General features: G+C 44.7%; 114 protein-coding genes and 2 tRNA genes (1 of these 116 running past the window's edge). 66 read left to right on the top strand and 50 right to left on the bottom strand.

Annotated features, from left to right (window positions below; genetic code table 11):
- The 3 genes from AOB49_RS08190 to AOB49_RS08200 form a co-directional block, all read left to right on the top strand.
- The coding region (locus AOB49_RS08190) for a DUF11 domain-containing protein (RefSeq protein ID WP_216634709.1) at positions 1-917 on the top strand (917 nt) is incomplete at its 5' end.
- A 2-nt stretch (positions 918-919) separates the two neighbouring features.
- On the top strand, positions 920-2,632 hold the full coding sequence (locus AOB49_RS08195) for a type I secretion system permease/ATPase (RefSeq protein WP_062309810.1): 1,713 nt from the start codon (positions 920-922) through the stop codon (positions 2,630-2,632).
- 1 nt (position 2,633) lies between these two features.
- Positions 2,634-3,557, top strand: coding sequence for an HlyD family efflux transporter periplasmic adaptor subunit (locus AOB49_RS08200; RefSeq protein WP_062309812.1), 924 nt, complete (start codon positions 2,634-2,636; stop codon positions 3,555-3,557).
- 36 nt (positions 3,558-3,593) lie between these two features.
- Here AOB49_RS08200 and AOB49_RS08205 read toward each other — a convergent pair whose 3' ends face one another.
- Both AOB49_RS08205 and AOB49_RS08210 read right to left on the bottom strand, forming a co-directional pair.
- Entirely contained in the window at positions 3,594-3,995 is a 402-nt protein-coding gene (locus AOB49_RS08205) for a hypothetical protein (protein WP_062309814.1), read from the bottom strand.
- A gap of 164 nt (positions 3,996-4,159) precedes the next feature.
- Positions 4,160-4,486: a hypothetical protein gene (locus tag AOB49_RS08210; RefSeq protein WP_062309816.1), complete on the bottom strand. Its 327-nt coding sequence runs from the start codon at positions 4,484-4,486 to the stop codon at positions 4,160-4,162.
- A 190-nt stretch (positions 4,487-4,676) separates the two neighbouring features.
- Here AOB49_RS08210 and AOB49_RS08215 point away from each other — a divergent pair, with 190 nt between their 5' ends.
- The gene (locus AOB49_RS08215; protein ID WP_216634711.1) at positions 4,677-5,222 is read left to right on the top strand and encodes a hypothetical protein; all 546 of its coding nucleotides are present in this window, start codon (positions 4,677-4,679) and stop codon (positions 5,220-5,222) included.
- A gap of 94 nt (positions 5,223-5,316) precedes the next feature.
- Here the strand turns inward: AOB49_RS08215 and AOB49_RS08220 are convergent, their stop codons facing one another.
- From AOB49_RS08220 to AOB49_RS12075, 5 genes are all read right to left on the bottom strand, one after another.
- The gene (locus AOB49_RS08220; RefSeq protein ID WP_062309820.1) at positions 5,317-5,943 is read right to left on the bottom strand and encodes a nitroreductase family protein; all 627 of its coding nucleotides are present in this window, start codon (positions 5,941-5,943) and stop codon (positions 5,317-5,319) included.
- Positions 5,944-5,954: 11 nt separating this feature from the next.
- On the bottom strand, positions 5,955-6,605 hold the full coding sequence (locus tag AOB49_RS08225) for a BON domain-containing protein (RefSeq protein WP_062309822.1): 651 nt from the start codon (positions 6,603-6,605) through the stop codon (positions 5,955-5,957).
- Between the two features lie 146 nt (positions 6,606-6,751).
- Positions 6,752-7,489 carry an SOS response-associated peptidase gene (locus tag AOB49_RS08230; RefSeq protein WP_082784117.1) on the bottom strand — a complete coding sequence of 246 codons (738 nt, stop codon included), beginning with the start codon at positions 7,487-7,489 and terminating at the stop codon, positions 6,752-6,754.
- A 10-nt stretch (positions 7,490-7,499) separates the two neighbouring features.
- Positions 7,500-8,153, bottom strand: a complete 654-nt coding sequence (locus AOB49_RS08235) for a BON domain-containing protein (protein ID WP_062309826.1) — start codon at positions 8,151-8,153, stop codon at positions 7,500-7,502.
- Positions 8,154-8,167: 14 nt separating this feature from the next.
- Complete coding sequence (locus AOB49_RS12075; protein WP_156471383.1) at positions 8,168-8,323, bottom strand: hypothetical protein; 156 nt, start codon at positions 8,321-8,323, stop codon at positions 8,168-8,170.
- A gap of 157 nt (positions 8,324-8,480) precedes the next feature.
- Here AOB49_RS12075 and AOB49_RS08240 point away from each other — a divergent pair, with 157 nt between their 5' ends.
- From AOB49_RS08240 to AOB49_RS08250, 3 genes are read left to right on the top strand one after another with little or no spacing between them, the layout of a single operon-like run.
- The gene (locus AOB49_RS08240) at positions 8,481-8,909 is read left to right on the top strand and encodes a hypothetical protein (protein WP_062309827.1); all 429 of its coding nucleotides are present in this window, start codon (positions 8,481-8,483) and stop codon (positions 8,907-8,909) included.
- On the top strand, positions 8,906-9,130 hold the full coding sequence (locus tag AOB49_RS08245; protein ID WP_082784118.1) for a YgaP family membrane protein: 225 nt from the start codon (positions 8,906-8,908) through the stop codon (positions 9,128-9,130). The genes AOB49_RS08240 and AOB49_RS08245 overlap by 4 nt, the downstream gene beginning before the upstream one ends.
- The gene (locus AOB49_RS08250; protein ID WP_062309829.1) at positions 9,120-9,698 is read left to right on the top strand and encodes a nitroreductase family protein; all 579 of its coding nucleotides are present in this window, start codon (positions 9,120-9,122) and stop codon (positions 9,696-9,698) included. The genes AOB49_RS08245 and AOB49_RS08250 overlap by 11 nt, the downstream gene beginning before the upstream one ends.
- Before the next feature lie 72 nt (positions 9,699-9,770).
- On the opposite strand, the gene AOB49_RS08255 is transcribed toward AOB49_RS08250, so the two are convergent.
- Both AOB49_RS08255 and AOB49_RS12080 read right to left on the bottom strand, forming a co-directional pair.
- On the bottom strand, positions 9,771-10,421 hold the full coding sequence (locus AOB49_RS08255; RefSeq protein ID WP_062309831.1) for a BON domain-containing protein: 651 nt from the start codon (positions 10,419-10,421) through the stop codon (positions 9,771-9,773).
- 18 nt (positions 10,422-10,439) lie between these two features.
- Positions 10,440-10,586, bottom strand: a complete 147-nt coding sequence (locus AOB49_RS12080; RefSeq protein WP_156471384.1) for a hypothetical protein — start codon at positions 10,584-10,586, stop codon at positions 10,440-10,442.
- Between the two features lie 242 nt (positions 10,587-10,828).
- On the opposite strand from AOB49_RS12080, the gene AOB49_RS08260 reads away from it, so the two are divergent.
- Genes AOB49_RS08260 through AOB49_RS08270 form a run of 3 tightly spaced genes read left to right on the top strand, consistent with a single transcriptional unit; the run spans position 10,829 to position 13,552 of the window.
- Complete coding sequence (locus AOB49_RS08260) at positions 10,829-11,515, top strand: phosphoribosyltransferase (RefSeq protein ID WP_062309833.1); 687 nt, start codon at positions 10,829-10,831, stop codon at positions 11,513-11,515.
- The gene (locus AOB49_RS08265) at positions 11,512-12,201 is read left to right on the top strand and encodes a dienelactone hydrolase family protein (RefSeq protein WP_062309835.1); all 690 of its coding nucleotides are present in this window, start codon (positions 11,512-11,514) and stop codon (positions 12,199-12,201) included. Before AOB49_RS08260 ends, AOB49_RS08265 begins: the two co-directional genes overlap by 4 nt.
- A 19-nt stretch (positions 12,202-12,220) precedes the next feature.
- On the top strand, positions 12,221-13,552 hold the full coding sequence (locus AOB49_RS08270) for an erythromycin esterase family protein (protein ID WP_062309837.1): 1,332 nt from the start codon (positions 12,221-12,223) through the stop codon (positions 13,550-13,552).
- Here the strand turns inward: AOB49_RS08270 and AOB49_RS08275 are convergent.
- Both AOB49_RS08275 and AOB49_RS08280 read right to left on the bottom strand, forming a co-directional pair.
- Positions 13,549-14,109 carry a phosphoribosyltransferase family protein gene (locus tag AOB49_RS08275; RefSeq protein WP_172793421.1) on the bottom strand — a complete coding sequence of 187 codons (561 nt, stop codon included), beginning with the start codon at positions 14,107-14,109 and terminating at the stop codon, positions 13,549-13,551. The genes AOB49_RS08270 and AOB49_RS08275 overlap by 4 nt on opposite strands.
- A gap of 35 nt (positions 14,110-14,144) precedes the next feature.
- Positions 14,145-14,585: a universal stress protein gene (locus tag AOB49_RS08280; protein WP_062309841.1), complete on the bottom strand. Its 441-nt coding sequence runs from the start codon at positions 14,583-14,585 to the stop codon at positions 14,145-14,147.
- Positions 14,586-14,730: 145 nt separating this feature from the next.
- On the opposite strand from AOB49_RS08280, the gene AOB49_RS08285 reads away from it, so the two are divergent.
- Positions 14,731-14,952, top strand: a complete 222-nt coding sequence (locus tag AOB49_RS08285; protein ID WP_156471385.1) for a hypothetical protein — start codon at positions 14,731-14,733, stop codon at positions 14,950-14,952.
- Positions 14,953-15,024: 72 nt separating this feature from the next.
- Positions 15,025-15,207 carry a hypothetical protein gene (locus AOB49_RS08290; RefSeq protein ID WP_062309845.1) on the top strand — a complete coding sequence of 61 codons (183 nt, stop codon included), beginning with the start codon at positions 15,025-15,027 and terminating at the stop codon, positions 15,205-15,207.
- A 77-nt stretch (positions 15,208-15,284) separates the two neighbouring features.
- Here the strand turns inward: AOB49_RS08290 and AOB49_RS08295 are convergent, their stop codons facing one another.
- From AOB49_RS08295 to AOB49_RS08320, 6 genes are all read right to left on the bottom strand, one after another.
- Positions 15,285-15,761, bottom strand: a complete 477-nt coding sequence (locus AOB49_RS08295) for an Hsp20/alpha crystallin family protein (protein ID WP_082784120.1) — start codon at positions 15,759-15,761, stop codon at positions 15,285-15,287.
- A gap of 99 nt (positions 15,762-15,860) precedes the next feature.
- On the bottom strand, positions 15,861-16,586 hold the full coding sequence (locus tag AOB49_RS08300) for a cyclic nucleotide-binding domain-containing protein (protein ID WP_082784121.1): 726 nt from the start codon (positions 16,584-16,586) through the stop codon (positions 15,861-15,863).
- A gap of 117 nt (positions 16,587-16,703) precedes the next feature.
- The gene (locus AOB49_RS08305; protein WP_062309848.1) at positions 16,704-17,105 is read right to left on the bottom strand and encodes a hypothetical protein; all 402 of its coding nucleotides are present in this window, start codon (positions 17,103-17,105) and stop codon (positions 16,704-16,706) included.
- A 25-nt stretch (positions 17,106-17,130) separates the two neighbouring features.
- Positions 17,131-17,607, bottom strand: coding sequence for a hypothetical protein (locus tag AOB49_RS08310; RefSeq protein ID WP_062309850.1), 477 nt, complete (start codon positions 17,605-17,607; stop codon positions 17,131-17,133).
- Positions 17,608-17,644: 37 nt separating this feature from the next.
- On the bottom strand, positions 17,645-18,814 hold the full coding sequence (locus AOB49_RS08315) for a phenylacetate--CoA ligase family protein (protein ID WP_156471386.1): 1,170 nt from the start codon (positions 18,812-18,814) through the stop codon (positions 17,645-17,647).
- Positions 18,815-19,035: 221 nt separating this feature from the next.
- The gene (locus tag AOB49_RS08320) at positions 19,036-19,314 is read right to left on the bottom strand and encodes a hypothetical protein (protein ID WP_062309854.1); all 279 of its coding nucleotides are present in this window, start codon (positions 19,312-19,314) and stop codon (positions 19,036-19,038) included.
- A 134-nt stretch (positions 19,315-19,448) separates the two neighbouring features.
- Between AOB49_RS08320 and cfa the strand changes: the two genes are divergently transcribed.
- Positions 19,449-20,597 carry a cyclopropane fatty acyl phospholipid synthase gene (gene cfa, locus AOB49_RS08325; protein ID WP_062309856.1) on the top strand — a complete coding sequence of 383 codons (1,149 nt, stop codon included), beginning with the start codon at positions 19,449-19,451 and terminating at the stop codon, positions 20,595-20,597.
- 23 nt (positions 20,598-20,620) lie between these two features.
- On the opposite strand, the gene AOB49_RS08330 is transcribed toward cfa, so the two are convergent.
- Entirely contained in the window at positions 20,621-21,028 is a 408-nt protein-coding gene (locus AOB49_RS08330) for a c-type cytochrome (protein ID WP_062309858.1), read from the bottom strand.
- Positions 21,029-21,435: 407 nt separating this feature from the next.
- Between AOB49_RS08330 and AOB49_RS08335 the strand changes: the two genes are divergently transcribed.
- The 4 genes from AOB49_RS08335 to AOB49_RS08350 all read left to right on the top strand — a co-directional run bounded on the left by AOB49_RS08335 (position 21,436) and on the right by AOB49_RS08350 (position 22,877).
- Positions 21,436-21,891: a baeRF12 domain-containing protein gene (locus AOB49_RS08335; protein ID WP_062309860.1), complete on the top strand. Its 456-nt coding sequence runs from the start codon at positions 21,436-21,438 to the stop codon at positions 21,889-21,891.
- Positions 21,892-22,062: 171 nt separating this feature from the next.
- Positions 22,063-22,278 carry a hypothetical protein gene (locus AOB49_RS08340; protein ID WP_062309863.1) on the top strand — a complete coding sequence of 72 codons (216 nt, stop codon included), beginning with the start codon at positions 22,063-22,065 and terminating at the stop codon, positions 22,276-22,278.
- Between the two features lie 152 nt (positions 22,279-22,430).
- A tRNA-OTHER gene (locus tag AOB49_RS08345) sits at positions 22,431-22,500 on the top strand.
- A gap of 32 nt (positions 22,501-22,532) precedes the next feature.
- Complete coding sequence (locus AOB49_RS08350) at positions 22,533-22,877, top strand: DUF883 family protein (RefSeq protein WP_062309866.1); 345 nt, start codon at positions 22,533-22,535, stop codon at positions 22,875-22,877.
- A 454-nt stretch (positions 22,878-23,331) separates the two neighbouring features.
- Here AOB49_RS08350 and AOB49_RS08355 read toward each other — a convergent pair whose 3' ends face one another.
- From AOB49_RS08355 to AOB49_RS08365, 3 genes are read right to left on the bottom strand one after another with little or no spacing between them, the layout of a single operon-like run.
- Complete coding sequence (locus tag AOB49_RS08355) at positions 23,332-23,967, bottom strand: NAD(P)H-dependent oxidoreductase (protein ID WP_062309869.1); 636 nt, start codon at positions 23,965-23,967, stop codon at positions 23,332-23,334.
- A gap of 54 nt (positions 23,968-24,021) precedes the next feature.
- The gene (locus AOB49_RS08360; protein ID WP_062309871.1) at positions 24,022-24,699 is read right to left on the bottom strand and encodes a DUF1345 domain-containing protein; all 678 of its coding nucleotides are present in this window, start codon (positions 24,697-24,699) and stop codon (positions 24,022-24,024) included.
- A gap of 39 nt (positions 24,700-24,738) precedes the next feature.
- Complete coding sequence (locus AOB49_RS08365; RefSeq protein ID WP_156471387.1) at positions 24,739-25,821, bottom strand: ABC transporter ATP-binding protein; 1,083 nt, start codon at positions 25,819-25,821, stop codon at positions 24,739-24,741.
- Between the two features lie 68 nt (positions 25,822-25,889).
- Here AOB49_RS08365 and AOB49_RS08370 point away from each other — a divergent pair, with 68 nt between their 5' ends.
- From AOB49_RS08370 to AOB49_RS08380, 3 genes are all read left to right on the top strand, one after another.
- Positions 25,890-27,455 (top strand): ABC transporter permease, encoded by a 1,566-nt coding sequence (locus tag AOB49_RS08370; RefSeq protein ID WP_062309874.1) that lies wholly within the window; start codon positions 25,890-25,892, stop codon positions 27,453-27,455.
- 135 nt (positions 27,456-27,590) lie between these two features.
- A complete protein-coding gene (locus AOB49_RS08375) occupies positions 27,591-28,589 on the top strand; it encodes an extracellular solute-binding protein (RefSeq protein WP_156471393.1) in 999 nt (332 codons plus the stop codon).
- Positions 28,590-28,608: 19 nt separating this feature from the next.
- A complete protein-coding gene (locus AOB49_RS08380) occupies positions 28,609-28,914 on the top strand; it encodes a hypothetical protein (protein ID WP_245640656.1) in 306 nt (101 codons plus the stop codon).
- Positions 28,915-28,925: 11 nt separating this feature from the next.
- Here the strand turns inward: AOB49_RS08380 and AOB49_RS12085 are convergent, their stop codons facing one another.
- Positions 28,926-29,801: a hypothetical protein gene (locus tag AOB49_RS12085; protein ID WP_062309878.1), complete on the bottom strand. Its 876-nt coding sequence runs from the start codon at positions 29,799-29,801 to the stop codon at positions 28,926-28,928.
- Positions 29,802-30,032: 231 nt separating this feature from the next.
- On the opposite strand from AOB49_RS12085, the gene AOB49_RS08390 reads away from it, so the two are divergent.
- Positions 30,033-30,254, top strand: coding sequence for a YdcH family protein (locus AOB49_RS08390; protein ID WP_062309881.1), 222 nt, complete (start codon positions 30,033-30,035; stop codon positions 30,252-30,254).
- A gap of 49 nt (positions 30,255-30,303) precedes the next feature.
- On the opposite strand, the gene AOB49_RS08395 is transcribed toward AOB49_RS08390, so the two are convergent.
- Complete coding sequence (locus tag AOB49_RS08395; protein ID WP_062310062.1) at positions 30,304-30,651, bottom strand: zinc ribbon domain-containing protein YjdM; 348 nt, start codon at positions 30,649-30,651, stop codon at positions 30,304-30,306.
- Positions 30,652-30,726: 75 nt separating this feature from the next.
- On the opposite strand from AOB49_RS08395, the gene AOB49_RS08400 reads away from it, so the two are divergent.
- Entirely contained in the window at positions 30,727-32,559 is a 1,833-nt protein-coding gene (locus tag AOB49_RS08400; protein WP_062309883.1) for an AsmA family protein, read from the top strand.
- 12 nt (positions 32,560-32,571) lie between these two features.
- Here AOB49_RS08400 and AOB49_RS08405 read toward each other — a convergent pair whose 3' ends face one another.
- From AOB49_RS08405 to AOB49_RS08415, 3 genes are read right to left on the bottom strand one after another with little or no spacing between them, the layout of a single operon-like run.
- A complete protein-coding gene (locus AOB49_RS08405; RefSeq protein WP_062309886.1) occupies positions 32,572-32,919 on the bottom strand; it encodes a phage holin family protein in 348 nt (115 codons plus the stop codon).
- A gap of 60 nt (positions 32,920-32,979) precedes the next feature.
- A complete protein-coding gene (locus AOB49_RS08410) occupies positions 32,980-33,183 on the bottom strand; it encodes a SlyX family protein (protein ID WP_062309889.1) in 204 nt (67 codons plus the stop codon).
- Between the two features lie 17 nt (positions 33,184-33,200).
- Positions 33,201-33,422 (bottom strand): hypothetical protein, encoded by a 222-nt coding sequence (locus AOB49_RS08415; protein WP_062309891.1) that lies wholly within the window; start codon positions 33,420-33,422, stop codon positions 33,201-33,203.
- 33 nt (positions 33,423-33,455) lie between these two features.
- Between AOB49_RS08415 and AOB49_RS08420 the strand changes: the two genes are divergently transcribed.
- Positions 33,456-34,472, top strand: coding sequence for an LLM class flavin-dependent oxidoreductase (locus AOB49_RS08420; protein ID WP_062309894.1), 1,017 nt, complete (start codon positions 33,456-33,458; stop codon positions 34,470-34,472).
- Here the strand turns inward: AOB49_RS08420 and AOB49_RS08425 are convergent.
- A complete protein-coding gene (locus AOB49_RS08425; RefSeq protein WP_062309895.1) occupies positions 34,456-34,878 on the bottom strand; it encodes a putative toxin-antitoxin system toxin component, PIN family in 423 nt (140 codons plus the stop codon). The two genes, AOB49_RS08420 and AOB49_RS08425, sit on opposite strands and share 17 nt — an antisense overlap.
- Positions 34,878-35,423, bottom strand: coding sequence for a YaeQ family protein (locus AOB49_RS08430; protein WP_062309898.1), 546 nt, complete (start codon positions 35,421-35,423; stop codon positions 34,878-34,880). The genes AOB49_RS08425 and AOB49_RS08430 overlap by 1 nt, the downstream gene beginning before the upstream one ends.
- 101 nt (positions 35,424-35,524) lie before the next feature.
- On the opposite strand from AOB49_RS08430, the gene AOB49_RS08435 reads away from it, so the two are divergent.
- The 3 genes from AOB49_RS08435 to AOB49_RS08445 all read left to right on the top strand — a co-directional run bounded on the left by AOB49_RS08435 (position 35,525) and on the right by AOB49_RS08445 (position 39,361).
- A complete protein-coding gene (locus tag AOB49_RS08435) occupies positions 35,525-37,135 on the top strand; it encodes an NAD(P)/FAD-dependent oxidoreductase (RefSeq protein ID WP_062309900.1) in 1,611 nt (536 codons plus the stop codon).
- A 10-nt stretch (positions 37,136-37,145) separates the two neighbouring features.
- On the top strand, positions 37,146-38,561 hold the full coding sequence (gene hemN, locus AOB49_RS08440; RefSeq protein WP_062309903.1) for an oxygen-independent coproporphyrinogen III oxidase: 1,416 nt from the start codon (positions 37,146-37,148) through the stop codon (positions 38,559-38,561).
- A 176-nt stretch (positions 38,562-38,737) separates the two neighbouring features.
- Positions 38,738-39,361 (top strand): OmpW/AlkL family protein, encoded by a 624-nt coding sequence (locus AOB49_RS08445; protein WP_062309906.1) that lies wholly within the window; start codon positions 38,738-38,740, stop codon positions 39,359-39,361.
- A gap of 71 nt (positions 39,362-39,432) precedes the next feature.
- On the opposite strand, the gene AOB49_RS08450 is transcribed toward AOB49_RS08445, so the two are convergent.
- Positions 39,433-40,032 carry an AAA family ATPase gene (locus AOB49_RS08450; protein ID WP_062309909.1) on the bottom strand — a complete coding sequence of 200 codons (600 nt, stop codon included), beginning with the start codon at positions 40,030-40,032 and terminating at the stop codon, positions 39,433-39,435.
- 112 nt (positions 40,033-40,144) lie between these two features.
- On the opposite strand from AOB49_RS08450, the gene AOB49_RS08455 reads away from it, so the two are divergent.
- Complete coding sequence (locus AOB49_RS08455; protein WP_062309911.1) at positions 40,145-42,067, top strand: ATP-binding cassette domain-containing protein; 1,923 nt, start codon at positions 40,145-40,147, stop codon at positions 42,065-42,067.
- On the opposite strand, the gene AOB49_RS08460 is transcribed toward AOB49_RS08455, so the two are convergent.
- The 5 genes from AOB49_RS08460 to AOB49_RS08480 form a co-directional block, all read right to left on the bottom strand.
- A complete protein-coding gene (locus AOB49_RS08460; protein ID WP_082784124.1) occupies positions 42,064-43,371 on the bottom strand; it encodes an APC family permease in 1,308 nt (435 codons plus the stop codon). The two genes, AOB49_RS08455 and AOB49_RS08460, sit on opposite strands and share 4 nt — an antisense overlap.
- A gap of 5 nt (positions 43,372-43,376) precedes the next feature.
- Positions 43,377-43,694 (bottom strand): chaperone modulator CbpM, encoded by a 318-nt coding sequence (locus tag AOB49_RS08465; protein WP_062309916.1) that lies wholly within the window; start codon positions 43,692-43,694, stop codon positions 43,377-43,379.
- A gap of 5 nt (positions 43,695-43,699) precedes the next feature.
- Positions 43,700-44,680 (bottom strand): DnaJ C-terminal domain-containing protein, encoded by a 981-nt coding sequence (locus AOB49_RS08470; RefSeq protein ID WP_062309919.1) that lies wholly within the window; start codon positions 44,678-44,680, stop codon positions 43,700-43,702.
- A 129-nt stretch (positions 44,681-44,809) separates the two neighbouring features.
- Positions 44,810-46,357 carry a UxaA family hydrolase gene (locus AOB49_RS08475; RefSeq protein ID WP_062309921.1) on the bottom strand — a complete coding sequence of 516 codons (1,548 nt, stop codon included), beginning with the start codon at positions 46,355-46,357 and terminating at the stop codon, positions 44,810-44,812.
- Positions 46,358-46,424: 67 nt separating this feature from the next.
- Positions 46,425-47,360, bottom strand: coding sequence for a 3-hydroxyacyl-CoA dehydrogenase family protein (locus AOB49_RS08480; protein ID WP_062309924.1), 936 nt, complete (start codon positions 47,358-47,360; stop codon positions 46,425-46,427).
- 140 nt (positions 47,361-47,500) lie between these two features.
- Here AOB49_RS08480 and AOB49_RS08485 point away from each other — a divergent pair, with 140 nt between their 5' ends.
- From AOB49_RS08485 to AOB49_RS08505, 5 genes are all read left to right on the top strand, one after another.
- A complete protein-coding gene (locus tag AOB49_RS08485; protein ID WP_062309926.1) occupies positions 47,501-48,433 on the top strand; it encodes an SMP-30/gluconolactonase/LRE family protein in 933 nt (310 codons plus the stop codon).
- Positions 48,434-48,446: 13 nt separating this feature from the next.
- Complete coding sequence (locus AOB49_RS08490; protein ID WP_156471388.1) at positions 48,447-49,169, top strand: GntR family transcriptional regulator; 723 nt, start codon at positions 48,447-48,449, stop codon at positions 49,167-49,169.
- 10 nt (positions 49,170-49,179) lie between these two features.
- Positions 49,180-50,232 (top strand): Ldh family oxidoreductase, encoded by a 1,053-nt coding sequence (locus AOB49_RS08495; protein ID WP_245640657.1) that lies wholly within the window; start codon positions 49,180-49,182, stop codon positions 50,230-50,232.
- A gap of 19 nt (positions 50,233-50,251) precedes the next feature.
- On the top strand, positions 50,252-51,223 hold the full coding sequence (locus tag AOB49_RS08500; protein ID WP_062309933.1) for a Bug family tripartite tricarboxylate transporter substrate binding protein: 972 nt from the start codon (positions 50,252-50,254) through the stop codon (positions 51,221-51,223).
- A 192-nt stretch (positions 51,224-51,415) separates the two neighbouring features.
- On the top strand, positions 51,416-52,822 hold the full coding sequence (locus AOB49_RS08505) for a TAXI family TRAP transporter solute-binding subunit (RefSeq protein ID WP_062309935.1): 1,407 nt from the start codon (positions 51,416-51,418) through the stop codon (positions 52,820-52,822).
- Between the two features lies 1 nt (position 52,823).
- Here the strand turns inward: AOB49_RS08505 and AOB49_RS08510 are convergent, their stop codons facing one another.
- From AOB49_RS08510 to AOB49_RS08520, 3 genes are all read right to left on the bottom strand, one after another.
- Positions 52,824-53,282, bottom strand: a complete 459-nt coding sequence (locus AOB49_RS08510) for a phosphate-starvation-inducible protein PsiE (protein ID WP_082784125.1) — start codon at positions 53,280-53,282, stop codon at positions 52,824-52,826.
- A gap of 113 nt (positions 53,283-53,395) precedes the next feature.
- Positions 53,396-54,670 (bottom strand): NAD(P)/FAD-dependent oxidoreductase, encoded by a 1,275-nt coding sequence (locus AOB49_RS08515; protein WP_062309937.1) that lies wholly within the window; start codon positions 54,668-54,670, stop codon positions 53,396-53,398.
- Between the two features lie 9 nt (positions 54,671-54,679).
- Positions 54,680-55,009, bottom strand: coding sequence for a c-type cytochrome (locus tag AOB49_RS08520; RefSeq protein ID WP_082784126.1), 330 nt, complete (start codon positions 55,007-55,009; stop codon positions 54,680-54,682).
- Positions 55,010-55,191: 182 nt separating this feature from the next.
- On the opposite strand from AOB49_RS08520, the gene AOB49_RS08525 reads away from it, so the two are divergent.
- Genes AOB49_RS08525 through AOB49_RS08535 form a run of 3 tightly spaced genes read left to right on the top strand, consistent with a single transcriptional unit; the run spans position 55,192 to position 58,765 of the window.
- On the top strand, positions 55,192-56,913 hold the full coding sequence (locus AOB49_RS08525; protein WP_062310070.1) for an ArnT family glycosyltransferase: 1,722 nt from the start codon (positions 55,192-55,194) through the stop codon (positions 56,911-56,913).
- The gene (locus AOB49_RS08530) at positions 56,910-58,145 is read left to right on the top strand and encodes a sialidase family protein (protein WP_062309940.1); all 1,236 of its coding nucleotides are present in this window, start codon (positions 56,910-56,912) and stop codon (positions 58,143-58,145) included. The genes AOB49_RS08525 and AOB49_RS08530 overlap by 4 nt, the downstream gene beginning before the upstream one ends.
- Positions 58,142-58,765, top strand: a complete 624-nt coding sequence (locus AOB49_RS08535) for a hypothetical protein (RefSeq protein WP_082784127.1) — start codon at positions 58,142-58,144, stop codon at positions 58,763-58,765. The genes AOB49_RS08530 and AOB49_RS08535 overlap by 4 nt, the downstream gene beginning before the upstream one ends.
- 78 nt (positions 58,766-58,843) lie before the next feature.
- Here AOB49_RS08535 and AOB49_RS08540 read toward each other — a convergent pair whose 3' ends face one another.
- From AOB49_RS08540 to fabI, 6 genes are all read right to left on the bottom strand, one after another.
- A complete protein-coding gene (locus AOB49_RS08540) occupies positions 58,844-59,836 on the bottom strand; it encodes a tripartite tricarboxylate transporter substrate-binding protein (protein WP_062309942.1) in 993 nt (330 codons plus the stop codon).
- A gap of 59 nt (positions 59,837-59,895) precedes the next feature.
- The gene (locus AOB49_RS08545) at positions 59,896-60,741 is read right to left on the bottom strand and encodes an HpcH/HpaI aldolase/citrate lyase family protein (RefSeq protein WP_062309945.1); all 846 of its coding nucleotides are present in this window, start codon (positions 60,739-60,741) and stop codon (positions 59,896-59,898) included.
- A gap of 31 nt (positions 60,742-60,772) precedes the next feature.
- On the bottom strand, positions 60,773-62,143 hold the full coding sequence (locus tag AOB49_RS08550; RefSeq protein WP_062309948.1) for an MmgE/PrpD family protein: 1,371 nt from the start codon (positions 62,141-62,143) through the stop codon (positions 60,773-60,775).
- A gap of 74 nt (positions 62,144-62,217) precedes the next feature.
- The gene (locus AOB49_RS08555) at positions 62,218-63,102 is read right to left on the bottom strand and encodes an FAS1-like dehydratase domain-containing protein (protein WP_062309951.1); all 885 of its coding nucleotides are present in this window, start codon (positions 63,100-63,102) and stop codon (positions 62,218-62,220) included.
- Between the two features lie 31 nt (positions 63,103-63,133).
- Positions 63,134-64,462 (bottom strand): chromate efflux transporter, encoded by a 1,329-nt coding sequence (gene chrA, locus AOB49_RS08560; RefSeq protein ID WP_062309954.1) that lies wholly within the window; start codon positions 64,460-64,462, stop codon positions 63,134-63,136.
- A complete protein-coding gene (gene fabI / locus AOB49_RS08565; RefSeq protein WP_062309957.1) occupies positions 64,459-65,244 on the bottom strand; it encodes an enoyl-ACP reductase FabI in 786 nt (261 codons plus the stop codon). Before fabI ends, chrA begins: the two co-directional genes overlap by 4 nt.
- A gap of 50 nt (positions 65,245-65,294) precedes the next feature.
- Here fabI and AOB49_RS08570 point away from each other — a divergent pair, with 50 nt between their 5' ends.
- The 5 genes from AOB49_RS08570 (at position 65,295) to AOB49_RS08590 (ending at position 71,714) form a co-directional block, all read left to right on the top strand.
- Positions 65,295-67,166: an extracellular solute-binding protein gene (locus AOB49_RS08570; protein WP_062309960.1), complete on the top strand. Its 1,872-nt coding sequence runs from the start codon at positions 65,295-65,297 to the stop codon at positions 67,164-67,166.
- Positions 67,167-67,177: 11 nt separating this feature from the next.
- Complete coding sequence (locus AOB49_RS08575; RefSeq protein ID WP_172793422.1) at positions 67,178-68,242, top strand: microcin C ABC transporter permease YejB; 1,065 nt, start codon at positions 67,178-67,180, stop codon at positions 68,240-68,242.
- Entirely contained in the window at positions 68,239-69,264 is a 1,026-nt protein-coding gene (locus AOB49_RS08580) for an ABC transporter permease (protein WP_062309965.1), read from the top strand. Before AOB49_RS08575 ends, AOB49_RS08580 begins: the two co-directional genes overlap by 4 nt.
- Positions 69,261-70,916: an ABC transporter ATP-binding protein gene (locus tag AOB49_RS08585; RefSeq protein WP_062309968.1), complete on the top strand. Its 1,656-nt coding sequence runs from the start codon at positions 69,261-69,263 to the stop codon at positions 70,914-70,916. The genes AOB49_RS08580 and AOB49_RS08585 overlap by 4 nt, the downstream gene beginning before the upstream one ends.
- 147 nt (positions 70,917-71,063) lie before the next feature.
- The gene (locus AOB49_RS08590; RefSeq protein WP_245640658.1) at positions 71,064-71,714 is read left to right on the top strand and encodes a C40 family peptidase; all 651 of its coding nucleotides are present in this window, start codon (positions 71,064-71,066) and stop codon (positions 71,712-71,714) included.
- Positions 71,715-71,716: 2 nt separating this feature from the next.
- Here the strand turns inward: AOB49_RS08590 and AOB49_RS08595 are convergent, their stop codons facing one another.
- Together AOB49_RS08595 and AOB49_RS08600 are read right to left on the bottom strand one after the other, a co-directional pair.
- Positions 71,717-72,676: a hypothetical protein gene (locus AOB49_RS08595; RefSeq protein ID WP_062309973.1), complete on the bottom strand. Its 960-nt coding sequence runs from the start codon at positions 72,674-72,676 to the stop codon at positions 71,717-71,719.
- Between the two features lie 68 nt (positions 72,677-72,744).
- Positions 72,745-73,659, bottom strand: coding sequence for a patatin-like phospholipase family protein (locus tag AOB49_RS08600; RefSeq protein WP_062309975.1), 915 nt, complete (start codon positions 73,657-73,659; stop codon positions 72,745-72,747).
- 190 nt (positions 73,660-73,849) lie between these two features.
- Between AOB49_RS08600 and scpB the strand changes: the two genes are divergently transcribed.
- The 12 genes from scpB (at position 73,850) to arsB (ending at position 88,916) form a co-directional block, all read left to right on the top strand.
- The gene (gene scpB, locus AOB49_RS08605; protein WP_062309977.1) at positions 73,850-74,623 is read left to right on the top strand and encodes an SMC-Scp complex subunit ScpB; all 774 of its coding nucleotides are present in this window, start codon (positions 73,850-73,852) and stop codon (positions 74,621-74,623) included.
- A 6-nt stretch (positions 74,624-74,629) separates the two neighbouring features.
- The gene (locus AOB49_RS08610; RefSeq protein WP_062309980.1) at positions 74,630-76,381 is read left to right on the top strand and encodes a pseudouridine synthase; all 1,752 of its coding nucleotides are present in this window, start codon (positions 74,630-74,632) and stop codon (positions 76,379-76,381) included.
- Between the two features lie 172 nt (positions 76,382-76,553).
- Complete coding sequence (gene rimP, locus AOB49_RS08615) at positions 76,554-77,045, top strand: ribosome maturation factor RimP (protein ID WP_062309982.1); 492 nt, start codon at positions 76,554-76,556, stop codon at positions 77,043-77,045.
- Positions 77,042-78,523: a transcription termination factor NusA gene (gene nusA, locus AOB49_RS08620; protein WP_062309985.1), complete on the top strand. Its 1,482-nt coding sequence runs from the start codon at positions 77,042-77,044 to the stop codon at positions 78,521-78,523. Before rimP ends, nusA begins: the two co-directional genes overlap by 4 nt.
- 13 nt (positions 78,524-78,536) lie before the next feature.
- Positions 78,537-81,320: a translation initiation factor IF-2 gene (gene infB, locus AOB49_RS08625; RefSeq protein ID WP_062309987.1), complete on the top strand. Its 2,784-nt coding sequence runs from the start codon at positions 78,537-78,539 to the stop codon at positions 81,318-81,320.
- A 14-nt stretch (positions 81,321-81,334) separates the two neighbouring features.
- Positions 81,335-81,703, top strand: coding sequence for a 30S ribosome-binding factor RbfA (gene rbfA / locus AOB49_RS08630; RefSeq protein ID WP_015420788.1), 369 nt, complete (start codon positions 81,335-81,337; stop codon positions 81,701-81,703).
- Between the two features lie 4 nt (positions 81,704-81,707).
- The gene (gene truB, locus AOB49_RS08635; RefSeq protein ID WP_062309990.1) at positions 81,708-82,619 is read left to right on the top strand and encodes a tRNA pseudouridine(55) synthase TruB; all 912 of its coding nucleotides are present in this window, start codon (positions 81,708-81,710) and stop codon (positions 82,617-82,619) included.
- Positions 82,620-82,681: 62 nt separating this feature from the next.
- Positions 82,682-84,499, top strand: coding sequence for a translational GTPase TypA (typA, locus tag AOB49_RS08640; protein WP_062309992.1), 1,818 nt, complete (start codon positions 82,682-82,684; stop codon positions 84,497-84,499).
- 127 nt (positions 84,500-84,626) lie between these two features.
- Positions 84,627-86,987 (top strand): Tex family protein, encoded by a 2,361-nt coding sequence (locus tag AOB49_RS08645; RefSeq protein WP_062309995.1) that lies wholly within the window; start codon positions 84,627-84,629, stop codon positions 86,985-86,987.
- Positions 86,988-87,067: 80 nt separating this feature from the next.
- The gene (locus AOB49_RS08650) at positions 87,068-87,397 is read left to right on the top strand and encodes an ArsR/SmtB family transcription factor (RefSeq protein ID WP_062309997.1); all 330 of its coding nucleotides are present in this window, start codon (positions 87,068-87,070) and stop codon (positions 87,395-87,397) included.
- Entirely contained in the window at positions 87,394-87,873 is a 480-nt protein-coding gene (locus AOB49_RS08655) for an arsenate reductase ArsC (protein ID WP_062310000.1), read from the top strand. Before AOB49_RS08650 ends, AOB49_RS08655 begins: the two co-directional genes overlap by 4 nt.
- The gene (gene arsB / locus AOB49_RS08660; protein WP_062310003.1) at positions 87,870-88,916 is read left to right on the top strand and encodes an ACR3 family arsenite efflux transporter; all 1,047 of its coding nucleotides are present in this window, start codon (positions 87,870-87,872) and stop codon (positions 88,914-88,916) included. Before AOB49_RS08655 ends, arsB begins: the two co-directional genes overlap by 4 nt.
- A gap of 3 nt (positions 88,917-88,919) precedes the next feature.
- Here arsB and AOB49_RS12090 read toward each other — a convergent pair whose 3' ends face one another.
- The 3 genes from AOB49_RS12090 to AOB49_RS08670 form a co-directional block, all read right to left on the bottom strand.
- Positions 88,920-89,156: a hypothetical protein gene (locus AOB49_RS12090; protein ID WP_156471390.1), complete on the bottom strand. Its 237-nt coding sequence runs from the start codon at positions 89,154-89,156 to the stop codon at positions 88,920-88,922.
- 69 nt (positions 89,157-89,225) lie between these two features.
- Positions 89,226-89,651, bottom strand: coding sequence for a universal stress protein (locus AOB49_RS08665; RefSeq protein WP_062310006.1), 426 nt, complete (start codon positions 89,649-89,651; stop codon positions 89,226-89,228).
- Between the two features lie 120 nt (positions 89,652-89,771).
- Positions 89,772-90,545, bottom strand: a complete 774-nt coding sequence (locus AOB49_RS08670; RefSeq protein ID WP_062310009.1) for a sulfite exporter TauE/SafE family protein — start codon at positions 90,543-90,545, stop codon at positions 89,772-89,774.
- Positions 90,546-90,643: 98 nt separating this feature from the next.
- On the opposite strand from AOB49_RS08670, the gene AOB49_RS08675 reads away from it, so the two are divergent.
- From AOB49_RS08675 to AOB49_RS08685, 3 genes are all read left to right on the top strand, one after another.
- Positions 90,644-91,567: a pseudouridine synthase gene (locus tag AOB49_RS08675; RefSeq protein ID WP_062310011.1), complete on the top strand. Its 924-nt coding sequence runs from the start codon at positions 90,644-90,646 to the stop codon at positions 91,565-91,567.
- 24 nt (positions 91,568-91,591) lie between these two features.
- Positions 91,592-92,350, top strand: coding sequence for a molybdate ABC transporter substrate-binding protein (modA, locus tag AOB49_RS08680; RefSeq protein ID WP_062310013.1), 759 nt, complete (start codon positions 91,592-91,594; stop codon positions 92,348-92,350).
- A 111-nt stretch (positions 92,351-92,461) separates the two neighbouring features.
- Entirely contained in the window at positions 92,462-93,817 is a 1,356-nt protein-coding gene (locus tag AOB49_RS08685) for an HD-GYP domain-containing protein (protein WP_082784128.1), read from the top strand.
- A gap of 28 nt (positions 93,818-93,845) precedes the next feature.
- Here AOB49_RS08685 and AOB49_RS08690 read toward each other — a convergent pair whose 3' ends face one another.
- Positions 93,846-95,000: a GGDEF domain-containing protein gene (locus AOB49_RS08690; protein ID WP_062310018.1), complete on the bottom strand. Its 1,155-nt coding sequence runs from the start codon at positions 94,998-95,000 to the stop codon at positions 93,846-93,848.
- Positions 95,001-95,259: 259 nt separating this feature from the next.
- On the opposite strand from AOB49_RS08690, the gene AOB49_RS08695 reads away from it, so the two are divergent.
- From AOB49_RS08695 to AOB49_RS08720, 6 genes are all read left to right on the top strand, one after another.
- Positions 95,260-96,120, top strand: coding sequence for a phosphate/phosphite/phosphonate ABC transporter substrate-binding protein (locus AOB49_RS08695; RefSeq protein WP_062310021.1), 861 nt, complete (start codon positions 95,260-95,262; stop codon positions 96,118-96,120).
- Positions 96,110-97,267 (top strand): GGDEF domain-containing protein, encoded by a 1,158-nt coding sequence (locus AOB49_RS08700; protein WP_062310024.1) that lies wholly within the window; start codon positions 96,110-96,112, stop codon positions 97,265-97,267. Before AOB49_RS08695 ends, AOB49_RS08700 begins: the two co-directional genes overlap by 11 nt.
- Before the next feature lie 94 nt (positions 97,268-97,361).
- Positions 97,362-98,450: a tRNA dihydrouridine(20/20a) synthase DusA gene (gene dusA / locus AOB49_RS08705; RefSeq protein ID WP_082784129.1), complete on the top strand. Its 1,089-nt coding sequence runs from the start codon at positions 97,362-97,364 to the stop codon at positions 98,448-98,450.
- A 66-nt stretch (positions 98,451-98,516) separates the two neighbouring features.
- Positions 98,517-98,592 (top strand) — tRNA-His (locus AOB49_RS08710).
- Between the two features lie 463 nt (positions 98,593-99,055).
- Positions 99,056-102,010, top strand: coding sequence for an EAL domain-containing protein (locus AOB49_RS08715; protein ID WP_062310026.1), 2,955 nt, complete (start codon positions 99,056-99,058; stop codon positions 102,008-102,010).
- Positions 102,011-102,159: 149 nt separating this feature from the next.
- Positions 102,160-103,731 (top strand): adenylate/guanylate cyclase domain-containing protein, encoded by a 1,572-nt coding sequence (locus tag AOB49_RS08720; RefSeq protein WP_062310029.1) that lies wholly within the window; start codon positions 102,160-102,162, stop codon positions 103,729-103,731.
- A gap of 26 nt (positions 103,732-103,757) precedes the next feature.
- Here the strand turns inward: AOB49_RS08720 and AOB49_RS08725 are convergent, their stop codons facing one another.
- Positions 103,758-105,386, bottom strand: coding sequence for an HD domain-containing phosphohydrolase (locus AOB49_RS08725; protein WP_062310032.1), 1,629 nt, complete (start codon positions 105,384-105,386; stop codon positions 103,758-103,760).
- Positions 105,387-105,564: 178 nt separating this feature from the next.
- Between AOB49_RS08725 and AOB49_RS08730 the strand changes: the two genes are divergently transcribed.
- The 5 genes in view from AOB49_RS08730 to AOB49_RS08750 are tightly spaced (at most 47 nt apart) and all read left to right on the top strand, a layout consistent with a single transcriptional unit that may run on beyond the window.
- The gene (locus tag AOB49_RS08730; RefSeq protein ID WP_062310034.1) at positions 105,565-107,187 is read left to right on the top strand and encodes an efflux transporter outer membrane subunit; all 1,623 of its coding nucleotides are present in this window, start codon (positions 105,565-105,567) and stop codon (positions 107,185-107,187) included.
- Positions 107,188-107,199: 12 nt separating this feature from the next.
- Positions 107,200-111,753, top strand: a complete 4,554-nt coding sequence (locus AOB49_RS08735; protein WP_062310037.1) for a peptidase domain-containing ABC transporter — start codon at positions 107,200-107,202, stop codon at positions 111,751-111,753.
- A 47-nt stretch (positions 111,754-111,800) separates the two neighbouring features.
- Entirely contained in the window at positions 111,801-113,006 is a 1,206-nt protein-coding gene (locus tag AOB49_RS08740) for an HlyD family efflux transporter periplasmic adaptor subunit (protein ID WP_062310040.1), read from the top strand.
- Positions 112,972-114,711: a helix-turn-helix domain-containing protein gene (locus AOB49_RS08745; protein WP_062310042.1), complete on the top strand. Its 1,740-nt coding sequence runs from the start codon at positions 112,972-112,974 to the stop codon at positions 114,709-114,711. The genes AOB49_RS08740 and AOB49_RS08745 overlap by 35 nt, the downstream gene beginning before the upstream one ends.
- Before the next feature lie 18 nt (positions 114,712-114,729).
- Positions 114,730-114,932, top strand: the start of a protein-coding gene (locus AOB49_RS08750; RefSeq protein WP_062310045.1) for a hypothetical protein. Its footprint extends 694 nt past the window's final position; 203 of the gene's 897 nt are visible here — the first part of the coding sequence; its start codon is at positions 114,730-114,732; the stop codon falls past the right edge of the window.

Genomic DNA, 114,932 nt, shown 5'->3' on the forward strand with positions numbered 1-114,932 from the left:
TCACTCAGGCGGAGATGGATGCAGGTACTGACTTGGTCAATACCGCCGTAGCCGACACTGACCAAACTGCGCCAGAGCAAGCTAGTGCCACTACCACCATTGCACAAGCCCCAGATTTATCGATCACTAAGGTGGCTAATGTTGATTTTGTTGATGAGGCCGGCGATATTATTCTCTACACAATCAGCGTGGAGAATGAGGGCAATATTACATTGAATGGTGTAACTGTGACTGATGCCATGCTTGTTAGTACGCTCACAAATGATGCTAATAAAGATGGCATTATCGATGGCGATACCAACAACAATAGTGCTTTAGATCTTAATGAAACTTGGGTATGGACTGGTAAGTATGTTGTTACTGAGGCAGATATCAATGCCGCTAGGGCTTCAAGTACTCCATACAGCATAAACAATACAGCTTATGCTGATAGTAACCAGACCGGAGAGGAGCAAGCTTCTGAAACAGTTGGGGTGCAGGTAAATTTTGAAGGCTTGTCTCATGGTTATTGGAAAACACATCCCTCTGATTGGGATGGACTTGGAACCACGACTAGTTTTGAGAACTTCTTCTTTGGCTCACAGCAAAGCACTCTGAAATGGCAAGTTAGCTCCGGAGCAAAGCCTAATAAGTTCGTTACTGTGAATGATATTACCTTTGATCAGGCCCTTGCATTAACTGGAGGTAGTGAAGCTGCCCTTGCTCGCGAGGCAGTGGCATCCATTCTCAATATTCGGGATGAAGATGTTACCTATCGTTTTACTGAATCACAGGTCAAAGAGTGGGTTAGTGAGGCCTTGAGTAATCAGGCGGTTGATATCAATAATGATGGTATTAATGAGTTTGCCGCTGGAGCTGCAGCTATTACAGGAGTTAAGAATTTACTTGAAGTAAATAATAACCTCGAGTTGGTGTAATAGTGGCAAGCGCAGAACTTTCCTCAGTTCCTGGGATTCTGCCAATCTCTTTCAGAAGGAATTTTCCTTCTGGGGAGATTGCAGATACAGTCTATAAAAATCGTAATGCGTTTATGGCGGTCATTCTCTTTTCAGGTGTGATCAATTTACTGTATCTAACGCCGGCGATTTATATGCTACAAATCTATGACCGAGTATTAAATGGTCAGAGCATCCCCACCTTAGTTGGATTAACACTTTTGGTATTTGGCTTATTTGTCATTTTGGGAATGTTAGAGCATTATCGAAGCAAGATCATGGCAGATATTGGAAATCAGATTGATGCTGATTTATCAATCCGAGTTTTCCAGGCCGCATTTGCGCAGCAGTGTAGGGCTCCCGATAGTCAGCCTGGACAGGCTTTATGGGATCTAAATCAAATACGACAGTTTTTTTCAGGCCCCGGCTTGTTTTCTCTAATTGATGCTCCATGGATGCCAATCTTTATCGTGGTAATTTTTTTATTGCACCCCTATTTGGGTTGGCTAGCTCTATTTGGGGCAATTCTTCTTGCGATACTGACAGTTACTGCAGAACGTACTGCGCGAGAGTTAACTACGAGCGGTCAGCGTTTATCTGCGGCATCCAATGGGATGGCATCAACGCAGTTAAAAAATACTGATGTCATCACCGCGATGGGGATGCTTCCTACTTTAAGTAAACGCTGGCATGCAATGCATCATCACTCCGTAGATCAGCAGTTACTCGCATTTGATAGAGTCGCCTTGATTACTGGGGCGACTAGGGTGCTAAGACTGGTATTGCAGTCGAGTGTTTTGGGATTGGGCGCTTATTTGGTTGTCAATGGCGAGTTATCAGGCGGATCAATGATCGCTGCTACGATCTTGACGACAAGAGCGCTGTCTCCGTTAGAGTCGATGTTGGCGCATTGGAAATCTTTCCTTTTAACGCAAACTAGTTTTCTGAGATTAAAAGGCCTATTAAATGAGTTCCCAGTGAGGGTAGCTGGTCAAACAATGCCCCAGATCAAGGGTGAGATAGTGGTTGAAAATGCTTATATCGCTCCACCCAATCGCAAAGGTCCGGTTCTTAAGGGGGTTAACTTTCGAATAGAGGCTGGCGAAGTGATTGGCGTCATTGGGCCATCTGCATCGGGTAAATCTACCTTGGGACGAGCTTTATTGGGTATTTGGCCTTCAAGCCTTGGGACAATTCGGCTAAATGGTTTGGATATTACACGCTGGGATAGGGCCTTAATTGGGCCCGCGTTGGGTTATTTGCCTCAGGATATTGAATTGTTTAATGGGACAGTAGCTGAGAATATCTGCCGATTTGGGGAGGTGGATTCAGCTAAGTGTATTGAAGCTGCGACATCAGTAGGAATACATTCAACCATTCTCAAATTTTCAGAAGGTTATGAGACTCAAATTGGTGAGGCTGGAGTCAACTTATCGGGCGGTCAAAGGCAACTCATTGCTTTAGCCCGGGCAATTTATGGAAACCCAGTCCTAGTGGTGCTAGATGAACCAGATTCAAGTCTAGATGAAACTGGAGAGAGTGCTCTTATCGAAGTGGTTCGTAAGCTAAAAAGTACGGGTAGCACGGTGATATTGATTACCCATCAACCAAAATTACTGAAGGTAACTGATCGAGCAATGCTTGTACAGGATGGGCAAATTCTTAATGTGACGATGAAGAAAAAGGATGGGGATTGATATGGAAAACAGATCAATTAAAAGGGGTGCTTACGTCATTTTAGTAATGATTTTTGGATTTGTAATATGGAGTCTATTTGTTCCTCTGGACTCAGGTACACCATCTTCTGGGATCGTATCGGTAGATGGCCATCGTAAGGCTATTCAGCACTCATTGGGTGGAGTGGTTGATATCGTTTTAGTGAAAGAGGGTGATAAGGTAAAGGAGGGGGATGACTTGATACAACTGGAGGATAGTGCTGCGAAGTCGGCACTATCACAAGCTAAATCTGAATTAGATGCTGTAAATGCCCAGATCGCAATGCTTGAAAAAGTCATGCCGGGATTAAGAGGATTGGTTAGTGAAGGATATTATTCTCGCAATCAATATTTAGATAAAGAGCGTAAGCTACTTGAATCAAGAGCGCAGAGGGCGGGACTGATTGACAAAATTAATGCTGCTGATAAGGAATATGAGCGCACTATTATCAAGTCCCCTGTCGATGGCAGCGTGATGGGCCTTACGGTTACAAATAAGGGGGCTGTGGTGGTTGCGGGCTCAAAGTTGATGGAGATTGCACCTATTAATGATGAATTAGTTATTGATGCGCAAATTCGGCCTAATTTAATTGATAAGATTTATCCAGGTAAGCCTGCTCAAGTAAGGTTTACCGCAATGCAGACAGGTGTAACCCCAGTCGTGGTGGGAAAGCTTCAATGGGTTTCAGCAGATCGATTTCAGAATCGTGAAGATAAGATCAATCCTGAGGGTTATTACTTGGCAAGGGTTAGCGTAGGGAAAGACCAGCTAGCAAGATTGGGTAGCTTTCAGGTAGTTGCTGGCATGCCTGCAGATGTCATTATTAAGACAGGTGAGCGGACATTTTTTCAATATTTAATGAAGCCTATTTTCGATCGCTTAGCTTATGCGTTTAAGGAGTATTGAGATAAAGTCATCCAGCCTGCTGGCCTGTAATCAATATTAATGCTTAATGAGTCTAATTAATTCTAGAACAATTTTCTTCTGATCGGTAGTTAAGTTAAATACAAGCTTAAGCAATAATTCATCAGGTTCAGATAATCCATCGCCACTCTTCTTATTGTCCTCGCATAAGTGAGGGCTCCCATTATTACTCGAGCATAGAACCTCATTAAAATCCAGTTGCAACCATTCGACCAAAATTCTTAGCCTATCTTCCTCTGGTATCGATACTCCTCGCATCCATCTTCTCGCGCTTTCCTGTGTGATGGGTTCAATACCATGTGCGCGAAGATTAAAATCTCTTGCAAGGGCAGACGCTGTTGGGACTTTTCCATAGCGCGCATGCAAACATTTTCTTAAGGATTGGGAAAAATGATCCTTTATTTCAATTGTTTTTCTCATCTAAATAAAAAATAGTCAAAAGAGGAAGTTAGTGCAATTGGTATCGCTACAGTTGCTAGAAATATATATGGATTAATCGTACAGATCTAAGTAGGTTATTTATTGACAAAAATCAGAAATAGGGCAAGACTCACTAAATATTTAAGGGAATGTATTTTTAATATTTATGAAAAATGCTCAAGGGCATCGCTAATGAAGTCGGCTGAACTAATCTCACCATCTTTGGTATGTTGTTTAAAGTATTGAGAGTAAAAACTAGCAACTAATGTCCGTCCATCAAAGTCCATGCAAGATTTCCCCAACTTTCTTCTAAACCAATCTATGTGGCCACAAATGATATCCATATCATCTTCTAAAATTGCATTATTTAAGCTTTGAATAAATAAATCATCGCCTTCATCTTTGAGACTTTCTAAGCCGAGGACTATGTCATCAGGCGTACTGCAAGTGACACCACCAATTTTTCGGATTGCGGCTAATTTAGTTTCCATATCTCATATCTCATCTGCTGTAACGAATAAGTCATCCCAGTTTTCCATGCTATTGATGCGTGAAAAGAATTAATTGACTTATATCAAAAATTTGTTTTACCTCGAAGATACGATTAACCCTCAATAACAGGAGGGAATAATGGGAATAAATCAATTAAATGAAAAGTTAGAAAAAATTCAAAGCTCTAACATGAAGAGCTCTAAGGCGTTAAGTGAAATGACGGTTGAGGGGGCTAAAAAGCTTACGCAAGTACATGCCTCTCTAGCAAACCATGTGGCCAAAAATATGCAATTAGCGGCAGCCAATCTCATGACGGCAAATAGTCCTGAAGAGGCTTGGAATGTGATAAAGGGGGATGGGGGCGCCCCTTTTATTGAGGGATGGCAAGAGTATCAGAAATCTGTTGTCAGTACGATTGAGCGTTACTTGGAGGATTATTCAGAGGCAAATGAGGAGATTTATGAACATACGAAGGGGGGTGTAAATGAATTCTTTAAGTTGGCCTGCCAAAATGCTCCAGATGGTATGGATGTACTTATCAAACCCTATCAGTCTGCGATTAATGTTGCCCTAGAAGGCGCAGATCAAATGCATGTGTTACTTAAAAACTATGTTCATAACTTAGAGAGCAGTATTGCTGGTGGCGGTATCTTTGGAAGAATGACGGATTTAATACCGCAAGGGCCACTTCATAAATACTCAAAACGATCTAAAGGCGTTAGTAAGTCGCTGTAATGGTGCATTGAGATTGATAACGTGTTAAATCTAAGATTGATTCGGGGCAATATCGGCTGATATTTAACATCACTGTATTGCCCCATCCATATTGCTAGGGGGTGCCATTCTCCAAAGGAAGAGATTTCCAAGAGAGAATTTCCACTGGTTTGCGAGGTACTTGAGGGCCAATATGAGTTGGCTTGCCTAAGATAACGGGGGCGATAATCTCAACTTCTTCTGGGATGCTTAACTCGCGCTTCCATTGTGGTGTATTGATAATCTCAACGGCAAACCCAATCACACAACTTCCCAACCCATGTGCATAGGCTGCTAGCATGAGATTTTGCGCAGCGAGCCAGCAATCCGCTTGAACAAATTGACCTTGCAACTTACTGCAAATTAAGGCTAAGGTGGTGGAATTATAAAATATATTAAATTCAGGATTCCGAACGAGTTCCAATGCGTGCCTTGAAAATAAGTTCTGCTCAGTTTTTTTTGAAAGAATGTGCTGCTTAGCATCTTGCGAAATCCGATGGAGTAATCCCGAATCTTGAATTACAGAAAAGACACAGGGTTCTTCATGCATGGCCGTAGGTGCTTGTACTGCGGCATTAAATAACGTTGTGAGCAATTCTGAATCTACGATCTCATCAGTGAAGTCGCGCACTGAAATTCTTGAATAAATTGCTTCCATGATGGTGATGGGGTTAACCCCCACCACATCATTGAATATTTTCATCTTGAAATTCCTTAGGCAAAAGAAGTGTTGTCGATCACTTTTTTAACGCCTGGGATAGCCCAAACAGCATCAATAGCGAGTGATTTTTCTTTCCAATCATGGATTTTTCCACCTAAGGTAACTTCGTCACCATGAACGTTGACTGTAATCTCCTGAGCTTCATCGTGTGCACGACGTTTTAAGGCTTTTTCGATGTCGATCTTCACAGTCGTTACTGAAATTGCTGGTTTTAGACTGATAAAGTTATATACCCCCCTAACACCAGTTAAATATCGAACAGAGTTTTCAGCAGAAATTCGCTCAAAATTCCAAGGGACTTGACCTGTCAAGGTAATGTAGCCATCCTCAACTTTGATTGAGACGGAATCGGCTAGTTTGTAAACATTCCACTTGAGGGCATCCATTGCTGCCTTAGCAATCTCAGTGTCACTTTTCTTACTTGAGCCTGGTAATACGACATCTAATTCAACGGCGATCACTTTGACTCCCGCAACGCGTTTTGCAGCCTCTTCAGCATTCCACTTTTCAGCAAAACTATCAACATGGCCTGATAGTGTCACCACGCCATTTTTTACTTCCACCCCTATGTGTGCAGCATTAACTTTTGGCTCCCACTTGAGTTCAGCCATTACATCCTGTTGAATTTGAATATCTGTTTTCATTTTCTTCCTCTATGTCTTTAAATTGCTTTCCAAGTCTTTGATTACCAATTTTGCTTCTGATGAAAAATATAAGCACTCTTTAAATTTCAATTTTGAGGAATGTCAAAATTTCTGTAGTTAAAAATTGATCAGAATCAATTAAATATTTAGCTGATGGTGGAATCAACATCTCTGATTTTTTCAACTTTTAGTTCCCGCTGAAATGGCTCCGCAATAAGATCGATAGGCGGATCTAGGGAGATAATCTCACTAGCCTTTTTGATGCTAGCTTCAAGCCATGAATGTAGATGTAGATCAGGAATAATAATGGGCATTCTTTTTGCATCCCCGGGCTTATGAAAGCGACGTAATAAGGGATGGATGCTCGCATCTCTAGTCAAGATGCAAAACGAAATAATGTCTTCACCCATTGCAACATCAGTCCATCTTTCCCAAAGACAGGCTAATGCAAAGGGGCTACCATCTTTTTTATGGACTCTCCAGCGAACTGCAGAGCCAGTTTCGTAGTTAGGTTGCATAAAGCTATCAACAATTACTAGTGCAAAATGCCTGTGGCTCCATGCAACTCGAAAACTGGGTTTTGAGCTAACAGTTTCACTTCGAGCGTTATAAGTTTCTCTATGAAAATCAAGTGTATGATTTGCCGTCATTGACTCGCTTTTCACGTTGTAAGTGTGTCTATTCGCCTTAGCCCCCTTAGCCCATGACGGTATAAGACCAAAATGGGCTAGACTGCATTTATATTGGCCAGAATCAAATGCGGCGCGGATAATAGGGCAGTAGTAGCTAGGGTATATTTCTTCGCGAAATTTCTTAGGTAGAGAGACTGAAAATTGCTTTTCTACCCATATACGATTTTGAGTGGGAATAAAATTGAGACACATACTATATTAGCTAGTAGCCCACCTGAAGATGGTCAATCACATTTTTGACTGTGGGGATTGACCAAGCTGCATTAATTGCCGAGTTTCTTTCCGACCAACTTTTGACTTTTCCAGCAATGGTCACGATATTTTGATCGATCGTAATATCTAATTTCTGCGCTTGATCAATAGCCTGACGTGCGAGGGCATTTTGAATATCTTGCTTGATGATTGGACCACTCAATTTTGGCTCAACTTCAATTAAATTACATACGCCCGTTACCCCTAGCATATTAGAGGCGTAGCTTTGAGCCAAATCTTTCTGATGAAAGGCTTCCACTTTTCCACTCAAGGTTATAAAGCCTTGTTCTACTTTGACATGAATTTGTTCATGAGGATCAATACTGCTCCAAGCGATAATGCTTTGCATTTGGCGAGCAATTTCAGTATCACTCCGCGTAGACGATCCCGGCAATAAAACTTTAATTTCTTGAGCAATTGCTCGAACACCCCGTACACGCTTTGCCGCTTTTTCAGCATTGATTTTTTCAGAGTAACTTTCGACGTATCCTGAAAGCGTAACAACACCTTCGGCTACCTCCACCCCAATATGGGAAGCCTTGATTTTGGGATCCCAACGAATTTCAGCAAGGACATCAGCCTGAATTTCAATATCATCTCTCATGTTGTATTGCACTCCTAATTGACAACATGTTTTTGGGTTCGTTTATCGCGATTTTTCTTAATGGCTCTATCCATAGCCTCTTGCCAAATAAGGCGATCCCATAATTTGGGATCCATATCTTTGCAATTATTTGATTCTTTGGAATAGCTACTAGATACCTTCTTATTCATAAGATCCCCTATCGGTGTGTTAGCTCTTGAAATCAATGTAATCAGTCTGAACATATTTTTTTTGATTTTTATCAAGATTAAGATTTAAGTTCATCTTATAAATTAAACATGAGAGAACCCGTCTCACACGATCAACTATCTATAGATGGAGAAAAAAATGAATCAATTTATTATTAAATCCTTTTTTACATCACTAGCTTTAATTTTTGGTATGCACTATTGCTATGCTCAATTACCTGAAATTGAGAGTCGCAGCAATCTCTCATGCATGATGGGCGGGGTGGGGGAGGACGAATCTAAGGCTATGCGCGAAGAGGCTAAGAAGTGGCCTCTCAATATTGAATTTTCAGAGCATGTTGGTAAATCAGATTTATGGGTTTCTGGGGCGACACTCACCATTATTAATAAATCAGGAAATACTATTTTTGAAGAGACCTGCAATGGACCTCTGTTCTTAGCAAAGCTAGCTCCTGGAAAGTATCAGTTAATTGCTACATATCAAGGCGTTACTCAGAAAAAGACTATCGAAATTCGAGAGGGAAAGTCACTTAAAGCGTCCTTTAATTGGAAAGGAAAAGCAGCATGAGTCTATCAAAGATGCATGCTCAGAGATATAACGTAGGTCATCTTGATCGACTATTAAGAATCCTCGTTGGTATTGATTTGATGGGTTTAGCAGATATGCATTGGATTGACTTTTGGGGGTGGGTGGGTGTTATCCCATTATTGACTGGGATCTTGCGCTATTGCCCCCTCTACGCTTTACTTCATATCAATACCTATAGGGATGCTGGCTATGTTAAGTGAGTTTAACTATGGCGGTCCAGTGATGCAGGCAATTGTAAATCGACGAAATAATTACCATTTCTCAAATCATCCAGTAAGCAGATCATCAATAGAAACCTTGCTTGAGTCTGGTATGAGAGTTTCTCTAAAAAATGAAGCTGATCGATGGTCATTTGTCGTGATACAGGATGAGGATTATGTGCGATATCTTAGAGAATACAGTGCTTTACTAAATATATTGGATGGTAAATATAACAGTGCTACACAAAAGATCGTTGCTCAAGATGCCTCGCTTAATAGTGGTGGTGCAGGATCACTCATTCTGGTTTGCGCTAATTTAGCGATGCCATTTTCTCTTGATCATTGTTGGCTTGCCGTGGAAAACATGCTATTGACTGGGAGCGCTTTAGGTTTTGGCATTTCATTGGACGGATCCCTATTAAAAGTATTGAACTTATCCATGATTAAGAGCGAATTAAATATGCCAGAGGAGTTGACAGTTTTGGCGGCGATGATGGTAGGCGAGCCAGAGAATCCCATTTTGCCAGTAAATAATTACTCTCCCAAAGTGTGGAAGTGGTTAAGTTGAAGCTAAGATTAGTGAGCTAGATTATCTTCAGAAGGTTTAAATTTATAATTTAAACCTTCTATTTTTCACTTGTTAGGCAAAAGACATCTGATCGACAACATTTCTGACGCCAGGAACACCCCAAGCAGCGTCGACTACTAAATTCTTCTCAGACCAGTCGTGGACTTTACCCGTTAAGGTTACGTCGCTTCCGCTGACTAAGACCTTAATATTTTGGATATCACTTTGCGCGCGCCGATTGATAGCGGCATCTATATCAGACTTAACGGCTGTGACAGATACTTTAGGCTTAACTGAAATATTGTTGTAGATGCCCTTAACTCCAGTTAAATATCGAATTGCATTCGCTGCGGCAAGCTTTTGGAATTGCCACTCAACCTCTCCAGTGAGAGTCACAAATCCATCTTCAACTTTAGCCTTCACGAGAGCATCTAGATGGTATGTGTTGACTTTCATTGCATTTGCTATGGCCAAGGCAATCTCGCTATCACTTTTAACGCTTGAATTTGGCAAAATAACCTCTAAATCAATGGCTAGCACTTTTACGCCGGCAACTCTCTTAGCGGCATCTTCGGCATTCCATTTCTCCGCATAACTATCTACGTGCCCTGAAAGAGTAACAACACCATTATTGACTTCTACGCCGATGTGCGCGGGATTCAATTTAGGATCCCATTTTAATTCTGATAGTACATCTTGCTGTAATTGAAGATCAGTTTTCATATTTTTCCTTTAGATAATTTATTTCATCAGTAGTGCATTGAATTGCAGATCCATATTGTTATAGATGCTGTTATTGCTAATAAATTCTTGACTTAATTGATAGAAATCTTCCTCGCCGATCTCTTCAATATCCAAAATTTCTACAACTTTTGGTTCATTTTCCATATGTATCCTCTTTATCAATTGAATTGATGGGATCGACCTTAAGAAGGTTCTTAAGAAAACCCGACCCCAGGAGAGAAACATTAAGACTATGCTCGAAGGTTTTTTTGATTTATCACAAATTTTTCCAAAACAAATAAAGACCTTAGTCTATGCGGGTATGCAATTAAAAATTGATATATCTCAATAGTTGAAAGCATGTTGCTCTTAGCATTTAAGGCTCGCAATCAAAGAAAGTTATTTCCATGGATGGGTATAAACGATTTAAAGATAGGGAAGAGGCTGGAGCACTATTAGCTCGTAAGTTAATTGATTTTAAAAATGATATAGATGCGATTGTTCTAGCTCTACCAAGAGGTGGAGTTCCGATTGGATTTGTGATTGCCCTTGAATTACAAAAACCACTAGATATTTATCTGGTTAAAAAGCTGGGCGTTCCAGGACAAGAAGAATTGGCAATGGGAGCAGTATCGACTAGCGGAGAGGTGAGTTTAGAGAAAGGATTAATTGGACGTCTAGAAATTAGCGACAGCGATTTAGATGAATTGATTGCTGAAAAACAGGTTCAACTTAGGGAACGAGAGATCCTGCTAAGAGGAAAGCGAAAACCTGTGGAACTTAGTGGTAAGACCATTATTTTGGTAGATGATGGATTGGCTACTGGCGCAACGATGGCAACAGCAATTAAGGGAATTAAGAAGCATCACCCTAAGAAGATTATTGTTGCTATTCCGGTTGCATCACGTGAGTCATTGGACCTTATTCAAAAGGAAGTTGACGAAGTCATTTGCCTACTGGTACCTGATTTTTTCTATTCCGTAAGTGTGTGGTACTCGGATTTTCGTCAGACAACTGACGGCGAAGTCATCACCTTACTCAAGAAATCTGAGGAATTATTACCAGCAGGTCACCAATCGGATGGTTACAGATGAAAGAAAGCTTATGGACCAAACATGATGTACGAATTGCGTGTGGGATCGTGTATATCGATGGCACATTGACCGTTCCTAACCATCCTATTGGCCTCATCATATTCGCCCATGGCAGTGGCAGTAGTCGATTTAGTCCGCGTAATAATTATGTAGCTCAACAGCTTAATCAAGCGGGTTTTGCAACCTTGCTTCTTGATCTTTTGCTTGTAGCAGAAGATCAAGATCTAGAAAATCGCTTCAATATTTCTTTATTAAGTTCTAGGCTAGCCTCAGCAGTTAGCTGGGCTGCAAAAGCTGAATCACTTTCCTCTCTCCCCGTTGGTTTGTTTGGCGCAAGCACAGGTGCGGCAGCAACTATTGAGCTGGCTGGAAAGAAAGATTTTAATTTAAAGGGGAGAATTTATGCCCTGGTCTCGCGAGGAGGTCGACCTGATTTGGCGCCACAATCCTCTATTGAGAATGTCAATGCGGCCACATTATTGCTTGTTGGGCAGAACGACGAGCCTGTCATTTCTTATAACAAACGTGTTTTTGACCAGATGCATTGCACTAAATCTATGGAGATTATCGAGGGAGCAAGTCATTTATTTGAAGAGCCTGGCACTTTGGAGTTGGTTGCAGAAAAGGCGCTTAAGTGGTTTAAGAAAAATCTGCATCCAAAACTTACTCAGGATGCTAAATCCTAATTGATCGAGAGAATGAAGCATGCATGAGCTAAACCAACTAAGGCAGTATGCCATTCCCCTTAAGGCGGATAAGGCTAATTATGAGCCATTGATGAGCAGTATTGGAGATTGCCGATTTGTTCTCTTGGGGGAGGCGAGCCATGGAACTGCAGAGTTTTATCGAGAACGCTGTCTAATTTCAAAGAAATTAATACAGGAAAAGGGCTTTAACGCTATTGTCATTGAGGGTGATTGGCCAGACTCCTATAGGGTGAATGATTTTGTAAAAGGGCAGTCATCAGACCCTGACGCTTATGCGGCTCTGGGGGGATTCCAGCGCTTTCCTGCCTGGATGTGGAGAAATGATGAGGTATTCGAATTCCTGAATTGGTTAAAGGTATTCAACGGGAGGGTGAATGTTGCAAGCAAGTTGATTGGATTTTATGGGATGGACCTATATAGTCTATTTATCTCAATGGATATTGTGCTTGAGTATCTTAAGAAAGTTGATCCAGTCTTGGCTGAGAGAGCAAAAAAACGATATGCCTGCTTTGATCATTACAACAAAGATAGTCAGCTTTATGGATATTTAGCCTCCTATGGTGAAAGATTGCATAGTTGTGAGCAAGAAGTAGTTGAGCAAATGAACGAATTTCTAAAAATGAAGGAATATATTCGGGCACTAGGGTCGACTAAAAAAGATGAGTTCTTCTCTGCAATGCAAAATACTCGATTGATTAAAAATGCTGAGGAGTATTACAGAGCTATGTTTAGCGGAAAGTTTTCTTCTTGGAACTTGCGCGACCAACATATGGTGGAGACGATTGCTGAGATTGATCGGCACTTAAGCAAAAACTTGGGCGTTCCAGCCAAAATCATTGTTTGGGCTCACAACTCACATCTTGGAGATGCTAGAGCGACTCAGCAGAGTCTTTCTGGTGAGCTTAATGTAGGCCAACTCATGCGACAAAAATATGCCTCAGAAGTCTATTCCTTAGGATTTACTACCTATCAGGGCTATGTTACCGCTGCTGCTGAATGGGGTGCAAGCGCAGAGAGAAAGTCTATTAATCCAGGTTTGGAAGGTAGTTATGAAAAGCTGTTTCATCAGCTGGGGTTTGAACGTTTCCTTTATATATTCAAAGATAACCCGCAATTGCGGGCAGTATTGCCCAGTAAGCTCCTGGAGCGTGCTATTGGCGTTGTGTACTTGCCTCAGAGCGAAAGGAATAGTCACTACTTTTACGCCAATATGACAAATCAATTTGATGCTGTCTTACACATTGATACTACTGAGGCATTAAAACCACTAGAGAAGTATGCTCCTATCCCCAAAGAAGATGCCCCCGAGACATTTCCGAGTGGTCTTTAAAGTGTGATGGGCCCTTTTCTAGGGCTCGCAAGCACAATCTTTAATGTAGGCTCATATGGAGGAATATTGCATTCAATGATGGAATCAGCATAGACCTGAAGTGTTACTCCAATGACATTGGCAACAATAGGTAATCGAGTAGCGCAACGATCGACTAGACAAGCGGTATAGATCAATGAAGGAGTTTTATGGATGAGATGATCTATCACTGTTAACAGGGAGTTGCCTGTAAATAAAACATCGTCTACCAGTATGACTGTATACCCAGATAAATCAGTCAGCGGAGTCTTATCCTCAATCCTTAAGAGCGTCTTGGGGTAGAGAATACTGAGATCGTCGGCATACCTCTTCACATCCAAGTCAAGCCGCAGAATATCTCTTGTGTCCCCACTGCGTCTTATTTCTTGCAAAAGTAGATCGGCAATTGGGGCTCCACGCCTCAGCAGGCCAATGAGCGCGATTTTGGTGTGAGTCGCAAAAATCCCCTGAATCTGAATTGCCATCCGGCGAATAATGCGTTGCACCTGATCCGCATCGAATAAGAGAGTTCGTTCCATTGCGGACAGATTGTCAATGGCCATGTTCAACATAGCTACAGGACTAACACTGGCAACTTGGAAGAGACGATTACCTTATGTACCTTATCTCCCAAGAGTACATTATTTATGCCTGTGTAGCGATGAGATGCCATGGCGATGCAGTCTACTTTATTTTTCTGCGCTGCTTTTAATATGCCATCGGGAATATCGTCACTAAATGTATGCACCAAAACAACTGAGTTTGCTTTATCAAGTAACTTCTCATACTTCTCAAAAAGTTTTTGAGCAAATTCCTGGCTTGTTTTTCGATGTGTATCTTCGCTAACGTAGTATTCACTAAGAGCGCTTTCCGAATAAATCGTAGGGGGGTAAGGATCAGAAATATATGTCAGAAAGATTGACTTACCAGTGAGATCAATCGTGGAGTGTAGCTTTTTAATCATACTTCTGACCAATTGTGAGTCATCAATAGGAACCAGGATTTTATTTAGCATATTTTCTTTCCAAAAGTCATGGGTTAGACATAGTTGAATACTGATCTCAAATTGAATATTTATTTTGATAAATCTCAAAAATATTCACGAATTAAGAAGAAAAATGAGGATGCATTCCGGAACATTTTTAATGGAGGAATTTAAGATGAGGATCAGGGTAAATCGAGGAACGCTGAGTAAGCGATGCAGCAAACATCAGGGTGGAGGTGGATTTTCTGTTCTATTTCCAGGCATCTATGAGGGTGAAATGTTGGCGGGTGATGAATTAGTGCTATTTAAATGTAATGGAGAAAAAGCCTATCTCCCCCCAAATAAAATTCAAGAAAAGATTAACTCTGGTGATATTACATTTTTGGAGGTTTACTAATTAATTGAGAAAAATCAATCGTTAAATTTCCCGCCGTTTTATACATGTAACCAATGACAGAGAGGTATATGTATGAAATTTAAAAAAAGCGATTATTTGTATGAAGACGACAGCCATGTTGACTTACAGGGGTTAGATAATGGATCGATAGATCATACGGGGATTTTGGTGGCAAGTTTATCCGCATTGATCATCATCTTAATTGCCGCATTAAGTTCTGATATAGATCTTATATCTTTGTATTTTAGTAGGTAAAAGAGGGCTACTGTAGTGCTTCAATTAGTTTCCTCGGCCCCAGATACCCTGGAAAGCCGAGGGTTAAACTACCGCGATTATTTAATCTCTATCTCATGGCTACTGCCGCCATTGGCTTTTGGTAAAGTAAGTTGTAGTACGCCATTTTCATAACTTGCTTTTGCCTTTTCTCGCATTACTTCACTCGGAAGTTGAAAGCCTCTTGACGATGAGCCATAGTAGCATTCACTACGAATAATGCGCTCATCAGCGCTGCGCTCCTCTTTTTCTGACGAGGTTTGAGCAGTAATATTTACAAAGCCGCCATCAATGGATACATGGATATCCTCTTTCTTTGCCCCCGGAATTTCTGCGCGTACTATAAATTCTTTGGGCTTCTCGCTAACATCCACTCGAATTTGGGGTTCAAACGCCTCACTTAAAAGGGGTCTTGCATAGAGGCTTGGCGTCTGAAAGTCATCAAAAAATTCAGTAAAAAGATTTGGAATGAATCGTCGAAGCGGTGTGGTGGCGCGGGTAACTTGTTGTGGTGATGATTTAGTTATATTGCTCATAGTATTTCCTTATTGAATTAAATTCGAGCTCATGCTCGAGTCTAATTTATCAATTAAGAAAAAAACACGGTGTCAATATCTTGATAATTATCAAAAAAATTAGTTATGGATAAAGACTGACTTTAATTTGTCTTTTTGCAATACAGCAATCTTTTTATTTGTAACTGCTAGAATCTTCTTATTAATCAGATAAGAAAATGATCTACTAAGCGTTTCTACAGTGATGCCTAGATAGCTACTTAATTCCCCCCGATTCATTGGCAAATTAAACTCATCGCTTGAAACATCTAGGGCGTTAATTTTATTTGAGAACTCTATTAAAAATTGGGCTAATTTTTCATTTGCATTTAAGCAGGCCAACAAAAAAATATGAGCTTGAGTATCATTCAACAATGTACTCATCAAGCGATCTAAATTTGCTTGAAGAGCCGGATATGATTTTGCCGCGTTTAATAATTGAGAGTAATTAATGCAACATACGTCACTATTTGTTAAGGCTGTGGTTGCTGTTTGATGATGCCCATCCTGGAGGCCATCTAACCCTGCTAATTCACCGGGCGAATAAAATTTAATGATTTGTTGTCTACCATCAGCATAGCTACTTTCAGATTTTAAGATACCGGCTCTAATGTTGTAAATGGAATGTAGCTTATCGCCGTTGTGATATAAATTTTTTCCCTTTTTAAGGGTAATTTTTTTTACATACAAATTACTCAATTGATCAATCTGCTCTGCAGTGAGGCTAGAATTTATACATCGATGTCGTGAAATACATTGAAAACAGGTATGGTGTGTACTTGAACTCGATGATAAGATTCGATCCATATTCTTTGATTTCCTTTGCAAGCTATCAAGTAATGCTGGAATTGATAGGCAAAGGCTATATGAATTTCTTACCTTATTTGATGCATGATGTGTGAAATATTTAATTAACAGCACACGCTATGTGCTATTAATTGTTTTAATTTTTTTGATAATCACCTCGAGTTCATTGGTAATGCCATGTAGCGAATGAATTACTTTTTCGCTGGAATGAATAAATTCCTGCATTTCTTTATGAGTTAAATCTAATTCGCCATTTTCGGATACTTTGCGAATAGATAAAAGAGTATTAAGATCAATTTCTAGCCATTCGCTTAAGGCAACTAACTTTTCCATATCAGGAAGTACATGGCCGTTAAGCCATCTTCGAGCAGTTTCAGGGGTAATAGTGCATGTATTCTTTGCGCGCAGATTAAATTCTTTGGCAATGAATCCTGAGGAGGGTACCTTCCGATATTTCGATAGCAAACCAACTCTCAAGACCTGAGAAAAAACAATAGCTATGTTCCGATTTTTTCTCATACCTAGGATATCGGCTTCTGAATATTTATTTAGATTTTGCTTGTCGTATGGATTCTGAGGCAGTTAGCGATAGTTTGACGGCGTCTGATGCCGCCTCTGTTGCCCTCTTGGTTGCTTCGGCTGCCAGCGCTGCAGCAGATATAGAAGAATTTTTTTTATGTTGAGATGCCGCTAAAGATGCGGCAGCAGACGCGGCAGCAGCGGCAGACGCGGCCTCAATAGCTGCTTCTGCCGAAGCGGCGGCTGATTCTGCTGCTAGTTCTGCGGCAATAATAAGCTCTTTGTTTGCTGCTTCTTTGGCTGATTGAGAAGCAAATTTCGCCGCCACCGCTGATTTAATTGCGCTACTTGCCGATTTTTTGGCAGCCTCAGAAGCATTTGAAGTGAGGTCTTCAAGTGTTACCAAAACATTGCTATATCTGCTATCAATCGTGGAGTAAGTCTTTTGGAGCTGGCTAACCTCTATTTCGAGTTTGGCGATCTTTTTTAGAATGTCATTCATGGCACGATGATTTTATCTTGATTTAACTGAGGCTATTTTAATATTGGGGGGGGAATATATCAATTTTTCCTGAATTATTAACAGAATTTTGAGCTATTGAGGAGCGTAATACAAGTAGATTAATGCTATTTTTAAATACTAAAAGTTGCTCAATACAATATCGAATATTCTGAAATTGCTGCTCCGTAGGGTGGGAGGTATTTGAGAAGTGGACATATAAATACTGATTGCCACCCTTTGTCATAGTTTCGTTTTGCGAAATGGTGGCATTAAATATTCCATGATCTTCAATGAGCGCAATGATCGCTAGGGCTGGTATTTTGACTTGTTCACCGTTTATATTTATGAATTTTAGGTGCTGAACAGCTCTTCCAGCAAGCTCAATATGAGGTAGCAAAGAGCCACACAGACACTTTGTCGGACTGTAGCAAATTTGATCGCCTAAATCATAACGAATAATTGGCTGAGCTTTATTTACCAAATTGGTTAGTAGGCTGGTGTGAGAGAGCTTGCCGGCTGGTAATGGCAAGTAGTTTTCATCAACCGCCTCTAATAGTGCCCAATCAGAATTCACGTGCAAGCTTCCTTGATGGCATTGCCAGGCTATTGGTAAAAACTCCGAGGCGCCATAGCTGCAATAGATTTTTGTCTGCAGTGCCCCCTCAATATAATTACGTTGTTTTGTGCTGAGATGCTCCCCACCTAGCCAGAGCTCTCGAGGGTGAAGATCGGTGGAGGCGTAGTCTGCAAGACATATGGCCATGGATGGATAAGTGATAATGACTGATGGATCATAGTTTGTTAGTTTGGAGACCAATTGTTCAATTGGCTCAAAAATTGAAAAGTCCCTAATAGACTTTTTAAGACTTGAGAAATCTTCTTTTAAAATGGCCAAAGAGACAGTGCTGGCGTAGTGTTGGTCTAAAACACCAATATAGGCAATGCGCTCTTGGCCCAATATTAGACGGGTGTATTGAGTGAACATTGCCTCAATTGGCTTTCGCATTGCCTCAATTGCTTGATATCGACTTATGCAGCTCCTATCCTGAATATATATTCCTTGCAGGCCATTGGTGCCTGAGCTTTCCCATATGTAGTACCGATTCTTAAATGGTTTACCGATATTGGTAGGTGAGGAAGTGAATTCTTGAATGTCGGCCAGTCGTATTTCTTGATTAGTGACCAATTGATCAAAGTGACTCATCATTTCGGCTTTATTGCTTATGGGAAAGCAATTAAAGGGGGCGTGACTGGAAATAGATTTTTTGAATTTCCTTTGATAAAAAGGGGAGGCGTTGGAGGCGTATTCCACCATCCTCCGTAATCGTAAATGAGCTATTTCATTCAGATAGCCAGGAAATACAGCTGCGTTGGTATCTGTGGCCCAAATCTCATAAACATCTCTAAAGAATGATGGGTTCACAAAACTCAGTCAGCATTATTTTCCACCAGAGTATTAAATAGTTTTGACAATACATAACCCAAAACTGCTCCAACGGAAACTGTCAGAGCTAGTAGGATCAGAGCCCTTCCCATATCGAATGACTGAACCTCAAAGATAGGTTTTATAAAGTGCGCCCAATAGATAAAGTCTAAAAATACTTGAGCATATTTGAGATAAACCAAGATAAGCCAACTTAAGTGGATAACTCCAAACAACATTCCAAGTAATAGTGCAGCGTCTATTGAATTAATTGAATTTTTCATGGCCTATTTCCTAGCTCGTATGTGCATCTTGGCAATTTTTATTTGAACTTCAAAATTAAAATTGACAAATATCAATATAGATTCAAATTTAATTTTTACTATTAAGAAATGGCAACTGATCTTGGATCCAAATCATGCTTAAAAAATTAGAGATTGAAAAATACCGTATTCCTACGATCATTCAAGAAATATTCAATAGCGTTGGTATTGTCATCAATGGATCGAATCCATGGGATATTCAGATTCTGAATGAAAGAGCATTCAATTTAATTCTGAGTAAATGGTCTTTGGGTTTGGGTGAAGGCTATATGAGGGGATACTGGGATTGTCTTGATCTGGAGGGATTCTTATACCGACTACTCAAGCATGACCATAATGAAAAGATTCGTGGTTTCGCTAATTTCAACCTGTTATATGAGGTTATGCGAGCAAAGCTGCTCAATTTGCAATCAAAATCACGTGCTTTTATGGTGGGCCAGCATCATTACGACGTAGGTCAAGATGTCTTCGCAGCGATGCTTGATAAGGAAATGATGTACTCATGTGCTTATTGGGAGCACGCTCATGATCTAGATAAAGCGCAACTCGATAAGATGGAATTAATTTGCAGAAAGTTGCAGCTTAAAGCTGGAGAATCTTTACTTGAAATTGGATGCGGCTGGGGTGGCTTTGCTCGTTATGCGGCTCAAAATTATGGTGTTAGGGTTTTGGGGGTCACCATATCTCAAGAGCAATATCGCATTGCCAAACAGAAGTGTGGAGGTGAAAATGTCGAAATCTTATTAAGCGATTATCGAGATCTTGAGGGTCAGTTTGATAAGATTGTATCAATTGGTATGTTTGAACATGTAGGTGAAAAAAATTACCAAAAATATTTCTCTGTAGCCTCTAGGCTACTTGCTGATAATGGAATTTTTTTACTTCATACCATTGGTAGTGATGTGACTACCTTACGAACGGATCCTTGGATTGAGAAATATATCTTCCCTAATGGCAAGATACCCTCTATAGGCGAGATCGGCATCGCTAGTGAGGGTCATTTTATAGTGGAAGATTTACAAAATATTGGTCTTGATTATGAAAAGACTTTATTAGCATGGCACCAAAAATTTATTTCTAGTTGGCCATCCTTATCTTACAAATATGACTCTGTTTTCTATCGTATGTGGATTTATTATCTGCTAGGTTGTGCAGCCTATTTCAAATCCAGGCAAGGGCAACTGTGGCAGTTAGTATTTACAAAACGAAATTTTTCAGGAGTTTATAGATCAATTCGGATGTGAGGATGATTGGATATCTTTTGTAGTTATTTCACTTGTAGACGGTTAATGTATTCAATCAGCAAAAGAATCCGGCCACGAGAGTACAGCTCTGAGTTATAAGGCACACCAAGATAGATGTCTGGTGCTTCTTGCTTATATGTCTTTCCCCAGGCTGGCATATCGCTTGGACCATGAACTTTAATGTCTTCCCCAGAGATGCTTTGATAAATACGGTCAATTGGCAAAATTCCATCATTTTTCTTGGCTAGGGTTGTGAGGTTCGTGGGTTGGACATTTAAGAAGAAAGAAAGCCAACCATTACCTTTGCCGTCCTTACCATGGCAGCTAGCACACCTAGATTCAAATTCCTGCTTTCCAAAATCTACTGTGTTTGCTAAGACATTCTGTATTGATATAAAAATTAGCACACTTGCCATCGCAATTTTCTTCATAAAAACCTCACCTTAAGAATTAGATTACTCAATACTGCTTAATTGTTTTAGAGTTAGTTTTAAAAAAAATGATTAATATCAAAATAAGCCCTAACAGTTCTCCTCACCTTTTAAATTATTGTTTTAAACAGCATTATTTATAAGGAGTAAAAATATTACGATTTACATTTGATTAGCGCACTTAAAAATTGATAAATCGCAAATTTAAAAGAAGACATTAGCATTACAAATGAACTTCTTGTTTCTTAGTGATTGGAAATTTATCTTGAAGTCAATTGTTTACATGAATGATATTTCACAATGCATTCAGTCAATTAAAGCTAAACACCTGCTTATCAATTACAAGCATTCTATTGCAGACTGTAAATACTCAATTTCTGATTTGTATTCGGATATCTGAGGATTCTATGAGTGCATTTAGTAGTGGGGATCTTTATATCGTTGTAGATGGACACCATTTTATTTTTTTGGCAAAAGATAAGATTCCCTTAGTCGATCATTTAATCGCCTTTAAAAAAGTGGACTACGATCCCGCAACGTATGCAACCAAGAAACGCGCTGATCCGGGGCGCACTTTCAACAGGATTGCTGGTGCCAGGTCTTCTTACGCATTTGCCGAGCCATCCAAAAAAAGTGATGTTAACTATTTAAGAGAGGCCTGTAAGACAATTGATGAAGAATTTAAGCGTGGAAAGTTTTCGAGAATCATATTAATTGGCGATTTTGAAATACTCGCTATGATGAAAAAAAGCATGTCAAAAAATATGCTCACAAAAGTATTTCATGAGATCTATAAAAACTATTCAAAAATGCCGATTGAGAGATTAGAGAGGCATCTGCGTTCTCTAGAGGGCGCTCATTAATGATTGGTAAATTTTTACGACTTTTTAATTATGATGAGTTTGATTTATTGAATTTAGTTGATGTCATGTCGGCAAATGCACTCCAGAGGCTCATGTCGATTGGATCAGTGTTGGATTGCTTCTTTCCTTTCTATTGCTTCTATCTGCTATTTTTAGCGAAGGATTAAAGCGATGAGAATTCGAATCACAAATGCTATTTTAGGTATTAGTGCAGGTGGAGTCATGGCTAAGGCGACCCCAATTGAATTTGATCCAGGGGAGTATTCGATTCACACGCACCCTTCTGGCCATCTTATTCTTGAATTGCCAGATCAAACAATTGGATTTATGAAATTTGATGATTTTGAGAACGGTGTTAATGCAGGATCAATCCTAATTCATGCCTAAAGTGTAATTAATTGACAATTCTCAAAATAAAAAAAGTAAAGTGATTTATAAACATCTTATGGAGCAAGATTAGTGATTCATTATGTAATGAGAGTACCAATTGAGTCCACTTTATCCCGATGGATAAGTAAATCGAGCCCCAGCTCTCATGAATGGGCGTAGTTTAGTGGTAGAACAAAAGTCATTTTGGCATTTGCAGAGGTTCGATTCCTTTCGCCCATTCATTTTTTATGATGTACTTATAAAAAATATTAATGAATATTTTCCTTATTAAATTCGAGATCAAGATGCCAAATGAAAATCTTATTCAGATCCAACGGGATCTTCAGCAACTAATGGAAAACGTACATCGCTTGATTGATGATTCAATTGGCGATGGTGCTAGCCAGGCAAAGAAAATTAGTAAAGAAGGAGCTGCTATGTTCGAAAATGTATTGGAGAAGTGCGCTTCAATCAAGGATGAGTGTATGGATTCCGGCAGAAATATGCTGTGCAAGGCTGAAAATTGTGTTCAGCATAAACCTATATTATCTTTGGGTTTAGCTGCGCTAGTAGGTGGAATCATTGTTGCGGTGATATCTCGCCGTAGTCACCAATAGAATGACTGATAGTGCGGTTTTTGGTATGGTGGTTGTAAATAAATACTCTTTATCAATTTATCTTCTAACTAATGTGAGTCGGTGCCATTACCTTATACCGTCACGGGCTACAGCGTATAGTCTAGAGGACGACTTTTATTACCCTTCCATTTAAACTTGCCCTAGAGGGTGGGAGGTGGGGGTAACTTCCTAGCTCATATGCCTATAGAGCAAAATCTAATCTTCTTACATAATTGGGGCTTATGTAGATTCCCTGATATTCCCTGTTCCTAAGCCTGCAAAAATCAAGCACGAGCTTTCAGGGCTTCGGTTTATCTGTATATTTGAGGCACATTTGTCCAGGAATTAGCAAAATACCCTGTAAATTTCCCTGAAAGCAGGGTGGGATGCTGAGACAATATGGGCGGTGACTACGCCCACCGCCAGTTTTTTGATAGAGAGGGAGCCGCTTGGTTTACTCAATTAAGGTGATAAAGCTCTCTTTGGGTCGCCTTACTTTTTTCAGGTTTACAAGCCAGTCTTCGTCGGCTTTTCGATAGCCTAATGGCAGTATCACAACACTTCTTAAGCCTTTTTTCCTCAACTGCAATATCTCATCTAGCGCATCAGGATCAAAGCCTTCCATAGGGGTGCAATCGACTTGTTCATAGGCTGCGGCAATAAGAGCAGTCCCTAGTCCAATATAGGCTTGTTTGGCAGCATGCGTGAAGTTGAGTTCGGGGCCTCTAACTGGGTAGGTGCTCAACAATTTTTGACGGTAAATATCGCCAGCCTCGCTCTTAAAGTTGCGCATACTCTCAGTCATGTCAAACGCCTGGTTAATGCGCTCGGTAGTGTAGTTATCCCAAGCTGCAAAGACTAGTAAATGAGAGGATTCTGTAATTTGAGATTGCCCCCAGGCGATAGCCTTAATCTTTTCACGAATCGCTTGATTGGTTACAACGAGGATTTCATAGGGTTGAAGTCCGCTAGAGCTTGCTGTCAGCCGAATGGCTTCTAGAATCTGATCGACCTTTTCTTGAGGTACTTTTTTGGTGGCATCCATTTTTTTAGTTGCGTAGCGCCACTGCAATTTATCGATCAGACTCATTTATTTTTCCTTTGGATTAATTTGAAGAGGGGGTGTTGTGACTTTAGCTATGCGTCAATGAAAGACGATTAAACCTGAAACCATATTGATCATCATGGCGAGCAATGTGGCGTTAAAAATGAACGCCGTCATACCTTGAACCATGACTAAGTAACGCATTCTAGAGCTAGCAAGATTAACATCGGCCGTTTGGCAAGTCATGCCAATCACCATGGAGAAGTAAAGAAAATCTACGTAAGTTGGCTGTAATTTAGCCAAAAAGACTAATGGAGCCTCTTTGGTCTTTGCAAACTCTTGGTAGTAAGCAAAAGCGTAGTGTAGTGAGAAGGCTGTATGAATTAATAGCCAAGACGTGGCATAAGTTACTAGTGCAAGTCCGATGCGCAAATTTGCATCAGTCGGTGGCGCATCATTTGCGTTGACAAGAATCATCGCAATCGCAGCAAGGCTAACAATAGCTGCAAGTACCGTAATAAGCAGAATGATGGCTGCCCCGTCATCTTCTTTTTTAGCCAGTCCGATGATGTGCTCTTTGCTAGAGAAGTACATCATGAAATAAGTTAAAAATAGGTAAAGCCCGCCTGCAATAATCCATGAAATTGCCAACCGAATAACAAGAGGGGCCTCCGCAGACAGCAGAAAGAATCCAGTAAAGCCAGCAATAGAAATAATGCTAAGACGTAGAGTGGCGCTAATGTGATGCCAGTGCTGCGTCCAGTGGATGGGTTTCATGGATATCAGTATGCCCCGAAAGATTGATTCAGGAAATATTTAAGCGTTAAATGTCACAACGTGATCGGCAACTAAATGGATGCCAATTTTTTCGCCAATCGCGTGATCATGGTGACTTGGAACAAAAGCAAAGATTTCAATGCCCGAAGCAAGTCTTAGTGTGTAAAGAAAATCTGCACCTCTAAAGGTTTTGCGTACCACCTCAGCTTGCATCGGGCTATTGTCATCATGTTGAATATCGTCAGCTCGCAAAAGTACATCTACTTCTTGTCCCACTTTTTGACCTATCTCTGCTCCATGATGGTGGTCTAGCTCCAATTCTCCAAGCTCAATCTTGACCTTGTTTCCGGGTTGAACGATGCCCTTAATAAAGATGCCACGACCAATAAAGTCAGCGACATAACGATTGGCTGGCTTGTGATAAAGCTCGTATGGCACATCCCATTGGACTACTTTGCCTTCGGTCATGACACCGATTTTGTCGGCGATCGCAAAGGCTTCATATTGATCATGGGTAACAAGTAGGGCGGTGATATTGTTTGCCTTGAGAATTTCCCGCATATCGCTTGCAAGGCGCTCCCTGAGTTCGATATCAAGACTGGAGAAAGGCTCATCAAGCAAAATTAAGTCGGGCTCTGGTGCCATTGCTCTGGCAAGCGCAACCCGTTGCTGTTGGCCGCCGCTCAGTTCGTGAGGGTAGGAATCGGCCTTATCAGCAAGAGACACTCGTTTGAGCCACTCCATTGCTAAGCTGGTTCTTTGTTGGCTTGGTAGGTGTTGCAAGCCAAAGGCAATATTTTCTAAAACATTGAGATGTGGAAAGAGGGCGAAGTCCTGAAAAACCATTCCAACCCTTCTTTGATTAGGGGGAATGTGAACGGTTTCTGAGCTGACTAAGTTGTCCCGCAGATAAATTTTTCCAGACTTGATGGGCTCAAAGCCACAAATCGCTCTGAGGACCGTCGATTTTCCACATCCAGATGACCCCAGTAAGCAACCAATCTCACCTTGCTCTAGGATCAAATTGAGGCCTTTAACTGCCGTAACGCGACCAAGCCCATCTCGACTTGGGTAGTCGATTTCTAGATTGTGAATTGAAAGCAGAGTGTTGGCGGAGTTCATCCCTATAATTTTCTTATCTTTACTAATGGTTTAATGCATAACCAGAGTCTAAACGGATTACTGATTTAATGAATCGTATTGTGGTGCCACTTGCCCTGCTGTTATTTTTGCCGCTTTTTGGCTTGGCGGCGCCATTCCTATTTTCGGACTTCGGTGCAGGCGGTGTCGCGGCAACGGGCACCTTAGCCCATCTATGGAACTTTGTATTGGGAGCTTATATCGCATCAACCTTATGGTTGATTGCGGGCGTGGGTATTGGCGTATTTATTCTGGGGGTTGGTAACGCCTGGATTGTTGCTACTTATGATTTCCCGGGGAAAAGGATCTTTGAGTGGGCCTTGATTCTGCCGTTGGCGGTGCCAACTTATGTCATGGCTTATCTTTTTGTAGATCTTTTACAGTTCTCCGGCCCTATTCAAACTATCCTCCGCTCTTTGTTGGGTGTGGATTCGCTATGGTTCTTTCCCGATCCCAGATCTCTGAGCGGGGCAATTTGGTCATTCTCCTTCTGCCTTTTTCCATATGTCTATCTCATTACGCGCACTGCTTTTTTAGAGCGTAGTGGTCGCCTTATCGAGGTTTCTGAAACCCTTGGCTACAGCCCCTGGCAAGGCTTTGTCAAACTGGTATTGCCTATGGCAAGACCAGCTATTTTTGCGGGCATGGCCTTGGCTTTAATGGAGGTGCTCGCGGATTTTGGCGCAGTGTCGTATTTTGGGGTGCAAACCTTTGCCACCGGAATCTTTAAGGCCTGGCTGTCTTTTGGTGACCGCTTAGCTGCTGTGCAACTGGCCTTGGGCTTGCTTGGCTTTGTGTTGCTGATTTTCTTTGTTGAGCAAAGTAGTCGCTCGCAATTGCGTTATGCATCATCCTCGCAAGGTAGGCCAATGACTAAAGCCTTACGTGGAAGGTCTGCAGTCTTCGCTTTTTCATTCTGCGGCCTTACCTTACTGTTTGGTTTTTTGTTGCCCGCATTTGCGCTAATGCAATTACTGTACAAGCAGGGCCTGAGTATTGATATTCGTTATCTTGATTGGTTGAGAAATTCACTTTCTGTGTCCTTGATTACGGCTTTGCTCTCAGTCGTGCTGGCAATATTTTTTGCCTATGCGGTACGACTAAATTCCCGTTTAGCTTGGGTTAATCGTCTCTTAGGTTTTGGCTACGCTTTACCAGGCGCGGTTCTCGCTATTGGTGTCTTATCGTTTTTAGAAATCTTTCACCTTGCTTGGTGGATTTCTGCCGGCTTAGTAGTATTGGTATACGCCTACTTAGTACGCTTTTTATCTTCAAGTTTGCAAAGTGTTGAAGCAGGTCTTTCACGTATTACGCCATCTATGGATGGGTCCGCTGCATTGTTAGGTTTGTCTAGAGTGCAAATACTCAAGAGGGTACATGTGCCTTTATTAAAACGAAGTCTGATGACGGCAGGCTTATTTGTTTTTGTGGATGTGATGAAAGAATTGCCAGCCACCTTGCTATTGCGCCCATTTAATTTTGATACCTTGGCGGTAGCGACCTATCAATTGGCTGCCGACGAACGTTTAGCAGAGCTAGCATTACCTTCCTTAACCATTGTTTTGGCAGGGCTTTTCCCCGTCCTACTGCTTTCTAGGGTCATATCGAAGGGCTAGACAACTTTATTAATTGATAATCATTCGTATTTGTGATAAATTGAACTTCATCGCAATTTCTTCATCAATACGTCAATGAATAATCAACACCTTCCTAAAGTTTTGGGCTTTTCTGTGGCGCTTGTATCTTGTTGGATGATTGGCACTGCTCAGGCTCAATCAGGAGGCAAGGAGCTGAATTTGTATTCCGCTCGGCATTACCAGACTGACGAAGCGCTCTACAGTGATTTCACCAAAAAGACCGGAATCAAAATTAATCGGATTGAGGCAGACGACAATGCCTTAGCTGAAAGATTAAAAAGTGAAGGCGCCAATAGTCCAGCGGATGTGATTTTGATGGTGGATGCTGCAAGGTTGTGGCGTGCTCAAATTGATGGGTTCTTTAAGCCGATTCAATCTGCATATTTGGAGAAAAGAATCCCGGCGAATTTGCGATCAAAGCCTGATCCCGAGGGGTCAACCTGGTTTGGTTTTTCTACTAGAGCGCGCTTGGTCGTTTACAACAAGGCTAAAGTCAATCCACTAGATGTCGATACCTATGAGAAGTTGGCTGAGCCAATGAATAAAGGTAAGGTATGTACGCGATCAGGCGCGCACCCTTATATGCTCTCTTTAATTGGCGCCATGATTGAACGCCGTGGAGAGTCTGCCACTGAGGAGTGGGCAAGGGGTATGGTGGCAAATATGGCGCGCCCACCAAGAGGGGGTGATACTGATCAAATCAAAGCGGTGGCTTCTGGAGAGTGCGGAGTGGCCCTTACAAATTCATATTATCTAGTGAGGTTATTACGTTCTACCAAGCCTGAAGATCAAGAGATTGCCTCAAAGATTGGATTTGTTTGGCCCAATCAAAAAACCAGTGGCACACACATCAATATTGCTGGCGGTGGTGTAGCAAAAAATGCACCTCATCCACAAGCGGCGATCCAATTCTTGGAATACTTGGCAAGTGACTCTGCTCAGGAGTATTTTGCGAACGGTAATAATGAGTGGCCGGCGGTGAAATCCGTCAAGATTGAAAATCCAGGTCTAAAGATGCTGGGATCATTTAAGGCGGAAAACATTTCAATTGCAGCCATAGGCAAGAATCAAATTGCTGCTCAGCGATTGCTTGATCGTGTGGGTTATAAATAAAATTCGATAGAATGAGCCCATGCTTATTCATCACACTCACATCAGCGCTTTAGCTATTCGAATTATTCAATGCACTTTAATGCTATCTGCTGGAGCATTGCTTGTGGCATGCTCTACGCCAACTAGTGAGTTTGGTGTTTATCGACAGTCAGATGGTACGGTTGGTGTGCATGCGCCGAAGTCCGCGAAGGATACTGAGGCTCAGGCAGCTGCCGCAGAGGAGTGTAAAAAAATAGGAAAGCGTAGCGCCACTATTGTTGAAACTCGTAAAACAGTGAACGATCGCTTTCCTATGACCTACATTTTTGTGTGTAACACCTATTAATTTAAGTCTGCTTAGCTAAGCAACCATTTCTTAATAGATTTATTAACACACATTGCATCTAAGGCTAATCCAAAGAACTCTGAGCCATTAGTAATCATGCTTTCAATGGCCTCAACCTTGCCGGATTTGATGCCGCGTAAATAGGTAGCGGCACGGTAGCGAAGGAAGTGCTCATTCTTGCCATCTTCATTATCGGTAGAGCAGATTTCTAGGCTGCCATAGCGAGTTTCTGGGTTGATATTGAGAATGGAGAGGCCCAAGGCACCAACTAATTTTTCGGGAACTGGAATTGGCACATAGGAATACAGAGAGACTAATTGCTCTTCTTCGTCCACTTCAATAATGTGGTCAACATCAAAAACATCCTTTTCAGTCAACTCCGTTTCGCCGGAATCGCCACCACCAAAGGTAGACTCAAACTGTAGCATCGCTGTATTGCTATCTTTGGAAATCTCGATCATGTCAGGGTAGCCTAGCAAGCCTTTCCACCAGTACATCAAGGAGAAGGTGCAGGGTTTGACTTCCACTAAACCCTTTTCGGTTGATTTTGCAAAATACAGGCCGTAGAACTCATCATCTTCTTCGAGCCCATACTGATCAACTTTGAGTTTCTTTGGGGCAGATGCCTTAGGGGATTTTTTAGCAGCTTTCTTCGGAGTGGGTTTTTTAGCTGCCGGCTTTTTTGCCACAACTTTTTTCGCCAACTTCTGATTTGCTGGTTTCTTGGCGGCTACTTTTTTGGCTGCCACCTTTTTCACTACCTTCTTAACAGCCTTCTTAGTTGCTACTTTTTTAACAACAACTTTCTTGGCTGCTTTTTTAGCGGGGGCTTTTTTTACCACCTTGGTAGCTACTTTCTTTTTTACTGGAGACTTCTTTGTAGCCATGGTCTATTACCCTTCTTTTGGTAGTTATTGTGCTGATTGCACAAGTGAATATTACTTCAATTTAGATCTACTTTTGCTGCTTTCTTATATGGGGATTTACCTTCCAATATCAAGACCCTCAATATCAGTGCATTATATTTTTTTATAAAGCATCTAAGATGCTTGAAATTAGGCCCCATATTGATACACTGAAACTGTGTAGTTACCTTAACCTCAACCTGAAGAGAATCTATGTTCCCTGAATATCGCGAGTTAATTACCAAGCTAAAAACATCGGATCGTCACTTTTCCCACTTGTTTGATAAGCACAATAATTTAGATCAGAAAATCCAACGTATGGAGGCTCACTCTGAGCCAAGCACCCCGGAAGAAATCGAAGTTTTGAAAAAAGAAAAGTTGCTACTAAAAGATCAGATTTACGCCGTTCTCAAAAAGGCGAGCGTTCAGAGTTAAAGTTTGCGACTATTGGACTCTCACAGAGTCCAATAGTTCTGATCCCTAATTATGCTTTTTTCAAAAAACAGGCTTTGAGCAGCATATTGCCTGCTTCAGTTTTGCAGTCTACCTCGTGATCACCTGACACAAGCCGAATCCCCTTAATCTTAGTGCCCACCTTCAATGTAGTCGAGGAGCCTTTTACCTTAAGATCCTTGATGAGGGTAACGGTATCTCCGTCGGCCAGTAAATTACCATTGGCATCCTTGACGATTAAACCGCCGTCATCTTCCTCGGCGATTGTGGCCATTGGCCATTCATGACCGCATTGCGCACAAACAAAGTTTTCACCATCTGGGTAGGTCATGTCTTCCTGGCAGGCTGGACATTTGGGTAGATTGTTTGCGGAGTTCATGGTCATTAACCGATAGAAGTGATGTGGGATTTGATTTTAATCTAGGGGGCTCATAGTCATTTAGAATCAAAGGCAATGAACAAAAAACTCAAGGTCATCGCTGCTATCCTCGGTGGATTCATCCTACTCAGTGGTGCTGGGATTTGGTATGCCGCATCCCGCATTAATCCTGCTGAGCTGACAAAGCTACTCTCTGATTCTGTAAAGACGACTACCGGCCGAGATCTAAAAATTACTGGGCCAGTTTCATTAGAGTTATTTCCAAAGATTTCTGTTTCTGCTAATCAGCTGAGCTTAAGTAATGCCAGCTGGGCTGATTCTGCCGATATGCTCACGTTAAAGCATATCGACCTTGACTTGAAGCTGCTACCGCTTTTTAGCGGGCAGGTTGAAATTGGTAGTATTAAATTGAGTGGGCTGGAATTATTCTTGCAAAAAAATGCGGCAGGACTGGCCAATTGGGATTTAAGTTTGAGCCCTGCTAGTTCAGACTCCGCCAAAGCGGTCGCACCTGTTGACTCAACTTCAAATACGAGCAACTTTCTCAGCATTGGAGATGTTTCTATTCTTGATGCAAAGATTCATTATCGCGATGTAGGTAGTCCGGTATCTATCTATCAAGTAAAACGCCTATCAGTGGCTCAAAGTGCTGATAAGGCCTCGATCTTGCTCAATATGCAGTACCAAGGCCTGCCCATAGAGGTGGCTGGAAAAACAGGATCGATTTCTCAAGCACTTAAGCAGTGGGATGTTGCTCCGGTAGGGATGATGGTTGATCTTAATGTGTCTGTGAATGGCAAATCTATTTTGATGAAAGGCGATATTAAAAAACAGCCTAAGTCGGATTTATTGATAAATCTTGCACTGACGTCTAAATCATTTGATTGGCCTTCTTTTGATTCTGCGCCGCAGACCCTGGCGAAGACTTCTGCTAACTCACAAGCTAACACGCAATCTCAGACTCAAAAGACGGGGGCGGCTAGACGGCCAAATTCTCAATATTTATTTAGCGATGATGCATTGCCATTTGACGCATTACCACGCGCTAAAGGCACAATTTCCCTTGATATTGCTGAGCTAGGCTTGCCGAGTCGCAGACCAATTCAGAATCTCTCTGCAACCGTAAATATGGATGCAGCTACGATTGATATACCGCATCTCTTATTCCAATTGGGTAAAGGGAGGGCTGATATTCAGTTCAGTCTCTCGCGACCCGTTGGCGCTTCGCCTACTTTGCTGCTTAAGGGGGTGACAAAGGATTTCACCTTAGAAGATTTAATGGCAAGACTGGATCCTCGTTCCAAGGTGAGTGGCGGCAATATGAAGTTGGCTTTTGATATCAAAGCAAGTGGAAAGAGTTTGCATCAATTAGCGTCCAGCTCAAACGGTAAGATTCAGGTCAGTATTCAGCAGGCAAAAATGGGATCAAACGTCTTAAATGATGCCGGCGACTTTGTTGTTACCGTCTTGGATTCCATGAATCCTTTACGCAAAAAATCCAAGGAAACGATCTTGGAGTGTATGGTGGCTTATTTACCTATTAATAATGGTCAAATCAATATTAACAACACAGTTGGCGGTGAAACTGATCGACTCAATGCCGTGCTATCTGGGTCGATTAATTTAAAGACTGAGGCCGTTAATTTAACCATTGATCCCAGAGAAAAGTCGGGTCTAACAACGGGCTTAGACTTGGCTGGTTTGGTTAAGATAGGGGGTACGCTCTCCAATCCCAAGGCTGGCGTTAATCAGGCTGGAGTAGTGAATAGTGCAGTCTCAATTGGGCTGGGGATTTTGACAGGGGGCGCAAGTCTTTTGGCTGAGAATGCTAAATCGCTGGCAACTAAAGCTCAACCCTGTCGCGATGCTCTCCGCCCCTGGGCTGATATTTACCCTGGGGCAGAGTGATTTCGAGGATTCTTAAGACAGCACTCCGCCAATAAAGAGGCTGAATAGTGAAATAAAGATACTGGCAAAAAAAGCTGTCCAAAAGCTGGAGATCGTAAAGCCGCTCACTAGCGCAGATACCAGCATTAGCACCAGGGCGTTAACTACCAACAAGAAGAGACCCATCGTGAGGACCGTTAGCGGTAGCGTAAAGAGGATGAGTAAGGGTTTGACGACGGCATTGGCAAAGCCAAGTAGCAGAGCTGCAATGATGAGTGAGCCGCCATCTGCAAAGCGTAAGCCGCTAAAAAGATAGCTAGCAACCCACAGCGATAAAGATGTTAGACCCCACTGCACAAGAAATGGCACTAAGTTACCCATGTTGGACTTCCTCTATTGATTGATGCATTAATCTGATTTGTATTAAATATTATCAGGAGATCAATAGTGCGGAGGAATTTCATCCTTTGCGCTATTGCCCCCGGGGCCATCGGCACTGCCGGCCTGCTCTTTAATAGATTTAAGCTCTCTGTATAAAAATTCAATTTGTTGCTGTTGCTTATAGACAATTTGATTGAGTTGCTCAATGAGGTCTTCCGCAAAGCTGAGTTTGATTTCTAGGTTGGTCATGCGGTCTTCGGTCATATCAAATCCCTTTCTCTTTATTCGCTAAGAAGTTCAAAACGCCCATCTTCCATTTCTGCCTTTGGTCTGATCCAAAAATCATGAGATTGCAGGGATTCATAAACGTAAGCTGGCTCAAGACTGGCTTCTATATTGGCAAGGAGTACCACCTTGTAGAAGCCGCCGGTCTTAATATGCCGAAGTTTATTGCCTGGTTTGAATAGGCCATCGTCGGCATCTGCCATTTTGGGTTTGCTCATGATAAATAAAGACTTTCTCGGTATGATCTACGAATGACAAATTTAGTTCCGTACTCCATTCTAGATATATCTCCGATTCCACAGGGATTTACCGCTGGAGATGCTTTGCGTAACTCATTAGATGTTGCCCAGCATGCGGAGCGCTGGGGTTATACCCGCTACTGGGTTGCAGAACACCATAATATGACTGGAAACGCTAGTTCAGCTACTGCGGTTTTGGTTGGATATATTGCGGCGGGGACGTCCAACATTCGGGTGGGGTCTGGCGGGGTTATGCTGCCGAACCATGCGCCGTTGGTGATTGCCGAACAATTTGGAACGCTTGCCTCTATCTACCCTGGCAGAATTGAGTTGGGCTTGGGTCGAGCTCCTGGTACTGACCCAATGACAGCTAGAGCTTTGCGTCGGGATCTGTTGGGGAGTGATGATCGCTTTCCGCAAGATGTTCGTGAGCTCCAGCATTATTTTGGCCCTATTCAGGAGGGGCAGGCCGTTAAGGCGATACCGGGCGCTAATACAGAAGTGCCGATTTGGATTCTGGGCTCAAGTCTCTATGGCGCGCAATTGGCAGCCCATTTTGGATTGCCCTATGCGTTTGCATCTCACTTTGCCCCTGAGCAATTGATAGATGCAATGAGAATTTATCGCGAGACATTTAAGCCATCCGATAAATTGGATCAGCCATATTCAGCTTTTGTGATGAATGTCGTCGCTGCTGATACCGATGAAGAGGCTATGCATCTATTTACTACTTTGCAGCAAAATGTGATCCGTATGCGTCGCAATACCCGTGGCCAGTTACCGCCACCAATTGATAATCTCGATGATTTTTGTGAGCCTCATGAAAAAGCTACTGCCGCCCATGCTTTGCAATGCTCAGCCGTGGGTTCTATGCAGACAGTTCGACGGGAAATGCAGCGTTGGCTTGATTTGACTGGTGCTAATGAAGTGATTATTACTGGGCAAATTTTTGATCATCAAGCTCGCTTGAGGTCCTTTGAAATTGCTGCCGAGGCTGCAAAGGGCTTGCGTTTTAACTCTGCAGTTTGAAGGCGTTGTAATCCTCTGTAATCAGAATTCCCGCGCTAGCGGTATGCTTGGCAAGTTTCAGTAGGGCGTTATCTTTGCTTAAGATCATGGCAGGCTTGAGTCGATAGGCTAAATCTAAAAAGATCTGATCGTCTATATCTTCGCATTCCCATGGCGCTTTAGCCAAATTGAGGTCATCTTCTATCTTGGCGAATGTCTTCCACTGGGTCAGAATTTCGTTTTGTGTAGCAATATCAAGCTTGAAAAGAGGGCGTGCTATGACATCAGTCAATTCTTCAAGCGTTTTTGGACTAGCTATCGCCACAATCTCTTGCTGCAGAATGGCCCGCTTTAAATCGACGGCTCTTCTATCACAGAAGACAAAAACATCCAAAAGGATGTTGGTATCTAAAACTACGGTTTTCATTACGTATTGTTGCGCCAAATCTCTGGGGTAATTGTGATTTGCCCCATATCGGAGGAGACATAGGCTTCGCCATCTTGAATATTCACATGAAGCACCATACTGCGTTCTACCAGTTGATTAAGCTCCTTCGCTTGTTCGGCGGGGATTGAGATCACTTGTAAATTTTTAGCGCGGGTGAGTTTATTGGCGATCCCATCCCACCAAATTTTGCTCGTATGACCACCATAGCAATACACAATCACCTGATCGGATCGCCCGCAAGCTTTGAGAATTCGTCGTTCGTCTGGTTGGCCGATTTCAATCCACAACTTAATGGCGTCCGTCAGGTCTTTAACCCAGAGATCAGGTTCATCGGTATCGCTTAAGCCCTTCGTAAAGACCAAATCTTCTTGGGCTTGAAGTGCGAACGCGATGATGTGGACCATCATCCGCTCCTCAGTTTCAGAAGGGTGTTTGGCGATAGTAAGGGAGTGACTGCCGTAATAATGACGGTCTGAATCTGCGACGTGGAGGTCGGCTTTGTGGATAGTTGCGCGTAGGGCCATGGCACATTATCGCCTTTAAACCAAACAATACTGTGTCTACCAGCGCCTCTACCAGTATTATTTCGGTAAATACCCCAATTTAGTGTGTATCGTAGAAACCCATGATCCGGATTACCGAACTTCGCCTCCCCATTAACCACGCCCCTGAGGCGCTAGAAGAGGCGATCTTAAAGCGCTTGAATTTGCAGTCCCAAGATTTAATTCGCGCTGAAGTCTTTAAGCGAAGTTACGATGCCAGGAAAAATGTTGCGCTTGCCTTTATTTACACCGTAGATCTCTCGGTTAGAGACGAGGAAAAAATATTAAAGCAGTTTGCTAACGACGTTCATGTAAGGCCATCTCCCGACACGAGCTATCACTTTGTGGCAAATGCCGCCCAATTGAAGTCTGAAAAATTTGAACGCCCCGTCGTCATTGGTTTTGGCCCTTGTGGAATTTTTGCGGCGCTCGTCCTGGCTCAAATGGGATTTAAGCCGATTGTTCTTGAGAGGGGTAAGCCAGTTCGTGAGCGCACTCAAGACACTTGGGGTTTATGGCGCAAGAATGTCCTTAATCCAGAATCTAATGTGCAATTTGGTGAGGGCGGAGCGGGTACATTCTCTGACGGTAAGTTATACAGTCAGATCAAAGATCCTAAGTTTTATGGTCGCAAAGTTATTAGTGAGTTTATTAAGGCTGGCGCCCCAGAAGAAATCCGCTATGTAGCAAAACCCCATATTGGCACTTTCCGCTTGGTAGGTGTTGTCGAAAGAATGCGACAGGAAATTATCGAGCTTGGTGGAGAGATTCGGTTTTCTCAAAAAGTGATTGGTTTTGATATTGAGAATGAGCAAATCAAAGGCGTCAAAATTGAAGGGCACTCCAATCTTCCTGCTAATCATGTGATTTTGGCTCTTGGCCATAGTGCACGAGATACCTTTAAGGCTCTGCATGAAGCTGGGGTCTATATGGAGGCTAAGCCCTTCTCGGTGGGGTTTCGGATTGAGCATCCTCAATCATTGATTGATAAGGCTCGCTTAGGGCCTCATGCAGGTAATGCTTTGATTGGCGCGGCGGACTATAAGTTGGTGCATCATGCCAAGAATGGACGCTCTGTATATAGCTTTTGTATGTGTCCAGGTGGCACAGTAGTGGCTGCTACCTCTGAGCCTAATCGCGTAGTAACCAATGGGATGAGTCAGTACTCGCGCAATGAGCGCAATGCTAATGCGGGAATCGTGGTTGGTATTACGCCCGAAGATTATCCAGGTGGTCCTCTTGCTGGAATTGAATTTCAAAGGGCATTGGAGTCCAAGGCATATGAGTTGGGTGGGTCCACCTATGAGGCTCCCGGCCAATTGGTAGGTGATTTTTTGGCAGGTACGCCCTCTACAGAGTTTGGAAGCGTGATGCCATCCTATAAACCTGGCGTACATTTAACCGACCTTGCAGATAGTTTGCCGCCTTATGCCATTGAAGCAATTCGCGAGGCAATTCCCGCATTTGAGAAACAGATTAAAGGTTTCTCGATGAAGGATGCCGTACTTACAGGTGTTGAAACCAGAACCTCTTCTCCGCTACGCATTACTAGGGGTGCTAACTTCCAGAGCTTGAATATCAAAGGCCTATATCCGGCGGGTGAGGGCGCTGGTTATGCAGGCGGAATCTTGTCTGCAGGTGTTGATGGGATTAAAGTGGCGGAAGCCGTTGCGCTAGATTACCTTTCCAAATAATGTGATTTCTATGGGCTCTGAAGTGATTGCAACTCCTCAAACAGAAAAAGAAGTGCTTTTTCATCCGGAGTTATTACAAAAGTTCGATATCAACGGACCGCGATATACCTCCTACCCCAGTGCGGATCGCTTTCATAGTCAATTTGGTGAGGCAGACTATTTAGATGCGCTTGAACGAGTTGCTCGATTAAATGAGTCACTCTCGCTCTATTTTCATTTACCCTTCTGCCCTAATATTTGTTACTACTGTGGCTGTAACAAGATCATTACTAAAGATCATGGGCGGAGTGCTAAGTACATTAAGTATTTGGCAAAAGAGATGGCAATGGTTTGTGTGGCGATGGGTGCACACAAGAAAATCCCAGTGACTCAATTGCATTGGGGTGGCGGTACGCCAACTTTTTTATCTCATGACGAAATGACTGAGTTGATGGGCCACACGCGCGAGCATTTTGACTTGCTACCCGGGGGCGAGTATTCGATTGAGATCGACCCTCGCAGGGTGACTGAGGTTGATATTGCCTTGCTTGCTGAGCTGGGATTCAATCGAATAAGTCTGGGTGTTCAAGACTTTAATTTTGAGGTGCAGCAGGCAGTCCATCGCGTTCAAACTATTGAGGAAACTCAAGCGGTAATGGATTGGTCTAGGAAGTATGGGTTTAAATCCAGAAGCGTGGATTTGATTTATGGATTGCCGAAGCAGACTCCCCAGACCTTTAAAGAGACTGTTGATGAAGTATTGAAGATGAGTCCAGATCGCCTATCCGTTTATAACTATGCTCATCTTCCTCATATCTTCAAGCCTCAGCGCAGAATCGCGGAAGCGGATTTGCCGGGCGCTGCTGACAAGCTAGATATTCTTTCCAATACGATTGAACGACTGGGCGAAGCCGGATATGTCTTTATTGGTATGGACCATTTTGCTAAACCAGACGATGAGTTAGCGATTGCGCAAAAAGAGGGCAAGCTCCATCGAAATTTTCAAGGCTATTCAACCCAGGCGGAGTGCGATCTATTGGCTTTTGGAATTTCATCGATTGGTAAAGTGGATGATTGCTATTCGCAAAATGTACGCACCTTGGATGAGTACTATGCTGCAATAGATCATGGACATTTGCCAACTTTGAGAGGCTTGCGACTAGATCAAGATGATTTACTGCGTCGTGAATTAATTGGTGAATTAATGTGTCAATTTGCATTAGATACAGTCCAATTTTCTCAATCACATCAAATCGACTTTCCTAGTTATTTCAAAACGGAGATTGAAGAGCTAAAGCACCTGGAAGAAGCTGGTTTGCTAGAGTGGAGGGGCGCGACCATGGTGGTACCAATCAAGGGGCGATTGCTCGCCCGGCGCGTTGCGATGACCTTTGATCGTCACCTCAGACAGTCGCAGGCTAAGGGTACTTACTCCAAGGTTCTCTAGCGCGTTATTCTGAAAAATAGCGTAATTTGATCTACATCAAAAACTCTTTAAAACAGTGTTGCTTTTAAGCTATTAAAAAATTTGAGTAGCCACAGCATTTGATTTACATCAAATCATGACCCCTACATCAATTTGAAAATGTACTCATCAAATTGATAACAGAAAAGGGGTACATCATGCGTATTAAAACTCTCGTAGCCGCTATGGCAGCAGTAGCTTCATTGGCTCCCATCGCCGCTCAAGCTCAGTCTTCAGGCGAAAACCCATGGATGGTTCGTGTGCGTGCAGTAGATTTACTTTGGCAGAATGGCCAGACTGGAGCAGTCCAGAGTCTTGATGTGAAAGCCAAGAATCAAGTGATTCCTGAGTTTGATGTTTCCTATTTCTTTACAAAGAATATTGCTGCTGAGTTGGTTTTGACATACCCGCAAACTATTCAAATTGATGCTGGCGGTAGTAAGTTGGGTACGATCAAGGCTCTCCCGCCATCATTGGTTCTCCAGTACCACTTTACAGATTTCGGTGCGTTCAAGCCTTATGTTGGAGCTGGCGTAAATTACACCATTTTTAGTAGTCGAAATAATTTGGGTAACGGCGCATATTCGGTGGATAACTCGAGTTTTGGAGCGGTTGGTCAAATTGGTATGGATTACATGTTTGACAAAAATTGGGGTCTGAACGTGGACGTGAAATATGCAACTATGGCAACTAATGTAACAACCACAAGTAATGGAGCAAATGCGGGTAAGTTAACTCTGAACCCATGGATGCCAGCTGTTGGTGTGACTTATAAGTTCTAAGTGAGCTTCTGAGTTCGGATATTCCGGCATCTCAAGTAAAGGCCCTGCATGCAGGGCCTTTTTTATTGAAGTTATTGTGTAACTAAGTGGTCAATTAATTTCTCAAACTGGCTTTGATCAAAGTGAAGATTATCAAAGCGCTGTATGGCTAGATGTTTTGGTGGCTCTACTCTACGCAAAATATATTGATCCCAGTGTTTGAGTTTCCATTCATCTCTGGGGTCGGCTCTCTTCATCATGCGAAGCTTTGCTTCATTTGCATCAAGATCAATCCAAGCAATTTTGATGCTCGATTCTTTTGGAATGCCGAGTTCCTCTGGATTGAACATCTTGCCGCTTTGGATTTCACTTGAAAAAGGGCCAACCATAATGACGTTGACTCCTAGCTGAAGATTTTCCTTGGCTATTGCAATTAGGCCAGAGTACTCCCAGTCCCGTAAATTTTTTAGATAAAAGGGGCTATCTCGATCATTTGGGTTATTGGTCGTCAGCTCCATCATGTGGGAGCTGTATGCACCATAAACAGTATCTTTATCGAGAAAAAAGAAATCTTCCCCGGTTTTTTGAACAATGAGGGGCAGCGCTTTTTTGGCTAGGGTGGATTTGCCTGTTCCTGCATGTCCTGCAAATAGGATGAGGCGTGGCGCTGACGGGGTTAATTTGCAGGTCATTTTGCCTTTCAATAGATCGGTATTACCTATATTGCCTTTAGTAAATTCTACTTCTCAATCCCATTCTGACTGGAAATATCGTCACTTTGGATGAAACGACGATAATGACACCATGGCTTTAATCGTACTTACTGATGCAAAACTGGCTTTTGGCCACGTTGACCTCCTTGCAAACACTGCTTTTTCCCTGGAATCTGGAGAGCGTGTTGGCTTAATTGGCCGTAATGGCACTGGCAAATCCTCTTTATTAAAGATTTTGGCTGGTATTGAAAAAATGGATGATGGGCTCTTGCAGTACCAGCAAGGGCTGCGAATTGCCTATGTACCTCAGGAGCCAATTTTTGAGGCGGAGGAAACCGTATTTGATGCAGTATCTAAGGGTGTGGCACAGGCTAAGGCTTTGCGAGAAGAGTATGAGGCTCTGAGTGTGGGTGAGTGGGATGATGCCTCTCATCATTGCCTTGACGAAGTTCAGTCTCAATTAGAGGCCCTGAGTGGCTGGAATTGGGAGCAACGGGTTCATGAAACTTTAGATCGCCTCCACCTCGAGGCAGACGTCAAAATCAGCACATTATCTGGCGGTACCAAGAAACGTGTTGCATTAGCTCGCGCTTTAGTTGAGATGCCAGATGTGCTTTTGCTAGATGAGCCTACCAACCATTTGGACTTAGATTCTATTTCTTGGTTGGAAGACTTGCTTAAGGAATATAAAGGCTCCGTCATTCTCATCACTCACGACCGTGCGTTTCTAGATAACGTATGTACTCAAATTGTGGAATTGGATCGCGGTATTTTACGAAGCTACCCAGGCAATTTCTCTGCTTATGAAGTACTTAAGGAGCAAGAGTTAAACGCTGAATCATTGGCAAATGCGAGAGCGGATAAGTTATTGGCCCAAGAAGAGGTTTGGATTCGTAAGGGTGTGGAAGCGAGGCGTACTAGAAGCGTGGCCAGAATTGCCCGTCTAGAAAATTTGCGCGCTAGTCGTGCTGAGCGTCGTGATGCGATGGGACAGGTGAAGTTGGCTGTATCTGCCGGGGATCGCAGCGGCAAGATTGTTGCCGATCTACAGAACGTCTCCAAGTCTTATGATGGCCGCTCCATTGTCAAAGACTTCACAGCAACGATCTTGCGTGGCGATAAAGTCGGGCTTCTTGGTCCTAATGGTGCCGGTAAGACTACTTTACTGAAATTGATTTTGGGGACAATTACGCCGGACTCTGGCACTGCGACCATGGGCACCAGAATAGAGGTTGCTTACTTCGATCAGATGCGTGAGGGCTTGGATCTCAATGCTTCACTTGAAGATTACATCAGCCCTGGTAGTGAGTGGATCGAGATCAATGGCAATAAGAAACATGTCAAGAGTTACCTAAGTGATTTCTTATTCGCGCCAGAGCGCACTAATTCACCGGTAAGTACTTTATCTGGTGGCGAGCGCAATCGTTTATTACTAGCACGATTGTTTGCAAGGCCTGCAAACGTTTTAGTCCTGGATGAGCCTACCAATGACTTGGATATTGATACCTTGGATTTGCTTGAGCAGTTACTGCAAGACTATAAGGGTACGGTATTCCTAGTAAGTCATGATCGCTATTTCTTAGATAACGTAGTGACGAGCATTATTGCTAATGAGGGCGATGGATTTTGGCGTGAGTATGAAGGTGGCTATGAGGATTGGAAAATTCAAAAGGCCCGTTCAGATAAAATTCGTGCGACCAATGCAGGCCCTAAATCCATAGAGAAGGCTGAGACTGCAACTGCACCAAAGCCCGAAGTTAAGGCAGTTACAGCCAAGAGTGGCGTGCAAAAGCTTAATGGCAAGGAGCGTCAGGAGTTAGAGGCGCTGCCTTTGCAAATTGAGGCCCTCGAAACGAAGCAGGCTGATATCGGGATTGCGATGAGCAACCCCGATTTATATAAGAACGAGCCAGAATTAGCGGCAAGTATGCAGGCACGTTTATCCGAAATTACCGCAGATCTTGATTTGAAATTACAGCGCTGGGAATTGTTGCTAAGCCGCTCTGAATCTTAATGAGCTTTAGGTTGTTTAGTTCTGAGGCGTGAAAATGCCTCGAAGCCAAAGGAGGCGACCAAGGCTACAGCTAATGCAATTGCGCTAGAGGGTGCGGTTTTTACTGCGTTAATAATCAGTGCGGTAAATAGCGCAAGATTAATCACGATCGCGCACCATAAAATTCTTGGCTTAGCGCCAGTCTTTTGATGAATCTGAATATGGCCATAGGTAATCACCGCGTACACGAGCAAAAAAGCTAAGCTAGCCATTTGCCCAATTTCACCCAAGGGAAATAGCAGGGCAAAAATTGTGACTCCAATGCATGAGATGGTGAGGGCATGCAAATTACTTTTTAAGACACTATTACTTAAAGCGCTAGAAACCTCTTTCTTCTTAGCCACATCAGCCGCTATATTTGATGCCGCAAAAATAGTTGCATTGACTGCGGCTGCGCAGGCCAAAAGGGCGGAGACGCTGATCACGATTGAACCGAGCTTTCCAGCGACCATTTGAGCTGCTTCCGCTAGGACATGTCCGTTATGCAGTTGAATAGAGTTCAGCGGCATGATTAATATCACCGCAGTGCTGACCGCTAAGTAAGCTACAGTCACCAAGATGAGGGCGGAGAACATGGCAAGAGGTAATTCTTTTTGGGGGCTTTTCATGGCAGATGATGAATTTGTGACTACGCCAAAACCCTGAAAGTTAATGTAGAGGATGCCAGCCGCCACCGCTATTCCTTCGATTGAGCCTCCGCCCATCTGGAATGTTTTGATATCCGCCTGATGAAATCCCATGGCGGAAAATACTAAAAGGCTAATGACAACCAAGCCAATTGCCAAGGTTTCAGCTCGACCTACGAGGCTGGGGCCCAATAGATTCAGAAAAGTGCAAATCAGAATGATGGCTGCAGTAATGCATTTCAGTGTGAGTGGTGAGAGATCGCCACCAAATAGGCTGTTGGTGTACTCAACAAATCCAGCGGCATAGAGGGCTGCCGCAATTAAGTAAGCGATGTACTGAAATAAATTAATTCCGCCAGAAGTGATTCCAGGGCCAAAGCTCATTACGGTAAAGGTTGCGCCGCCGCCGCTACTCGGAAATGCGGCGCCAAGCTTGGCATAGGAGTAGACGGAAAAGGAGGCGGCAATTGCGCTAATCAAAAAAGCGAGGGGCACATAGGTTCCTGCATGTGAGCTTGCTAAGCCCAGCAATGAATAAAGCCCGGCCCCCATCATCCCGCCAATGCCTAAGGCGGTAGCGGAGAAGAGGCTAATATCGTTAGCTTGTTTTGGAGTATTTTTAAGTAAATTTGTACTCAACAGCTTTAACCTAAATTCTCGCGGCGCAACTGATTGCGCAAGCGAGAGATCTCCTCTAGGAGATCAAGTGCTAGGGCTACTCCCGAGGTATTGAGCTCTAAGTCATGCGTTAAATGCGCAGCCGTCTTTGCACGTTTTAGTGAGTCACCGCTAAAACGCCAGTCCTCTGGAGAGGATCCTGCAGGGCTGAGAACGCCCTCAGATACCCAGGCCATGATGAGGTCTTCTGGAGTGCGTGCTGCCTGCGATAGCTCCGTTATGCTCATGTGCACTTCGTCTTCTACAACGACACCTTCGATCCAGGTGATTTGAGTTTGCGTCATGTTTATCATCCCTTCAGGTGGGTTCTAGGGTTGAAATCAAAAGCCTTTTCAAATGTTTGATAGGCTTCTTTTTGAGCATCCGTATCAGCGCTTGGTAGCACGATAGTTGGGACTACATATAGATCGCCAGCTTCTTTGCTAGGAATGCCTTTACCTTTCAGTCGCATTTTGCGACCAGCTACCGTACCCGCTGGAATTTTAAGCTCTAGCGTTGAACCGGCTGGCGTTGGTACGTTGACTGAGGTGCCCAAAGCAGTCTCCCATGGCGCTAGCGGTAAATCAAGATATACATCTTTTCCGTCCAAACGATAAATTGGGTTGGCGTGGAAGTCGATTTCGAGATACAGATCACCTGCACCACCCTCGCCAACGCCTGGACCGCCTTGTCCAGCTAGGCGTAAATTCTGGCCTGCCTTAATGCCTTTGGGAATACTGACATCAAGTTTGCGTTCTTGCGTAGTGACATGGCCGCTTGCATCTTGGGTAGGCATATGCAGGGAGATAGTGCGCTTGGCCCCGTTATAAGCATCAGCTAGATCAATCAAAATTTTTGCATGGTGGTCTTGGCCTTTGAAGTTCATGCCCTGACGAGGGTTCCCACCGCGACCGCCTTGGCGATGACGACCTCTGCCAAAGAGGGACTCAAAGAATTCACTTTGATCACCTTCATAACCCCCTCCAAAGCCACCGTGGCCTCCACCAAATCCACCGTCTGAATATTCAAAACCTTCATTCCAATTTGGCGGCGGGGTGAAATCTTGACCATTTTTCCAGTTTGCGCCCATGCGATCATAGGCTGCACGTTTTTCAGTGTCCTTTAGAACGGAGTAAGCTTCGCCAACAGCTTTGAATTGTTCTTCCGTCCCAGCTTCTTTATTGACATCTGGATGATATTTTCGGGCAAGCTTCCGATAGGCTGCTTTGATTTCTGCCTCGGTGGCGCCACGCGCTACGCCGAGAGTTTCATAGTAATCCCTGAATTTCATATTTTTGCTTCAGTCCTGTTGAATCAATAGCTTCAATTCTACAGTCCTCCAGGCTTGTTTCAACCGTCTTTAAGTAAAGAAAAAGCGGGCACAGGGCCCGCTTTCAATGGATTGGAATTTGACGCTAATTTAACTCATGACGCCAATTTGCCAGGGTACAAACTCATAGTCACCCAGACCGAGTAGCTCGCTCTTAGAGGGTTCTCCAGAGGCTGTGCGCAAGAATAGCTCAAAGATACGTTGGCCCATCTCTTGAACAGAAACCGTACCATCAAGAATTTCTCCGCAATTGATATCCATATCCTCGGTGAGCCGTTCATACATTGGTGTATTGGTGGCGAGCTTGATGCATGGCGCAGGCTTAGAACCAAACATCGAACCACGTCCAGTTGTAAAAGCAATTAAGTTGGCGCCCCCTGCAATTTGACCCGTTGCTGAAACAGGATCAAAGCCAGGCGTGTCCATAAATACAAAGCCCTTAGCCGTAACTGGTTCGGCATATCGATACACCTCCATTAGAGGACCAGTACCACCTTTCATAGAGGATCCAAGTGATTTTTCAAAGATATTTGCTAGGCCACCAATCTGATTGCCAGGACTGACTTGCCCGTTAATTTGTACATCACGACCAACGGAGTATTCATCCTTCCACCAGCGAATACGCTTGATCAGTTTTTCACCAACCTCTTTGCTTACAGCTCGGCGGGTGAGGGTATGCTCAACACCATAGATTTCCGGGGTCTCCGAGAGGATGCCGGTGCCACCATGGCGCGACAAAATATCGATAGCAGCACCTAAAGCGGGGTTTGCTGTAATGGAAGAGAAGCCATCCGAACCACCGCATTGCAAGCCAACACATAAATGACTTGCTGAAACAGTTTGACGTTTGACTTTATTGGCTTCTGGCAAAAGCGCTTTCACTGCTTCGATACCCGCCTCAATTGTTTTGCGAGTACCGCCTGTTTCTTGCATGATGAAGGTGTGCAAAGTGGAGCTCTCGTTTAATGCCTCTTGCTCCATTAAGCCTTTTAGTTGGTTTCGTTCGCAACCTAAACCAATGATAAGAGCGGCCGCAAGGTTTGGATGCTGGGCGTATCCCGCCATAGTTCTGCGCAATAGCTGCATTGGCTCACCACTCATTTCCATACCGCAACCAATTCCATGGCTAAAGGCGACAACGCCATCGATATTGGGGAAATCTTTCAATCGTTCAGGGGTAAACCATTCGGCAATTTTATTGACTACTGTTGCAGAGCAATTCACGGTCGATAAAATTCCAATGAAGTTGCGTGTACCAACTTTGCCGTTTGCTCTGACATAACCTTGAAATGTCGCCCGCTCAGATTCTGGAAGAAGGGTAGTGGGCTTATATTCACTGGCGTAGGCATAGTCACGATCAAATTCCCGAAACTCAGTGTTATGGCTATGCACCATCGTGCCAGGCTCAATAGCAGTATTTGCAAACCCAACAGTAACGTTGTATTTCAGAATGGGTTCGCCTTTGAGAATCTTCTTCGCTGCGATTTTGTAACCAGCAGGCACTTGACTGCGGCTGGTAAAGTTTTCACTAGGAACAGATTCCCCGATAGGAACATCTACTCGAGCCACGACAACATTGTCGTTGGGGTGAAGGCGAATAATTGGCCCGGCTAATTTTTTTTCAGAAGTTTCAATCATCAATATCTTTCAATTATTTAGTTTTGACTCTGTGGTCGAATATCGGACGTATCAAAAAGTCATTTAGTTATTCAATGTTCAGAACATCAAACGCTGCTTTCAACCTTCTTGAATAGGAATCCGAGGTCTGCTGGATTTCCTCCGGCGACCATTTTCTGAAACCCTCACCAGCTTTCATGCCTGTTTTGCCCTCGCTCATTAGCTGAACCACCTTTGGCGGAAGCGCGGTGATATTGGAAAGAGAGGGATAAATTTCTTTCGCGGCATTAGCCATGCCATCCCAGCCTGAAATTTCTTTTTGGGTCATAGGACCAACGGCAGCATATCTAAATCCAAAGCTATAGCGGACTGCATCATCAATGTCTTCGGGGCTCGCAATTCCTTCTTGGACTAGAGAAAGAGCTTCTCTCATGAGGGCATGTTGAATTCGGTTAGCTAAAAATCCAGGGATATCTTTCTTCACTAGTACCGGTTTTTTGTCGATATCTTTGTAGAGTTGACAGGCTTTGTTAGCAAAGGACAACTCAGTCTTTTCGCCCATCACAATTTCCACCAAGGGAACAACTTCAGCGGGCATAAAGTAGTGAGCCCCCATCATGCGATTAGCAGTTTTGAGGCCTAAGGCAATCTTGCTAATCGGGAAGCCTGAGCTGTTACTTCCAATAGGAACATGATCTGGAACAACCCCATCTAAATATTTAAAGATCTCTTGCTTGAGTGCTAGGTTCTCAGCAATGGTTTCAATAACCCACTCGCAGTTAGTCCAATCCTTCCATTGCTCTAGAATTTCCGTAGTCTGAGAAGCTCGAATCGCGGCATGATCTTTTTGGGAATTTGCTCCTGAAAAACCAATTTTGCCGGCAAGTGTGAGCGCCTTATCCAAGCAGGCTTCAGCCTTTTCCTTGCTTCTGCCAAGAATCACAACGGGAATACTTTTGGCTACGAATCCGGCTGCAATGCCAGCAGCCATGATGCCCGTTCCAATCACGGTTACATATTTCATTTTTAAACCTATACGGTTAAGTGGTTAGTAGATATCAACATCAAAACAAGATTAAGACTTAAGGTTATCATTATTTTATGGTTTAATGTCCCATCAACTCAAAAAACATATCCGTATAACTTTATAAAGGATTTCCAAACATGACTATGCATAACCCTTTCCAGCCAGTCGAGAAAATCAAGGCTGAAGTATTTATGTCGATGCCCGCCAAGTTTAGAAAGAAGTCGCGCACTGGCTGGTCTGATCCAAATCGTCAAAATGCTGAAGTAGAGTGTTTCTTAGAGGGTCCATCTTTTGACCGCGAAGGAAACTTATGGTTTTTAGATATCCCATTTGGAAGGGTTTTCAGAATTACCCCTAAAGGGGATTGGGATTTAGTGACTCAGTTTGATGGCTGGCCAAATGGACTGAAATTCCATAAAGATGGCCGAGCTTTCATTTGTGACTACAAGTTAGGCTTGCTAGCGCTTGATCCAAAAACTGGAAAAGTCGAAACCATTCTAGGATCAATGTATAGCGAAAGTTTCAAAGGCTTAAATGATCTGCATTTCGCATCTAACGGCGATCTCTACTTTACCGATCAGGGTCAAACAGGAATTGCAGATCCGACAGGTAGGGTATTTAGATTGCGTGAGAATGGTCAGCTAGATCGCTTGGCAATTAATGTGCCAAGTCCCAATGGCATTACATTAAATACTCAAGAAAAACATGTATTTGTAGCGGCTACGAGATCACAGCAAATCTGGCGCTTGCCACTGATGGCCGATGGATCCGTCTCTAAGACTGGCGTGGCCATTCAGTTGACAGGTGGTGTTGCTGGACCTGACGGTATTGAGATGGACTCTGAGAATGGCTTATTAGTTTGCCATCTAGGCATTGGTATCTGGAGATTCGATAGCAATATGCTTCCAACACATCTGATTTACTCTGATAACCCGCATCATCATCACCTCGCGAATATGTGTTTTGGCGGCGAGGATGGTAGGGATTTGTATATCACCGAATCTCTTTCCGGCGATATTCTGAAAGCTCGCTTACCAGTAGCTGGCAAGAAGATGTTTGGACTCTCTTAAGTTGAAAGGTGCCTTGCCTCTTTATAAAACTTTAGCGAATGCGCTTGCTCAGCGCATTCGTGAGGGTTATTGGGCAGTAGGGTCTAGCTTGCCTTCGGAGGCTTCACTTTGCGCAAGTTTTAAAGCAAGTCGCCACACCTTAAGGCATGCACTTCAAACTTTGGAGGCTGATGGTTTGGTATTGCGGCGTCAAGGCGCGCCAACCCAGGTGATTTCACGGCAAAAGGTCAGGCGTTTTACCCAGAGTTTTAATTCACCTATCGATATTTTGAGTTACCCAAGAAATACTTATCGAGAAAATATTCTTGAGGAATTTATTGAGCTTGATAAGTCACTTAGCGAAAAAATTGGTGGTGCGATTGGCTCTTCCTGGTACCACATCAGTGGAATTCGCAAGCAGCAAGATACTGAGCAAGTGATTGCTTGGACTGATATTTATATCCTTCCTCAATTTGCCTCGCTAACCAAGGATCCAGATCACAAGCAGATCATGGTTTTTGAGCAAATCGAGAATAAGTATGGCACTCGGATTGATCGAGCTGAGGTGGATGTTTACGCCGTTGGCGCCCCTGACAATATCGCCAAACGCTTGCAATTGAAGTCAAATGATCCATGCTTAGTTATTGTTCGGCGTTATTTCGATGATCATGATAATCTGTTCGAAGTAACTTTTACTTACCACCCCGAAAACAAATACATCCACAGGATGGAGTTTAAGAGCGGCTCGGGAAATTAAATTTCAAAAAATGATGAAAAATTTACCTGTTATTAAGGCTGAGGAATTTATTGCAAATGCTTTGCAAGCCAATAAGGTCCCTATGGCGGATGCTAAGGTTATTGCACAGCTTATGGTGAAGTCGGATTTAGCTGGCGCTGATGGCCACGGAATTTTCAGATTGCCCGCGTATATCAAACGAATTCGGGCTGGTGGCATCAATCTCAATCCGAATATTCATATTGAGCGTGAGCAGGGTGCGACTGCCTTAATCAATGGCGACAATGCTTTTGGTCACTTGGTTATGAATAAGGCCGTTGAGATTGCTGTAGAAAAAGTGAAGAAATATAGTGTGTGCTGGGTTGGAAGTCACTTTGGCAATCATTCTGGCGCTGCATCTGTCTATGTAAGAAAGTTAGCAGAACAAGGTTATATCGGAATTTACATGGCCGTTGGGAATGCCAATCACATGGCGCCATGGGGCGGCATTGACTTGCTGTTATCAACTAATCCAATTGCCATTGCGGTTCCCGCTGGTGATCATCCTACCGTGTTACTAGATATTGCTACTACCGTTGCCGCATACGGAAAGGTAAAGGTAGCGGCGCAAAGGGGAGAATCTATTCCAGATACCTGGATGATTGACCGCAGCGGTAAACCCATCACGGATCCAACCAAGTCTGGTGAAGGTTCTTTATTGCCGATTGGTGGTTATAAGGGGTATGGGCTCGCCGTGATGATTGGTTTGCTTGCGGGGGCGTTAAATAATGCCGCGGTTGGCAAGGATACGGTTGATTTCAATGCGCATCATGACCTGATTACCAATACTGGACAGACCATTATTGCGGTAGACCCAAGTGCTTTTGGCGACCGAGACCAGTTTGTTGAGCGTGTAATTACTTTAGTGAATGATCTGAAGGCATCGTCTAGATTGCCTGGTGTGAATCAGATTCGAGTGCCAGGCGATGGCGCCGCAAAAGTAATGGCAGAAAGATTGCAGCATGGTATTCCGATTTCGCCTGAACTAAGAGAGTCATTGAATCAGTGCGCTAGGGAGTGTGGAATCGCAGTATTAGATTTATAAATTTACCGGAGGAGACAAAGTGATTAATAAAACCATTAAAAAAATAGCAATCAGTTCCCTGTTAGTGCCTTTTATTTTTGGTACGGCATTTGCTGCATACCCAGATAAGCCCATCAAGATGTTGATTGGCTATGCCCCAGGGAGTTCAACCGATATTGTTGGCAGAATGGTTGCCAATGAATTGAGCGTTGCCTTAAAGCAGCCTGTGATTGTTGAGAATCGCGGAGGGGCTGCGGGAAGTTTGGCAGCTGATGCGGTTGCGAAGAGTGCCCCAGATGGCTACACCATTTTGTTCGCGCAGAATGGTTTGGCAATCAATGTGGCTGCAAATCCCAAATTACCATTTAATGGTCAAAAAGATTTGGCGCCAGTTGTAGGAGTTGCTGCCACTCCTCACATATTGATTGTGAATAACAATTTAAAAGCAAAAAATGTAGTTGAATTGGTTGCGATGCTCAAAGCTGATCCTGGAAAGATGAGTTATGGCTCATCTGGAATTGGTAATTCAGATCACATGGCTGGAGAGTTATTGTTGGCGACCACTGGTACACAGGCTATCCATATCCCTTATAAAGGAGGCGCTCCTGCTGCAACTGACTTGATGGGCGGTCAAATTGATTTTTACTTCGCGGGTATGCCGGTAGGGCTGCCTTTATACAAAGGTGAGAAGGTAAATGCTTTAGCTGTGACAAGTAAAAACCGTTTTAGTGGTGCCCCCGAAGTGCCCACAATGCAAGAAGGTGGTGTGAAAGGTTACGAGATGTCCTTGTGGCAGGGAATATTTGTTCCTGCTGGCACGCCTGCTGCAATCGTTGGCACCTTGAATAATACCGTTCTAAAAATTCTGGAAACACCAGAAATGAAGGAGCGTTTTGTGAAGGCAGGCGTTCAGATTGCGCCTATGAATACCCAGCAATTTGCCGATTTATATAATTCTGATATCGCAAGATGGAAAGTAGTGATCGAGAAGGCAAAAATTAAACTCGATTAATATTCATCAATCAGTGCAATAAATATCCGGGATATTGACGAAAGTTGATATCCCGTTTTTATTGAGGTCATTCATTAATGATGCATCCTCCAGATCTGGCGATTTTCCTAGGGTTAACATGAATAACACCTTTTCCGAATAGCAATAAGCACATTATCATTAGCTTTTCACATATCTTCTGACTGGTCTCTTATGGGAAGTATTAAGCAAGACATCAAGGAAACCTATTTAGGTCTCTATGAGACCATCCAAGAGAAGTGGGGCGATTTCACTCAATTTTTGATGGAGGCTTGGCCCTTACTGGTAATTCTGTTGGTGGGCTTAATGGGTGTTTGGTGGTATGCCGACCCGCCACCGCCAAGACATGTGCTGATGGCAACGGGGCAACCCGGAGGTTCTTATTACGTTCTCGGAGAGAAGTACGCAGCCTTTTTTAAGAAAAAAGGCATCACTCTTGAGTTGCTAACCACCAATGGTGCTGAGGAAAATGTGACTCATCTGGTGGATCGCAAGGATCCCGTGCAGGCGGCTTTTGTGCAGGCGGGTGCTTTTAATCCGCATGAAGTGACTGGCGTACAAACATTGGGCACCATCTCCTATGATCCCATCTGGTTGTTTTATCGTGGATCTGAGATTAAGGCTACAGATTTTCAGGAAATTAGAGCGAAATCCCAATATTTTCTGAACTCTAGAATGTCTATTGGCGCCAAGGGTAGTGGAACTTATGCGCAAGCAATGCACATTTTGAAGGCAAGTGGATTTGATAAGGGCGCTCATTTCTTGTACCTCTCGGGAGCTGAGTCGGTTGAAGCCTTGCAAAAAGGAGAAATTGACGCAGCATTCATCGTTGATGCCTATGAGGCGCCCAATGTGCAGAAATTACTCGCCGACCCAAATATTCACTTATCAGCATTCCCTCGGGCCGAGGCGTACTCTCGCTTGCTTCCTTACATGCAAATCTTGAAAGTGCCAACAGGGGCATTTAGTTTGGAGCGCAATTTTCCTTCGGTTGATATCAAGCTGATGGCCTCAACCACCAATTTATTGATAGATGACCGCATGCATCCAGCCCTGCAATTCTTATTTTTGGAGGCTGCACGCGAAATTAATGGACGCGCCACTTTCTTCTCTAGTCATGGCGAATTTCCCTCTTTCAAAAATACTGGTCTTCCAGAAAGCCCTGTTGCTCTTCATTATGAAAAAAATGGCTCACCGCTTTTGATGACCTTCTTTCCTTTTTGGTTGGCTGAGTTAATTAATCGACTGGTTTTTGTCTTGCTGCCATTTTGCGCTGTTGCGTATCCTGTCTTGCTGACATTACCCGGCTATCGTAATAAACGTCTGCGTAGAAAAATTGATAGGCTGTACGGAACTTTAAGGCTGTATGAGCGTGAATTGACGGAGAATTTTCAGGCTGAAAAAAAGGATCTCTATTTGAAAAAGCTAGATCTATTGGAGTATGAAGCTTTGCAACTACAGATCCCTAAAAGCATGTCTGGTGATTACTACGCCTTGCGTAGCAGCATCGACTATGTCCGAAACTGCCTTAACCGAGGCGTACAACCTTACCAAGTTCAGGAGTCGGAAGTCTCTATTTAAATCATTCATTTTCCCCAGACTTGCTGGGGAATTTGAATGAAGCGTAGCGAACAACAGCATTGGCGATCGCTAATACAAGAATGGTTATACCCATTAGCAAGATAGCCATGTCTGCCTCATGCTTGGTGTTGACAAGATCAATAATGAGACGTGTCACGGCAGTGATGGCAACATAGATCAAAAAGCGGACTGGCATATGGTTTGTCTTGAAATAAATACCGACCATCGCACCAATCTCTAAATAGATAAATAGCAGGAGTAGGTCTTCAATAGATGCGGAGCCTTTAGAGACCATGCCCATGAATGCCACCGCGGCCGACCAAACTGTTGCAGCCCCAATTCCAAACAAAGCAATCCGGTGAAAGAGTGAGACAAATAAATTTCCAATCGGAACTGTCCAGCGCTCGATAGCCTCTTCAATTTTGTGAGCATCTTTGGGGGTGCGTTGGGGCATATTCATGGGGGCTCTCCTGAATTCTTTAATTTGTCCATTCCAGTATATTTCTCAATTCCTATAAAAGGATATAAAAAAAGAGGCCCAAAGGCCCCTTTTTTCCTTGCTCTTGACGCAAATCAAGCCAAACTGTCTGCCCAGATATTGTGAGCCCAACCCCAGGCGTAAACACCCTCAAGAGTGGATGGGGCAGGGGATAGGCCTCCCGATCCAGGCACTGTTTTGAAAGTCTTTTCAGCAGCGTTGTACTGATGGACGCTGGCAACATGAACTACTTCCTTGTCATTCACAAAGCTGTAGCAGGTATTGGTTAAGACTGGTGCTGGGTTCACTTCCCAGCCACTTAACTCAGCCACAATTGCGGCAGCCGCTACTTTGGCATGCTGGTTAGCCATGTGGCCTGACTTAGGCATTAATGGAGCAATCTGAATGGAATCCCCTAAAACATGGATGTCTTTACGAGCAGTGGATTCAAAATTGAGGAAATTCACATTTACCCAGCGACCATTAGAGTTTGCTAAGCCAGACTTCACGGCAATATCACCAGCGCTCATCGCTGGCAAGAGATTGAGAACATCACCCTTGATGTCATCCTGCACTTCGAGCTTGACCGTTTTAGTCTTAGCATCCACAGCCGTAACATTATGTTTAGGAAGGTACTCAATGATTCCAGCGTACTGCTCAGCCCAAACCTTTTTAAACAATCCGCCTTTGGAAGTGACATCCTGATTGGCATCTAAGATCAGTACTTTAGACTTGGCTTTGTGCTGCTTTAGATAATTAGCAACTTGGCAGGCACGCTCATACGGCCCTGGAGGGCAGCGATAAGGCGCCTCAGGAATGCTAATGATAAATGTGCCACCATCACGCATCGCTGCAAGTTGTTTGTGTAGCGCAACAGTTTCCGCTCCGGCCTTCCAGGCTTGTAAGGTCACACCATCTTTGTTAGCTTGTGCAAGACCTTCAATGCTATTCATCATGAGAGATACGCCAGGTGACACCACTACCTTGTCGTAACGCAAGGTTTTTCCTGATGCAAGTTTGACAGTTTTCTTATCGGCATCAATGCTACTGACGCTATCTTGAATGATCTTAATGCCGTGTCGCTTACTTAAGTTGTCGTATGAGGAAGTGATCTCAGCCATATTGCGTGAGCCACCCACTACTAGATTGGATAGTGGGCATGATACGAAAGAGGCATTTGGCTCAATCAAAGTAACGCGAGCCGTATTATTTGATAAAAGACGGAGATATTTAGCTGCAGTTGCTCCACCATAGCCGCCCCCGATGACTAAAATTTCTGCTTTTTGTAAGTTAGCGCGAGCTTGGGTAGAAAATCCAGCGAGTAAGCCAATTGCGGCAGCGCCTTGACCAATAAAATGTCGACGATCCATGGTGCCTCCTTATTGTTTTTTGCCAAGTTGATTGGCAATGGTAGTGAGTTGTTCGTCAGAGTAGCCCTTGGCTAACTGAGGCATGATGGTGCCTTCACGGGCACCCGACTTAAATGCTTTGAGTTGGGCAAGCATTTGTTCGCTTGTCAGGTTGTTGATCAATGGCATCCCACCATCAACCACGCCTTTTCCATCGGTGCCATGACAATTGGCGCAAGTAGCTGCTAGGCTACGTTTGTAGAGCGTATCGGCATTTTGCGCAATACTTGCTCCACTCCATTGGCTAAGACCCACAAGGGCACTAGCTAGCAGAATAGGTTTTAAATACTTCACTCGCATAGGAATAGTCTCCGTCTTACATGCAAATTGTTGATGGGTAATGCTCAATGGCTCTATCTTAATCAGCCAGGCGCCAAATTGGTGGTTTTACTTAGATTGATTTTCAATAAGCTCAGAAGGAAAAGTGGGTTTAAATGGGCTCAGAATGCAGGCTTTGTGATGAAGCCCTATAAACTATGGGTATGCGAAGCTCTTTTACCTACCGCAGTGCAGTACTAATCCTCATTCTGGGTATATTTACCTATCTTTATGGTTTAGATAGCCGCTTTGCTCCAAAAAATGGGGACGAGTACCCCTATATGCATATTGTTCGTCTGACGGCGGATGCGGGGTCATGGTTGCCATTGCAGTCTGAAATGGATGGCATTAAAAATACCAAGCCACCACTAATATTTTGGGGGGGTATTGCAAGCACTCATTGGGCTGCGGATTGGTCTTTATTTGCGCTTCGTTGGCCAAGTGTGCTCTATACAGCATTCACTGCTTTTTTCTTATTCTTGGCAGTTGCACGTTTTAGCGGAAAAAAACAAACGGGTTTGCTTGCGGCTTTACTTTGGCTCGCTTTTTTTGCTACTTACCGTTATGGCCGACCCTTTTTAACTGACCCTCCTGAAGTGTTTTGGTTGAGCTTGCCATTCTTTGGACTTTTGTATTGGGGCAAGAGTGCTTTCAATTCAAAGCTGCTGTTTCCGGTGATGGCGGGCATCTCCCTTGGGATGGCCTTATTGTCCAAATCTTTTGCCTATATCGTGCCGGCCTCTTTTGCATTAGGCCTGTTCTATTGGCGTTGGCGTGAGTGGAGTATTTCAAAGGTCCTGGTACGGGATGCTTACAAGCTCATCTTGATTGCATTATTAAGCTTAGGCGTCTTTGCACTTTGGTTTGTTTTGGATCCATCTCCTGAAGCAATCTGGAAGGAATTTGTATTGGGGGAGAACGCGGCTAAGTTTGAGGCTCGTAGCTCCCACTATTTTTTAGATCTCATTCGTGGTGGCGATAGCATTTGGATGCTAATTCTGACTACTTTGGCGAATGCCGGCTTATTGACGTTTGTTTTGATTTCGACGCTCATCCAGTGTTGGCGTCAACGTCGCTTTCTGTCTCTGGAAGAGGCGCTGCTATTGCTTTTGGTTTTAGCCTTCTTCATTGTTTTTAGTTTGCCTAGTCAGCGTTCGGGGCGTTATTTGTTGCCAGTGATGCCAGCCTTTGCAGCTTTGATAGCGCTGCATTGGGATCGCTTGCCCTTATGGGGATTTCGGATAGCGTTGCTATTGCAGTTGATTTTGATCGCCACTCTTGCTTGGGTGGGAGGAAATCTCCAGTTATCAAACTTCTTGGGGCAGCCTAATATTTGGAATTACTCTTATTGGCATTGGGCCCTTGTCTGTGCATCGCTATTACTCATCATTGTGGGGCTTGCTCACCAAAATCGCACCAAGACATTGGCTTTAGCCGGCTGCTTTCTGAGTTATTGCATATTGACTAGTAGCTTATCGCCACTAGAGGGGGCTTTGGGTCGATATGATCAGGCAACGATTGAGCGGGTATCTCGACAGGATATTTGGGTGCCATGCGACTATCGAGCTAAAGACGAGGAGTATCGACTTTTACTACCAGGAACAAAGCTTCACGGCTATCTTGCAAAAGATGCCGGAGATGCTCGCTTGCTAAGTGATACTTATCCTTTAGTCGCAGTTCAATCGCCGATTGGGATTGAGCCAGAGCTTTGCGAATCATGCCAAATTATTGGTCGGCGCATGGAGATGCGCGCACGCCACTCTAATGCGGAGATTTTGGCAATGGTTCAAGGCCAGATTGGGCAACATCTATTTGTTAATGAATATTTAATTTTGACTCCAGCAAAGATTGAATTGCCTTTATCTGGGAAGGACGCCTGCCGATGAGTCGCGTGATTGCTTTTTGTGCCTTGCTGCTTGCTGCAGTTTTGGGTTATCTACATATTGATAGTCGTCCAGCATGGGCGCCATTCGCCATTGAAAAACCGGTCTTTAATTCTGATGAAACCCAAGAGTTTGAGGCCATTGAGATCAGCAAATCCTCCCGACTCAGTAAGCAAGCATTACCCACCAAAACGGCCCCAGTAATCTTGCGGATGGATTGGCTGCCAGATACAGGAGCACCGTCAGTACACGCCGCCTCGCTCATTGCCTTAAAAGATGGCGCAATCAGAGCATTCTGGTTTGCAGGCAGTAGAGAAGGCGCCCCAGATGTTGTCATTAATACTGCTGTCTATGATCCTCGTGCCACGCGTTGGAGTGCGCCAACCGTAGTGATGGATCGTGTTGGAGCGGAAAGAGGTTTATCACGCTATATCGCGAAACTGGGTAATCCTGTTCCCGCAAGAATGGCGGATGGCCGCATGCAATTATTTTTCGTGACCGTATCTATTGGTGGTTGGGCTGGTAGTTCAATCTCCACAATGATTTCTGATGATGAGGGTTTGACATGGAGTCAGCCGCAGCGTTTGATTACCTCCCCCTTAATTAATTTAAGCACTCTGGTCAAATCACCGCCCCTACAGTTTGCAGATGGCCGCCTTGGTTTGCCGGCATATCATGAGTGGATTGGAAGATTTGGTGAGTTCTTAAGAGTTGAGGCGAGTCAAGTGATTGATAAGCGTCGCATGAGTTCCGGTAGGGGCGCCATTCAGCCTGTGGTGTTTGTAGACGGCGAGCAAGAAGCTAGTGCGTTCTTTCGTCAAACGCGTTCAAGCTCTCAGTTAAAGCAAGTTCCAGTGAGTGACACCAAAGATGCTGGTCAATCATGGAAGGTTTCTGAGGATCTCGCAATACCTAATCCCAATTCAGCGCTGGCTGCTTTGACTCTAGCAAGCGGTGCTCGTGTCATGGTGCTCAATAATATTGAAACAGGTCGCTATCGCTTGGTGATGGTGATGCGCGCAGCACAATCATCTCCATGGAAGGTAATTCAGACCCTAGAGGATGACGAATCTTTGGCAAATGATCAGCGTCGTGAGTACTCATATCCGTATTTGATTTCAGCAAACGGGAATGATGTGCATTTGGTATATACCTGGGATAGAAAAAAAATCCGTCATGTGTATTTTCCATCAACATGGTTTAAGCAGGCTCTAGAGAAACCAGAGGTCCAATGATGAATACATACATGCAAACGATAGCCCTGATAGAGATGTCAATTACCTGCGCGATGGTGTTGATTTGGTGTTTTCAGAAGGTGCTGCAAACCCAGATGTCATTAACAGTTCGCCTTGTTCTATTGCTGCTGTTAGGCAACCTCTTTTTTTGGCCCCTAGGACTCTCACTCGAGTTACCCTTGGCAGCCTACGTTCGTGGCGTGACAGGCGACCTCAGTATCGTTTCAATGCTATTGCTGTGGAGCAGTATATTGCTCTCGGTTAAGGATGTCCCAATGGGGGTGAAGATTTGGATTGCGTTGCTGGCGATCATTTTTTATCCCTTAGCATTGGGCTTCGGAATGTTTGATCCCTACGTATGGGGATATGGAAGTTTTGGATTTTTGATTGCAGTGATTATTTTTGGCTTGCTCTGTGGTCTTGCTGGATGGGTCTGGGGTGTTTGGTTAATTTCGTTGGCCATCATGGCCTGGGCCGCGCACTGGCATGAGTCTACAAATCTATGGGACTACTTGCTCGACCCTTTCTTGGCTGTCTGGTCAGTATGCGCGATTATTACGTTCATTTATCAAAGGCGTCGCGCAAAAACTCAGTCTGGCTACTTATTTAGAGCGGGTTAAGTTTTATAGCCCGTAGTGTTTAGGGGTAACAAAAAAGCCAGCGATCTGCTGGCTTTTTTGTTGACTGCTATTCCAGGATTAATCTGGAATATTTGCTTTACGGATGACTGGGCCCCAAACGTTGATCTCTTTATCAAGATGATCTTTTAGGCCTTTTGCAGAGATCTTATCTGCTGACACAATATCAATATTGGAATCTTCTAAACGCTTCTTCACGTCAGGAGTATTCAATGCTTTCTTGAGAGCGGCATTGATTTTGTCCAAAATTGGCTGAGGAGTGCCTTTAGGAGCGTAAACACCATGCCATACCTTCACCTCAAAGCCTTTGAGGCCTTGTTCGTTTAAGGTTGGAACATTCGGAATTGCTGGTAAGCGCTTCATAGTGGTTGTACCAAACGCCTTCACGCGACCATCCTTGATGTAAGGAATGGTTTGTGTAGTTTGGTCACACAAGAGATCGACTTGACCGCCTAAGAGGTCTGTCAAAGCAGGGCCTGTCCCTTTGTAAGGGATGTTGGTCAATTTCACACCCATGCGGCTTTGGAATAGCAGGCCGCAAAGCTGTGACACTGCTCCAGGGCCAGCATTGGCCATGGTAACTTTTGAGCCATTTGCCTTGATGTAGGCTTCTAATTCTTTGAAGTTATTGGCAGGCAAATCTTTCTTGCCCAAGAGGACCATTGGAACGTCAGCTACTTGACCAATGTATTCAAAGCTCGTCATCGGATCGTATGGGAGTTTGTCGTACAGTGCATTCGCTGTTGCCATGCCCATGTGGTGAATGTAAATCGTGTATCCATCTGGCGCAGCACGTGCCACTTTGGTGGAGGCAATTGTGCCGCCAGCACCTGGAACGTTCTCAACCACTACCGTCTGACCAAGAGCTTGGCCCATTGGAACAGCAATCAATCGTGCGATGGAGTCTGTTGGGCCACCAGCCGCAAATGGAACGATCAACTGAATTGATTTCGTTGGCCAGTCTTTTTGGGCGGATGCAATATTGCTACCCAGCAATGCGCTAGCGCTGATAGCAGCGGCGATGCCAGCGAAAATAGTTTTCTTCAATTTCATGTAAGTCTCCATAAATGTGTAATACCTGTTAATTTTGCCATCTTTAGCATTTGCGATGTTTAGGGTTTACCAGCAACGGCTAATGTCCTTTGTGCCAATAGGACTACTGGACGGTCAATCATCCGGCCATCTAGCTTGACTACGCCGCCTTTTGAGGCTTTATCGGCTGCAATAACGCGATGCGCCCAATCTATCTCGTCAGCGGAGGGCATAAAGGCGTCTTTTACTGGACCAACTTGTTTTGGGTGTATGCAAAGCTTGCCGCCAAACCCCATTCTTTTTGCACGCTGCGCATCATTGCTAATACGCTCTAAGTCATCGGTGGAAGGGGTGACCCCATCAATAGGAGGGGCAATTTGAGCTAAACGTGACGCCAAGACGATTTGAAATCGTGCCGTTTGCAGCTCAGTTTCTTGAGGGTCGCAGGCCATTCCAAGATCGGCTTGAAGATCGAGATTGCCTAAAGCTAAGCGTAATACCTGTTGAGAGTTGGCGAGATCATTTAATCGATCAAGTCCAAGAGCGGTTTCAATCATCGGAATGATTGCTGTATTGGGAAGAATCAGAGCCGCCCCATTGATTTGGTCGAGGGACTCGCTCTTGGGAATAAGTAAGCAAGCGACATTTAACTCTTGGGCGAGAATGAGATCGGCTCCATAAAAATTACTGCCAGGTGAGTTTGAGCGAATGATCAAGCGTTTTTTCTGCTCATTGGTAAATGTGCCCCAAGCAGTGCGAATAGCTGCGCGAGCCTGTTCTTTATCCTCTTCGGGGACTGCGTCTTCTAAATCAATGACGACAGCATTCGCATCACTATTCAGAGCCTTTAAGAATCTCTCAGGGCGATTGCCCGGAACAAATAAAAAGCTGCTACTAAAGCCAATAGGGGTATGTAGTGGATTCATGGAGTATCTATATTGGGTTAAATAAATTGGTTTACGTAAGCAATAGGCCAATCTTGGCTTGTTTACGAATATTCCATAGGCGTTCAATCGCAGTAGCCATTTCTGATGGGGTAGCGCCACCACTAAATGCTGCTAGTCGCATTGCTTTATCAGTGATTTCAGCGCGGCTTAATGTATTGCCTGGATCGCCCTTGGGCTCATCAACTCGCCCCTCTAGAACTTCTCCATTTTTTAAAAATACTTTTACCTTTCCAATCCAGCGCTGTGGATAGGCGCCGTCCACTTCGGGATCCAAAACCATGGTGACTCGATCACGGAAGGCGCAGATCTCATCATCATGAAAATGCGCATCAAATTCTTGTAGACCAGCAAATTGATAATGAGCAACAAGGGCGAGCACGGTGCCCATAGAGAACTTTGATTGGTGCACTGTACTTGGATCAGTTACCGGCCCGAGCACATCGATCGCACCTTGATGTACCAAGGTTTCTACTTTCGCAATATCGCTAGGCTTGAGTTGGTGTGCGATCATGACTTGCAATAATGCATCTGCAGCAGGGTGGGTATGACGGCATGATGCGTGGTATTTAAAACTCGTTTCAGCAATCGTCCAGCGGCCACCCAATTGATCGACTAATTTACTTGGATCGGCATCGCTAGACATGCCCGCAGCCATACCTTGCTTGCCTTCGAGGATCTGTTGCGCGCCTGTAAAACCAGATTGTGCCAAGTAGGCAGACATGAGCCCAGTCGATGCAGCGTGCGCAGTATGTAATTGCTTAGAGTCAGCAGCATCGCGTAAGAATTCCCAGAGTCCTGCTGATTGCGTTCCCGCGGATCCAAAAGCATGCAGCATTTGGACGGGGCTCAATTTGAGTAAGTTACCTACTGCGGCAGCGGCAGCTAGTGTGCCTGCAGTCCCAGTGGTGTGAAATATTTTGTAATGCGAGCGCCCTAGAAATTCACCAACGCGAATACCTACTTCATAGCCAGCAACAGCCGCCACCAGTAAATCCTCTCCAGAGGTGCCAATAGTTTGAGCGGTAGCAAGTGCCGCGGGAAAAACAACGGTAGCCGGATGAAAGACAGAGCCATTGTGGACGTCATCCTGTTCGGCAACATGCGAAGCCGCTGCATTCGCCATTGCCGCCAAGAATGGACTTGAGTTTGAACGGGTAATCAGAATTTCCGCGGAGCCTGGGTGAGTCGCATTAAAGCCCCCCATGTTTTGTGCGAACTGGGTAATCGTTTCAACGGGGCGCGAGCCCTTGCCCGCAATGGCTGAGCCAAACCAATCCACCAATAGATCTTCGGTGCGATTAATCACATCTTGAGGGATGTCATTAATTTTTAATTGCGCGGCAAATGTAGCGAGCTCTTTAGATAAATGCGATGTCAACATGAAGCAAGAAATTCCTCGGTAATAGAGATGTATTTAATTGGTGATTTAAAAACTGATTGTCATAGCGCAGGCGATTAAGCCAACACCGCCGTTGCCTGCATCGTGAGCCAGCCTTCGTGGTCTTGCGCCCAAATGGAAATTGTTTTTCCAGACGGATCTTTTTCGAGATCAGGTTTGGCACTCACCTTAAAAAGGTTGATGTCAAAGGTGGGGCGAATAGCCCTGAACTCAAAACTCTTGAGGGTGCAACCTGGGATGCTTTGACGTACGAGATCTACCAAGAGAGTTGCAATCAAGGGGCCGTGAACAATGAGTCCAGGATAGCCTTCCACTTCAGTGACATATTTGCGATCGTAATGAATGCGATGACCATTAAATGTCAGTGCTGAGTAGCGAAACAACAAAACATCATCTGGTGTAATCGTCTTTGACCACTTTGCGTCTGTGGGGGCAGGAGTGGGAGCCACTGGCTTGTCATCTGGACCAGGGGCATCGCGATACACAATATCGTGCTCTTCAATTAAGGCTAGACCATTTTGATTAGAGACTTCATGCTTGACCAAAACAAAGATCAGATCGCCAGTGCGTCCAGCCTTATGGGTAACCGATTTAATCTCTGATACCCGTTTAATCTCGTCACCAACTGATAAGGGGGCAACCCACTCTATCCGGCTACCTGCCCACATACGACGTGGCAATGGTACTGGTGGCAAAAACCCACCGCGCTTAGGATGGCCATCGGGACCAATCTCAGATTGCCGCGCATGAGGTAAAAAATACAACCAATGCCAAAGCTCGGGTAAAAAGCTGCCTTTGCTGGGCTCGGGATCAACTCTATCGAGTGTTGCCGATAAGGCCCTTACAGGGGCGGCAGTAATAGAGTCATGAAGGGTCTCGGTCTTACCGAGCCATTCCTGAAGATGGGCAATGGTTTGAGGTTCGATTCGCATAACTTCCATTATGCCAATTTAAGCGCTTCGAAAAGGTCGATTAGATCAATAAAGTGGCCAATAAATGACTGAGTAGACCTGCTAGAGCGGAGCCCGCTAAAACACTCAGAACCCCTTTTTGGAATTTGAAGAGTGCTAGCCCCGCAAGCGCGCAAATAGCAATTGAAATCCAGGAGATAGAGCCACCCAAACCTTGAGGAAAAAAGACGTGATAGGCAAAGAAAAGACCTAGATTCGCGATGACGCCTACAACGGCAGCGGAAATTGCAGTGAGGGGTGCTGTGAAGCTGAGCTTGCCATGGGTAGATTCAATTAAAGGGCCGCCCACTAAGACTAAAAAGAAGGAAGGTAAAAAGGTGAACCAAGTGGCAACACAGGCACCTAATACGCCAAACCAAAATGGATCGCTATTGCCGATGAGGTGCTGAATGTGGCCGGCTAGATAACCAACAAATGCCACCACCATGATGAGTGGCCCGGGAGTAGTCTCCCCTAAAGCCAAGCCATCCATCATTTGCCCAGAGCTAAGCCAGTGAAATTGATCAACGGCTCCTTGGTATACGTAAGGTAGTACGGCGTAGGCACCGCCAAAGGTGAGGAATGCTGCTTTAGTAAAGAACCAAGCGATTTGGGGGTAGAGCGTTTTCCAGCCAAACAATAAGACAAGCCCGAGAAAAGGTAGGGTCCATAAAACACAAACTATTGCAGTATGGCTAACTAGCTTTTTGGGGGTGAAGAGTGCGTGCTCAGGCGTGGGAGTGCGATCATCAATGATTGCCGCCCCATAATTTTTATCGTTTGCATTTGCATGTGAAGACTGTTGCTCGAAGTAGTCTGGATATCGTTTTCCGCCCCAAATACCAATTAGTGCAGCCCCAAGCACGATGAGTGGGAAGGCCAGGTTAAGAGCAAAGATCGCTACAAAAGAACCAAACGCAATCGAGCGCAATCCTCGGTTATGAAGCGTGCGCTTACCAATGCGGACAGCTGCATGTAAAACGATTGCGGTGATGGCGGGTTTGATGCCAAAAAAAATTGCGGCAATCCAGGGTACTTGACCGAACGTTATATAAACCCAGGAGAGACCAATCAAAATAAAGAGTGATGGCAATACAAATAAAGCGCCTGCCAGGATGCCACCCCAAGTGCGATGCATGAGCCAGCCAATATAAGTAACCAGTTGTTGCGCTTCTGGTCCGGGTAGCAACATGCAATAGTTAAGCGCATGTAAAAAGCGCCGCTCAGAAATCCAGCGACGCTTTTCAACAAGCTCTTGGTGAAGGACGGCGATCTGTCCAGCAGGTCCACCAAAGCTAATAAAGCCTAGCTTAGCCCAAAACTTCAGAGCTTCGCGCAGTGGAACGCTCAAGCGTCTTCCATTCCACCAATAACTTGGCTAAAGCCGTTATCTACGTAGATGATTTCAGCGGTAATACCATTTGCTAAATCAGATAACAAGAAGGCGGCAGTGTTGCCGACATCATCAATGGTCACATTGCGACGCAATGGTGCGGTTTGTTCAACAGCTTCCAAAATCTTGCCAAACCCTTTGATGCCAGAAGCGGCAAGAGTTTTGATGGGGCCAGCGGAAATCCCGTTGGCGCGAATGCCTTTGGGTCCAACGGAGCCAGCAAGGTAGCGCACCGATGCTTCTAAAGAGGCTTTTGCCAAGCCCATCGTGTTGTAGTTAGGAACGTTCTTCATTGAGCCTAGGTAGGTCAATGTGAGCAAAGAGGATTTATCGCGCAGCATCGGCAATGCTTCCTTGGCCATTGCTGGGAAGCTATATGCAGAGATGTCGTGTGCAATTTTGAAGCCTTCCCGAGATAGGCCTTCTAAGAAGTCGCCAGCAATCGCTTCGCGGGGCGCAAAACCAATTGCATGGACAAAGCCATCAAATTGCGGCCAGGATTTAGCCAAATCCTTGAATAAGGCGGAAATTTGTTCGTCGCTGCCAACATCGCAGTCAAAAATCAGATCGGAATTGAATTCTTTGGCGAAATCAACAATTCTGTCCTTAAAGCGCTCGCCAACGTAGGTAAAGGCTAATTCAGCCCCTTCGCGATGACATGCCTTGGCGATGCCATAGGCAATCGAGCGGTTAGAAAGTAGGCCGGTAATGAGAATTTTTTTGCCAGCGAGAAAGCCCATAATGTGTCCTTTGCTTCAAATGTGGTTTGCTATCTACAATTGTTGCATATATGCCCATGCCAACCCCTTTCTCCCGAATCCCTGCTTTATTACTGCTTGCCCTTATGGTTGGGCTAATAGCCGGCCCTGCCTATGGCGCTCAAGGGATTGCGCAGTATGGAAAACCTAAATATGCGGATGGATTTGGTCATTTTGACTATGTCAATCCCAGCGCGCCGCGGGGCGGAACCCTGACCCTCCCAAATCCAGATCGTCGCACCAGCTTTGATAAGTTCAATCCATTTACTCTGCGTGGGGTGGCTGCCCCGGGTATCGCGCAGCTCATGTTTGAGTCTTTGGCAGTTGGCAGTGCGGATGAAGTCTCTAGTGCTTATGGATTAATTGCCGAAGATATTGCTGTTGCTCCAGACAAAATGTCGGTTGTTTTTCGGATTCGTCCTGAAGCTAAATTTTCTGATGGCAGCGCCATTTTGGCTAGCGATGTCAAACACAGTTTTGATACCTTGATGAGCTCTTTGGCAAATCCGCAATTTAAAACGGTATATGCCGATGTAAAGCAGGCGGTGGTAGTTTCTGATCGCGTGATTCGGTTTGACTTTAAGAATCGCAACCCAGAATTGCCAGTGATGGTTGGCACACTACCGATCTTCTCGCGTCATTGGGGCAAGAAGCCCGATGGCACTATTACTCCTTTTGATAAGCTCACCTTTGAACTTCCTCTGGCGAGCGGTCCCTACATCATTGAGTCATATAAGGCTGGCAAGACCATGGTGTTTAAGCGCAACCCCAATTATTGGGCTGATCAGGGTGGCAAGACTCTGAATGTGCGCGTAGGTTTTTATAACTTTGATCGCGTGGTGTACAAGCTCTACAGCGATGATGCTGTTCGCCTAGAGGCTTTTAAGGCCGGTGAGTTCGATGCCTTGGTGGAGTATCGTGCTAAGAATTGGGCAAAAAGTTATGTGGGTCCTCGTTTTAACGACGGTACCCTAGAGAAGAAGGCCTTCTTAAATCACAATGGTGCGGGTATGCAAGGCTTTGCGATGAATGTGCGCAGACCGATTTTTCAAGACCCACGTGTACGTCAAGCTTTGGGTTATGCCCTCGATTTTGAGTGGCTCAACCGTCAATTATTTTTTGATCAATACAGTCGAATCAATAGCTACTTTACAAATAGCGATTTAAGTGCCAATTTTGATGGACCGCATAAACCAACTGACGCTGAACTGAAGTTACTCAAGCCACTCAAAGCGCAGTACCCGAAGTGGGTCCCTGATGCCGTCTTTGGTCCAATGCCGCCAGCTCCATCTACCGCTCCACCCGATAGCCTACGTCAGAACTTACGCAAGGCTCGCGATCTTCTGGCTCAAGCGGGCTGGCAGTATCGTGACGGTGCCCTCCGAAATATGCAGGGTGAGCCTTTCCGTTTTGAGATGGTCGAGGATGGTCCATTTTTCTTGAGGGTGATTTCATCCTATGTCCGCAACCTGGAGAAGTTAGGTATTGCGGTGGATATTCGTACGAGTGACTTTGCTTTGCATCAAAAGCGGATGGATGAATATGATTTTGATATGACAACCATTCGTTTCCCAGATTCACAAAGTCCCGGTAATGAATTATGGGATCGCTTTGGTAGTCAAGCTGCGAAGGAGAAGGGTTCTGATAACGTGATTGGTGTTCAGTCTCCAGTAGTCGATGCCTTGGTAGATGCGGTTGTAAAGGCGCAAACCCGCGATGAATTGCGTGCTGCCACGCGGGCTTTAGATCGTGTTCTGTGGAATAGCTATTACGTGATTCCGCAGTGGTACAACCCGACACACCGAATCGCGTATCGTAAGGAGATGCGCTATCCAGAACCTCCCTTGTATTACACCGCTGAATCTTGGATATTGCTCAATTGGTGGAAAGAGGGGGCGCGCTAATGCAAGGTCAAATGTGGTCATACATTCTCAAGCGCGTACTCTTGATGATTCCTACTTTATTGGGCGTACTGACGCTGACCTTTGCCGTGGTGCAATTTGTACCAGGTGGACCAGTAGAGCAATTGATGTTGGAGCTAAAGGGTAAAGGAGATGCTGCAGTGAGTGGTGCAGAGTCTTCTGGTGGCGGAAGTAACTATCGTGGACGACAGGGTGTAGATGCAGAGCGCTTAGCTGAGGTGAAGGCTTTATATGGTTTTGATAAGCCACCAGTAGAGCGCTATTTTATGATGCTCAAGCGGTTCGCACAATTTGATTTAGGCCAAAGTTATTACCAGCACCAAAGTGTTTGGCAGTTGGTGGTTTCTAAATTGCCAGTTTCCATCAGTATCGGTCTTTGGACTTTCTTTTTAACTTACTTGGTGTCAATACCGTTGGGTATCGCCAAGGCTGTCAGGGATGGATCCCGCTTTGATGCGATCACCAGCACGATGATTTTGGTTGGCTATGCTATTCCGGGGTTTGTTCTTGGTGTATTGCTTCTCGTCATATTTGGCGGCGGCAGTTTCTTGCAAATATTTCCTCTGCGTGGCCTCACTTCGGACAACTGGAGTGACTTAAGTTTGATGGGCAAGGTAATGGATTATTTGTGGCATTTGGTGTTGCCGATTACCGCTTCAGTTTTGGGTAGCTTCGCAGTCATCACGATGTTGACGAAGAATTCATTTTTGGAAGAAATTCGTAAGCAATACGTACTGACCGCTAGGGCAAAAGGCCTCACAGAGAAGCAGGTTCTTTGGAAGCATGTCTTTCGGAATGCTTTGCTGCCTTTGGTAACAGGTTTTCCTGCCGCATTTATTGGCGCCTTCTTCACAGGCTCGCTCCTCATAGAAACATTATTCTCGCTAGATGGCTTAGGCTTACTTTCTTATGAATCCGTTATGCGTCGCGACTACCCAGTGGTCTTTGGTACGCTATACCTCTTTACCTTGATTGGCTTATTTACGAAGTTAATCTCTGATCTTTGCTACGTGTATATCGATCCCCGTATTCAATTTGGTGCGGGAGGCGGGTCATGAATCGTTGGCAGCGCTTTAAAAATAGCCGCATGGGCTATGCCAGCTTATGGATTTTTATGATCTTGTTTGGCTTGAGTATGTGTGCAGAACTCATAGCGAATGACAAACCATTGATCGTGCGTTACCAAGGAAAATTCTATTTCCCGATTGTGAAATCGCAACCTGAGCGCGTGTTTGGGGGAGACTTTGCTACGCCTACGGATTTTTTAGATCCTGACATTCGCCACAACATCACTAGTAATGGTAACTGGGCGATTTATCCCCCGATTCCTTATAGTTACGAGACGCTCAACTATTTCTCAAAGGTTCCCAATCCGGCGCCACCATCCTTTGATAACTGGTTAGGAACGGATGACCGAGGTCGCGATGTCCTCTCGCGCTTAATTTATGGATTTCGTCTATCGATTCTCTTTGGCTTGGCTCTAACGATTGTTGGAGTCAGCGTAGGCATTATTACGGGTTCTTTGATGGGATTTTTTGGTGGAAAGTTTGATCTCATCTCGCAGCGATTAATTGAGATTTGGTCGGCAATGCCCGAATTGTATTTACTGATTATTTTTGCCTCGATCTTTAATCCCAGCATTTGGCTTCTGATTTTGCTACTCGCCGCTTTTGGTTGGATGGGTTTATCCGATTACGTGCGTGCGGAATTTTTCCGTAACCGTGCCCTGGAATATGTGCGTGCCGCCAAAGCTTTGGGTTTAACGAATTTGCAAATCATGCGTCGTCATATTCTGCCCAATAGCCTGACTCCAGTGATTACTTTTCTGCCTTTCAGAATGAGCGCTGCGATTCTTTCGCTAACCAGCTTGGATTTTTTGGGCTTGGGTGTTCCCCCTGGAACTCCCAGTTTGGGAGAGTTGCTTTCTCAGGGTAAGAGTAATTTGGATGCATGGTGGATCTCGCTCTCCACTTTTGTTGTCTTGGTGGCAACCTTGTTATTACTGACCTTTATGGGTGAGGCTCTACGCGATGCTTTTGACTCCCGTAAATCAGGTGCAATGAGTGGAGGCCGCTCATGAAAGCCAATCTCCCTTCATTACTGCGTTACGAGGATTTCTCTATTTCTTTTGGCTCAGGTCGTCGCGAGAAGTTTGCCGTGAATCATTTGGATTTGGAAATTGGTGTTGGCGAGCGTGTAGCGTTAGTGGGTGAGTCTGGCTCTGGTAAAACCTTGACTGCTTTAGCTCCGCTGCGTCTTGAGCCAGAGGGTGCGAAAGTGTCGGGGCGGATCCTATGGAGCGGTGGCCAGTCATCAAAAGCCCCCATGGATTTACTGTCACTTTCCAATCAAGATATCCGGCAGATTCGTGGTCGCGAGATTGCCATGGTGTTTCAGGAGCCAATGACTGCACTGAATCCCTTATTTACAGTGGGTAATCAAATTGTCGAAGCAGTGCAAGTATATGAACCCTTAATCTCTAAAGCGGCTTCTGTCGCGGCTGCAATAGAGTTGCTAAGAAAGACGGGAATTCCTGAACCAGAAAAACGTTTCCACTCCTATCCGCATCAACTTTCTGGTGGGCAGCGACAGCGTGCGATGATTGCCATGGCTTTGGCTTGTAAGCCCAGATTATTAATTGCCGATGAGCCCACCACCGCGCTTGATGTGAGTTTGCGATTACAGATTCTCGATTTGCTCAAAGAGCTGCAAGAAGAATCTCGGGATCATGGTGGTATGGCAATATTGCTGATCACCCATGACCTAAATTTAGTGAAGCATTTTGCCCAGCGCGTAGCGGTTTTAAATCAAGGCAATTTGATGGAGCTTGGCGCTACCAGGCAAGTGTTTGAGCGTCCTGAGAATCCATACACAAAAGCTTTGGTTAATAGCGAGCCCGTGCGTGATTTAGCGCCAGTAATGCCATTAGCTCCAGTATTGTTGAAGACCGAAAACTTATCGGTTTCTTATCCTGGTACCGAGTCCGCGGGATGGTTTAAGAAGCCTCCGCGACACCAAGTGTTGCGCAAGGTGGGCTTTGAATTAAAGCAGGGTCAGACCATAGGAGTTATTGGCGAGTCTGGTTCAGGAAAGACTACTTTAGGTATGGCCGTGTTGGGATTGCTTGGGGATACCGCCGCTCAGATTATTGGGGAAGTGGATGTTCTAGGTCAGGACTGGCAAAAGTTAAAGCCTGCAGAGCGTCGCGCTATGCGCTCAAGTTTGCAGGTGATTTTTCAGGATCCTTTTGGATCGCTGTCTCCACGCATGAACGTGATGCAAATTATTTCAGAAGGTTTGGATGTGCACTTTCCTGGGTTATCTGTGGCAGAGCGCGAATCACGTGTCTTAGATATTTTGAGGGAGGTCGGCATTGATCGCTCGGCACTGACGCGTTACCCCCATGAGTTTTCAGGTGGTCAAAGACAGCGGATTGCAATTGCGCGTGCTTTAATTTTAAAACCGCAGATTTTGGTTTTAGATGAGCCCACTTCCGCTCTCGATGTATCCATTCAAAAGCAAGTCCTAGCTTTGCTTACCGAATTGCAAAAGAAGTACAACTTGGCCTATCTCATGATTAGTCATGATTTGGCTGTTATTCGGGCAATGTCGCATGAGGTGATGGTTCTTAAAGCAGGGAAGGTGGTGGAGTTTGGGGATACGGAAACGCTGATTAAGCACCCTCGGCAAACCTATACCAAAGAGCTTTTTGCGGCAGCAGAGCTTGCTTAGATGGGCCAAAATCGCTAAAAATATCCGAAATAAATAAAATAATTCAATAAAAACAAATACTTATGATTGATATAGGTGTTTGGTTAAATTGAACTTCTTTGTTAAACTGGCTCGATGCCATTTCAAAGTGACCTTTTAAAGTTTCTGATGAAGCGTGCCCCTGCGGCAGTTTTCTGCTCGCTTGTTTTGGTGGCGCAGTCTGGTTTGGCGGCTGATGTCACTCCTGATGCTGCCAAAGATGCGTCAGCGGATATCGCGAGAGATGTTCCTAAGGAAAGCATGTTTCAGGCAGGGAAAACCTACTTTTCTCGAGTATCAGATCGCTTGGCTGATTCTGTTACTGGCAAATCCGATGAGTTGATTAATCGCGCCATGGAAGTGATTGGTGTGCGTTATCGCTGGGATGCCGAGTTACCTCAATCTGGATTGGATGGTAGTAGTTTTGTTGGCTATGTCTTCAAAGATAAGTTGGGATTCTTGTTGCCAAGAAAATCTACTCAAATGAGTCGCGTAGGTAAGGCGATTACACGTGAAGAGTTGCAGCCTGGTGATTTGGTTTTCTTTAACACTATGCGTTTAACGTTTTCGCATGTGGGTATTTATGTTGGCGATAATAAATTTATCCACTCGCCATCTAAGGGTACGAGTGTGCGCGTAGATGATCTGAGTAGTCTCTATTGGGATAAGAGATTTGATGGCGCGCGTCGTTTAGATGGCAGTGACAGCTTAGGTGACTCGGAGCGCCAAGAATTGCTCAATGAAGTGAATAAACTTAAGCGTAAGTCACGCAGTCTTTAAGATTAGAAGCTAGCAGCTAAGCCAATAGATGTTCCTCGGACGTTCTGTCCAAATTGATACCGAAATACTAAGCGAACCCTACTAAACATTGGGTCAGACGCACTTCTATCCACTTCGATTCCAGTGCCCACTGACGAGAGTGAATCAAAGCCTAAGGCTCCTCTGAGTTGGCCCAAAAATTCAGTATGAGCCAATTCAAATACTGCCCGCAAAGGCCTATCTAATACGGTCAGGGGAGTAGGGTATCGAGCGCGAGCCCATAAGCCTGCGCTTTGAGAATTGGCCGCACCCTGAACTGCTGTTGAAGTGTCAAAAGTACTTAGCGAGATATTGGTGTATCGAAGTTCGACATCGTATTCACGTTCGGGTTTGTAATCTTCGTAGTCGAGCATGAGCGATCCACCAGCGCCATAAGCATTCATGCGACCGCCGTTCAGGAATTGCATATCAACCCCTTTATTTTTCTCAAGATATCGCCCAAGAAGAGAGAGGTCGCTCTCCATATGACCAAGCATGATATTCGCTATGGGTCGAATGCGTAAATTCTCAGTGAGCGGAAAGTCCCAGCCAATACCTCCTGTGCCGGTAATACCATTCCAGTGAACGGGCACTGTAATGTCTGTGTTTCCAATACCATCGGTAAATGTGGGGTTGTAGCGATTAAACGCAATGGTTCCCTCTAGGTATAGAGGAAAGTTGGCGCTAATTCGATCTCCACCCCCAAGTGAGATCATCTGCAGGTTCTGGGCATCTCGCCCCTTATCGGTAATTGATAAAGAGCCGGTAGTCACATCAGGGGTGAGTGAATATCCCGTGATGGTCATGAACGCATCAGTTCTTTTTTTAAGGTAATTATTTGCCGCTACGGTGAATTGCTCTTGAGACTGTGCAAGCGCGCGCTGTCCAAGGAAGGTTATCCCTAAAACACAAGCAATTCGAAAGAAGGTAGATACGTATTTCATAAGTAATCGCGGGCAATCCTAAAGCAATATTAGCCTCTTGGATAGCTAGCCCTATAGCTAATTACACCTTAGCTTCTTAACTTTTCTTTGATTGCTGCCATCTGTTCTTGTGCGGCCACTTCACCGGCCAAAATTGCAGCGTTTCTGGACTTAAAGTCTCCGCTACTCATTTGTTTTAGGTGAGGTGTGATGACAATGTCAGCACTTTTCAGTTCGTATTGATTAATACTTCTTTGCATAATGGAAATGGTCTGCTGCATGACGCCGAGCGTACCGCTGGCATCCTGATGAACTGGCTCCGAGGAGATGTTGACCGCAATCACTAGTGTTGCCCCCATCTGCCTGGCATAGCTGGCCGGAACGGGCGCTACTAAGCCGCCATCCACATACTCTTTGCCGCTAATGACGGCCGGTTGAAAGACGCCAGGGACACTGCAAGAAGCGCGTACTGCCATGCCAGTATTGCCTGATCTAAATAACACCCCTTTGCCCGATTGCAGTTCAGTGGCAACGATTCCGAGAGGAATGCGCATTTGCTCGATGGTTTTATTTTGAACTTCACGATTAATCATGTTTTGAAGGGCATCGCCTTTGATGAGTCCGCCAAATCTTCCCGCAAAGGGAAGTCCCCAGTCTGCAATCGTGGCTTCGTCTAAATTTAAGGCAAGTCGATTCAGTTCATTTCCGGTGGCGCCAGAGGCTAAAAGGGCGGCAATCACGCTGCCTGCGCTACTGCCAACGACGATATCCGGACGAATTCCCTGCGCCTCTAGAGCTTTAATGACGCCCACATGGGCAAAGCCACGGGCTGCTCCTGCTCCTAGGACAAGGCCAACAACGGGTTTACGGCTCGAGAATACGCTACAACCCCCTAGGCCGGCACTGCCTGCAAGTGTGCCTAAGCCAAGGCCAAAACCTAGAAAGCGACGTCTTTTCTCGACTTCTGAGGTCAAAAGGGGGTGGGGGGCGTGAATTTCATGCATATAGCTATTGTATTGAGCCTACCTTATAATGGCGCGAAGGTGAACGAAAAGAACTTCGTTTCAGCGCGGGTGGTTCCCTCAAAAGAGTTTTTGAGAACAATTACCCAAAGTAGCTAAAGAACACCACCAACCCATTACTGAAATACATTACTAAAGCTGCATCAGGTCATTGCCTGATAGCCCGAATTTTATGGACGATCACAATAAACGCGTAATTGAAACAGCCCTCTTGTGCGCGCAAGAACCACTGACAGTCGCTGATCTCACGCGTTTATTTGCCGAAGATGTTGCCACTAGTGAGATTGATGACGCTCTTTTGGAGCTGCAAAAAGCCTGGGAAGATAAAGGCATGGAGTTGGTGCACATCGCAACGGGCTGGCGTTTTCAAAGTCGCTTGGCAATGCGAGAGTATCTTGATCGCTTAACGCCAGAAAAGCCGCCTAAGTATTCTCGTGCGGTCATGGAGACCTTGGCAATTATTGCTTATCGTCAGCCGGTAACTCGCGGTGAGATTGAAGAGATTCGAGGTGTTGCGGTCAGCAGTAATGTGATGAAGCAGTTGGAAGATCGTGGCTGGGTTGAGGTGATTGGTCATAAAGAAACTGTTGGTCGCCCAGGCTTATATGCCACTACGAAGCAATTTTTAGATGATCTTAGTTTGACAAATTTACAAAGCTTGCCAATGCTAGAAGATGCCGCTCCAATGGCCGCTGCTGAGCAATTGGGTCAAGCCGTGATGGAATTCGATCCATCGGCTACGGTAGAAACAGTGGTCGAGCTTGATGAAGATGGTCAAGTGATTAATGCGTCTACAAGTGATGATGCCATCGATGAAGTTTCCGTCGAGATCGAAGCGCTTGTGGAAGTAGAAGAAGTTGTAGCCCAAGAAGTGGCTACCGATGTAATTGACGCAGTAGAAGAAGTTACTCCTGAGTCTGAAGATAAATCAGACGAACAAAAATAATTATTAATGACAAGTCCTAACGAAAACGATTCACCTCCGATGGCATCCTCATCGGATCAACCCAGTAGTTCTGAGCCAACATCCTCTGTCAGTGCGGATGGCGCAAAGGCAGAGGGCCGCGAGCGCCGCTCCCGTCGCCCTGGTGGCGCTGCGGGTAAGCACCCTTTTAATAAGAAGCGCCCATTTAACAAGGATCGGCCTCGCAGAGAAGGCGGTGAGTCTGGAGGCTCTCGCGAAGGTGGGCATCAAACCTCGAAACTTGCACCCAATCCCGCTGAGAGCGAGGCTTTATTTGCTTCTGTAGTTTCTGGTGAATTTGATGCTGCATTAGATGCGCCTGAAGTTGAAGAGCTTAAGAACCCCGATGGTTTAAATGAGAGTGAGATCTCTCATCAAACTGGTGCTGAGCGCCGTGCTCAACGCGTGCGTCATGATGACGATGCGGAAGTGCCAAGCGAAGATGAAATGAGTAGTTTGCAATTTGCAAACGTAGATGATTTGCCTTTGAGTTTGCGCGATGAGGTGTGGTCGGATCTCGATGGTTTGGATGATGACATCGACGATGAAGACACTGTAAAGTTGCATAAGGTCTTAGCTGATGTCGGCATGGGTTCCCGTCGTGATATGGAAGACTTGATTATTCAAGGCCGCGTATCAGTCAACGGCTTGCCTGCACATATTGGTCAGCGTATTGGCCCAACTGATCAAGTCCGCATTAATGGTAAGCAAGTTCATCGCAAGATTCAGACTAAGCCACCCCGCGTCATCATGTATCACAAGCCTTCAGGCGAGATTGTGAGTCAGTCTGATCCAGAAGGTCGTCCAACCGTTTTTGATCGCCTTCCAAAACCGCGTCAAGGTCGTTGGATTGCAGTTGGTCGTCTCGATTTCAATACAGAGGGTTTGTTGCTCTTTACTACATCCGGTGAGCTGGCTAATCGTTTAATGCATCCTCGTTATGGCATTGAGCGTGAATACGCTGTCCGTATCTTGGGGGAGTTGAGCCAGGAGAATATGGCTCAATTAAAGAGTGGCATTACTTTGGATGATGGGCAGGCAAAGTTCTTGCGTTTGACAATGGGTGGTGGTGACGGTGCGAATCGTTGGTATCACGTTGCCTTAACTGAGGGGCGCAACCGCGAGGTACGACGGATGTTTGAGGCAGTTGGCCACACGGTTTCTCGTTTGTTGCGAACTCGCTATGGCATGTTCCTGCTTCCTCCGCGTCTACGGCGCGGTAAATGGGAAGAGGTATCTCCAGAAGGTGTTGCCAGCCTGATGAAATCTGCCGGACTCAAAGTTCCGCAGCCACAGGACAAAGGACGCGGACCAAGTTCAGGTAGTCATGGGCGCGATCGCCATAATGCTTCTGGAGATAATTTCCAGCCAGATCCAATGCAAACCTCGGTTTCTTACTGGGGCTCTCGCGACGCTCTGACTTTGGCCAGTGGACATAATGGCCTAACCCATCAAGGTCGTGGTGGTAGGCCTGAGGGTGGCGGTGGTAATTCAGGTGGTGGGCGTGGTCCTTTCCGTGGGCGTACTCAAGGCGGAAGACCGGGTGCAGGTGGCCAAGGCGGTCAAGGTGGGCAAGGCCAGGGCCGTAGCAAAGGCAAGAAAGTTCACCATGGACAATCCGCTTTTGTGACTACAAGCCCTCAAAACCCAGGAAATGGACCCAAACGGAATGCACCAAAAGGGCGCAAACCATTCAACAAGGGTCCTAGAAAACCGCGAAATCCTGGCGAAAGCTTCTGATTTCTAACAGTTTTCCCTTAAATCGGCTATAATTTTGGTCTTACAGCAGTTCGCTGCTGTTTTAGTTGTTACCGACTGATGTTGCGATCAACGTAAGTCGGCCTGTTCTGAATTTCAAGAATATGGGCTTTGAAGCCCATTTTTTTTTGCCGTTTTGTATTGAAGGGGTGTTGTGAAAGACCAGCGGATTATTTCTGCCGAAGTAGAAAACTTAGGTTACACGCTAGTGGATATCGAGCGTGAAGCCGGTGGTTTGCTGCGCGTCACAATTGAAAATCCCGATTACGAGCGCTTGATTACTGTGTTGGATTGCGAAAAAGTGAGTCACCAACTGAGCTACACCTTGCCAGTGGAGAACATTCCTTTTGAGCGTCTAGAGATTTCCTCTCCAGGATTAGATCGTCCGGTAAAGACTGCTGCGGATTTCGAGCGTTTCTCCGGCATGGAAGTCGATTTGAAGTTGCGCGTTGCCGTTGGCAATCGTAAGAATTTTCGTGGTGTGTTGCAAGGTTTGTTAAGTGGTGAATTGGATTCGCCAGATGCGAAATTTGGTTTGTTGTTTGAAGGCGCCGATGGTGCCGAGTCTCAATTGGAGTTTTCTTTAGCCGAGGTCGATAAGACTCGGTTGGTCCCTGTTATTGATTTCAAAGGAAGAAAGTCATGAGTCGAGAAGTTCTCATGTTGGCAGACGCCTTAGCGCGTGAAAAGAACGTTGATCAAGCGATTGTGTTTGAGGCGCTAGAGATGGCGTTGGCATCAGCCACTAAAAAGCGTTACGCGACAGAAGACGTTGATATTCGCGTATCAATTGATCGCGATACCGGTGAATACGAAACCTTCCGCCGTTGGTTAGTTGTGCCCGATGAGGCTGGTTTGCAAGAGCCGGATAAGGAAATCCTTCATTTTGAAGCTTTAGAGCAATTCCCCGATATGGAAGTTGGCGAATACATCGAAGAGCAAATTGAATCTTTAGCCTTTGGTCGTATTGGCGCACAAGCTGCTAAACAAGTGATTTTGCAGCGTATTCGTGATGCTGAGCGTGAGCAGATCTTGAATGATTACCTTGAGCGTGGCGAAAAAGTCATGACTGGTACTGTGAAGCGCGCCGACAAGAACGGTTTGATTATTGAATCTGGTCGCGTTGAAGCTTTGCTTCGTCGTGATCAAATGATTCCGAAAGAGAACCTGCGTTCCGGTGATCGTGTGCGTGCTTATATTCTCAAAGTGGATCGTGAGGCTCGTGGTCCACAAATTGAACTATCCCGCACTTGCCCAGACTTCTTGATTAAGTTGTTTGAGAATGAGGTTCCAGAAATGGAGCAAGGTTTATTAGAGATTAAGGGCGCTGCCCGTGATCCTGGTATCCGCGCCAAGATTGCTGTGATTACTTATGACAAGCGTATCGATCCAATTGGTACTTGCGTTGGTGTTCGTGGCACACGTGTTACAGCGGTTCGAAATGAAGTCGCTGGTGAGGCGGTGGACATCGTCTTGTGGTCTGAAGATCCAGCGCAATTTGTGATTGGCGCTTTGGCCCCAGCCCAGGTTTCCTCAATCGTAGTTGACGAAGAGCGTCACGCCATGGATGTGGTGGTTGATGAAGAGAACTTGGCAATCGCCATTGGCCGTAGCGGACAAAATGTGCGCTTGGCAAGTGAATTGACTGGTTGGCAGATCAACATCATGACTCCGGAAGAGTCTGCTGAGAAGACTGAAAAGGAAGCTGCGTCGGTACGTCAATTGTTCATGGATAAATTGGATGTTGACCAAGAAGTTGCTGACATCTTGATTGAAGAAGGTTTCAATACATTGGAAGAGGTTGCTTATGTGCCGCTATCTGAAATGTTGGAAATCGATTCTTTCGATGAAGACACTGTAAATGAATTGCGTACTCGTGCACGCGACTCTTTGTTAACCATGGAATTGGCTAAAGAAGAGCGTGTTGGCGAAGTCTCGCAAGATTTACGCTCCCTTGAGGGGATGACCACTGAATTGGTTGCCAAGCTTGCTGACAATCAAGTTCACACCCGTGACGACTTAGCTGAACTGGCTGTTGATGAGCTAGTTGAGGCGACACAAATTGACGAAGAAACTGCGAAAACGCTCATCATGAAAGCGCGCGAACATTGGTTTACTTCATGAGAGGAAGTAGTGCATGGCAACAACAGTAAAAGTACTCGCTAAAGAATTAAAACGAACCGCGCCAGACCTCTTGGAGCAGCTGAAGGCGGCCGGTATCGAAAAAAGTTCTGAGGACGATAGCATCACCGAAAAAGACAAGACTGCTCTACTTGAGCATTTGCAAAAAGCGCATGGCAATACTGATGCGGGTAATCGCAAAAAGATTACCTTAATCAAGCGTGAGAGTTCTGAGATTCGTCAGGCAGATTCTGCAGGTCGTACTCGCACTGTTCAGGTTGAGGTACGCAAGAAGCGTGTGCTGGTTAAAGCAGGCGATAAGGCTCCTGAGGCTGATCCAGCTCCAGCTGCTAAAGAAGTAGTCCCTGCAGCGCCAGCTAAGTCAATTCTGTCTGCTGAAGAACTGGAAAAGCGTGCAGCTGAAGCGACTCGTCAAGCCGAATTATTGGCTCGCCAAGAAGCGGAGATGAAGGCGGCAGAAGATGCCCGTCAAAAAGAGGCTGAGGCGATTGCGGCTGCGAGCGTCGCTGAGCCAGTAGTTGAAAAAGAAGTGAAGTCTGAAGATGAGGCTGCACAAGCTGCTGCTAAAGCAGCCGATAAGAAAGCACAGGCTGACAAAGTTGCGAAAGATGTTGCTGATGCCAATAAAGCACAGTTAGCGGATATCACTAAACGTCGCGCCGCTGCTGAGGCTGAAGCGCTGGCTATTCGTGACATGATGAGCGCTCCCGCTCGCGTTCTAAAAGCACCAAGTGAAATTGCTGCTGAAGAAGCGAAAAAAGGCACATTACATAAGCCAGCAAAAGCGGAGGGTGCGGACGACAAGAAGAAGGCCCCAGCTAAGGTTGGCGGTAAAACGATCAAGTCTGCAGAGACCTCTTCCACCTGGCAAGAAGAAGGTGCCAAGAAACCAGGCGGCCTTAAGACTCGTGGAGATAGTTCTGGTGGTGTGGGTGGTTGGCGTTCAGGTGGTGGCAGAAGAAAACAGCGTCAAATCGCTGAAGCTAACGTCGATACCAACTTCCAAGTTCCTACAGAGCCTGTTGTCCGAGATGTGCATGTTCCTGAAACCATTACTGTGGCGGAGTTAGCTCACGCAATGGCCGTAAAGAGTGCTGAAGTGATTAAGCTCTTGATGGGTATGGGTCAGATGGTGACGATTAACCAAATCTTGGATCAAGATACTGCGATGATCATCGTAGAAGAGATGGGTCATACGGCGCATGCAGCCAAGTTAGATGATCCTGATTTAGATCTAGGTACTTCTGGTCATGATGCAGAGTTATTGCCACGTCCACCAGTGGTAACGGTGATGGGTCACGTTGATCACGGTAAAACTTCATTACTCGATAAGATTCGTACTGCGAAAGTAGCTACTGGCGAAGCCGGCGGTATTACTCAGCACATTGGCGCCTATCACGTAGAAACACCACGTGGCATGATTACCTTCTTAGATACTCCGGGTCACGAAGCCTTTACGGCCATGCGTGCTCGCGGTGCTAAGGCAACGGATATCGTGATCTTGGTAGTTGCTGCTGATGATGGTGTGATGCCACAAACAAAAGAAGCGATTCATCATGCGGTAGCGGGTGGTGTTCCAATTGTTGTGGCAATTAATAAGATTGATAAACCAGAGGCGAACTTAGAGCGCGTTAAAACTGAGTTGGTTGCCGAGCAAGTTGTGCCAGAGGAATACGGTGGCGATGTGCCATTTATCGGCGTTTCTGCAAAAACAGGCGACGGTATTGATGCATTGTTGGAAAACGTACTTCTACAAGCAGAAATTCTTGAGCTCAAGGCTCCTAAGGATGCTCCGGCACAAGGTCTCGTCATTGAAGCTCGTCTAGATAAAGGTCGTGGTCCGGTAGCTACTGTACTCGTTCAATCTGGCACGCTCAAACGTGGTGATATGTTGTTAGCTGGTTCTAGTTACGGTCGTGTGCGCGCGATGTTGGATGAGAATGGTAAGCCTTGTAATGAGGCCGGCCCATCTATTCCTGTTGAGATCCAAGGTTTATCCGAAGTTCCTGCAGCTGGTGAGGCGGTTCAAGTGGTGCCTGATGAGCGTAAGGCGCGCGAGATTGCTCTGTTCCGTCAAGGTAAGTTCCGTGATGTGAAGTTAGCTAAGCAGCAGGCAGTCAAGCTTGAAACCATGATGGAAAATATGGGTGAAGGCGCAATTGAGGCGAAGTTATTGCCACTCATCATCAAGGCCGACGTTCAGGGTTCACAAGAAGCTTTGTCACAGTCTTTGCAAAAATTATCTACTCCAGAAGTCAAGGTGCAGATTGTTCATGCGGCGGTAGGTGGCATTACTGAGACTGACGTGAATTTGGCAGTTGCTTCTAAAGCAGTCATCATTGGCTTTAACTCTCGTGCAGATGCAGCCGCTCGTAAGCTGGCTGAAAATAATGGCGTAGACATCCGTTATCACAACATTATTTATGACGCGGTAGATGAGGTGAAAGCGGCATTGAGCGGTATGTTGACACCAGACAAGAAAGAGGAGATCACCGGTATGGTTGAGATCCGTCAAGTCTTCTTGGTATCTAAAGTTGGTGCAATTGCAGGTTGCTTAGTGGTTGACGGTATCGTCAAGCGCACTTCAAGTGTTCGCCTCTTGCGTGACAACGTCGTGATCTGGACTGGCGAGTTAGATTCTCTGAAGCGCTTTAAGGATGATGCAAAAGAAGTTCGTGCTGGTGTTGAATGTGGCCTGTCATTAAAAGGCTATAACGACATCAAAGAGGGTGATCAATTAGAAGTATTCGAAGTGACTGAAGTTGCTCGTTCACTATAAGAGTTCTCTAGCTAATGCATAAAACTAGTCCTCATCGTAACCAGCGTCTCGCTGATCAAATTCAGCGAGACCTGGCCGAGCTTATTCCTCGTGAATTGCGTAGCCCAAGCCTAGGTTTGATTACTCTACAAAGTATCGAACTCACACCAGACTTGGCGCATGCAAAGGTGTTCTTTACAGTCTTAGGTGCCGAGCCTGAGGTCGCTTTGAAGGCGCTCCAAGATAAAGCGGGATATTTACATTCTTTATTGTTTAAGCGTTTACATATTCACACCGTTCCAACCTTGCACTTTCACTACGACAGTTCTGTTGAGCATGGCATTGAAATGTCACGATTAATCGATCAGGCGGTTGACAGTGATCGCAAAGACGAGAACGCGTAATTTCATGTCAGTACGCATCGACGGAGTGGTATTGCTTGATAAACCTGCGGGTATGAGCTCGCAAGGGGCGGTTACTGCCGTCAAGCGTGCTTTCAATGCAGAAAAAGCAGGGCATACCGGCACCTTAGATCCAATGGCGACTGGTTTGTTGCCAATTTGCTTGGGTGAGGCTACGAAGTATTCCCAAGATTTGCTTGAAGCGAATAAGACTTATGTAGCGCAAGTGAAATTTGGACAGCGCACGGATACTGGTGATGCTGAAGGCCTGGTGATTGAAGAGTTACCGTTACCAGCGTTCGCAGACGAGGCGGCCATTAAGCTCGCATTAGATTCTTTATTACCTGCATTTACTGGCCCTATCAGCCAAGTTCCACCAATGTATTCCGCGCTAAAGCGCGATGGTAAGCCCTTATATGAATATGCCCGGGCTGGCGTTGAGTTAGAGCGCGCCCCACGAGATATTACGATTCACCAGATTCGCTGGACACATGTTCATTGGCCAGAGGCAACCTTAGAGGTCAGCTGTAGTAAAGGGACCTATATCCGCGTCTTGGCCGAAGATCTTGGTAAGGCTTTGGGCTGTGGCGCCCATTTAGTGGGTTTGCGTCGCACTGAAGTAGGTCATCTGACTTTGGAGCAATCTTTTACGATTGACTCTATACAGAAGGGTCTACAAGATAGCTCTTCTTACATTTTGCCGGTTGATGCACTCTTGCAAACTCTGCCACACTTAACTGTGGATGAGCAGCAGGCAAAGCGCCTTGAGATGGGGCAACGTGTTCCACTCAACTTACCTTCAATAGAAGCTTTAGTGCGAATTTATCGCGCTACCGCAGCACCACATAATTTTATTGGTACGGGCGATTGGCGTTCTGGGGTGTTGCACCCCAAGCGTTTGATTTCTTCGGCCCATTAACCTATTTAACAGATTTATTTACTCATCTTAATCAACCCTATTCTTAACTTCAGAAGCTTCACATGACTAAACGCGCACTTCGTAATATCGCCATCATCGCCCACGTTGACCACGGTAAAACTACTTTGGTTGACCAACTTTTGCGCCAATCTGGCACATTCCGCTCAAATGAAAAAATGACCGAACGCGTCATGGACTCAAACGATTTGGAAAAAGAGCGCGGCATTACTATTTTGTCCAAGAACTGTGCGGTTGAGTATGACGGCACGCACATCAATATCGTAGATACACCGGGACATGCTGACTTCGGCGGCGAAGTAGAGCGTGTGCTCTCCATGGTGGACGGTGTATTGCTCTTGGTTGATGCGGTTGAAGGCCCAATGCCACAAACTCGCTTTGTAACCAAGAAGGCCTTAGCTTTAGGTTTGAAGCCAATCGTGGTGATTAATAAGGTTGACCGTCCAGGTGCGCGTTGTGACTACGTGATCAACGCTACATTTGAATTGTTTGATAAGTTAGGCGCTACAGAAGAGCAGTTGGATTTCCCAGTAGTTTATGCATCTGGCTTAAATGGTTATGCTGGTTTGACTGATGATGTACGTGAAGGTGATATGCGTCCATTGTTTGACACAGTGCTTAAGCATGTTCCAGTGCGTGATGACAATCCAGAGGGTCCTTTGCAGTTGCAAATTACCTCTATTGAATACAGCACTTACGTAGGTAAGATTGGTGTAGGCCGCGTTAATCGTGGAACTGTTAAGCCTGGCATGGATGTGGTGTTTATGGATGGCCCAGATGGTGTGCAACGTAAAGGCCGCATTAATCAAGTATTGAAGTTCCGCGGCTTAGAGCGTGAATTGGTAGACGAGGCCCAGGCGGGCGACATCGTACTGGTGAATGGTATTGAAGACTTGGCAATTGGTACAACCATCTGCGCCCCAGATACTCCTGAGGCTTTGCCAATGCTCAAGATTGATGAGCCTACTTTGACCATGAACTTCATGGTGAACACTAGCCCATTGGCTGGTCGTGAGGGTAAATTTGTTACTAGCCGTCAGATTCGTGAGCGTTTAGATCGTGAGCTCAAGTCTAATATGGCTTTGCGCGTTAAAGATACTGACGATGACACGGTATTTGAAGTGTCAGGTCGCGGCGAATTGCATCTCACCATTTTGGTGGAAACCATGCGCCGCGAAGGTTATGAATTAGCAGTTTCGCGTCCACGCGTAGTGTTCCATGAGGAAAATGGCGTGAAGATGGAGCCGTACGAGAATTTAACAGTTGACGTAGAAGACACTACTCAAGGTGCTGTTATGGAAGACTTGGGTAAACGTAAAGGTGAATTGCTCGATATGGTGAGTGATGGCAAGGGCCGTACTCGTCTTGAGTACCGTATTCCTGCGCGCGGCTTGATTGGATTCCAAGGCGACTTTATGACGATGACTCGTGGTAACGGTTTGATGAGCCACACCTTTGATTCTTATGCGCCAGCAAAAGACGGTATCTTGGGTGAGCGTCATAACGGTGTATTGATTAGCCAGGACGATGGTGAAGCTGTTGCCTATGCTTTGTGGAAATTACAAGATCGCGGCCGTATGTTTGTGAGCCCTGGCGATCCTTTGTATGAAGGTATGGTGATTGGTATCCATAGTCGTGATAACGATTTGGTGGTTAATCCAATTAAAGGTAAGCAATTAACTAACGTTCGCGCATCTGGTACTGACGAAGCGGTTCGCTTGGTAACGCCAATCGCAATGAATCTTGAGTACGCTGTCGAGTTTATTGATGATGATGAATTGGTGGAAGTAACGCCGAAGAGTATTCGTATTCGTAAGCGCTACCTTAAAGAGCATGAGCGTAAGAAGGCTTCGCGCGAGTAATGTGATTCATCAGCTGCAAAGCTGAGATAAAAGCCACCTTCGGGTGGTTTTTATCTATATGGATCATCAAATACCAAAAATATAAGTCATAAATTCAGACAATCAATTTCATCACATTAGAATATCCATGCTGCCATCCATTGAACAACGCCTTGCCCAAGAGTTATCCGCTAAACCCGCTCAAGTAGCAGCTGCTATAGCCTTAATGGATGAGGGTGCAACCGTTCCCTTTATTGCTCGCTATCGTAAAGAAGCAACTGGCGGGTTAGATGATGCGCAATTGCGTCTCTTGGAAGAGCGCTTGAGTTATTTGAGAGAGTTAGAAGATCGCCGCAAGGCGATTGTGGCTTCGATTGAGGAGCAGGGCAAGATGACGCCAGAGCTTCTCAAATCCATTATGTTGGCTGAGGATAAAACGCGCCTAGAAGATCTCTATCTACCCTACAAGCCAAAGCGTCGTACTAAGGCGCAGATTGCCTTAGAGGCGGGTTTAGAGTCTTTGGCAAATGACTTGCTTGCAAATCCCATGTTAGAGCCCGAGGTAGAGGCGGCAAAGTACATCAAGGAGCCTTTCACATCTGATCAAGGTGACAATCCAGGAGTGCCTGATACTAAGGCCGCTTTAGAGGGTGCTCGCCAGATATTGATGGAACGCTTTGCTGAGGATGCCGCTCTAGTGCAATCACTCAGAACCTATTTGCAAGATCATGGTGTAGTTGAATCAAAAGTGATTGCTGGAAAGGAGCAGGAGGGCGAAAAGTTTGCCGACTATTTTGACTATTCTGAGCCGATTAAGGCGATTCCATCACATCGTGCGTTAGCATTATTTAGAGGGCGTCGCGAGCAAATCTTGATGGTGAATCTGCGACTTGACACTGAAGAGGAAAAGCCGAAGTGGGACGCGCCGCATAATCCATGCGAATCGCGTATTGCTAATCAATTTAAGATTAAAAACGAAGGACGACCCGCTGATCAGTGGTTAGCTGAAACTGTTCGCTGGACTTGGCGGATTAAATGCTCAATGCATTTGGAATCAGAATTGATGAGCGCTTTACGCGAACGCTCTGAGGCAGAGGCAATCAATGTCTTTGCTCGTAATCTTAAGGATCTCCTGTTGGCAGCGCCAGCAGGCCCGAAGGTCACCATTGGACTCGATCCTGGAATGCGTACTGGAGTAAAGGTTGCAGTAGTTGATGCTACTGGCAAGGTGGTCGATACTGCCGTCATCTATCCCCATCAACCTAAAAATGATTGGGATGGTTCATTGCATACCCTGGCGCAATTGGCAGAAAAACATCAAGCGACATTGATCTCTATTGGCAATGGAACGGCATCGCGTGAAACGGATAAATTGGCGCAAGATTTAATCAAGGCCAGGCCTGAGCTCAAGCTCACCAAGATCGTAGTCTCAGAAGCGGGCGCATCGGTTTATTCAGCTTCTGAGTACGCCTCAAAAGAATTGCCAGGCATGGATGTCTCGCTAAGAGGAGCCGTATCGATCGCAAGAAGACTTCAAGATCCATTGGCGGAGTTGGTCAAGATTGATCCAAAGTCTATTGGCGTAGGACAATATCAACATGATGTGATGCAAACCCAATTAGCAAAGTCTTTACTTGCTGTGGTTGAGGATTGCGTGAATGCAGTAGGCGTGGATGTTAATACTGCTTCAGCGCCTTTATTGGCTCGAGTCTCCGGGCTAAGCAGTACCGTTGCCGAAGGGATTGTGTCTTATCGCGATAGCCATGGCGCATTTCAGACTAGAGGAGATCTTCGCAGTGTTCCGCGTTTGGGCGAGAAGACTTTTGAGCAGGCCGCAGGCTTCTTGCGCATCATGAACGGCTCCGATCCACTGGATGCATCTGCCGTCCATCCAGAGTCATATCCCCTGGTGGAGAAGATTCTTAAGGATATCAAGCGGGGCGTCAAAGAAGTGATTGGTGATGCATCCATTCTGAAGAGTCTAAATCCAGAAAAATATGCTGATGAACAGTTTGGAGTGCCAACTGTTACAGACATTATTAAAGAGTTAGAAAAGCCTGGTCGTGATCCTCGTCCAGAATTTACAACGGCGACATTTAAGGATGGCGTAGAGAAGATTAGCGATCTCAAGGTCGATATGATTTTAGAAGGTGTTGTGACTAACGTTGCAGCGTTTGGCGCTTTTGTGGATATCGGCGTTCATCAAGACGGTCTGGTTCATATTTCGGCGCTGGCCAACACCTTTGTGAAGGACCCTCATACTGTTGTTAAAGCAGGGCAGGTCGTTAGGGTCAAGGTGCTCGAGGTAGATGAGAAGCGTAAGCGTATCGCTTTGACTATGCGCCTTTCTGATGAGGCGCCAAAACCTAGCGCTGGCGCAAAACCTGAGCAAAGAGCGCATCGCCCAAGCGCTGCAAGATCTCCAGAGAGAAGACCGCAAGAAGATCGACGTAGTACGCCTCCTATGAATAATGCGATGGCCGAAGCTTTTGGTAAGTTAAAAAAGTAATTTAACGGAGGGGTAGGCTCCCTCCCTTTTTTAAGTTACCTTGTCACGAATCTGTCATACATTTCTATATAATTGGAAATATGAAAAATACAGATGCTGTTTCCGCCTTTTTGGCGCTTGGACAAGAATCTCGACTCAATATCTTTCGTCTGATTGTTCAAAAGGGCGATGTGGGATTAACTCCTACCCAGATTATTGAGAAATTGGGTATTCCGAATGCGACTCTAAGTTTTCACTTAAAGGAATTGGTGCAAGCCAATTTGCTTTTAGTGGAGCGCCAAAGTCGCAATCTGATCTATCGCCCAAATGCCGCTCTTGTTCAGGATTTGAGTGCATTCCTATTGGATAACTGCTGCGGCGGTAAGTCCTGTAGCCCTGCAAAAATGACTCGCAAAGTAACGACCGCATGAGAACATACAACATCCTATTTTTATGTACCCATAATTCAGCCCGCTCCATTCTTGGTGAGGCTTTAGCCTCAACCCACCCAAGCGGTAAGTTTGTAGGGTATTCAGCAGGGTCAACTCCTGGCGGCAAGGTTAATCCAATTGCAGCAGATCTTGCAGTGGAGATGGGGATGGATCGAGCATTGCTCAAGTCAAAAAGCTGGGATGTGTATGCTTATCCAGATGCTCCCAAGATGGATTTTATTATTACGGTTTGTGACAATGCTGCCGGCGAAGTATGTCCATTTTGGCCAGGTCAACCTGCCACTGCGCACTGGGGGTTTCCTGATCCGTCGCAGGTTCAGGGTAGCGATATAGAGAAAAAGGCGGCATTCGTTGCGGTAATGAATGGATTGCAGAAGAGATTAGATATTTTGGCTGCAATGTCCTTGGATAAATTGGATTCAATGAGTCTTAAAGAGGTGCACACAAAAGCATGAATACCGTTACTCAAAAACTAGCATTTCTAGATCGCTATTTAACGGTTTGGATATTTTCCGCTATGGCCTTTGGTATTGGCTTAGGCTATTTTTTCCCAGGAATAGAGGGATTGATTAATTCCTTTCAGGTGGGCGCAACTAATATTCCGATTGCAATTGGCTTAGTGCTTATGATGTATCCACCTTTTGCCAAAGTGCGCTATGAGGATTTGCCGGATGTATTTAAAGATAAGCGGATCTTTCTAATCTCGCTTTTGATGAATTGGTTTGTTGCACCGGCATTGATGTTTTTTCTAGCAATTACCTTTGTGCCTAATCAGCCTGAATATATGGCTGGATTGATTTTGATTGGCATTGCACCATGTATTGCTATGGTGATCGTCTGGAATGACATTGCTAAGGGGTCGACTGAATACGCTGCGGGATTAGTGGCCTTTAATGCTATTTTCCAAGTACTCTTTTTTAGTGTCTACGCTTATTTTTTCTTGACCATTTTGCCGCCATATTTTGGCTTGGCAGCATCTACGGTTAGCGTCAGTATGAGCCAGATTGCTCAGAGTGTTTTTATCTACCTGGGTGTTCCCTGTATTGCAGGAATTTTGACTCGAGTAGTGATGCTCAAGTGTATTTCCAAAGATCGCTATCACCAGCAATTTGTGCCGCGCATTGGAAAGATCACTTTGATTGCCTTGCTATTTACGATCGTGGTGATGTTTAGTCTGAAGGGTAAGCTCATTCTCAGCTTACCAATGGATGTACTTACGATTGCAATTCCATTGCTGATCTTTTTTCTCATCATGTTCCTGCTCACATTTTTTGTAACGGGCAAGATGGGGATTGATTACAAGCGTTGCTGCACTTTGTCCTTTACAGCATCAAGTAATAATTTTGAGTTAGCGATTGCAGTTGCGATTGCTGTATTTGGCATTAACTCTGGAGCTGCCTTTGCAGCAGTAATCGGCCCCCTGGTGGAAGTGCCGATCATGATCGGATTGGTAACGGTGGCCCTATGGTTTAAGGGGCGTTATTTTTCCAAGGAGTAGTTATTACGCCCTGTAAGGTCTGACGAGGGCCTCTAATCCAAAGGCATCGTTCGCCTTTCTGAGGTCTTCAATGGAATGGCGTAGCGCTTTAATTTCCTTGCAAGAGAGTTTGCGGAGCTTTTTGCGATCAACACCATATGTATCAACAAGATAGCGCACTCTTGATAGGCAGATTTGTAGTCGTACAAGCCAGTAGAGGGCAAAAATACCGGGTGTTAGCAGGAGAAGCAGAATACTCATTGATGGCCTTGTAAAAAAGGCCGTCAATCAGACGGCCTTTAGTGATTAATCTTACGATTAAAGAGATGCTTATTTAACCAAAAGAACAGGTTGCTTAGCGGCATTACTGACCTTCTGAGCAACGGAGCCCATAAGCGCATCAACGATACCTGTTCTACCTTTTGAGCCCATTACGATGAGGTCAAACTTTTCTTTATTGGCTAGGGCGATGATTTCACCGGCAACATTGCCGCGCTTAATTGCCATATTGTGTTTTACGCCAGCAGTATCTAATGCCTTCTGGGCGGGCTTCAGTTCTTTTTCACTGACTTCTCTGAGGTAATCATCGATTACGCTGTTTGCGACAAATTGCTTAACGTGACCAAGGCCGATATCGTCATGGATGCTGACCAATGTCACTGTGCATTTGCTACGTAAATCTTTAGCTAACTTTCCAACATACTTGGCTGCATTGAGCGAAGATTTGGAGCCGTCAACTGGTAATAATATTTTCATTTGTCCCTCTATTTTTGTAGTGAAATAACTGCAACTGCTTACTATTAATTTACTATGAAAATCACTATAAATCTACCAAAAAAGTGCTGGATTTATGGTGTCTGTTGCGATTGAGGTGGATTATTTCAAAAATGCATCGTAGAAAGTTTTGAATATCAAAATGGTTACCAGTATAAAAAAGCCTTTGCGAATAAAGGCGTTACCGCGTTTAATAGCAATACCGGTTCCGATTTGACCGCCCACTAGATTGGCTATGGCCATCAAAATACCCAACTTCCAATCAAAGTATCCCAAAAAGAAAAAGACACATAATGCGCCTAAGTTAGAGGCGATATTCATGAACTTCGCTGGAGCAGCGGAACGTAGAAAATCAAACCCTAATACTCTTGTATAAAAGAGTTTGTAAAAGGCGCCGGCCCCAGGCCCGAGAAAGCCATCATAAAACCCAATAATTCCAGCCCCAGTAGAGGCTATGGCTTTTTGCTTGCGGTGTTGATGTTTGGGGGCATGAATCAATCCCGCATTCGATTTGATGTTGAATATGAGGAGTGCAATTAACAGGAATGGTAGTGCGCTACGAAGCCATTGGGTTGGTAATTGAGTAACGAGATAGGCTCCGGCAACAGAGGCAAAAAAAGCAACCGTAGAAGAAATGATCACCAGACCCCAAGGGCTTTTATTGGCTCGCGAATATTGAATGGCTGCACCAATTGTCCCCACGCTGGAGGCTAATTTATTGATAGACAGAAGGGTCGCGGGGGGAAAGCTTGGTAGTACCGCAAATAGTGCGGGAACTTGAATCATGCCGCCCCCACCAATGATGGAGTCAACCAGTCCCGCCATCAGTGCGCAGGTAAGGAGAAGGCTGAGGTCAAAAATTGAGAGTTCAAGCATGAATGTTCTGGTTTTTATAAGGTGCAGACTTCATTTTAGAGGGCTTTCAAAAGGGGGTGGATAATCTGACATTAACTCAACCTTGCTGCTTAGGGCCTATGAAAGTGAATTCAGAAGGGGTATCTGCATCTCGGGTATATCTACCCGCGGGTGTCAATCATTCCACTTTATTGGATTTCTTTATTACTCATTTTCCACATATTGGGGCGGATGAATGGTTGGCCCGTTTTGACCAAGGCTTGGTAATCACGCAAGATGGTGAAGCAGTTGCTGCTCACGATGCTTATCTCCCAAATATACATTTATTTTATTTCAGGCGTTTAGCACGTGAGCCAGAGATTCCTTTTGAAGAGCGCATTCTCTATCAAGATGACCATATCTTGGTTGCGGATAAGCCCCATTTTTTACCAGTTACTCCTAGCGGACTTTACCTTCACCAAACTCTTCTCAATCGACTAAAGAAAAAGACAGGCATACAAACCTTAAGTCCCATTCATCGAATTGATCGGGATACTGCGGGATTGGTAGTGTTTTCAATTAACCCTCAGGAGCGGGCGAGATATCAAAACCTCTTTCGAGATCGCGTTGTTAAAAAAGTATACGAAGCTATCGCTCCATACTCTGAGGATCTCATCCCTAGATTGCCGCTAACCTATCAAAGCAGGCTGGAAGAGTCGGATCATTTTCTGCAAATGCAGGAGGTGGAGGGTAAATCAAATACTGATACATATATCGAGCTGATTGAGATGATGGATCCTTGGGCTAAATATCGTCTCATTCCTGGTAGCGGTAAAAAGCATCAGCTACGTTGTCATTTAAATGCTTTGGGAGTACCTATTTTGCATGACCAGATTTATCCAATTCTGACTCCATATCAAGAGTACGATTTAGATCTTTCAAAGCCCTTACAGTTGCTAGCAAAAGAAATTCATTTCACAGATCCGATCACCGCTCAAGAGAGGGTATTTGTGAGTCAAAAGGCATTGGACTTTGCTGCTGATGCTGGCGGTTCAACTATTTAGTAGGTCAATTGAGGGAGCATCAAATTGAAATTACTCAAATACTGCTTGGGAATGATGTTGACAGTACAAGTTTCAATATCTTGCGGACAAACTACGTCTATAGCTGTTGCAGCAAATATGAAAGATGCCTTCGCAGAGATATACACAGAATTTAGGGTGACGAAAAAATCTGATCTGAGAGTGATCTATGGCTCATCTGGAAACTTTGCCGCTCAGATTCTGAATGGTGCGCCATTTTCTCTATTTATCTCTGCTGATGAATATTTTCCATTGGAGCTGTACAAAAGTGGCAAAACAATAGATGAGGGCAAGGTATATGCTTTTGGAAAAATTGCGCTCATTACCAAGAGCTCATCTGGTATTCAGTTATCCAATAGTAAAGTTGACTTAGAGGGCGCCATTAAAAAAGCCAATAAGATCGCCATCGCCAAACCAGATCTAGCGCCCTATGGTAAGGCTGCTATTGAGTATATGAAGGCGGAGGGTCTGTGGACTCTTGCCAAAGATAAATTAGTCTATGGCGATAACATTGGAGCTGCCACCATGTTTGTGGCCAGCGGTGCCGCAGATCTAGGCTTTACTGCGATTTCTTTAGCCAAATCTCCGCAGATCGCTAAAGAGACAAGCTTTATTCCATTGGACGATCGGCTTTATGCACCAATTAAGCAAAGAATGGTACTTATAAAAGGCGCCCCCCAAGGAGCAATAGCCCTTTATCAATTCATGCAGAGCGAGAAGGCAAGGGGGATTTTGATCAAACACGGATATGAGGTCTTGAGGTAGTTTTTTTTGGTGGGGTGCTTGTATGGCAATATTTGAGCCTCTAATTGCAGTACACTCAAATTCCAATGGCCATGATTGTGGCCTCTCAAATCGGGGCGTCGCTTTATTACTATGACGGTTAGCGTTATCTTCGCACTGTTCCTCTTTTTTGGAATGTTCTCTTTCGCGGGAGCTGCCTTACTATTTATTCAGTACAAGAATGATCGTCAGCCTTACATTCTTCTGTGGGCCACTGCGTCTATTTTGATTGGTATTGGAGTCACCACTATTTCCCTTAGGGAGCACTTGCCAGATTTCATTGCGTATAAGTCAGCGAATAGTCTCACTCTAGCCGCCGCCGTCTTGTTTAATTACTCCCTTGTGAGTCTGAATGGAAAAATAATCCACTACTGGAGGGCAGTTTTAAATAGCCTGTTATTTGCTTGCTGTATCGCCATAGTGATGTTGTTGGTAGACAGGCATCTCGACCCTCGTCACCAGCCGCTCGTAGTTGCCTCAGTAAGTGCCCTATTGGGGTTCTACGGGGGATATTTGGCCAATCAGTTTTACAAGAAGTCCAACATTCAATTGGCTTCTGTGCTGGCCATTATCTTTTATTGTGGGGCTTTGGTGTGGGCAATTAGGCTTATCACCATCATTTTTTATGGTGTGAGTTTTGCATCGGATGGTGGAACATTAAATGCGATCACCTTTATATTTCTTCTAATATTTGGAATACTCCGATACGTATTTTTTACGGGCTTAGTCCTGTCGATTGCTGAGCGTAAAAGAGAGCAATTTAATCAAGAGTTCCATGATATGAAGGTTGAGCTCGCCAAGAAAAAGGCGGATCAGGCTGAATTACAACTTTTATCATCCTTAAATGCACTGGCTAAAGCGCGTGATGATGAAACTGGTAACCACATTATTCGCACCCAAAATTATGTGAGGTTATTGGCCCTACGCCTTAGAATAAATGGGCATTACCTAGACCAGCTATCAGACGAATCAATTGACTTGCTTGTTAAGGCGACGCCTTTGCATGACATTGGGAAGATTGGTATTCCGGACGATATTTTGAAGAAAAATGGCCCGCTTACTGATGATGAATGGGTGACTATGAAGACCCACACCACTATTGGCGAGTCTGTCCTGAATACGCTTGAGAAAGATATGCTAAGCGAGGAGGATGTCATTATTAAGGCCGTTCGTATTGCGGGCGGACACCATGAAAAATGGGATGGATCTGGTTATCCACGCGGAATACGCGGCGATAATATTCCACTTGAAGCTAGAATTATGTCATTGGCTGATATGTATGATGCCTTAGTGAGCAAGCGTGTTTACAAGGACGCTTGGTCACATGACCGTGCGGTTGAGGAGATTGTTTTAAAACGCAGTATTCAGTTTGATCCAGCAATTGTCGATGCATTTCTTGAAGAGCAGGAGCGCTTTAGAGAAATTGCTAAGACTTATCAAGATCACTAAGTTCCGCAATTCATTGCGGTGACTAGTTTTAGCTTGCTAGCTCTACTCGATTTCTACCGTTTTGTTTCGCTGTATAAAGGGCGCGATCAGCCTTATCTAGTGCAGATTCGATCCCCAATTTTTCATCATAACTAGCAATTCCAATGCTTGCTGTGTACTGAATATCTGAATCTGGAAGTTTGACAGTAGAGGTCTCGATTGTGCTTCGTATTCTTTCGGCAATAATTTTAGCGGCATCAATTGATGTATTCATGAGATAGATTGAGAACTCTTCACCACCCATCCTGCCAATACTATCTTCATTCCGAACGCACTGTGTTGCAATTTGAGCAAAAGACTTAAGTACATCATCACCAGCTTGATGACCAAATCGATCATTAATTAATTTAAAGTGATCCAAATCAATTGCTAGCAGTGTTAATGGAGTTTTTAAGCGTGATGAAAGGCTGGCTGCTTTGCGAAGCTGGGTAAAAAATGAGCCGCGATTACGTAGGCAAGTTAGTGAGTCATATTCAGCCTGTATTTTGAGTAGCCGAGCGTTATCTTCATTTACCAGCAAAATGATGCTTAATGCGAGGATTGGGGTAAAGATGATTTGCTGAAAAAGGATTAGCTCAAATCCGCTAATGGAAAGTAGATTTTTGAGAATAGCCTCTATTCCTGGAACAAAGAGCAGGGGCCTGCCAATCATGAATATTCCATGCAAGAGAATGGCAGCTGAAAGAGCGTATCGAATGGGGTGTGCTTTAAACCCACCCCTACGTAGACTGAAGCCCCCAATAATAAAAAAACATCCAGTCACTAGGCTGGTAATTAAGAATCCTGCTTGAAGATTGGGTCGGACTTCTGCGTAATAGGTTGAAATTACAAGGACTGGGACGATGGCAAAAATAAATACTTTGCCAATATTAATTTTTTTCCCAATATAGCGCCAGCATCCATCCAAAGCAAATAAGCCCGTGAACATTAGCAATGTCTGAAGGATGATGTAAATGCCTGGCTGTGGGATGGGTGGCCGCAAAATAAAAATCGCCATATTGCTCGATGCAAAAGTAAATGCTAAGAACCACTCACGCATACCTTTGAATTGCTTATTGAAGTGCCATGTGACAAAAACAAAACCTGTCATGATCACGACAAGTAATAAATCGGCTACTAATAGTAGGGGGTGGTTGTAGAACATTGATTTCTTAAAATTACTTATTAGCAATATTTTTTTATATGGCTTGATTTTATATTTTTAAATCGATGTCGCGGTGGAATTAAGCTATCAGTGGAGTAGAAAACTACTACAAATTTATTCCATAGGGTATTCCTATGGTTTCTCTTGGGTTAATAGCCCCTTCTAGAATTCGCCAATTAAGGTTTTTAATTATTATATTTTTAATAGACTTACTAAATATTAGATAAAATTGAATTAATGAAAACTTTATTTGCTACTCATGAAATTCTATAAAAAAGTTTTCAAGCCGATCATCGGGTGCGTTATCTATCTCAGTACGATCACTGCGCAAGCTACGTGTTTGGGTGATCAAGCTGCAACAAAATCGCTCAAAGTTTATATCGTTCCCCAATTCACTGCCACACAAATATATACACGCTGGTCTGCGGTGCTTGAGCAAGTGGGTAAAGAAACTCAACAGTGCTTTGACTTAATTGTTCCTACTAGCATCCCCCAATTTGAAGGGGATTTACTTGCGGGTAAGCCAGATTTTGCTTACATGAATCCCTATCATGCTGTAATGAAGTGGCGTAATCATCAATATATTCCCTTGGTGGCTAGTGGTGATCCTATTTTTGGAATATTAGCTGTCCAAAAAGATAGTCGCATAAATGATCTAAGAGAGTTGGGTGGTGCGCGCGTCGCCTTCCCAGCGCCTAATGCTTTTGCTGCATCCTTGCTCATTCGGGCAACCCTCGCAAAAGATGGTGTTCCCATTGAGCCGGTTTATGTGAAGACACATAGCAATGTTTATCGATCGGTTATCCGTGGTGATGCTGCTGCTGGTGGAGGCATTCAAAGCACGTTGATGTCTGAGCCGCCAGAATTAAAGTCAGAGTTGCGGACCTTAATGGAGACGAAGCGCTATACATCACACCCTTTTTCTGCAAATGCCCGTGTTTCTGAGGCAGTCCGCAAGCGTGTTCAAGATGCTTTTCTCGCAATGGATAAATCCAGTAGTGGAGCTGACCTCTTAAAAGGGGTGCAGCTCGCAAAACCAATATTAGTGAGCTATAAGACAAATTATCAGCCATTAGAGGCTTTGAGTTTAGAGAAATTTGTGGTGAAGAGTGCGGAGTAAGCCACAATCCACCTCTGCGCACTCAATCTTTAGCAAATTCATTGCGTGGTTCTCTTTGCTCGCAGTCGTTCTCATTTCTGCGAGCAGTATTTGGACTTATTACAACACGAATCAACTCATTCGAATTACTCAAGAGCGAAGAGAGGTCGCTCTTGGTAAGGGTTTGGCGTTAGCGATTAGTGATTTGATTGTGACTCGAGAGTATGCTCAGCTTGAGAGTGATTTGCGCCAGATCATGGGCAATGAAAGTGTCGAATCAGTCATGGTTACTGATTTGAACGGCACTGTACTTGCTTACTTGGAGCGTAAGAGCTTGGCGGGGCCGGTGACTTCTAATTTCTCCATCGCCAGTATTGATCTGCCAAAGAATTTTAAGGGGCAATTTCAGGTTGAGAAGAGTGGTCAAGTATCCATACTTTGGTACAAGGTGGACTCTGGGATTCCGCTGGGTTGGATTCGGATGAAAACATTTATCAATGTTGACGATGCCTTACTCAATAACTTGCGGATGAATATTCTCTTATCGGTATCAATCTTATTTTTTGGTCTTTTTGGTATCGCAATCATGTTGTTCTATCGGGCCAAGCAAAAGACCCAAGAAGAAGAATTACGCCTTATTAATAGTAATGGGCAATTACACAACGCGGCCTATTTTGATTCACTAACAAAATTACCTAATCGACTTTCTCTAAATGACCTCGTAGAAAGTGCAATGGCGGTTGCGAAGTTAGATTCAGATTTACTAGCTATTTGCTTTCTGGATTTAGATGGTTTTAAGGGGGTAAATGATCGTATGGGCCATTCTTCTGGCGATGGTCTTCTAGTTGCTGCTGCGGCCAGGATGAAAAAGGCTGTTCGAGATAGTGACTCGGTGATTCGTTTGGGTGGGGATGAGTTTGTTCTTATTTTGGGCGGCATTAAGAATAAAGAGCAGTTAGAAATTTTGTTAAAGCGAATTTTGGAGCTCCTAGCATCTCCATTCATGATTAGCGGTAAAAATGTTTCCGTTAGCGCGAGCATTGGGGTGACCATCTATCCAGATGATGATGCTCCGATGGAAGACTTATTGGCACATGCAGATGCCGCCATGTATGAGGCAAAGAAACAGGGCAAAAACGCCTGGGTTCTATCGCGCAATAGTAAATAGTGGTGAAGGAGTCGAGCTCCCTGAGCTCATGTAATAAGGATGGATATCCTCTAAAATGGCGCCTTAAAGAAAAGTTATTAAGGGTTCATTTGAAGTGTCTGCTGATATAAAAGAAAGAAAGCGCTTAGCCATTGCGCCCATGATGGAGTGGACCGATCGCCATTGCCGGTCTTTTCATCGCACCCTTAGTAAAGATGCGGTTCTTTATACGGAGATGGTTACTACAGGCGCCCTTATTCATGGTGATGTGCCTCGTCACTTGGATTACTCCCAAGATCAGCATCCAGTTGTTTTGCAATTAGGGGGCTCTGAGCCATCCGATTTAGCTAGGGCTGCAGAGCTCGCTCAGCAATGGGCTTACGATGAGATTGACCTTAATTGTGGATGTCCGTCAGAGAGGGTGCAGCGAGGTGCTTTTGGTGCCTGCCTCATGGCTGAGCCAGAATTGGTTGCCGATTGTGTTAAAGCAATGAGGGCTGCTGTCGATATTCCCATTTCAGTAAAGCATCGCCTTGGCTTGGACGCGATGGATGCTGCTAATTCTGAAGTGGATTATCAATTTGCATTGAACTTTATTTTGTCTGTCGCCGAGGCAGGTGCTAGTCAAGTCACTATTCATGCACGCAATGCCGTGCTTAAAGGTTTATCTCCTAAAGAGAATCGCAGTAAGCCACCATTGCGCTACGATATTGCAGCCAAGCTTCGTTTAGATGCGCAAAAGCAATTTCCTAATCTCAAGGTGCTACTTAATGGCGGTCTTGAGAGTAATGAGCAAATTGCCGCTCACTGGGATGACTTTGATGGCTTTATGGTCGGCAGGGCGGCTTATCATTTTCCCGCCATGCTCCTGGGTTGGGATGATTTGATTCGCACCGATGGTGAGGCGGCTGGCTATTTATTTAGTGAAACCGAGTGGCATCGAATTCAGATCGCCTTAGTCAAGCAAGTTCAGGCCTGGTTTGATGAGTGCCAGGCCAAGCAGAAGCCTTTTTATATTGGCGCCTTTACACGCCATATCCTGGGTTTAGCTCATGGCAGGGCAGGTGCTAGGTACTGGCGTCAGCGTCTCTCTGATCACCATGCTTTGGCCAAAGTCCAGAGCAAAGCTGCAATTGCTGATTTTTTCCTAGATGCCAGTCTGACCTTAGGTGATTGGGCTGCTTTTGAGTTTGAGTCCGCTTAAATCCCTTATTTAAAGGCTTTTTTGACAGGGTTTTGCCTCAAAAGCTATAATCTTAGATCTTCAGTGGCGGACGTAGCTCAGTTGGTAGAGTCCCAGATTGTGATTCTGGTTGTCGCGGGTTCGAGCCCCGTCGTTCGCCCCACCGAATTTGTGTCATTCCCGCCTTTTAAAGTCTCCGGAATATTCATTCTCCCCATATTCTTTGAGTGCTCGCAGAGTGATTTTTTGCCAAGATCGCTTTACGTCTAGTCGATGGCTTGTTCAAAAAGTATTCAAGACAGCATTCCTTGTTATCAGCGCCAAATCCCATCAGCTGGAGAGAAATTGCATTCATGCAATTTAGAAACTAATTCTCAAAGTGGGGTTAAATCTTTCATCAGGTTCAAATCTTCAGCCTTTCAAATTGATAGTAGATAAGTACTATTTTTATTGGGAATTCCGAATGTAAGGCGCTTTTAGTAGAAAAGAGCTAGCCAATCAGAAGCATTGTTTCTATGATTAGTGGCTAAACGAGAGAGCTCCTTTTTCAATCACAACCAATTACCTTTGTACCCCCATTGACTAATCTAAATCCAGCCCGAGTAAAGCATTGGTTCTCTAGGGATTTGGCCATCAAGGCCACCCTTTGGGGACTTGCATATGCTATTAGCGCCACTTTCCTCATGAACTATTTTGTCGGGGTTGCAGGTGCAAATCCTGTTTGGGTCCCTGCTGGCATTGGTTTAGGTGCTCTGCTGATTTTGGGGCGGCGTTATTGGCCGTTTATTTTTGCTGGAGCAATGCTGGGAGAGCTTGGCGTCACGCATCCATACTATCCACTGCATATCGCCTTCCTAGTTTCAGCTGGCTCAGTCATCGGCATGCTTTCAGCGGCTACTTTACTCAAGCGTTTGACTAAATTTAATCCTGATTTTTATTCTGTGGGAGATTACCTGCGCTTGATTATCGTGAGCTTAATCGCCGCCTTAATCGGCACGACTATCAACATCGCATTACTCAATTGGAATGGGTTTATTGCCCAAGCTGATCTCTTTCAAGTCTTTAGAAAATGGCTGATCGGCGATTTTTTTGGTATGGCCTTTGTAACCCCAATCGTGATGATACTGAGAGGAGATTGGTATCGGTCATGGAGTAAACGCAGGCTGATTTATTTGGCCACTGCCCTTTTCCTTGGATTTTTAGTTGGTCAGGCTATCTTTTTTGGATGGTTTAAAGAGTTTGTCAATCTCACTAACCGTGGAAATCTTTACTTTTTCATGGTCACCTTCATGGGCCTCTACTTTGGGCGTCATGGAGCGATGTTGCTCTTTTTAATCATGATTACCCAATCCATCCTTAGTACATTTTCTGGGGTTGGATTTTTTGGTTCCGACATGATGACAAGGCCAGGGCCAACACCAATTTGGGTCTATCTTGCGACAGCTTGCACCCTGGGTTTAGTAGTCAGTTTGGCTGTGGAAAATTTCAGAAGAAAAAATGATGCCTTATTGGCGTCAAGCAAAATTCTTGAAGAATCAGAAGCGCGCTTTCGCGAGATCGTCGCTAACACCCCCGCACTAATGGCAACCTATGATCTCAAGACAGAGGTTACGGATTATGTGAACCCATTCTTTACCAAAGTGCTGGGTTATGTCTCAAGCGATTTCTCTGCGCCGAATGCATGGTGGGGCATTGCTTATCCAGACCCCCTTTATCGTCAAGAGGTTCAGACCGAGTGGAATAGGCGCGCAGAAGAGTGTTTGCAAAATGGAACGCCATTTACCCCCTTTGAGACGCAGACCACCTGTAAGGATGGCTCAATGAGGTTGATTAGCTGGGGCTCTTATTTTGCTGGTGATCGCATGGTCATTTATGGAATTGATGTCACAGATCAAAAACGTGCCGAGGAAGTTCTCAAAGTGACTTCGGCTGTTTATCGCGCTATGGGCGAGGCGGTTGTCGTTAACGATGCCAAGGGAAATATCTTGATGGCAAACGATACCTTTTGTGAGTTATCGGGCTTTACACAGGAAGAGTTGGTTGGGGCATCCTTTTCTACGCTTTTAGTGAAGCAGCATGGTGCAAGATCTTATTCAGATATTTATACCTCCTTGGAGGCGATGGGTCGCTGGGAAGGTCAGGCTTGGATTGCTAAAAAGCATGAGAACGAGGTTCTTAAATTTATCTCAATCTATTCAACCTTTGATGAGAATGGTTTCCCGCTACAAAGGGTTGTGTTGGTTTCTGATGTGACTGATCAGCGTAAGGCGCGAGAGCTGATTAATCAGCAGGCTAACTTTGATCCGTTAACAGGCTTGCCAAATAGGCGACTAATGTTTGATCGTTTAGATCAATTAATTAAGCAATCTATTCGTAGCAAGAAGAGCATTGCCATTATCTATATCGATCTTGATAACTTTAAGGACATTAATGATAGCCGAGGCCATGATTTTGGCGATCAGTTACTAAAAGGTATTGCAACGCGACTCAGGTCAGAGGTTCGAGAAACAGACACCGTCGCACGTATTGGCGGTGATGAATTTGTTGTCCTGCTCAGTGATTTAGAAAAGCCAGAATTTGCCGATGTGATTGTTAGGCAAATTTCTAAAAAATTGGCTGACCCAATCCTTATTGAGCAGCACATGATTTATGTCACCGCAAGCTTGGGTGTTTCCCTTTACCCCAATGATGGATCTGACGGTAAATCGTTATTGCTTGGCGCTGATCAGGCAATGTATGCAGCTAAGGCGCAAGGTAGAAATACCTTTCAATATTTTACTCAGGCGCTGCAAATCAACGCCTCTTATCGTGCTGGCGTTATTGCTGAGTTACGTATGGCACTAGAAAAAAATCAATTTGAACTTTGCTACCAGCCGATTGTTAATTTGAGAACTGGCTTGATTGATCATGCAGAGGCTTTGTTGAGATGGCGCCGTTCTAATGGTGAGGTAGTATTACCATCAGCCTTTATCCAAATCGCTGAAGATTCTGGCATTATTGTGGACATTGGTGATTGGGTATGGAGTGAATCCTTATCCTTTTTAAGCTCGCTTGAATATCAGCCCGGGTTTAGTCTGTCGATTAACGTGGCAGCCTCTCAATTTAATTCCAATCAACATTCGGCAACACGTTGGCTAGAGCAATTGCAAGAGTATCGTATTTCTCCACAATCAATAGTCCTTGAAATTACCGAGCGCATGATGCTTAACCAGTCGCAGCGGGTAATGCGTAAGATTGCGATGCTTCAGGAAGCAGGCTGCCAATTTAGCGTGGATGACTTTGGAACGGGCTACTCCTCTTTAGCATCCTTAAAAAACTTTAACTTTGATTACATCAAGATCGATGCGGATTTTGTGCGACCCCTAAGTCCGGGCAGCCAGGATGCCGCCTTGGTATTTGCAATGATCTCCATGGCTAAAGGTCTTGGTCTAAACTCCATTGCGGAGGGTGTTGAGACTCAGGAACAGGCAGACATTCTCCGGACGATGAGCTGTACCTATGCCCAAGGCTATCTCTATAGCAAGCCATTGGCTGCTGCCGACTTTAAGGCTTTACTAAAGACTCAACATTTAGACAGCTAAATACAGTGTATTTATGGATTTTTGTTGCAACTAGACAACTAATTGTCTAGTTGATTACTACCATTCTGTCTAAATTAGCTGTCTAAATTAAAAATATATCTGTATAAATGATCCCCCGGCCATCATTTTTTAATTGGACAGATATTTAGATGATTTCAAGTAAGGCACTGATAGACCAAACTGGTATATCTCGTGCGACCCTTAATAACTACATACAGCTTGGTATTCTGCCAAAGCCTGTAGTTCAGTCTTTATCTGCCGATGCGGATGAAGGCGGTGCAAGGGTATTGGGATTTTTTCCGGATGACGCGCTCGAGCGTGTTCAAGCTGTCCAAGTTCTCAAAACTCAAGGTTTATCGATGGCTCAGGTGGCAGAGCGCTTAGCGCAAACTGATGCATTACTTGAAGTGCAGGAGCTCCATACTCAATCCCGCGGCACTCATTTACGGCCTAGGGTCGCAGGTAAGGTGGGCGATATGAGTGGTATTAGTGAAGTGGGGCGTAAACCCAAGACTGAGGCGCTCAGCGGCTTGTCGCTTTCCTTGGATACCTTAACGCACCCAGCTTATATGCTGAACTACAACTTTGAGTTGACTTGGTTTAATGAAGCTGCTCGTACCGAGGTCTTTGGATTTGTGGCGCCGCCAGCAAAAAGTGCTGAACGGAATTTACTGTCTTTGCTTTCTAAACCAGAGGTATGTTTAACTCTAGAGGATCAGCGCGCATTAGTTGGGCTACTCCTACAACTGGCGAGCTCACGCATTAGTTATGAATCTTTAGAGAAATTGGTTTTCAAGGCGGATCCTGATTTATTACCCTTACTTGAGTCAATAGGGCTTAATGGTGCAAACCCTGAGCAAGCGGTTAATGAGATTGAGTTTTTCCAAAAGGATGCTCAGGGTCAACCGGTATGTTGCCGAGTCTATGCTGTTTATTTCCGCGAAGGAATTTTGGTAGTGCATGCGCCCGGCATTGACCGCGGTGATGATCTACTCAATTTCTTGGCACGTCGTGACCAAGTGATTCACTCATTGTTGAGTAAGCGCTTGCCAGTTCTCACGCCATTGGCCGTGCTAGTTGCTGATTTACAAGGCTCAGTGCGGATTTGCTCTGAGCTCCCACCAGATGAGTATTTCACGCTAATTAATCAGATTTGGGCGACGATGGGTCCCATCTTGCGTAAATATGCTGGTACGCATGGCAAGCACGTGGGTGATGGCGTGGTGTACTACTTCTTTCCTCAGGCCGAAGGTAATTACTTGTTTAACGCCATTGCATGCGCTAACGAGCTTGGCCAAGCAATGCGCAAAATTAGTGCTGAGTGGCAAATGAAGAAAAATTGGTTTACGGAATTGCAATTAAATATTGGATTGCATGAAGGGCAAGAGTGGTTGGGCACATTCCAATCGGCTAACCATATTGAATTCGCGGTTCTCGGAAATACGATTAATCAAGCCTCTCGTTTAAGTGATTTTGCTAGGCATGGCAGCATTTGGGCGACTAAAGAGCTGATTAGCAAATTAAGCAGTGATGAGCGTAGTCGTTTGGAATTTGGAATTCTGAGAAAGAGTCAGGAAAATGGCGATCGTTTTGTTGCTAGCTCTTATGCACAGGTTGGATCCTTACTCGATTTAACTCAAGATAAGCACGAGAAACTAAGGGATATTGCCCAGCTTGCCGTCGCTGAAATTCGGCGCGTGAGTCATACCCGAATGTATTGATCTGGTGTGATCAGGGCGCGACTTACTTAAGCTTGTTTTTTACTGCTGAATTCATACCCAGGTGGCGGCGGGTTATATCCAGGAATCTTGCTCACATCTACTTCATCAATCTGACTCTCATCCATAAATTGAAGTGCATATTCTTCGTAGACCTTCTCCCAAATAAAAATATCAAAGAGATCAGGATCAACGTGGTGACCGAGTTTCATCTTGCCCAAAATTTCCAGTGACTCACTCAGGGTCTTGCCTTTTTTATAAGGTCGATCTTTAGCGGTTAGGGCTTCAAAAATATCGGCAATACCCATACAACGTGCAGGAACAGACATTTGTTCGCGGGTGAGACCTTTAGGGTAGCCTTTACCGTCCATCTTTTCATGGTGCCCACCAGCATATTCCGTCACATTTCTAAGATGCTTTGGCCAAGGCAGTTTTTCTAGCATGCTGATAGTTAAATCAATATGGTGGTTAATAATTTGACGCTCAGCATCATTTAGTGTGCCGGCACGAATGGTTAGATTGGTAATTTCTTCATCAGTTAAAAATGGGTGCTTTTTGCCAGAGCTATCCTCCCACATATATCGCGCAGCAATATCATGTACGCGCTGAACGTCGGGATCTTTCATGAACTCACCGCCGATATTGCAATGGCTCAGAAAGTTAAAGTCATCAATTAACTGCTGACGCTGCTGATCTGCTTCAGAGTTAGTGATTTTTTGTTGGGCAAGCGCTAATTTAATATCACGCATCACCACTTCAACCCTAGTTTCAATTAAAGAAATTCGGTCAAATATCTTTTCCAATTTCGTGGCTTTATCTACTACGTGGACTGGTGTAGTAATTTTTCCGCAGTCATGTAGTAGGCCGGCAATTTTCAGTTCTTGGCGATCTTTTTCATGGAGCGTGAAATCGCCAAGTGGCCCTGATTTACAGCGATTGACAGCATCAGCAAGCATGAGTGTTAAATCAGGTACTCGGTTGCAATGGCCGCCAGTGTAGGGGGATTTATCGTCGATGGCGTGATTAATAAGGCCAATGAAAGATTCGAACAATTCCTCTAAATGTAGGATCAGCATTCGGTTGGTTAGGGCAACTGCGGCTTGAGAGCTTAGGGCTTCAACTATCTCTTGACTCTCGGGAGAGAATGGAATGATCTCTTGAGTTTTTGGGTCGATGGCATTAATGAGTTGCAAGACCCCGATAATTTCCGATTCATGATTTTTCATGGGTACCGTTAAAAACGATACTGAGCGATAGTTATTGGCGGCATCGAATTTATGGGTCCCAGTAAAGTCAAATCCCTCTGCGTTATAGGCATCCGCAATATTTACAGTTTGCTCTTTATGAACGGCATAGCAGGCTACGCGACCTAAGTCGGGTTCGCCCGACTTGGTAAAGAGTGGTAGGGGAGGTATGCCAATAGAGATACTACTTTTCCCTCCAATGTGCACGCCTTTGCTTTTAGTATGAACAATTTCAAACTTAAGAAATTGATCATCAGTCACTCGATACAGCGTTCCAGCATCCGCATTGGTGATTTGCAACGCTGCTTGCAAAATATTCTCTAGTAGCTGGTCAATATCCTTCTCACTACTCAAGGCAGTGCTGATCTTGAGTAGCTGCTGCATCTGTTCTTTGCTAACTGAGTTGGTTGCCATGGAATAAGGTCTTAGTAGGTGGTTTATGCATTATCACCAAAATTATTCCGGCTTATTTAGTATCTAAGTACTACTTTTATAGTCTTTATTTACTAATTAAAAGTGCCCTTAAGTACCATATGAAAATAGTTACAACTTTAGTCTAATAGTTTTTCTATTTATAACTAAAGTTAACGCTGTGGCCAATAAAAGTCTTTCAGGCATTCCTGCTGCCAAATTCAAACGACTTCCCATTTACATAGCTTGTCTATCGCTGGGTTTGAGTGCATGTACCTCTCCAATCATTAAAGAGGGGGATGCTCCCCCGGCAGCCGAATATGTTCGCTGGCTACCGAAAGAGTATCGAGCACCCGTTGAAGCAAGTCTTCCGAAGCCCAAGGAATTGTGGTGGCGCGACTTTGAGAGCGAAGAGCTCAATCAAATTGTAGAAACCGGCATTACCAATAACTATGATTTAAGGATTGCAGTAGCGCGCGTAGCCCAAACCCGTGCACAAGCAGGAATCACGAAGTCGGCAGAGTACCCAACGATTGATGCGATTGGTGGATATTCGATTCAGGCGCCATATCCAGCGATTGGATCTGCGCCGAATACTGCTGCATGGTCAAGTCAGGGTACATGGCAGGCTGGAGCCTTAGTCAATTACGAGGTGAATCTTTGGGGTAAAAAAGGGTTTGATACTCAATCGGCTTACGCTCAAGCCCTTGCTAGTGAATTTAACCGCGATGCTGTAACACTCACTCTGACGGGCGACATTGTGACTACCTATTTCCAGGTGGTATCGCTCAATGAGCGGATTCGAGTGGGTCAAAGAAACTTAGATGCCATTCAGGCATTGACCCGTGGTCTTGAGCGTCGCGTTCAGTTAGGTGATGCCACTGATATTGATTTTTTCCAACAAACAATTCTTTTGAACAACACGCGTGCAGCAGTTGTGGGATTGCAGCAACAACGAGAGCGTGCATTTAACCGTTTAGCGACATTGGTTGGTAGGACACCTTCTACGATGACGGTGAAGGGTATGTCTGTTGATAAGGTCAAAGTTCCGGTAGTTGAGCCAGGCTTACCATCAGATCTACTCTGTCGCAGACCAGATATTCGTCGTGCAGAGGCAATGCTGGAATCGGCTAAGTTAGATTTGTACTCTGCGCGGGCCAATTTATTGCCTAACTTCATGTTAACGGGCGGGGCTGGTTTTGGTAGCTATCTCCTTTCCACGCTCACTATGCCGCAAAGTCTGTACTACAACCTCACTAGCAATCTACTAGCTAATATTTTTGATGGTGGGAAACGAGAGTCTCAGATTCAGCTAGCTAGCGCTAAGAATGTTGAGATGCTGGAGTCATATGCAAATACCGTGCTTTCCTCTCTACGTGAAGTGGAGGATTCACTTTCTGGTATTCAATTAACTGCTAGAGCATATTCAGACTTAAGTACGTCTCGTGATAAAGCTCAGCGCTTGACTGTCATGAGTCAGAGGGTGGTTGAAATGGGCGGTATGGATTTTGTGCAGTTATATGAAATCCAAAGAACCGTATTTAATTCCGAAGATGCCGCAATTCAGGCGAGATTTGATCAGCTGAGAGCTTCTGTTGACTTATTTAAAGCCATTGGAGGTGGTACCAAATTAGATAACGATCCCTGCTTGGGTGGTACCAAATTACCAGCAGCAGATGCGCGCTGGATCCAGGAAGCAAGTAAGTCAGACAAGATTGTTGGTCCAAAGCCAAACCTCGGAATTGATAACAAGGGCGACATGATTAATGCCCCAGCCCCCTTAAATAAATCCACCCCTAATTAAAGCGGTATGAATATGAAAAATAACTTTAACTTGGTGAGTGCAGTGGTCAGGCTGACTAAGAAGACGCTCCAGATTATTTCTTTACCTATTTTGGGATTGTTTGAAGCGATTGTTTCTGCGTTTTTACTGATTGCGTTCACGATCCTGAGGGGGTTGGAGGCCATCACTGTATTTACAAAAAAATACCTTACGCCACTCGCTTGTAAGCTGTACGCTGCGATTCAAGGTGCATTGAAAGCCATTGTTGAGCAGGCGATTCGTTTCCACGCCTTTATGAATCAACCCAGCCAAAGCATCGCTTGGCTTATTAAGCCTATCAATCTTATGCTGATACCGGCTTATGCCATTATGACTTTTGGATATCGCGTTTTTCTGAAGCTGCATGAAGTGCTTGCTCAGGATTTAGCGGGTCTGGCAGATTTATTGGATAAGAAGTGGACTACGCTTTCTGAAAAGTATGGTCTGAATTCTGCGGATTCTGGTGCACAACGCCAGAAATTTACCGAGAAATATTCTGCCAAAAGCCTCGATGAGAAGTATCGTGGCTATTTCCAGGTTCGCGCTGACCAGTTCGAAGAAGAGTGGAAATTATTTAGCGAAGAGTTAGCCCAGGTCTACGGGCAAGTAAAACAAGTATTCCAAAATAAAAAGCAAAAAGACTCGGTTGATCAACTTTCTGCTTTTATGCAAGAGCGTAGCAACATTATTGTCGCGAGCGTATTAATCAATATCTTGGCTTTGGCGTTTCCATTGCTAATGCTCCAGTTGTACGATCGCATCCTCTCGCATCGATCTGTTGATACCTTAATCGTCTTTTGCGTAGCGGTAGGAACTGCGGTAGCGCTTGAGGCAGTAATTCGTATTTTTAGATCTTATGCCACTGCTTGGATTTCAGCGCGTTTTGAGCACCAAGGATATGTCTCGCTCACTAGTCGCTTGCTTGCTGAACCGATTAACGAGTTTGAGCGTAAGGGCACCGGCGCCATTCTTGAGGAATACAAATCGATTTCGACGTTGCGCTATCACTATTCAGGACAGACCTTTCAGCAATTGATGGACTTGCCCTTTACGGCGCTCTATGTTTTTATCATTCTCTTTATTAGCCCACTGATCGGCATTGTTCTGCTAATAGGCTATACCGCCTTTGTATTTATTACTTGGAAAAATGGCCGCAACTATCCCGCCATTATTAAAGAGCAAAAAGAGATGGATTTGCGTAGAGGCAATCTTCTCACTGAAATCCTAAAAAACGTGCACACCATGAAGTCAATGACCATGGAGTCATTGATGCTCAGGCGATATGAGCGTTTGCAAGAAAGTTGTGCAATTTTGATGTCACGCGTGACTTATGCTCTTGAGATGTCTGCTGGAGTAGGTAGTGTTTTCTCCCCACTGATGACGGTGGTGGTAGTTGCTTTGGGTTCATGGCTGGTCATTACAAATCACCTTTCTAATGGTGAGATGGCTGGTTGCATTATGTTGGGTCTGCGTGCTCTAGCGCCATTACAACGATTGGGGGGTATGTGGTCAAAGCATCAGCAAGATCAAATCTTGCGCGATAAGCTCAACGCAGCACTAAGCAAGCCTGGGCTACCTGCTCACGAAAAAGTCATTGATCCAAATGAATCCGGAGTGGTTTCTCAGGAGCTGCATGCCTCTAGTCTGTCTTTAAGTAATGTGGCTTTTCAATTTCCAGGCGTGAAGAAGGATATTTTTGAAAACCTCTCTCTGGATATTCCAGCAGGTGAGTGTATTGCCATCGGTGGTCAGAGTGGTTCTGGCCGAAGTGCTTTATTGCAGTTGATGGCAGGTATCTTGCAGCCTATAGAGGGTGTGGTCACGCTCAATGGCAAAAATCTTCAAGACTTTAGCATTGAGGATTTAGCCAAAGAGGTTGCTTATTTACCGCAAAGAACGGCTTTATTCGAAGGTTCATTATTAGACAACGTCACGGTATTCGATTCGTCACGCATTGATACTGCCATGCGGGTGGCTAAGGATTTAGGCTTATCTGATTTTGTATCCCGTATGCCACGTGGTTGGGATTCGATAGTGGGGGATATGGCCGCAGATTCAATGCCGCCAGGTTTTCGTCAGCGCGTAGCGATTGTGCGTGCCTTGTCTTCCAATCCTAGCGTGATTCTGTTTGATGACTCAAGTGCCGCTATGGATTCTGAGGGCGATGCCATGCTCTTGAAATATATCGAGAGTATTCGCGGTAAGGTCACGATTGTTTTGGTATCCGAGCGCCCATCCTTTGTGCGCTTGGCAAATCGAACTCTTTATTTGCATGACGGCAAACTCTTTGATAATCCTAGTAATAGCGTAAGCCCGCTTCCGGCGCCTGCCAATGCTTCCTTAACTACTTCTGATATTGCCCCGGTTGGAGCATTACCAGCGGATTATCAGGCTTTACCCCCAGGAGCATTTTTTGAGGCTGGCCGCCAGCCAGCTTTACCAAGTCAGCGTTGGTCTCATATGGGCGACACCATTAATACCAACTTTAAGCAACTGACGGATTTTTCTGAATGCTTGGCTTTATTGCTAAAGGTGATTAATTCGCCTTATTCAGCACGTGATGTTGCCGAATCCTTGCCATACTATGCGCCTTCCTTGGATTTGACAGGAATTCAAAATGCGATGGCCACTTTGGGGTATCAAGTTTCTGAAGTGCCTTGCACATTAAGTGAGATCGACCAGCGTGCATTCCCATGCTTATTCGTACCAGACCATGGGGCTGCATTTGTAGTCTTAGGCAGAATTGGGCAACAGTTGCGTGTTGGTGAATCTACTGAGGGTGATCCGCGCCTCATGAATGATCTGGCAATGCCTGGCACCGCCTACTTCTTCCATCAATTGGAGAAGGGCGCCGCCAAGAAAAAATCTTGGGTTAGTCAGACCTTATATCGTTTTGCAGGATTAATTGGCCAAGGTTCTATGGCTTCTTTGATTTCTGGCGTGATTCTGATGGGCTCATCACTATTTCTAATGGCTGCTTATAGCGTGGTGATTCCATCTGGCGCAAAAGAGACCTTGTTTTACCTGACTATCGGCGCCATTACTGCGGTAATTTTGTCCTACTATTTCGTAAGACAGCGCGCCGATATTTTGTCCTTCATCTCAGGTCGCATTGAATATCTCTTTGGAACCGCAGTACTGCAACATGTCTTGGCCTTACCACCTTCCTTCTCGGAGAGGGCTTCTGTCGGTGCTCAGTCTGCCCGCTTGCAAATATTTCAGGGAATTCGAGATGCGTTTACAGGCCCTTTAGCATCAACGATGCTGGAATTGCCAGCGACATTGGTGCTATTGATTGGCTTGTCAATCATTAACCCTATTGCCCTGGTCTTATTTGTGGTTATGGTGGCGGTATACGCATTACTGTTCTTTATCTTTCTCAAGCGCACCAATGATCGTGTGAGTGAATTAGGTCGAGCCAGTGCTAAGCGTACAGAATTCTTGATTGAGATGATTAGCAAAATGCGCAATGTGCGCGAGTCTGGCGCGCAGTACATGTGGTTAGAGCGGATGCGCGAAGTATCAGCAAATTCCGCAATGTGCTCATTCCAGGCCGAGCGCCTATCATCCATGTTGGTAGGCATTTCTTACTTTGTGATGATGTTATCGGCCTTGGGTATTGTTGCCTTCACGACGCCCGCCGTATTTGATCAAAAACTCAGTTCAGGCGCTTTGATCGCTTCTATGCTCTTAATGTGGCGCGTTCTGACACCATTGCAAACACTGTTTACGAATATGACGCGTATTGAGCGTATCCGTAGTGCAGCTAAACAGATTGACTCATTGATGCATATTCAGACTGAGCGTCCAGATGAGATTAGCGCATCACCAGTCTCTAGAGGGTTGGAGGGACGTTTAGAATTTGCGCGCGTTTCATTCCGATACTCAATGCATACCGACCCCGCTTTAATTGGTATTGAATTCAAAGTTCAAGCAGGGGAATCGGTCGCGATCACTGGCGCAAATGGTAGTGGCAAATCCACCTTACTCAAGTTATTGATGGGCATGTACGCTCCTCAAGCTGGAAGCATCCTCATCGACGGTGTGGATATTCGCCAATTAGATCCATTAGAGCTCAGACGAGTCATTGGTTATGCGCCACAAGATACGCAGTTTTTTAGAGCCACGATTGCGCAAAATTTACGCCTGGCTAGACCAGATGCTACTGATGATGATATCTACCAAGTCTTAGACATGGCCGGTGCATTAACTGCGGTAATGGCGCTGCCAAATGGTATTAACTACCGTTTTGGCGATAACACGAATGAGTTGCCATCCACCCTTAAGCAAAAATTATTACTCGCTAGAACCTATATCACTAGGGCGCCAATCATGATTTTTGATGAGCCAGGCTCTGGTCTAGATGCCGAAGGTGATCATAAGTTTGTAGAAACGCTGAAGTCGCTAAAAGGCAAAACCACGGTGCTCTTTATTAGCCATAGACCAAGTCATATTCGATTGGCGGATACCTTGCTCGTCTTTGATAAGGGCTATCTGAGAGCTGCCGGACCCCCCAATGAATTATTGAAGCAGCCCGTATCGGCTTAATGCAGCACCCTAAATTAATTATTAGTACATTTACATGAGAGTTAAATATGAACGATCAATCTAAAGTTCAGAATGGTAGAAATTCCGAGTTGGTCTTGGGAAGCCGAGCTGACAACTATCTGGCAAAAGCGATTCTGCTAGAAGAGGCGGTTCCCCCAACGTATTTGCGAACAACGATTAAATTAGTTGCGTATACCGTTGGATTGTTTCTGATTTGGGCTCTCTTCTCAAAGTTGGATGTAGTCGCTTTAGCAACGGGACAGGTCATGCCGATTCAGGCTGTCAAGGTGATTCAACATGTTGATGGTGGGCGCATTGCCTCAATCAATGTAGTCGATGGCCAAATCGTTAAAGAGGGCGAGGTATTAATGCGCCTAAATGACACGGAGCCTAATGCTGAATATGAAACTCTGAAGGCAAAATATTGGGGCTTATATGCCCGTGTTGAAAGATTGCGCGCTCTGATTGATAACCGCCCTGCGGATTTCTCACAAGTGCCAACTGAATACGAGAAGATGGTTTTAGAGCAGCAGGCAACCTTGAAGACATCAATGTCTCAAGTCAATCAGCTGGAAAAAGAAATTAAGATTTTGAGTGAGGTAAGCAATATTCGTGGCGAACTTTCTAAAGAGAAGTTGGCTACCCGTGTTCAAGCCCTGGATGCTCAAAGAAATCTGACATTAGCGCAGGCCGAATTGTTACGCTATCAGCGTACCAATATGGATGAGCTTAATATCGCCGCCAATGAAATGGCGCAAACGGATGAGCAGCTTACTAAAATGCGCGATCGTTTAGAGCGTGTGGACGTCCTTTCGCCCGTGGATGGCGTAGTGCAGGATCTGAAATTTAGAACGGTAGGGGGCGTTGTGCCGCCTGGCGCTATCCTGATGAATGTAGTTCCAAGTGATGGCCTGATCCAGGCGGATGTCCGCGTTCAGCCTACAGACATTGGTTTTGTCAGAGTGGGGCAAGATGTACGAGTCAAGATTGGTACATATGACTTCATGCGCTTTGGCACCGTTGAAGGTAAGGTCACCATGGTTTCTCCATACAGCACTTTGGATGAGAAGCAGCAGCCATACTTCAAGGTATTGGTGTCTATCCCAACCAAGAATTTAGGTGATGATCCTGCCAAGAAGATTGATCCAGGGATGACTGTGCAGGCTGATATCGTTACCGATCGTCAAACTGTACTGCGTTATCTCATGCGTCCAATCTATGTTGCATTCCATCAAGGTCTGCGCGAGAGATGATTTATTTCAATTAAGAGAAGCATTGAACGCCAATCCAAAAAAACAAAGTCAATCACTGACAGCTCGCCAGCTGCAAGTGATTGGCTTGGTTGGTCAGGGCTTGTCCAATAAAGAAATTGCGAATGAATTAAAGATTTCTGAGGGAACTGTAAAACAGCATATTTTTGCTATTTTTAGACTCTTAAATGTCTCCAGTCGGGCAAAGCTAGCAATTGCCAGTCAACGTCTTAGCCCAGAATCTAAAGTTAAACCGAAGAGGGTGGCAGCTGGAGCCCAATCTAGTTTTGGCTACTCATGGCGCTTAATCGTTGCCGTGGCAATTTCTGTTCCAGAGCTAGCCATGGCGGAGGCTGTCAAAGTAATTGAACGTAAAAACTATTTAGATCAATTGCGCTTTGCGGTTGATGAGATGGTGTTTGCGCTCGATGCCAATAGCATGCTGCTTCCAGATGGAGGGTTGTTAATTTGGTTTGGTCATCCCACATCCCATATTGATGATGTAGATCGTGCTGCATTGCTAGTACAGTCGATTCGTAGCCGTATCGAGGCGGATGGGGTTGAAGAATTTCATATTGGACTGGGTATTTCCACGCAAGCAGAAATTGTGCCAGCTCAAACTAAAGTATTAACTGCCGCTAGCGCTTTTCAGCAGGCCTTAAGTCTAGCAAGAAAATCATCGCAATTGACATTAAGTTTGGCTAATGGCTTGACTGAGCGCCTTTGCTCTGCCTCGGTGCCTTGGTTGGAGTTGCGGCCGACAGCGCGATTAACTAGTGACTCTATTCAGCTAAGACGAAGCGATGATATCAATCTGTCCGATCATGGACGCGCCGGCAATAAGGAAAATATTTATGCGATTGGTAATCGTGCTTCGACCCCTATTAAACAATCGCAATGGGGTGACCTCTCCTTTTTGAAAGAGGTATTCCAGTCGGTGAGTGGTGGCGTGAGCCAATGGTTATGCGTCGAGTCTTGGCCTCCTTCCCTCGCAAACTCTTTGCTAGATGCGATTGCCGTAGATGCCACTAAAGCAGGTTTTTTTCCTCTGAAGTTGCACATCCCCAGCGCAAAACGACGCGATATCATTCTCGGGAGCTTATTAACGCAAGTTGAAATTGCTGCTACTCAGTATGATTTATCGTCTAGTAAGCCAGATTCTACTTTGGACCGTTTTCTCTCCTCTCTTTGGAAAATCTCTACTAAAGCTCCAGTAGTGCTTCAGGTTGTTGGTATTCAATCCCTCCAAGCACTAAAGAGTGCCCTAGGTGATCGAGGCATAGATCGCTTAGTGGGCCTTCGGGTATTAGTGTTGGTTACTGACTTGAGGGATATCCAAAAGCAGCAGACGAGTATTCGGATTTTGGGGCCACGCCCTGATAATGCGGTCTTTACTCGTATCCATACAATGGCTGAGCCGCCACTAGATTTACTGCCCGAGGGTGTCCTCGTGGATATGCAGGCTATGGTAGATGATTTATCTCCTGCGGCAAGACAAGTGATATTTGCTGCTGCGCAAACTCCAGAAAAAGCATTTAATGAGCTTTTGCCACTGGTCAATTTACCCAGACCGGTTCTGCAGGGAGCTTTACAAGAGTTGGTCTCAGTAGGTCTCATTCTTCCTCGAGATGACCATTATTTTGATTTTAGAGATGCCCTTACTGCTTCGGCGATTGCACAACTGAATAAACAGGTGGTCTCAACTTAACATTTTTTAATTTGATTGATGCGAATTTTTCTCTCTCGAACCTTCATTGCAATAACGTTTTCACTATTTGTATTAAGTGCAAATAGTGCGAATACCACTGCAGATGAAAACGCTAGCAAGGCATTAACGCCTAGTGAGGCTGCATTACCTAGGGCTAGCGTGACTGTAAATACTGTTAAGTTCACAGAGGCGAATAAAGGTGGTGATGCTCAGCTGGGTGA

The sequence above is a fragment of the Polynucleobacter sinensis genome (assembly GCF_001595985.1).
Taxonomy (GTDB): Bacteria; Pseudomonadota; Gammaproteobacteria; order Burkholderiales; family Burkholderiaceae; genus Polynucleobacter; species Polynucleobacter sinensis.

Coding starts and splice junctions, on each gene's coding strand:
- AOB49_RS08200 (WP_062309812.1), top strand. CDS start 2,634: ATGGAAAACAGATCAATTAAAAGGGGTGCTTACGTCATTTTAGTAATG.
- AOB49_RS08205 (WP_062309814.1), bottom strand. CDS start 3,995: ATGAGAAAAACAATTGAAATAAAGGATCATTTTTCCCAATCCTTAAGA.
- AOB49_RS08210 (WP_062309816.1), bottom strand. CDS start 4,486: ATGGAAACTAAATTAGCCGCAATCCGAAAAATTGGTGGTGTCACTTGC.
- AOB49_RS08215 (WP_216634711.1), top strand. CDS start 4,677: ATGAAGAGCTCTAAGGCGTTAAGTGAAATGACGGTTGAGGGGGCTAAA.
- AOB49_RS08220 (WP_062309820.1), bottom strand. CDS start 5,943: ATGAAAATATTCAATGATGTGGTGGGGGTTAACCCCATCACCATCATG.
- AOB49_RS08225 (WP_062309822.1), bottom strand. CDS start 6,605: ATGAAAACAGATATTCAAATTCAACAGGATGTAATGGCTGAACTCAAG.
- AOB49_RS08230 (WP_082784117.1), bottom strand. CDS start 7,489: ATGTGTCTCAATTTTATTCCCACTCAAAATCGTATATGGGTAGAAAAG.
- AOB49_RS08235 (WP_062309826.1), bottom strand. CDS start 8,153: ATGAGAGATGATATTGAAATTCAGGCTGATGTCCTTGCTGAAATTCGT.
- AOB49_RS12075 (WP_156471383.1), bottom strand. CDS start 8,323: ATGAATAAGAAGGTATCTAGTAGCTATTCCAAAGAATCAAATAATTGC.
- AOB49_RS08240 (WP_062309827.1), top strand. CDS start 8,481: ATGAATCAATTTATTATTAAATCCTTTTTTACATCACTAGCTTTAATT.
- AOB49_RS08245 (WP_082784118.1), top strand. CDS start 8,906: ATGAGTCTATCAAAGATGCATGCTCAGAGATATAACGTAGGTCATCTT.
- AOB49_RS08250 (WP_062309829.1), top strand. CDS start 9,120: ATGTTAAGTGAGTTTAACTATGGCGGTCCAGTGATGCAGGCAATTGTA.
- AOB49_RS08255 (WP_062309831.1), bottom strand. CDS start 10,421: ATGAAAACTGATCTTCAATTACAGCAAGATGTACTATCAGAATTAAAA.
- AOB49_RS12080 (WP_156471384.1), bottom strand. CDS start 10,586: ATGGAAAATGAACCAAAAGTTGTAGAAATTTTGGATATTGAAGAGATC.
- AOB49_RS08260 (WP_062309833.1), top strand. CDS start 10,829: ATGGATGGGTATAAACGATTTAAAGATAGGGAAGAGGCTGGAGCACTA.
- AOB49_RS08265 (WP_062309835.1), top strand. CDS start 11,512: ATGAAAGAAAGCTTATGGACCAAACATGATGTACGAATTGCGTGTGGG.
- AOB49_RS08270 (WP_062309837.1), top strand. CDS start 12,221: ATGCATGAGCTAAACCAACTAAGGCAGTATGCCATTCCCCTTAAGGCG.
- AOB49_RS08275 (WP_172793421.1), bottom strand. CDS start 14,109: ATGGAACGAACTCTCTTATTCGATGCGGATCAGGTGCAACGCATTATT.
- AOB49_RS08280 (WP_062309841.1), bottom strand. CDS start 14,585: ATGCTAAATAAAATCCTGGTTCCTATTGATGACTCACAATTGGTCAGA.
- AOB49_RS08285 (WP_156471385.1), top strand. CDS start 14,731: ATGAGGATCAGGGTAAATCGAGGAACGCTGAGTAAGCGATGCAGCAAA.
- AOB49_RS08290 (WP_062309845.1), top strand. CDS start 15,025: ATGAAATTTAAAAAAAGCGATTATTTGTATGAAGACGACAGCCATGTT.
- AOB49_RS08295 (WP_082784120.1), bottom strand. CDS start 15,761: ATGAGCAATATAACTAAATCATCACCACAACAAGTTACCCGCGCCACC.
- AOB49_RS08300 (WP_082784121.1), bottom strand. CDS start 16,586: ATGGATCGAATCTTATCATCGAGTTCAAGTACACACCATACCTGTTTT.
- AOB49_RS08305 (WP_062309848.1), bottom strand. CDS start 17,105: ATGAGAAAAAATCGGAACATAGCTATTGTTTTTTCTCAGGTCTTGAGA.
- AOB49_RS08310 (WP_062309850.1), bottom strand. CDS start 17,607: ATGAATGACATTCTAAAAAAGATCGCCAAACTCGAAATAGAGGTTAGC.
- AOB49_RS08315 (WP_156471386.1), bottom strand. CDS start 18,814: ATGATGAGTCACTTTGATCAATTGGTCACTAATCAAGAAATACGACTG.
- AOB49_RS08320 (WP_062309854.1), bottom strand. CDS start 19,314: ATGAAAAATTCAATTAATTCAATAGACGCTGCACTATTACTTGGAATG.
- cfa (WP_062309856.1), top strand. CDS start 19,449: ATGCTTAAAAAATTAGAGATTGAAAAATACCGTATTCCTACGATCATT.
- AOB49_RS08330 (WP_062309858.1), bottom strand. CDS start 21,028: ATGAAGAAAATTGCGATGGCAAGTGTGCTAATTTTTATATCAATACAG.
- AOB49_RS08335 (WP_062309860.1), top strand. CDS start 21,436: ATGAGTGCATTTAGTAGTGGGGATCTTTATATCGTTGTAGATGGACAC.
- AOB49_RS08340 (WP_062309863.1), top strand. CDS start 22,063: ATGAGAATTCGAATCACAAATGCTATTTTAGGTATTAGTGCAGGTGGA.
- AOB49_RS08350 (WP_062309866.1), top strand. CDS start 22,533: ATGAATATTTTCCTTATTAAATTCGAGATCAAGATGCCAAATGAAAAT.
- AOB49_RS08355 (WP_062309869.1), bottom strand. CDS start 23,967: ATGAGTCTGATCGATAAATTGCAGTGGCGCTACGCAACTAAAAAAATG.
- AOB49_RS08360 (WP_062309871.1), bottom strand. CDS start 24,699: ATGAAACCCATCCACTGGACGCAGCACTGGCATCACATTAGCGCCACT.
- AOB49_RS08365 (WP_156471387.1), bottom strand. CDS start 25,821: ATGAACTCCGCCAACACTCTGCTTTCAATTCACAATCTAGAAATCGAC.
- AOB49_RS08370 (WP_062309874.1), top strand. CDS start 25,890: ATGAATCGTATTGTGGTGCCACTTGCCCTGCTGTTATTTTTGCCGCTT.
- AOB49_RS08375 (WP_156471393.1), top strand. CDS start 27,591: ATGATTGGCACTGCTCAGGCTCAATCAGGAGGCAAGGAGCTGAATTTG.
- AOB49_RS08380 (WP_245640656.1), top strand. CDS start 28,609: ATGCTTATTCATCACACTCACATCAGCGCTTTAGCTATTCGAATTATT.
- AOB49_RS12085 (WP_062309878.1), bottom strand. CDS start 29,801: ATGGCTACAAAGAAGTCTCCAGTAAAAAAGAAAGTAGCTACCAAGGTG.
- AOB49_RS08390 (WP_062309881.1), top strand. CDS start 30,033: ATGTTCCCTGAATATCGCGAGTTAATTACCAAGCTAAAAACATCGGAT.
- AOB49_RS08395 (WP_062310062.1), bottom strand. CDS start 30,651: ATGAACTCCGCAAACAATCTACCCAAATGTCCAGCCTGCCAGGAAGAC.
- AOB49_RS08400 (WP_062309883.1), top strand. CDS start 30,727: ATGAACAAAAAACTCAAGGTCATCGCTGCTATCCTCGGTGGATTCATC.
- AOB49_RS08405 (WP_062309886.1), bottom strand. CDS start 32,919: ATGGGTAACTTAGTGCCATTTCTTGTGCAGTGGGGTCTAACATCTTTA.
- AOB49_RS08410 (WP_062309889.1), bottom strand. CDS start 33,183: ATGACCGAAGACCGCATGACCAACCTAGAAATCAAACTCAGCTTTGCG.
- AOB49_RS08415 (WP_062309891.1), bottom strand. CDS start 33,422: ATGAGCAAACCCAAAATGGCAGATGCCGACGATGGCCTATTCAAACCA.
- AOB49_RS08420 (WP_062309894.1), top strand. CDS start 33,456: ATGACAAATTTAGTTCCGTACTCCATTCTAGATATATCTCCGATTCCA.
- AOB49_RS08425 (WP_062309895.1), bottom strand. CDS start 34,878: ATGAAAACCGTAGTTTTAGATACCAACATCCTTTTGGATGTTTTTGTC.
- AOB49_RS08430 (WP_062309898.1), bottom strand. CDS start 35,423: ATGGCCCTACGCGCAACTATCCACAAAGCCGACCTCCACGTCGCAGAT.
- AOB49_RS08435 (WP_062309900.1), top strand. CDS start 35,525: ATGATCCGGATTACCGAACTTCGCCTCCCCATTAACCACGCCCCTGAG.
- hemN (WP_062309903.1), top strand. CDS start 37,146: ATGGGCTCTGAAGTGATTGCAACTCCTCAAACAGAAAAAGAAGTGCTT.
- AOB49_RS08445 (WP_062309906.1), top strand. CDS start 38,738: ATGCGTATTAAAACTCTCGTAGCCGCTATGGCAGCAGTAGCTTCATTG.
- AOB49_RS08450 (WP_062309909.1), bottom strand. CDS start 40,032: ATGACCTGCAAATTAACCCCGTCAGCGCCACGCCTCATCCTATTTGCA.
- AOB49_RS08455 (WP_062309911.1), top strand. CDS start 40,145: ATGGCTTTAATCGTACTTACTGATGCAAAACTGGCTTTTGGCCACGTT.
- AOB49_RS08465 (WP_062309916.1), bottom strand. CDS start 43,694: ATGACGCAAACTCAAATCACCTGGATCGAAGGTGTCGTTGTAGAAGAC.
- AOB49_RS08470 (WP_062309919.1), bottom strand. CDS start 44,680: ATGAAATTCAGGGATTACTATGAAACTCTCGGCGTAGCGCGTGGCGCC.
- AOB49_RS08475 (WP_062309921.1), bottom strand. CDS start 46,357: ATGATTGAAACTTCTGAAAAAAAATTAGCCGGGCCAATTATTCGCCTT.
- AOB49_RS08480 (WP_062309924.1), bottom strand. CDS start 47,360: ATGAAATATGTAACCGTGATTGGAACGGGCATCATGGCTGCTGGCATT.
- AOB49_RS08485 (WP_062309926.1), top strand. CDS start 47,501: ATGACTATGCATAACCCTTTCCAGCCAGTCGAGAAAATCAAGGCTGAA.
- AOB49_RS08495 (WP_245640657.1), top strand. CDS start 49,180: ATGATGAAAAATTTACCTGTTATTAAGGCTGAGGAATTTATTGCAAAT.
- AOB49_RS08505 (WP_062309935.1), top strand. CDS start 51,416: ATGGGAAGTATTAAGCAAGACATCAAGGAAACCTATTTAGGTCTCTAT.
- AOB49_RS08510 (WP_082784125.1), bottom strand. CDS start 53,282: ATGAATATGCCCCAACGCACCCCCAAAGATGCTCACAAAATTGAAGAG.
- AOB49_RS08515 (WP_062309937.1), bottom strand. CDS start 54,670: ATGGATCGTCGACATTTTATTGGTCAAGGCGCTGCCGCAATTGGCTTA.
- AOB49_RS08520 (WP_082784126.1), bottom strand. CDS start 55,009: ATGCGAGTGAAGTATTTAAAACCTATTCTGCTAGCTAGTGCCCTTGTG.
- AOB49_RS08525 (WP_062310070.1), top strand. CDS start 55,192: ATGCGAAGCTCTTTTACCTACCGCAGTGCAGTACTAATCCTCATTCTG.
- AOB49_RS08530 (WP_062309940.1), top strand. CDS start 56,910: ATGAGTCGCGTGATTGCTTTTTGTGCCTTGCTGCTTGCTGCAGTTTTG.
- AOB49_RS08535 (WP_082784127.1), top strand. CDS start 58,142: ATGATGAATACATACATGCAAACGATAGCCCTGATAGAGATGTCAATT.
- AOB49_RS08540 (WP_062309942.1), bottom strand. CDS start 59,836: ATGAAATTGAAGAAAACTATTTTCGCTGGCATCGCCGCTGCTATCAGC.
- AOB49_RS08545 (WP_062309945.1), bottom strand. CDS start 60,741: ATGAATCCACTACATACCCCTATTGGCTTTAGTAGCAGCTTTTTATTT.
- AOB49_RS08550 (WP_062309948.1), bottom strand. CDS start 62,143: ATGTTGACATCGCATTTATCTAAAGAGCTCGCTACATTTGCCGCGCAA.
- AOB49_RS08555 (WP_062309951.1), bottom strand. CDS start 63,102: ATGGAAGTTATGCGAATCGAACCTCAAACCATTGCCCATCTTCAGGAA.
- fabI (WP_062309957.1), bottom strand. CDS start 65,244: ATGGGCTTTCTCGCTGGCAAAAAAATTCTCATTACCGGCCTACTTTCT.
- AOB49_RS08570 (WP_062309960.1), top strand. CDS start 65,295: ATGCCCATGCCAACCCCTTTCTCCCGAATCCCTGCTTTATTACTGCTT.
- AOB49_RS08575 (WP_172793422.1), top strand. CDS start 67,178: ATGTGGTCATACATTCTCAAGCGCGTACTCTTGATGATTCCTACTTTA.
- AOB49_RS08580 (WP_062309965.1), top strand. CDS start 68,239: ATGAATCGTTGGCAGCGCTTTAAAAATAGCCGCATGGGCTATGCCAGC.
- AOB49_RS08585 (WP_062309968.1), top strand. CDS start 69,261: ATGAAAGCCAATCTCCCTTCATTACTGCGTTACGAGGATTTCTCTATT.
- AOB49_RS08590 (WP_245640658.1), top strand. CDS start 71,064: ATGAAGCGTGCCCCTGCGGCAGTTTTCTGCTCGCTTGTTTTGGTGGCG.
- AOB49_RS08595 (WP_062309973.1), bottom strand. CDS start 72,676: ATGAAATACGTATCTACCTTCTTTCGAATTGCTTGTGTTTTAGGGATA.
- AOB49_RS08600 (WP_062309975.1), bottom strand. CDS start 73,659: ATGCATGAAATTCACGCCCCCCACCCCCTTTTGACCTCAGAAGTCGAG.
- scpB (WP_062309977.1), top strand. CDS start 73,850: ATGGACGATCACAATAAACGCGTAATTGAAACAGCCCTCTTGTGCGCG.
- AOB49_RS08610 (WP_062309980.1), top strand. CDS start 74,630: ATGACAAGTCCTAACGAAAACGATTCACCTCCGATGGCATCCTCATCG.
- nusA (WP_062309985.1), top strand. CDS start 77,042: ATGAGTCGAGAAGTTCTCATGTTGGCAGACGCCTTAGCGCGTGAAAAG.
- infB (WP_062309987.1), top strand. CDS start 78,537: ATGGCAACAACAGTAAAAGTACTCGCTAAAGAATTAAAACGAACCGCG.
- rbfA (WP_015420788.1), top strand. CDS start 81,335: ATGCATAAAACTAGTCCTCATCGTAACCAGCGTCTCGCTGATCAAATT.
- truB (WP_062309990.1), top strand. CDS start 81,708: ATGTCAGTACGCATCGACGGAGTGGTATTGCTTGATAAACCTGCGGGT.
- typA (WP_062309992.1), top strand. CDS start 82,682: ATGACTAAACGCGCACTTCGTAATATCGCCATCATCGCCCACGTTGAC.
- AOB49_RS08645 (WP_062309995.1), top strand. CDS start 84,627: ATGCTGCCATCCATTGAACAACGCCTTGCCCAAGAGTTATCCGCTAAA.
- AOB49_RS08650 (WP_062309997.1), top strand. CDS start 87,068: ATGAAAAATACAGATGCTGTTTCCGCCTTTTTGGCGCTTGGACAAGAA.
- AOB49_RS08655 (WP_062310000.1), top strand. CDS start 87,394: ATGAGAACATACAACATCCTATTTTTATGTACCCATAATTCAGCCCGC.
- arsB (WP_062310003.1), top strand. CDS start 87,870: ATGAATACCGTTACTCAAAAACTAGCATTTCTAGATCGCTATTTAACG.
- AOB49_RS12090 (WP_156471390.1), bottom strand. CDS start 89,156: ATGAGTATTCTGCTTCTCCTGCTAACACCCGGTATTTTTGCCCTCTAC.
- AOB49_RS08665 (WP_062310006.1), bottom strand. CDS start 89,651: ATGAAAATATTATTACCAGTTGACGGCTCCAAATCTTCGCTCAATGCA.
- AOB49_RS08670 (WP_062310009.1), bottom strand. CDS start 90,545: ATGCTTGAACTCTCAATTTTTGACCTCAGCCTTCTCCTTACCTGCGCA.
- AOB49_RS08675 (WP_062310011.1), top strand. CDS start 90,644: ATGAAAGTGAATTCAGAAGGGGTATCTGCATCTCGGGTATATCTACCC.
- AOB49_RS08685 (WP_082784128.1), top strand. CDS start 92,462: ATGACGGTTAGCGTTATCTTCGCACTGTTCCTCTTTTTTGGAATGTTC.
- AOB49_RS08690 (WP_062310018.1), bottom strand. CDS start 95,000: ATGTTCTACAACCACCCCCTACTATTAGTAGCCGATTTATTACTTGTC.
- AOB49_RS08695 (WP_062310021.1), top strand. CDS start 95,260: ATGAAATTCTATAAAAAAGTTTTCAAGCCGATCATCGGGTGCGTTATC.
- AOB49_RS08720 (WP_062310029.1), top strand. CDS start 102,160: ATGATTTCAAGTAAGGCACTGATAGACCAAACTGGTATATCTCGTGCG.
- AOB49_RS08725 (WP_062310032.1), bottom strand. CDS start 105,386: ATGGCAACCAACTCAGTTAGCAAAGAACAGATGCAGCAGCTACTCAAG.
- AOB49_RS08735 (WP_062310037.1), top strand. CDS start 107,200: ATGAAAAATAACTTTAACTTGGTGAGTGCAGTGGTCAGGCTGACTAAG.
- AOB49_RS08740 (WP_062310040.1), top strand. CDS start 111,801: ATGAACGATCAATCTAAAGTTCAGAATGGTAGAAATTCCGAGTTGGTC.
- AOB49_RS08745 (WP_062310042.1), top strand. CDS start 112,972: ATGTTGCATTCCATCAAGGTCTGCGCGAGAGATGATTTATTTCAATTA.